94 protein-coding genes and 1 tRNA gene (2 of these 95 cut by a window edge) are annotated in these 115,343 nt (G+C 34.5%); 35 read left to right on the forward strand and 60 right to left on the reverse strand.

Annotated elements, in window-relative coordinates; all coding sequences use genetic code 11:
• From IEV50_RS16740 to IEV50_RS16755, 4 genes are all read left to right on the forward strand, one after another.
• Positions 1–2,299: the 3' portion of a ligand-binding sensor domain-containing protein gene (locus IEV50_RS16740; RefSeq protein WP_188416534.1), read on the forward strand. The gene continues 704 nt to the left of window position 1, outside the view; 2,299 of the gene's 3,003 nt are visible here — the last part of the coding sequence; the start codon falls outside the window, past its left edge; it ends in the stop codon at positions 2,297–2,299.
• Between the two features lie 250 nt (positions 2,300–2,549).
• Positions 2,550–3,116 (forward strand): SMC-Scp complex subunit ScpB, encoded by a 567-nt coding sequence (scpB, locus tag IEV50_RS16745; RefSeq protein WP_188416537.1) that lies wholly within the window; start codon positions 2,550–2,552, stop codon positions 3,114–3,116.
• 89 nt (positions 3,117–3,205) lie between these two features.
• Positions 3,206–3,400: a hypothetical protein gene (locus IEV50_RS16750; protein ID WP_188416539.1), complete on the forward strand. Its 195-nt coding sequence runs from the start codon at positions 3,206–3,208 to the stop codon at positions 3,398–3,400.
• Positions 3,401–3,473: 73 nt separating this feature from the next.
• Positions 3,474–4,592, forward strand: a complete 1,119-nt coding sequence (locus IEV50_RS16755; RefSeq protein ID WP_188416541.1) for a GNAT family N-acetyltransferase — start codon at positions 3,474–3,476, stop codon at positions 4,590–4,592.
• A gap of 118 nt (positions 4,593–4,710) precedes the next feature.
• On the opposite strand, the gene IEV50_RS16760 is transcribed toward IEV50_RS16755, so the two are convergent.
• The 6 genes from IEV50_RS16760 to IEV50_RS16785 form a co-directional block, all read right to left on the reverse strand.
• Positions 4,711–5,031: a helix-turn-helix domain-containing protein gene (locus IEV50_RS16760; RefSeq protein WP_188416542.1), complete on the reverse strand. Its 321-nt coding sequence runs from the start codon at positions 5,029–5,031 to the stop codon at positions 4,711–4,713.
• A 25-nt stretch (positions 5,032–5,056) separates the two neighbouring features.
• Complete coding sequence (locus tag IEV50_RS16765) at positions 5,057–6,409, reverse strand: UDP-N-acetylmuramate--L-alanine ligase (RefSeq protein WP_188416544.1); 1,353 nt, start codon at positions 6,407–6,409, stop codon at positions 5,057–5,059.
• A gap of 83 nt (positions 6,410–6,492) precedes the next feature.
• The gene (gene prmA, locus IEV50_RS16770; protein WP_188416546.1) at positions 6,493–7,332 is read right to left on the reverse strand and encodes a 50S ribosomal protein L11 methyltransferase; all 840 of its coding nucleotides are present in this window, start codon (positions 7,330–7,332) and stop codon (positions 6,493–6,495) included.
• Complete coding sequence (tpiA, locus tag IEV50_RS16775) at positions 7,332–8,093, reverse strand: triose-phosphate isomerase (RefSeq protein WP_188416548.1); 762 nt, start codon at positions 8,091–8,093, stop codon at positions 7,332–7,334. The genes prmA and tpiA overlap by 1 nt, the downstream gene beginning before the upstream one ends.
• Positions 8,094–8,142: 49 nt before the next feature.
• A complete protein-coding gene (locus IEV50_RS16780) occupies positions 8,143–9,309 on the reverse strand; it encodes a putative sugar nucleotidyl transferase (RefSeq protein WP_188416550.1) in 1,167 nt (388 codons plus the stop codon).
• A 72-nt stretch (positions 9,310–9,381) separates the two neighbouring features.
• The gene (locus IEV50_RS16785) at positions 9,382–9,630 is read right to left on the reverse strand and encodes a type B 50S ribosomal protein L31 (RefSeq protein WP_056872608.1); all 249 of its coding nucleotides are present in this window, start codon (positions 9,628–9,630) and stop codon (positions 9,382–9,384) included.
• Positions 9,631–9,873: 243 nt separating this feature from the next.
• Between IEV50_RS16785 and IEV50_RS16790 the strand changes: the two genes are divergently transcribed.
• Complete coding sequence (locus IEV50_RS16790; RefSeq protein WP_188416552.1) at positions 9,874–11,496, forward strand: amidase; 1,623 nt, start codon at positions 9,874–9,876, stop codon at positions 11,494–11,496.
• 146 nt (positions 11,497–11,642) lie between these two features.
• Here the strand turns inward: IEV50_RS16790 and IEV50_RS16795 are convergent, their stop codons facing one another.
• Positions 11,643–11,918, reverse strand: coding sequence for a hypothetical protein (locus tag IEV50_RS16795; RefSeq protein ID WP_188416555.1), 276 nt, complete (start codon positions 11,916–11,918; stop codon positions 11,643–11,645).
• Positions 11,919–12,197: 279 nt separating this feature from the next.
• On the reverse strand, positions 12,198–12,605 hold the full coding sequence (gene mce, locus IEV50_RS16800; protein WP_188416562.1) for a methylmalonyl-CoA epimerase: 408 nt from the start codon (positions 12,603–12,605) through the stop codon (positions 12,198–12,200).
• Between the two features lie 117 nt (positions 12,606–12,722).
• Here mce and IEV50_RS16805 point away from each other — a divergent pair, with 117 nt between their 5' ends.
• From IEV50_RS16805 to IEV50_RS16815, 3 genes are all read left to right on the forward strand, one after another.
• Positions 12,723–13,934, forward strand: a complete 1,212-nt coding sequence (locus IEV50_RS16805; RefSeq protein WP_188416564.1) for an IscS subfamily cysteine desulfurase — start codon at positions 12,723–12,725, stop codon at positions 13,932–13,934.
• A 133-nt stretch (positions 13,935–14,067) separates the two neighbouring features.
• Positions 14,068–14,481 carry a Fe-S cluster assembly scaffold IscU gene (iscU, locus tag IEV50_RS16810; RefSeq protein ID WP_109924825.1) on the forward strand — a complete coding sequence of 138 codons (414 nt, stop codon included), beginning with the start codon at positions 14,068–14,070 and terminating at the stop codon, positions 14,479–14,481.
• Positions 14,482–14,581: 100 nt separating this feature from the next.
• On the forward strand, positions 14,582–14,908 hold the full coding sequence (locus IEV50_RS16815) for a HesB/IscA family protein (RefSeq protein ID WP_088300521.1): 327 nt from the start codon (positions 14,582–14,584) through the stop codon (positions 14,906–14,908).
• Positions 14,909–14,931: 23 nt separating this feature from the next.
• Here IEV50_RS16815 and IEV50_RS16820 read toward each other — a convergent pair whose 3' ends face one another.
• Together IEV50_RS16820 and IEV50_RS16825 are read right to left on the reverse strand one after the other, a co-directional pair.
• A complete protein-coding gene (locus IEV50_RS16820; protein ID WP_188416566.1) occupies positions 14,932–15,564 on the reverse strand; it encodes a response regulator in 633 nt (210 codons plus the stop codon).
• Complete coding sequence (locus tag IEV50_RS16825) at positions 15,554–17,506, reverse strand: ATP-binding protein (protein ID WP_188416568.1); 1,953 nt, start codon at positions 17,504–17,506, stop codon at positions 15,554–15,556. The genes IEV50_RS16820 and IEV50_RS16825 overlap by 11 nt, the downstream gene beginning before the upstream one ends.
• A gap of 250 nt (positions 17,507–17,756) precedes the next feature.
• Here IEV50_RS16825 and IEV50_RS16830 point away from each other — a divergent pair, with 250 nt between their 5' ends.
• The 7 genes from IEV50_RS16830 to IEV50_RS16860 all read left to right on the forward strand — a co-directional run bounded on the left by IEV50_RS16830 (position 17,757) and on the right by IEV50_RS16860 (position 24,053).
• Positions 17,757–18,212: a hypothetical protein gene (locus tag IEV50_RS16830; RefSeq protein ID WP_188416570.1), complete on the forward strand. Its 456-nt coding sequence runs from the start codon at positions 17,757–17,759 to the stop codon at positions 18,210–18,212.
• 329 nt (positions 18,213–18,541) lie between these two features.
• Positions 18,542–18,736 carry a hypothetical protein gene (locus IEV50_RS16835; protein ID WP_188416572.1) on the forward strand — a complete coding sequence of 65 codons (195 nt, stop codon included), beginning with the start codon at positions 18,542–18,544 and terminating at the stop codon, positions 18,734–18,736.
• Complete coding sequence (locus IEV50_RS16840; protein WP_188416574.1) at positions 18,730–19,068, forward strand: hypothetical protein; 339 nt, start codon at positions 18,730–18,732, stop codon at positions 19,066–19,068. The genes IEV50_RS16835 and IEV50_RS16840 overlap by 7 nt, the downstream gene beginning before the upstream one ends.
• Positions 19,069–19,270: 202 nt before the next feature.
• Positions 19,271–21,187, forward strand: coding sequence for an AMP-dependent synthetase/ligase (locus tag IEV50_RS16845; protein ID WP_188416577.1), 1,917 nt, complete (start codon positions 19,271–19,273; stop codon positions 21,185–21,187).
• 145 nt (positions 21,188–21,332) lie between these two features.
• Positions 21,333–21,791 (forward strand): MaoC family dehydratase, encoded by a 459-nt coding sequence (locus tag IEV50_RS16850; protein ID WP_188416579.1) that lies wholly within the window; start codon positions 21,333–21,335, stop codon positions 21,789–21,791.
• 232 nt (positions 21,792–22,023) lie between these two features.
• Positions 22,024–23,733 carry a lysine--tRNA ligase gene (gene lysS / locus IEV50_RS16855; RefSeq protein WP_188416581.1) on the forward strand — a complete coding sequence of 570 codons (1,710 nt, stop codon included), beginning with the start codon at positions 22,024–22,026 and terminating at the stop codon, positions 23,731–23,733.
• 107 nt (positions 23,734–23,840) lie between these two features.
• On the forward strand, positions 23,841–24,053 hold the full coding sequence (locus tag IEV50_RS16860; protein WP_188416583.1) for a hypothetical protein: 213 nt from the start codon (positions 23,841–23,843) through the stop codon (positions 24,051–24,053).
• Between the two features lie 127 nt (positions 24,054–24,180).
• On the opposite strand, the gene IEV50_RS16865 is transcribed toward IEV50_RS16860, so the two are convergent.
• Both IEV50_RS16865 and IEV50_RS16870 read right to left on the reverse strand, forming a co-directional pair.
• On the reverse strand, positions 24,181–24,735 hold the full coding sequence (locus IEV50_RS16865; protein ID WP_188416585.1) for a pyridoxamine 5'-phosphate oxidase family protein: 555 nt from the start codon (positions 24,733–24,735) through the stop codon (positions 24,181–24,183).
• A 183-nt stretch (positions 24,736–24,918) separates the two neighbouring features.
• Complete coding sequence (locus IEV50_RS16870; protein WP_188416587.1) at positions 24,919–25,458, reverse strand: DUF2892 domain-containing protein; 540 nt, start codon at positions 25,456–25,458, stop codon at positions 24,919–24,921.
• 111 nt (positions 25,459–25,569) lie between these two features.
• On the opposite strand from IEV50_RS16870, the gene IEV50_RS16875 reads away from it, so the two are divergent.
• On the forward strand, positions 25,570–26,088 hold the full coding sequence (locus tag IEV50_RS16875) for a thioredoxin family protein (protein ID WP_188416589.1): 519 nt from the start codon (positions 25,570–25,572) through the stop codon (positions 26,086–26,088).
• 82 nt (positions 26,089–26,170) lie between these two features.
• Complete coding sequence (gene ung / locus IEV50_RS16880) at positions 26,171–26,848, forward strand: uracil-DNA glycosylase (protein WP_188416591.1); 678 nt, start codon at positions 26,171–26,173, stop codon at positions 26,846–26,848.
• Positions 26,849–27,085: 237 nt separating this feature from the next.
• Here ung and IEV50_RS16885 read toward each other — a convergent pair whose 3' ends face one another.
• The gene (locus IEV50_RS16885) at positions 27,086–27,556 is read right to left on the reverse strand and encodes an Lrp/AsnC family transcriptional regulator (RefSeq protein WP_187072447.1); all 471 of its coding nucleotides are present in this window, start codon (positions 27,554–27,556) and stop codon (positions 27,086–27,088) included.
• A 126-nt stretch (positions 27,557–27,682) separates the two neighbouring features.
• On the opposite strand from IEV50_RS16885, the gene IEV50_RS16890 reads away from it, so the two are divergent.
• Both IEV50_RS16890 and IEV50_RS16895 read left to right on the forward strand, forming a co-directional pair.
• Positions 27,683–28,345, forward strand: coding sequence for a metal-dependent transcriptional regulator (locus IEV50_RS16890; RefSeq protein ID WP_188416593.1), 663 nt, complete (start codon positions 27,683–27,685; stop codon positions 28,343–28,345).
• Positions 28,332–30,194 carry an Nramp family divalent metal transporter gene (locus IEV50_RS16895; RefSeq protein WP_188416595.1) on the forward strand — a complete coding sequence of 621 codons (1,863 nt, stop codon included), beginning with the start codon at positions 28,332–28,334 and terminating at the stop codon, positions 30,192–30,194. The genes IEV50_RS16890 and IEV50_RS16895 overlap by 14 nt, the downstream gene beginning before the upstream one ends.
• Here the strand turns inward: IEV50_RS16895 and IEV50_RS16900 are convergent.
• Positions 30,184–30,660 carry a TlpA family protein disulfide reductase gene (locus IEV50_RS16900; RefSeq protein WP_188416597.1) on the reverse strand — a complete coding sequence of 159 codons (477 nt, stop codon included), beginning with the start codon at positions 30,658–30,660 and terminating at the stop codon, positions 30,184–30,186. The two genes, IEV50_RS16895 and IEV50_RS16900, sit on opposite strands and share 11 nt — an antisense overlap.
• 212 nt (positions 30,661–30,872) lie before the next feature.
• Between IEV50_RS16900 and smpB the strand changes: the two genes are divergently transcribed.
• Positions 30,873–31,322: an SsrA-binding protein SmpB gene (gene smpB, locus IEV50_RS16905; RefSeq protein ID WP_188416601.1), complete on the forward strand. Its 450-nt coding sequence runs from the start codon at positions 30,873–30,875 to the stop codon at positions 31,320–31,322.
• A 95-nt stretch (positions 31,323–31,417) separates the two neighbouring features.
• Here the strand turns inward: smpB and IEV50_RS16910 are convergent, their stop codons facing one another.
• Positions 31,418–32,074, reverse strand: coding sequence for a protein-L-isoaspartate(D-aspartate) O-methyltransferase (locus IEV50_RS16910; RefSeq protein ID WP_188416602.1), 657 nt, complete (start codon positions 32,072–32,074; stop codon positions 31,418–31,420).
• A gap of 192 nt (positions 32,075–32,266) precedes the next feature.
• Between IEV50_RS16910 and IEV50_RS16915 the strand changes: the two genes are divergently transcribed.
• Complete coding sequence (locus IEV50_RS16915; protein WP_188416603.1) at positions 32,267–32,944, forward strand: hypothetical protein; 678 nt, start codon at positions 32,267–32,269, stop codon at positions 32,942–32,944.
• On the opposite strand, the gene priA is transcribed toward IEV50_RS16915, so the two are convergent.
• Together priA and IEV50_RS16925 are read right to left on the reverse strand one after the other, a co-directional pair.
• Positions 32,941–35,421 (reverse strand): replication restart helicase PriA, encoded by a 2,481-nt coding sequence (gene priA / locus IEV50_RS16920; RefSeq protein ID WP_188416604.1) that lies wholly within the window; start codon positions 35,419–35,421, stop codon positions 32,941–32,943. The genes IEV50_RS16915 and priA overlap by 4 nt on opposite strands.
• Complete coding sequence (locus IEV50_RS16925) at positions 35,421–35,807, reverse strand: DUF423 domain-containing protein (RefSeq protein ID WP_188416606.1); 387 nt, start codon at positions 35,805–35,807, stop codon at positions 35,421–35,423. The genes priA and IEV50_RS16925 overlap by 1 nt, the downstream gene beginning before the upstream one ends.
• 91 nt (positions 35,808–35,898) lie before the next feature.
• Between IEV50_RS16925 and IEV50_RS16930 the strand changes: the two genes are divergently transcribed.
• Together IEV50_RS16930 and IEV50_RS16935 are read left to right on the forward strand one after the other, a co-directional pair.
• Positions 35,899–37,467, forward strand: coding sequence for a DUF3352 domain-containing protein (locus IEV50_RS16930; protein WP_188416608.1), 1,569 nt, complete (start codon positions 35,899–35,901; stop codon positions 37,465–37,467).
• Between the two features lie 39 nt (positions 37,468–37,506).
• Positions 37,507–38,916 (forward strand): DUF5723 family protein, encoded by a 1,410-nt coding sequence (locus IEV50_RS16935; RefSeq protein WP_188416610.1) that lies wholly within the window; start codon positions 37,507–37,509, stop codon positions 38,914–38,916.
• Positions 38,917–38,920: 4 nt separating this feature from the next.
• Here the strand turns inward: IEV50_RS16935 and tsaB are convergent, their stop codons facing one another.
• The 4 genes from tsaB to rpmH all read right to left on the reverse strand — a co-directional run bounded on the left by tsaB (position 38,921) and on the right by rpmH (position 40,504).
• Positions 38,921–39,607 carry a tRNA (adenosine(37)-N6)-threonylcarbamoyltransferase complex dimerization subunit type 1 TsaB gene (gene tsaB / locus IEV50_RS16940; protein ID WP_188416612.1) on the reverse strand — a complete coding sequence of 229 codons (687 nt, stop codon included), beginning with the start codon at positions 39,605–39,607 and terminating at the stop codon, positions 38,921–38,923.
• 58 nt (positions 39,608–39,665) lie between these two features.
• Entirely contained in the window at positions 39,666–39,896 is a 231-nt protein-coding gene (gene yidD, locus IEV50_RS16945) for a membrane protein insertion efficiency factor YidD (RefSeq protein WP_188416614.1), read from the reverse strand.
• Positions 39,880–40,278, reverse strand: coding sequence for a ribonuclease P protein component (locus tag IEV50_RS16950; RefSeq protein WP_188416616.1), 399 nt, complete (start codon positions 40,276–40,278; stop codon positions 39,880–39,882). The genes yidD and IEV50_RS16950 overlap by 17 nt, the downstream gene beginning before the upstream one ends.
• A gap of 67 nt (positions 40,279–40,345) precedes the next feature.
• A complete protein-coding gene (rpmH, locus tag IEV50_RS16955) occupies positions 40,346–40,504 on the reverse strand; it encodes a 50S ribosomal protein L34 (RefSeq protein WP_010601723.1) in 159 nt (52 codons plus the stop codon).
• Positions 40,505–40,771: 267 nt separating this feature from the next.
• Here rpmH and IEV50_RS16960 point away from each other — a divergent pair, with 267 nt between their 5' ends.
• Positions 40,772–41,260, forward strand: a complete 489-nt coding sequence (locus IEV50_RS16960) for a hypothetical protein (RefSeq protein WP_188416618.1) — start codon at positions 40,772–40,774, stop codon at positions 41,258–41,260.
• Positions 41,261–41,300: 40 nt separating this feature from the next.
• On the opposite strand, the gene IEV50_RS16965 is transcribed toward IEV50_RS16960, so the two are convergent.
• The 3 genes from IEV50_RS16965 to IEV50_RS16975 form a co-directional block, all read right to left on the reverse strand.
• Entirely contained in the window at positions 41,301–42,035 is a 735-nt protein-coding gene (locus IEV50_RS16965) for a LytR/AlgR family response regulator transcription factor (protein WP_188416621.1), read from the reverse strand.
• A complete protein-coding gene (locus IEV50_RS16970) occupies positions 42,010–43,074 on the reverse strand; it encodes a sensor histidine kinase (RefSeq protein WP_229746776.1) in 1,065 nt (354 codons plus the stop codon). Before IEV50_RS16970 ends, IEV50_RS16965 begins: the two co-directional genes overlap by 26 nt.
• Before the next feature lie 165 nt (positions 43,075–43,239).
• A complete protein-coding gene (locus IEV50_RS16975; protein ID WP_188416623.1) occupies positions 43,240–44,007 on the reverse strand; it encodes a LiaF transmembrane domain-containing protein in 768 nt (255 codons plus the stop codon).
• Between the two features lie 130 nt (positions 44,008–44,137).
• Here IEV50_RS16975 and IEV50_RS16980 point away from each other — a divergent pair, with 130 nt between their 5' ends.
• Positions 44,138–45,010, forward strand: a complete 873-nt coding sequence (locus tag IEV50_RS16980) for a ChaN family lipoprotein (RefSeq protein WP_188416625.1) — start codon at positions 44,138–44,140, stop codon at positions 45,008–45,010.
• 38 nt (positions 45,011–45,048) lie between these two features.
• On the opposite strand, the gene mscL is transcribed toward IEV50_RS16980, so the two are convergent.
• Complete coding sequence (gene mscL / locus IEV50_RS16985; RefSeq protein ID WP_188416627.1) at positions 45,049–45,498, reverse strand: large conductance mechanosensitive channel protein MscL; 450 nt, start codon at positions 45,496–45,498, stop codon at positions 45,049–45,051.
• Positions 45,499–45,662: 164 nt separating this feature from the next.
• Between mscL and rpoN the strand changes: the two genes are divergently transcribed.
• A complete protein-coding gene (gene rpoN, locus IEV50_RS16990) occupies positions 45,663–47,138 on the forward strand; it encodes an RNA polymerase factor sigma-54 (RefSeq protein ID WP_188416629.1) in 1,476 nt (491 codons plus the stop codon).
• 254 nt (positions 47,139–47,392) lie between these two features.
• On the opposite strand, the gene IEV50_RS16995 is transcribed toward rpoN, so the two are convergent.
• From IEV50_RS16995 to IEV50_RS17010, 4 genes are all read right to left on the reverse strand, one after another.
• Positions 47,393–48,406 carry a PorP/SprF family type IX secretion system membrane protein gene (locus IEV50_RS16995; protein WP_188416631.1) on the reverse strand — a complete coding sequence of 338 codons (1,014 nt, stop codon included), beginning with the start codon at positions 48,404–48,406 and terminating at the stop codon, positions 47,393–47,395.
• A 2-nt stretch (positions 48,407–48,408) separates the two neighbouring features.
• Positions 48,409–51,954, reverse strand: a complete 3,546-nt coding sequence (locus IEV50_RS17000) for a PKD domain-containing protein (protein ID WP_188416633.1) — start codon at positions 51,952–51,954, stop codon at positions 48,409–48,411.
• Between the two features lie 479 nt (positions 51,955–52,433).
• Positions 52,434–52,574: a Sec-independent protein translocase subunit TatA/TatB gene (locus IEV50_RS17005; protein ID WP_188416635.1), complete on the reverse strand. Its 141-nt coding sequence runs from the start codon at positions 52,572–52,574 to the stop codon at positions 52,434–52,436.
• Positions 52,575–52,631: 57 nt separating this feature from the next.
• Positions 52,632–53,486, reverse strand: a complete 855-nt coding sequence (locus IEV50_RS17010) for an HD domain-containing protein (RefSeq protein WP_188416636.1) — start codon at positions 53,484–53,486, stop codon at positions 52,632–52,634.
• A gap of 213 nt (positions 53,487–53,699) precedes the next feature.
• On the opposite strand from IEV50_RS17010, the gene IEV50_RS17015 reads away from it, so the two are divergent.
• Both IEV50_RS17015 and IEV50_RS17020 read left to right on the forward strand, forming a co-directional pair.
• Entirely contained in the window at positions 53,700–54,356 is a 657-nt protein-coding gene (locus tag IEV50_RS17015; protein WP_188416637.1) for a TetR family transcriptional regulator C-terminal domain-containing protein, read from the forward strand.
• On the forward strand, positions 54,357–55,664 hold the full coding sequence (locus tag IEV50_RS17020; protein ID WP_188416638.1) for an ABC1 kinase family protein: 1,308 nt from the start codon (positions 54,357–54,359) through the stop codon (positions 55,662–55,664).
• On the opposite strand, the gene IEV50_RS17025 is transcribed toward IEV50_RS17020, so the two are convergent.
• A complete protein-coding gene (locus tag IEV50_RS17025; protein WP_188416639.1) occupies positions 55,661–56,017 on the reverse strand; it encodes a response regulator in 357 nt (118 codons plus the stop codon). The genes IEV50_RS17020 and IEV50_RS17025 overlap by 4 nt on opposite strands.
• Positions 56,018–56,273: 256 nt before the next feature.
• Between IEV50_RS17025 and IEV50_RS17030 the strand changes: the two genes are divergently transcribed.
• On the forward strand, positions 56,274–56,876 hold the full coding sequence (locus IEV50_RS17030) for a GIN domain-containing protein (protein WP_188416640.1): 603 nt from the start codon (positions 56,274–56,276) through the stop codon (positions 56,874–56,876).
• 133 nt (positions 56,877–57,009) lie between these two features.
• Positions 57,010–58,956, forward strand: coding sequence for an LTA synthase family protein (locus tag IEV50_RS17035; RefSeq protein ID WP_188416641.1), 1,947 nt, complete (start codon positions 57,010–57,012; stop codon positions 58,954–58,956).
• Between the two features lie 33 nt (positions 58,957–58,989).
• Here the strand turns inward: IEV50_RS17035 and IEV50_RS17040 are convergent, their stop codons facing one another.
• From IEV50_RS17040 to IEV50_RS17060, 5 genes are all read right to left on the reverse strand, one after another.
• A complete protein-coding gene (locus IEV50_RS17040) occupies positions 58,990–61,290 on the reverse strand; it encodes a GAF domain-containing protein (RefSeq protein WP_188416643.1) in 2,301 nt (766 codons plus the stop codon).
• A 294-nt stretch (positions 61,291–61,584) separates the two neighbouring features.
• The gene (locus IEV50_RS17045) at positions 61,585–65,190 is read right to left on the reverse strand and encodes a BamA/TamA family outer membrane protein (RefSeq protein WP_188416645.1); all 3,606 of its coding nucleotides are present in this window, start codon (positions 65,188–65,190) and stop codon (positions 61,585–61,587) included.
• A 171-nt stretch (positions 65,191–65,361) separates the two neighbouring features.
• Positions 65,362–66,261 (reverse strand): SdiA-regulated domain-containing protein, encoded by a 900-nt coding sequence (locus IEV50_RS17050; RefSeq protein WP_188416646.1) that lies wholly within the window; start codon positions 66,259–66,261, stop codon positions 65,362–65,364.
• Positions 66,248–68,305 (reverse strand): polyphosphate kinase 1, encoded by a 2,058-nt coding sequence (ppk1, locus tag IEV50_RS17055; RefSeq protein WP_188416663.1) that lies wholly within the window; start codon positions 68,303–68,305, stop codon positions 66,248–66,250. The genes IEV50_RS17050 and ppk1 overlap by 14 nt, the downstream gene beginning before the upstream one ends.
• Positions 68,305–69,534, reverse strand: a complete 1,230-nt coding sequence (locus IEV50_RS17060; protein WP_188416665.1) for a Pycsar system effector family protein — start codon at positions 69,532–69,534, stop codon at positions 68,305–68,307. Before IEV50_RS17060 ends, ppk1 begins: the two co-directional genes overlap by 1 nt.
• A 300-nt stretch (positions 69,535–69,834) precedes the next feature.
• Here IEV50_RS17060 and IEV50_RS17065 point away from each other — a divergent pair.
• Positions 69,835–69,908 (forward strand) — tRNA-Ile (locus IEV50_RS17065).
• 185 nt (positions 69,909–70,093) lie between these two features.
• Here the strand turns inward: IEV50_RS17065 and IEV50_RS17070 are convergent.
• Positions 70,094–70,507: a hypothetical protein gene (locus tag IEV50_RS17070; protein ID WP_188416667.1), complete on the reverse strand. Its 414-nt coding sequence runs from the start codon at positions 70,505–70,507 to the stop codon at positions 70,094–70,096.
• A gap of 378 nt (positions 70,508–70,885) precedes the next feature.
• Here IEV50_RS17070 and IEV50_RS17075 point away from each other — a divergent pair, with 378 nt between their 5' ends.
• Both IEV50_RS17075 and IEV50_RS17080 read left to right on the forward strand, forming a co-directional pair.
• Positions 70,886–71,218 (forward strand): hypothetical protein, encoded by a 333-nt coding sequence (locus IEV50_RS17075; RefSeq protein ID WP_188416669.1) that lies wholly within the window; start codon positions 70,886–70,888, stop codon positions 71,216–71,218.
• A 62-nt stretch (positions 71,219–71,280) separates the two neighbouring features.
• Complete coding sequence (locus tag IEV50_RS17080; protein ID WP_188416671.1) at positions 71,281–71,880, forward strand: hypothetical protein; 600 nt, start codon at positions 71,281–71,283, stop codon at positions 71,878–71,880.
• 150 nt (positions 71,881–72,030) lie between these two features.
• Here IEV50_RS17080 and IEV50_RS17085 read toward each other — a convergent pair whose 3' ends face one another.
• From IEV50_RS17085 to IEV50_RS17190, 23 genes are all read right to left on the reverse strand, one after another.
• On the reverse strand, positions 72,031–72,453 hold the full coding sequence (locus tag IEV50_RS17085; protein ID WP_188416674.1) for a hypothetical protein: 423 nt from the start codon (positions 72,451–72,453) through the stop codon (positions 72,031–72,033).
• A 416-nt stretch (positions 72,454–72,869) separates the two neighbouring features.
• On the reverse strand, positions 72,870–73,868 hold the full coding sequence (locus IEV50_RS17090; protein ID WP_188416676.1) for a hypothetical protein: 999 nt from the start codon (positions 73,866–73,868) through the stop codon (positions 72,870–72,872).
• 128 nt (positions 73,869–73,996) lie between these two features.
• Positions 73,997–74,242: a DUF3253 domain-containing protein gene (locus IEV50_RS17095; protein WP_188416678.1), complete on the reverse strand. Its 246-nt coding sequence runs from the start codon at positions 74,240–74,242 to the stop codon at positions 73,997–73,999.
• 96 nt (positions 74,243–74,338) lie between these two features.
• On the reverse strand, positions 74,339–75,736 hold the full coding sequence (locus IEV50_RS17100) for a DASH family cryptochrome (protein ID WP_229746778.1): 1,398 nt from the start codon (positions 75,734–75,736) through the stop codon (positions 74,339–74,341).
• A 1,068-nt stretch (positions 75,737–76,804) separates the two neighbouring features.
• Positions 76,805–78,754: an OmpA family protein gene (locus IEV50_RS17105; RefSeq protein ID WP_188416680.1), complete on the reverse strand. Its 1,950-nt coding sequence runs from the start codon at positions 78,752–78,754 to the stop codon at positions 76,805–76,807.
• 47 nt (positions 78,755–78,801) lie between these two features.
• Positions 78,802–79,815, reverse strand: a complete 1,014-nt coding sequence (locus IEV50_RS17110) for a PorP/SprF family type IX secretion system membrane protein (protein ID WP_188416682.1) — start codon at positions 79,813–79,815, stop codon at positions 78,802–78,804.
• Between the two features lie 55 nt (positions 79,816–79,870).
• Positions 79,871–86,767, reverse strand: a complete 6,897-nt coding sequence (locus IEV50_RS17115; protein WP_188416683.1) for a T9SS type B sorting domain-containing protein — start codon at positions 86,765–86,767, stop codon at positions 79,871–79,873.
• A 476-nt stretch (positions 86,768–87,243) separates the two neighbouring features.
• Positions 87,244–88,548 carry a sigma-54-dependent transcriptional regulator gene (locus IEV50_RS17120; RefSeq protein ID WP_188416685.1) on the reverse strand — a complete coding sequence of 435 codons (1,305 nt, stop codon included), beginning with the start codon at positions 88,546–88,548 and terminating at the stop codon, positions 87,244–87,246.
• 545 nt (positions 88,549–89,093) lie between these two features.
• A complete protein-coding gene (locus tag IEV50_RS17125; protein ID WP_188416687.1) occupies positions 89,094–90,395 on the reverse strand; it encodes a sigma-54-dependent transcriptional regulator in 1,302 nt (433 codons plus the stop codon).
• Between the two features lie 246 nt (positions 90,396–90,641).
• Positions 90,642–92,609, reverse strand: coding sequence for an OmpA family protein (locus IEV50_RS17130; protein WP_188416689.1), 1,968 nt, complete (start codon positions 92,607–92,609; stop codon positions 90,642–90,644).
• A 94-nt stretch (positions 92,610–92,703) separates the two neighbouring features.
• Entirely contained in the window at positions 92,704–93,672 is a 969-nt protein-coding gene (locus tag IEV50_RS17135) for a PorP/SprF family type IX secretion system membrane protein (protein ID WP_188416691.1), read from the reverse strand.
• A gap of 90 nt (positions 93,673–93,762) precedes the next feature.
• A complete protein-coding gene (locus IEV50_RS17140; protein WP_188416693.1) occupies positions 93,763–95,055 on the reverse strand; it encodes a T9SS type B sorting domain-containing protein in 1,293 nt (430 codons plus the stop codon).
• Between the two features lie 59 nt (positions 95,056–95,114).
• A complete protein-coding gene (locus tag IEV50_RS17145; protein ID WP_188416695.1) occupies positions 95,115–97,766 on the reverse strand; it encodes a phage tail-like protein in 2,652 nt (883 codons plus the stop codon).
• Positions 97,767–98,187: 421 nt separating this feature from the next.
• Positions 98,188–98,883 (reverse strand): LytR/AlgR family response regulator transcription factor, encoded by a 696-nt coding sequence (locus IEV50_RS17150; protein ID WP_188416696.1) that lies wholly within the window; start codon positions 98,881–98,883, stop codon positions 98,188–98,190.
• A gap of 49 nt (positions 98,884–98,932) precedes the next feature.
• Positions 98,933–100,102: a sensor histidine kinase gene (locus tag IEV50_RS17155; protein ID WP_188416697.1), complete on the reverse strand. Its 1,170-nt coding sequence runs from the start codon at positions 100,100–100,102 to the stop codon at positions 98,933–98,935.
• Positions 100,103–100,607: 505 nt separating this feature from the next.
• The gene (locus IEV50_RS17160) at positions 100,608–101,477 is read right to left on the reverse strand and encodes a DUF5018-related domain-containing protein (protein WP_188416698.1); all 870 of its coding nucleotides are present in this window, start codon (positions 101,475–101,477) and stop codon (positions 100,608–100,610) included.
• An 18-nt stretch (positions 101,478–101,495) separates the two neighbouring features.
• Entirely contained in the window at positions 101,496–103,376 is a 1,881-nt protein-coding gene (locus IEV50_RS17165) for a RagB/SusD family nutrient uptake outer membrane protein (protein ID WP_188416699.1), read from the reverse strand.
• 22 nt (positions 103,377–103,398) lie between these two features.
• Positions 103,399–106,740: a SusC/RagA family TonB-linked outer membrane protein gene (locus IEV50_RS17170; protein ID WP_188416705.1), complete on the reverse strand. Its 3,342-nt coding sequence runs from the start codon at positions 106,738–106,740 to the stop codon at positions 103,399–103,401.
• Positions 106,741–106,874: 134 nt separating this feature from the next.
• On the reverse strand, positions 106,875–107,891 hold the full coding sequence (locus IEV50_RS17175; RefSeq protein WP_188416707.1) for a FecR family protein: 1,017 nt from the start codon (positions 107,889–107,891) through the stop codon (positions 106,875–106,877).
• A 210-nt stretch (positions 107,892–108,101) separates the two neighbouring features.
• A complete protein-coding gene (locus tag IEV50_RS17180) occupies positions 108,102–109,409 on the reverse strand; it encodes a beta-barrel domain-containing protein (RefSeq protein ID WP_188416709.1) in 1,308 nt (435 codons plus the stop codon).
• 38 nt (positions 109,410–109,447) lie between these two features.
• Positions 109,448–110,197: a peptidase domain-containing ABC transporter gene (locus IEV50_RS19690; RefSeq protein WP_229746779.1), complete on the reverse strand. Its 750-nt coding sequence runs from the start codon at positions 110,195–110,197 to the stop codon at positions 109,448–109,450.
• Positions 110,198–111,124 carry an ABC transporter transmembrane domain-containing protein gene (locus IEV50_RS19695; RefSeq protein WP_229746780.1) on the reverse strand — a complete coding sequence of 309 codons (927 nt, stop codon included), beginning with the start codon at positions 111,122–111,124 and terminating at the stop codon, positions 110,198–110,200.
• Positions 111,125–111,429: 305 nt separating this feature from the next.
• Complete coding sequence (locus tag IEV50_RS17190) at positions 111,430–111,993, reverse strand: RNA polymerase sigma factor (protein WP_188416711.1); 564 nt, start codon at positions 111,991–111,993, stop codon at positions 111,430–111,432.
• Between the two features lie 340 nt (positions 111,994–112,333).
• Here IEV50_RS17190 and IEV50_RS17195 point away from each other — a divergent pair, with 340 nt between their 5' ends.
• Together IEV50_RS17195 and IEV50_RS19960 are read left to right on the forward strand one after the other, a co-directional pair.
• Positions 112,334–113,614, forward strand: coding sequence for a TlpA family protein disulfide reductase (locus IEV50_RS17195; protein ID WP_188416713.1), 1,281 nt, complete (start codon positions 112,334–112,336; stop codon positions 113,612–113,614).
• Between the two features lie 38 nt (positions 113,615–113,652).
• Complete coding sequence (locus tag IEV50_RS19960; protein ID WP_371870277.1) at positions 113,653–113,754, forward strand: hypothetical protein; 102 nt, start codon at positions 113,653–113,655, stop codon at positions 113,752–113,754.
• 238 nt (positions 113,755–113,992) lie between these two features.
• Here the strand turns inward: IEV50_RS19960 and IEV50_RS17200 are convergent, their stop codons facing one another.
• On the reverse strand, positions 113,993–115,343 hold the 3' portion of the coding sequence (locus tag IEV50_RS17200) for a TlpA family protein disulfide reductase (RefSeq protein WP_188416714.1). It continues 116 nt past the right edge of the window; 1,351 of the gene's 1,467 nt are visible here — the last part of the coding sequence; its start codon lies beyond the right edge, outside the window; its stop codon occupies positions 113,993–113,995.

Here is a 115,343-nt window from a genome sequence, read left to right on the forward strand (position 1 = left end):
TAATACATCAAATCGATCGTTGTATTATTTAGATGAAAAAGGCTTAAAGCTATACCAAAATGGTTCAGTTAAAAATTTAATTGCTATACCTGATAATCTGCTTAAAAATATGGCAGGTTATTTTTATTACGATAATACAAATAAAGAAGTATGGCTAGCCAGTAACAATGGCGCATTGGTAATGAATCAAAATGGCAAAACGGTGATGTATCTGCAAGGAATTTCCGTCAATCAATCTGTAAAAGATAAAAGCAGTAATATGTGGTTTGCTACAAATCAGGGAATTTACATGCTGCCAAACATTAATTCGAGGCTTTCAATAATTGATGCAGAATCGGGTTTAAGTAGTAACGTTATTAAAAGTATTACTAAAGACGATAAGAACAGGCTTTGGCTCGGCACTGATGATGCGGTTATTGATATCCTGAATATTAAAAATTTCGAAATTGATGAAATTGGTTTAGATGACTACAAGAAATATAAAACAGTAAAACAAATTACTTATGATGCAAGAAATGAAGCGATATACTTTTCTTCTGATTACGGCTTAGGTGTTTTTAAAAATATTTATAAAACTAAAAATGATGTTAAGTACCTAAAGGAAACAAACAACTCAATGTTTGTAATTAAACATTTCAGTTTGAGTGAAACAAACAACCAATTGGCAATGGCACTTTCTTCAGGTGTTGTATTTTTATCAGACAGGATGAACAAGCTTGAATTTAATGCAGCAAAATACCGTGAAAAAGAAGATTTTTTTAAATATAGATCTTATCACGTTTTTTACGACAGAAACGGTGGCCTGTGGTTTTCTAATGTAGATGGTTTATCTGAGTTTTCAAAAGGAAGGCTAATTCATCATTATAAAAACAATCCATTGCTTACGAAAAGAATAAATGATATACAGCAATTGCCTGATGGTACTTTAATTTTAGCAACAGATGGATATGGAATTTTATTTTATAAAAAAGGAAAAATATTTCGTCAAATTACTCAGAAAGATGGTTTAACCAATGATATATGTACAAAGCTTTTTATAAAAAATAATGAAATATGGGCACTAACGAATAAAGGCGTAAATAAAATTTCTGATTATACGAACAAAACCGAAGTTATAAACTTCGATTATGGAAAGGATTTGCTTACCGAAGATGTAAATAACCTATATATTGACGACAGTACGGCATATTTCGCTACAAATAAAGGCCTCATTCTATTTAAATATAACAATAAAAATACAGTCAAAAGTCAACCAAAGGTTTATATAACCTCTATAATAAAAGATGGAGAACGTTTATCTACGAGTAAAGATAATTTCACATTCGAAAGTGGAAACAATACAATATTATTCACTTTTGGAGCAGTTGATTTTACCACAAGTGATATTACCTTTCGCTACCGTTTAAATGAAAATACAACCTGGTTAGAAACCAGAACTCGCCGTTTAGATTTTTCAGCATTACAGCCTGGCGATTATCTTTTCGAAGTTAGTGCAAAAAGTCAAAACAATAATTGGGGACCTTCTGCAAAGATTTCATTTACTATTAAAAAGCATTTCTGGCAAAGCCTGTGGTTTCTTTCAATTTTAATTCTTTTGGTTGGTTATGTTTTCTACAAATTGGCAGTTTATATTACCAGAAGGCAAAAAGATAAAGAGCAACAGCAATTACGACTAAAAAACAGGATTCTGATGTTAGAACAACAAGCATTACAAGCAATGATGAACCCGCATTTTGTTTTTAACGTAATGAATTCAATTCAACATTATATTAACACACAGAATACCTCTTCAGCAAACAAAGTTTTAACTGGTTTTGCAAGGCTTATAAGAAAGAATCTGGAAATTTGTACTAAAAGTTATATTACATTGGAAGAAGAGTTGGAGTATTTAAATTTATACCTAAAGCTTGAAAAAAATCGTTTTGGCGAAAAACTTAGTTATGTAATAAATGTTGATAAGGAAATTGATAAGGACGAAACTTTAATCCCATCAATGTTATTACAGCCCTATGTAGAAAACGCAATATGGCATGGTATAATGCCAAAAGAAATTGGTGGTGAAATTCAAATTAATATAAATTTAAAAGAGCATTATCTTAGTATCGAAATTATCGATGATGGTATAGGTATAGAAAATTCTTTGAAAGGCAAAAAGGATAAACACATCAGTAAAGGAATGCAACTAACCCGCGAAAGATTAAACCTTTTAGGCCAGATTGAAGCAAAACCTATACAGTTAAATGTACATCAAAATGCCGAAAATGGTACAACTGTTTCCATTTCAATACCACTAAAATAAAAATATTACCGTTTACTCAATTATTAATACCACTCACTAAATAGAAATAACGTTGCATAGTGTTTAGCCTTAAACTTGTGCTATAAATAAACGATAGTGTTTATCAAAACGTTCTTATAGAATTGATATAGATATTTAATAACCTAACCTAAAACTATATCTTAATTCAGGTTTCATTTGTGTGTTAAGAAGCGGTCTTGTTTTTAAAAGCGAGACCGCTTTTTTTTGATCAAAAATTTTACTTTTGTTAATGCCCCAAAATACCTCTACCAAGCATATTGAAGCGCTTATATTCTCTTCTGTTCAAAGCATTAGTGTACAAGAAATTGTTTTAGCATTAACTGCAGTATTTGAACAAGAACATACTGAAACGCAGATTTTTGAAAGTTTAAATGAAATTAGCGAAAAATATAGCGATGATAGTTTTGTAATCGAATTAGTAAATATTAATAAAGGCTATCAGTTTTTAACAAAAAAAAATTACCATCAAACCGTAAATCAACTTCAATTACACCGCTCGAAGAAAAAATTAAGTCAGGCAGCAATGGAAACACTTGCCATAATTGCATATCGCCAACCCATTACAAAATTAGAGATAGAACAAATTCGAGGTGTAAATTCTGATTATTCAGTTCAAAGACTTTTAGAAAAAGAATTAATCAGCATTGAAGGAAAGGCAGAAACACCGGGCAGACCAATTTTATATACAACAAGCACCTTATTTATGGATTATTTCGGTCTAAATAATTTATCTCAACTCCCCCAATTAAAAGATATCACTCGGGAAGAAAATACAATTGGAGAAACAGCAGAATAAATTAATTTTAATTTGTTTACAACCAGATTGTTATTAAAAAAAGTTTTTTCGTATTTTTAAAGTATAAAAGCAATATTTATTTTTGTTGTATGAAAACTCCAAAGAAATCCCTGGAAAAACCGACTACTAAAAAAGAAGTAGAAGATAATGAAGATTTTGAAGATGATGCAGATTTAAAACCTGCTAAAAAATCGCAAGATGACGATGATGGCGACGATTTTGATGTGCCTTTAGATGATTTGGATAATTTCGATAATTTTGATGAAGAAGACGACGATTACTAATTTTTAAAAAACTATATATTTGAAAAAGCATCCGACCGCTTGGTAGGATGCTTTTTAATTTTAAAATCTGCCCATGCAAATTACACAAGTAAGCAATTCATCACTAAAAAACGATTTCTTAGAAACACCAAAAATCCTTTATAAAAACGACAGAAACTGGATTTGTCCTTTAGATTCGGAAGTAGAAAATGTTTTCGACCCTAAAAAGAATAATTTCTTTAATCACGGAAAATGCATCCGATGGGTTTTAAAAGATGATAATGGAAAACTAATCGGCAGAGTTGCCGCATTTATAAACGAAAAAAAAGCATTCAATTACGAACAACCAACCGGCGGTATGGGCTTTTTCGAATGTATCGATGATATAAATGCCGCTTTTTTACTATTTGATACCGCTAAAGCATGGCTAATAGAAAATGGAATGAAAGCCATGGATGGACCTATAAATTTCGGTGAAAACGATAGTTTTTGGGGCTTATTGGTTGAAGGTTTTACGCCACCATCTTTCGGCATGAATTATAATTTCCCTTATTATGAAAAGTTTTTTGATACTTATGGTTTTGTAAAAGAATATGAACAACTTACCAATCACATTAACTTAACCATCCCTTTTCCAGAAAGATTTACTAAAATTGCCAATTGGGTAAGAAATAAGCCAGGTTATACTTTTGAATATTTCAGCAAAGCAAATTCAGAAAAATACATAGCTGATTTGATGGAAATTTATAATGACGGCTGGCAAGATTTTGAAAATTTCGTACCGATTAAGAAAGAAACTTTAGAAGAGAGTTTTAAAAGTATGGAACCAATAATGGATGAGCATTTGATTCAATTTGCTTATTTTAACGGTGAGCCAGCATCATTTGTTGTACTTATTCCTGATGCAAACCAAATGATTAAAGGTTTTAATGGAAAACTCGGTTTATTAGAAAAGTTAAAATTCGCTTACAGGCGTTGGGTAGGCGTTACACGCATGAGGGCAATTGTAATGGGTACCAAACCAAAATTCCAAAAACACGGTTTAGAATCTGTATTGTTTATAAGCCTAGGCGAATATGTGTTACCAAAAAATCAATATAAAGAATTGGAATTGAGTTGGGTTGGCGATTTTAATGAGCAAATGATTGCAATCCATAAAGCAACTGGCGCAACATTTGGCAAAAAGCATTTAACAATGAGGAAGGTTTTTTAGGAGCAAAGATAAAGGAACAAAGAGCAAAGGGAAAGGAACAAAGAACAAGGATAAAAGAGCATTTGCTCTTCATCTTTATTCTTTGTTTCTTATTCTTTATCAACGTTCTCAACGCAACTCAGATTCCCAATTTATCATAAAGATCAATCACTTTTTTACGAAGTTTAGTTAATTCCTCATCTTTTTCTACCATTTCTTTTTTCAATATAGAAATTTCATCGGTTGAATTTTGAAATTCACCATCACCAGAAATAATTTGATGAACAGAAACTTTGAATGTTTTTGCAATTTGAAGCAAACGAGAAATATTTAAATCGGTTTGTCCGGTTTCTATTTTGCAAAAAGCCGGTGTAGAAATATTAATCATTCTGGCTGCTTCAGCCTGACTCAGGCCTAACTCTATCCTACTCTGTTTAATATTTTCTCCAATACTTTTCATTTATTTGTTGATAACTAATGAAAATTTATCTCGATAATGCTCCAGCCAATTCAGGCAAATCAAAGCCTGCATAATTGCCAGAACTCATCATTAATAAATTTGCATTTTTATAATTTAGGCTAAGCAAATAAGCCTTTAATTTAGAAGCGTCATTAAAAAATTTTAGATTTTCGTTTGAGAAAGCTTCCTGCACATCCATTTCAGAAAACGGTTCCATCCTCTTTTGCTCAAATGATTTCAAATCTATAAAAACTATTGCGTCATCGGCTTTATCCATCGAACCTGCATATTCCTTTAAGAAATCTTTATTCAAACTACTAAAAGTATGCAACTCTATACAAGCGATTAATTTTCGATTTGTAAATTGAGCTTTAACAGCTTCTATTGTGGCTTTTAATTTAGATGGGGAATGCGCAAAATCTTTATAAACGTTTGTCAGTTCATCAGTAAATATTACTTCTAACCGTTTCGCAGCACCAGTAAAAGATGAAATGGCTTTATTAAATTCTAAGTCATTAATTTTTAATTCTGCACAAACTAACTTAGCAGCATTAAGGTTCATTAGATTATGGTCGCCAAAAATCTTTAATTCTGTATGCTCAGGTTGCAAATAAGTGATTCCGTTTTCAATGACATGAGCAGGAATTAAATATCCAATTTTGATAATTTTAGCTGTTGATTTTTCTACAATCTCATTCAAATCTTCATCAGCTTTGCAATAAATTAAGGTTCCACCTTCTTCAATCGTATTGATAAATTTATCAAACTGAGCGGTGTAATCTGCATATGTTGGGAATACATTTATATGATCCCATGCAATTCCGCTTATCACAGCAACATTGGCTTTATAAAGATGAAATTTTGGTCTTCTATCAATTGGAGATGATAAATATTCATCACCTTCTATAACCATTATTGGGGCTTCTTTAGTTACTTTTACCATAGTTTCAAAACCTGCAAGCTGAGCACCAACCAGGTAATCAAAATCACGCTTATAGTAATTCAACACGTGTAAAATCATGCTGGTAATTGTCGTTTTACCATGACTACCACCAATTACCACACGTAATTTATCTTTACTTTGCTCGTAAATATATTCAGGATAAGAATATATTTTCACACCTAATTCCTGCGCTTTTACTAATTCAGGATTATCAATTCTGGCATGCATGCCTAAAATTACAGCATCTAAATCTTTAGATATTCTGTTTTCATCCCAACCTATTTCTGCTGGCAATAAACCATATTTATCCAAACGGGATTTTGCCGGCTCAAATATCACATCGTCAGAACCTGAGATTTGATAACCTTTTTTATGAAGAGCAATGGCCAAATTGTGCATGGCACTGCCACCTATTGCTATAAAATGTATGCGCATATAAATTAATTTTGAATGAGTGAATTATTGAATGAATGAATGTATGCATTAGCATTCTATCATCCGCTCAATCAATCATTCTATCATTTTTTTTCAAACTGGGCCGCAACCCAATCGCTATTTTGCTTATGATCAATGTATTTAATACCATATTTAGCGCATTCTGCAGTAATCATTCCTAAATCAGGGTCGAGGTAAAAGCCACTAAAAAAGATTTTGCCTTCTGGTTTCAGAACTTCAGTATATCGGCTAATCTGATCTAATAAAATATTCCTGTTGATGTTCGCTAAAATAATATCGTATTGCTCATCAGGAATAACTTCTTTGCTTCCGCATAAAGCACTTAGATTTTCGACATGATTTAATGTTGCATTTTCTATTGTACTTTCGAAGCAAATATCATCATAATCGATAGCCATTAAATTTTTAGCCCCAAGTTTTGAAGCAAGAATTGCTAAAATCCCTGTACCGCAGCCCATATCTAAAATTGATTTATCTTTTATATCGCCAGCCAAAAGGTACTGCATCATCATTGTAGTGGTTTGATGATGCCCGGTTCCGAAAGCCATTTTCGGGTCGATCACGATCTCATAAGGATAAGATGGCTGAGGCTCATGAAAAGTTGCCCGAACGTAGCAAACATCATCAATAATTAACGGACTAAAATTCTTTTCCCACTCTGCATTCCAATTTTCATCAGCCACACCTTCTAAGGTGTAATTCGTTTGAAAATCTTCTGCATAATTTATAAGCAGTTGTTTCAACTCCTGTTCATTAAAATTCTCCTTAATAACGAATCCTGTAAACCCACCCTCACTATCTTCAAAAGTATCGAAACCTAAATCTGCAAGGTCGCTAATTAGCAAATCCTGCTGATAATCTTCAATACTTTTGAATTTGAATATTGCTTTTATGTATTGCATTAGCTGTTTAAAGCTTTAATAATATCCGTAAAATCACGTGATTTTAATGATGCGCCACCAATTAATCCACCATCAATATCTTTTTGTGCAAATAAACTTGCAGCATTACCCGGATTACAACTTCCACCATATAAAATTGTGGTATCATCTGCTACGTTGAAACCATAATTAGCTTCTATTTCGCTACGTATAAATGCGTGTATATCTTGTGCTTGCTCAGGTGATGCTGTTAAACCTGTACCAATAGCCCAAACTGGTTCGTAAGCGATAACGACTTTTCTAAAATCTTCTTCAGTTAAGCTAAAAATGCCATTAACCAATTGTTTTTTTAGAATTTCATAATAGCTACCATTGTTACGTTCATCTAAAGTTTCGCCGATGCAGAAAATTGGTTTTAAATTATTTGATAAAGCAATTTTAGTTTTTGCAGCCAATAACTCATCACTTTCTGCCTGGTATTGTCTACGTTCAGAATGACCTAAAATAACGTATTCAGCACCAATAGATTTTACCATTTTTGCAGAAATTTCGCCTGTGTAAGCTCCGTTTTCTTTATCGTGAATATTTTGAGCACCGATAGCAACATCACTACCACCCAATTTTGATAAACTGTTTAAATGAATAAATGGGGCACAAATAATAGCAAGCTGATCGCCTTGGCGCTCATCTTTTACCATATTTACAATTTCACTGAATAACGAAACTCCTTCGTTATAATCTAAATTCATTTTCCAGTTTCCTGCAACTATTTTTTTTCTCATCTAATTATTATTTATTGGTTTGGATGATTGTTTTCAATCAAAATATATTTTAAAAATGTCTGTATTCTTCTGTTAACTCAAAAACCTTATTCAAAATCGCTTTTTCGATTTCATCAAAAGGTAAATCCCTTCTGGCATAAACTTTCTCGGCAGTTTCAAACATTTTATTAATGCTGTAAACTTCAAATCCATGAGCACCTCCCCATGCAAAATCAGGAATGAAATTACGAGGGAAACCAGCGCCAAAAATGTTGGCACTAACACCTGCAACAGTACCAGTATTAAACATAGTATTGATACCGCATTTAGCATGGTCTGCCATAATTAAACCGCAAAACTGCAATCCTGTTTTACGAAAAGTTTGTTCATTATAATCCCAAAGCCTAACATCTGCATAATTATTTTTCAAGTTAGAATTGTTACTATCGGCTCCGATATTACACCACTGCCCAATAACTGCATTCCCTAAATAACCTTCGTGTCCTTTTGATGAATAACCCCAAATTACCGCATTATTAATTTCTCCGCCAACCCTACTGTACGGACCGATGGTTGTGTTTGGATAAATCTTGGAACCCATTTTTACCGATGAATTTTCACATAAGGCAAAAGAGCCGCGAATGTTACTGCTTTCCCAAACCTGGCTGTTTTTTCCTAAATAAATTGGTCCTTGCAAGCTATTAAAAACAGAGCACTCTGCAGTAGCACCTTCTTCAGCAAAAATATTATCGCCTAAAAAAGTATTTGTTGAACTTAAATTAGCAGAAATTCTGCCTTTGGTTAGCAGATCAAAATCTTTTTTTAACTCGGTACCGTTATTTGTAAAAATATCATCAGGATAAACAATTCTAATGAAATCTTTATCATATTGATATTCATTATTAAATGTCACCAATTCTGAATTATCTGCATCATGATAATGGCCGATAAGAATACCGCCTTTAATTAGTACCTCCCCAACTTTTAAAGCAGTTAAGGCATCCAGCAATGCTTCGTCTGGACAAATAGAGCCATTTATATATAATGTAGCATTTGGCTTAGAAGGGTATTTTTTTGATAAATATTCTTGAGTTTCAAAACCAAAATCTGCATTTAAATATTTAGCCCATTTTTCGGCAATGGTTAAAATACCTATCCTTAAATCGGCCACAGGCCTGGTAAAAGTAAGAGGACGTAATGATTCCCAACTTGAATCATCAAACAGATTGATTGTCATAAGCAACAAAAATAAAAAAAGTCCCGATGCTTTTGGCAAAGGGACTTTAAAAAATGCTTTTTACAGCTAAAATTATTTCTTAGCGTAACGGTTTTTGAATTTATCAATACGTCCTGCAGTATCAACCAATTTCATTTTACCAGTATAAAAAGGGTGCGACATGTGAGAAATCTCTAATTTATAAAGAGGATACTCATTACCATCTTCCCATTTAATAGTTTCTTTTGTATCTACGCAAGATTTTGTTAAGAAAGCATATTCGTTTGACATGTCTTTAAAAACAACTGGTCTGTAGCTTGTAGGGTGCAAATCTTTTTTCATTTGAATATTATTTTAGTTATTTGTGTTGAAAGCATCAAGAACATTTTTGCAATTTGCTGGCAACAACGCTTATGACCTTCCTGTTAGTCTTTTCTATCTCTATTTTAGAGGATGCAAATATCTTAATTTTATTTATGAAATACAAACCTAAATTAGAATTTAAAATTATTGTTTTTTTTACAATCTATTTAATTAAAGTATTTATAATCTATATTTATTGTTCCAACCTCTTTAACCATCCCAATGAATAGAAGAAATTTTATCAAAAGCAGTACTGCTGCAGGTTTAATTACAACAATTGGTATACCAGCATCAGCCGCAATAGTTAGCGATGATAATTTAATAACTGAATTTAAAGATGATTTTGATTTAAATGAAGTTACGATAACCGAATTACAAAAATTAATGCAAAGCGGGAAAGCCTCTTCAAAATCCATCACAAAGCTGTATTTAAAAAGGATTGAAAAGATTGATAAAAGCGGACCGAAATTAAATGCAGTTATAGAAATAAATCCTGATGCTTTAAAAATTGCAGCAATACTGGATGAAGAACGAAAAGCAGGCAAAATGAGAAGTATAATGCATGGAATCCCTGTTTTAATTAAAGATAATATTAATACAGCGGATAAAATGCAAACAACTGCTGGCTCATTAGCTTTAGCAGGAAATATTGCTAAGGAAGAAGCTTTTATCGTTAAGAAACTTCGTGAGGCAGGTGCTGTAATTCTAGGGAAAACAAATTTGAGTGAATGGGCAAATTTCCGTTCAACACGCTCATGCAGTGGATGGAGTAGCCGTGGCGGACAAACGAAAAACCCATTTATTTTGGATAGAAGTCCGAGTGGTTCGAGTTCTGGTTCGGGCGCTGCAGTTTCTGCAAATCTTTGCGCCATCGCCATTGGAACTGAAACAAATGGTTCTGTGATTGCACCATCATCTTATAATGGGATTGTAGGTTTGAAACCTACTGTAGGCCTACTAAGTAGAAGCGGGATAATTCCAATATCTAAAACACAGGATACCGCTGGGCCAATGGGTAGAAATGTAACGGATGTTGCAATTTTACTTTCAACACTAGTCGGAATAGATAACAATGATCAGGTTACAAAAAATAGCCAAGGAAAATCGGAGAAAGATTATACCACATTTCTAAAAAATGATGCTTTAAAAGGAACAAAAATTGGTATTGAGAAATCATTCTTAACCGGACACGAAGGTGTGGTTACACTTTATAAGATTGCAATAGAAAAACTTAAAGAATTAGGTGCTGAAATTATTGAAATAGACCTTTTGAAAGAAATGAGGGTAATTGGTTCTGCAAGTTTTACGGTATTACAGTGCGAATTTAAAGATGGTGTAAATGCTTATTTGTCGAAAGCAAATGCAAAAGTTAAAACGTTAACAGAAGTGATTGCTTTCAATAAAGCAAATGTAAGTACAGCAATGCCCTATTTTAAGCAAGAAACTTTAGAAAGTAGCGATAAAGCGCCCGACATCAATAGTAAAGAATATAAAGAAGCATTAGAAAAAGTAATCTCCTCGAGGAAAATAATTACAGATTTAATGACAAAAAATAAATTGGATGCAATTGCAGGAACGAGTTATGGCATTCCATCGGGCATAGATTTATTTAACGGCGATTACAGCAATGGCTTTTATTTCTGTTCACCGGCTGCAATGGCAGGTTTTCCACATATTACAGTTCCAATGGGCAAAATTTACGAGTTGCCCGTAGGGTTATCAATTATGGCTGGGGCTTATGAGGAACCTAAAGTTTTATCAATGGCTTTTGCTTACGAGCAGGCAACTAAACACAGAACGGCACCAAAATTTATTAAATCATCAAATTTTTCATCGGGCGTTTAGTCATTCGCCACGGAAACACAGAATACACGGAAAAAATAGCTTTTATTACCAAAGCATTGTATTTTTAATAGAAATAAGTTTTTGTCTTTTTCCAAAGGTAAATCTTAGAAAAATTAAGTCTTGATTTGATCTTTCAACTTTAGCCTTTATTGGCTGTATTTTTTCCAGGTTTCGATTTTGGCAAGTTGCCTAGCAATGTATGCATCAGCAATTACCTCTGCGGAACTCTTACCATCAGTAGTTTCGAGTAGCTCTTTTAATTTATATTGATCAACATCGGCTTTGTATAAAATCTGAATGAGTTTAGAAAAATCATTATCAACCAAATAAGCAAATGCATCGACCAGAACTTCTCGCAATTGACTCTTTGATAGATTCTCATCTATATCGACGTCTTTACCGATGATATTAATTATTTGCACGTAACAGGATTTTTGAGATTATAGGATTTTAGGATCTTGCTTTACGCTAAGGACCACAAAACTAAGTTTAATAAACCTGATAAAAGCGAACATGGAGCATCAGCCTTTTCGGCTGATTGCGGAGTAAAGCGGTTAGCAGGACTGCTGGTACCGATAAAATGCAATACCATTCATTTTCAAATAAAAAGCATCTGCAATTGATTTAAAATTCTTACATACGAGAGAATGAAGAATATGCCAAACACATCATCCATTTTACATTCTTACATTTTCCATTCTTTAAATCCACTTAATCTCCTGACAGATTTCAATCAATACACCATTGGTATCTTTCGGATGAACAAAGCAAACCATTTTATTATCAGCTCCTTTTTTAGGCGAATCGCTCAACAAAACAAATCCTTCTTTGTACAAACGTTCCATTTCGGCTAAAATATCATCGACCAGGAAAGCAATATGATGAATCCCCTCCCCTTTTTTTTCTATAAATTTAGCAATGGCGCTATCTGGCGATGTTGCTTCGAGTAATTCAACTTTGTTATCACCAGTTTTAAAAAAGGCTGTGTTTACAAATTCTGACTCCACTTGTTCAGTCTTATAACAATCAGTGTTTAGTAGTTTCTGATAAATATCTATCGAACTATTAAGGTCTTTTACGGCGATACCGATGTGTTCTATCTTATTCATAGATTTTAAGGTTATGTGAATGTAAAAATGCAGGTTTTAACTATACCATCATAGCTATTATTTATAATTGTTAAATAAGTTTTTTCGTATCTTTGTATTACAAATAACAGAACTGAAATGAAACAGCCGATATATTTAGATAATAATGCAACTACTCCTCTAGATCCAAGAGTTTTAGAAGCAATGCTACCATACTTTACCGAGAAATTTGGAAATGCTGCAAGCCGTAATCACGCTTTTGGTTGGGTGGCCGAAGAAGGAGTTGATTATGCTCGTGAGCAGGTAGCCAAATTAATCGGCTGTACTGAAAAAGAAATTATCTTTACTTCAGGCGCTACTGAAGCCGATAACTTAGGCATTAAAGGCGTATTCGAAATGTATAAAGAAAAAGGCAACCATATTATTACCGCGGTTACCGAACATAAAGCAATATTGGATACTTGTAAGCACCTTGAAAAAAATGGTGCACGAGTAACTTATTTAGGAGTTAAAGAAGATGGGTTAATTGATTTAGCCGAATTGGAAGCTGCAATGACACCTGAAACCATTCTAGTTTCTATTATGTATGGAAATAACGAAATAGGTGTTATACAGCCAGTTAAAGAAATCTCTGCAATTGCACACAAACATGGTGCTTTGTTTATGACTGATGCCACACAAGCAGTTGGTAAAATACCTGTTGATGTAAATACTGACGGTATAGATTTAATGGCTTTCACTGCACATAAAATGTATGGCCCGAAAGGCGTTGGTGCACTTTACGTTCGTAGAAAAAACCCAAGAGTTAAAGTAACTTCACAAATGGATGGCGGTGGTCACGAACGCGGAATGCGCTCCGGTACATTAAACGTTCCAGGTATTGTGGGTTTAGGTAAAGCTTGTGAACTTTGCCGTTTAGAGATGGAAAGCGAAGCCATTCGTTTATCTGGCTTACGCGATAAGTTAGAGTCGACTTTAAGTAAAATGGAAGAAAGTTATGTTAATGGTAATACACAACATCGTTTACCACACGTTGCCAATATTTCATTCAAATATGTTGAGGGAGAAGGTTTAATGATGGCAATGAGCGATTTAGCTGTATCTTCAGGTTCTGCTTGTACTTCAGCATCTTTAGAGCCATCTTATGTTTTGAAAAGCTTAGGTTTATCTGATGATTTGGCGCATTCTTCTATACGTTATGGCTTAGGAAGATTTACAACAGAAGAAGAAATTGACCAGGCTATTGCAGTTACAGAAAAAGCAGTTAATCACTTGAGAGAACTTTCTCCACTTTGGGAAATGTTTAAAGAAGGAATCGATTTGAGTAAAATTGAGTGGGCAGAACACTAAATTAATTTACGATTGTAGATTGATGAGTTACGATTAAATCTAGTAAACGAATAAAAATAAAATTAACAGTGGGCTTTTACAGCTCCCTCCCTACTGGGGAGGGTTGGGGTGGGGTTCTAAAATCAAAAATATTATGGCATATTCAGAAAAAGTAATTGACCATTACAATAACCCACGTAACGTAGGTACATTAAATAAAGACAGCAAATTTGTAGGAACAGGCTTAGTTGGCGCACCAGAGTGTGGCGACGTAATGCGTTTACAAATTGAAGTTGGCGAAGATAACGTAATAACTGACGCTAAATTTAAAACATTTGGTTGTGGTTCGGCTATCGCATCTTCGTCTTTAGCTACAGAATGGTTAAAAGGAAAAACAATTGATGAGGCTTTAACCATCGACAACATGGATATTGTTGAAGAATTGGCTTTACCTCCGGTAAAAATTCACTGCTCGGTTTTAGCAGAAGATGCAATTAAATCAGCTATTAACGATTATCGCGTTAAAAATGGCTTAGAGGCAATTGTTTTAGAAAAATCGCACCACTAGCAATTAGTAGCAAGACAAAAGTATTAGGGATCAAGTTTAGATTTTTAAACATTGATCCTCGATATCCAGTCTTAATACTTGATACGCAAATCTTGATACTATGATTACGATAACAGATAAAGCAAAAGACAAAATTGATCACTTAATGCAGGATTCTGAAATGGGCTCTGATTATTTTTTACGTGTTTCTGTAAAAGGTGGTGGTTGTTCTGGTTTATCTTACAATTTAGATTTTGATAACGAAGAGCAAAAAGGCGATCAGTTTTTTGAAGATAGAGGAATTAAAATTGCATTGGATATGAAATCTTTTCTTTATCTGGCAGGAACTGAATTAGACTTTACTGACGGATTAAATGGAAAAGGTTTTAATTTTGTAAATCCTAACGCCAGCCGTACTTGCGGTTGTGGCGAAAGTTTCTCTGTATAAGATCTTATTAATAAAAACAGCCTCTATAAGAACCCTTCTTTAGAGGCTATTTTTATTAATTCTGCTACATTTTTCGCTTTAAATTTCTGTAAAAGATTTTTTCTATGTGTCTCCACAGTTAATTTACTCAAAAAAAGCATTTTTGCTATATCTATTGTTATTCTACCTTCCGATATTAAACATAAAATTTCTTTTTCTCTTTTTGTAAGTTTAGGAATTTCACTAAAATTTTGCAATCCTGGTTTTGTAATAATCTCCTTTACCGCCTCGCTAAAAACGATTTGGCCTTTCAATGATTCATTGATACAATTTAAAAGCTCAACTGCCGATACATTTTTAAGTAAATAACCACTTGCTCCATTTTGAAGCATTTTCATAACAACACTTCTTTCAGTATGATTGCTAAAAGCCAAAACAATAGTTTCAGGGGCAATGGTTTTTATTTGTTTACATAAATCCGTTCCATTAATGTCAGGTAAAGAAATGTCAAGTATTACCAATTCAATGCTACTATTTTTTAAGAATTGAATAAAATCACTTCCACTGGTAAAAGTCCCTGCTAAATCAATTTCATCAACATTTAGAAGAAGTTTTTGCAAGCCTTCAATTACCACAGGATGATCGTCTACAATGGCTAATCGAGTTTTATATAACATTTAATTCAATATTAACGGTTGTTCCTTTTTGGCTTTCATCAGATAGTATTTCCAATTTTCCATTCAAATAATTTACCCTGTTTCTAATATTACTCATTCCCATTCCCTGCTTTTCTTCTAATAATCTTTTATCAAAACCTTTACCGTCATCTTCTACAGTTATAAAAAATGTTCCTTCATTTTGACTACACTGAACAATAATTTGTTTTGCATTTGCGTGGCGAACAGCATTTGAAAGCAATTCCTGAATGATTCTATAAATAGTAAATTGTATTTTCGAAGGTAAATCGTTTTTCAAATTATAAGGTTGGAAATCAATAGAAACATCATCGGTAATTGCCGATTCGCATAAATCTTTTAAAGCAGTTTTCAATCCAAACCTTAATAAAGATTCGGGCATCATATTTCTGGCAATATGGCGAAGTTCTTTTACAGAATTATCAAGCTGTGAGATTATCCTTTCTAATTCAGGATCGTTGGTTTTACTATTCCTATTTGCTGCCCATCCAGATAACTTAATTTTAACTCCCGATAGCATCCCTCCTAAACCATCATGTAAATCTCTTGCAACCCTGGTTCTTTCTTTTTCCTCACCTTCGAGCATCGCATTTGAGGTGATAAGTTTGTTTTTATTTTTGTAATAACTTATAGTAAAAAATGTGATAATCAATAAGAAGGCCGCTACCGTAGCAAGAAGCCATATTGTTAATCGATTATTTTTGGCTGATAATATTGATTTTTCCTTTTCAATTTGAAGCTGCTCTATTTTCTTTTGATTTTCTACATTTCTAAACTTAATTTCAAGTGCATTAATTTTTTCCTTAAGTCTTGCGTCATTTAAACTATCATTAATTTTATTGTAAGCAACTAACCAATTATATGCTTCGTTCATTAAACCTAAATTTGCATTTGTTTTCGCTAATTGTCCATAAATACTTTTCCTACTGTTTTCATCCGATCTGAGTGGACCATAAGAAAGTAAATCCAATAAAATATCTTTACTTTTATCATATTGTTTTGAATTAATATAAACCTCATGTTTCCGAAAGGAAAGCATTTGATACAACATTTTTTGGTTGTAAGCCTTGGCAAGTATCATTCCTTTATCTGCATTTTCCAATATCCGATTTGGAATTTGCTTAGAGGTGTAATACATAGACTCATTATAATAATAAAGTGGATATTGAATCGATTCTGGATAAGGTTTAAGTATTTTAGCAGCCCGGTTAAGCATCGCCCTTGCCTGTTTAGTTTTAATCAGGTAACAGTAATTACTAGCTGCAGAAAGATAAGCAAGTAATATGGTTGATGAATTTGGGTATTTATTTTCTACTAATAAAATTGCTTTTTCGAATAGTGTTTCTGCTTTAGTAAATTGCGCATTATACATAAAAGCTGTACCCAATTGCGTGTAATAATATGAAGTTCTTTCTGTATCATTTATGGATTCTGATAATGGAATAACTTTTTTTAAAATAATATCTATCAAAAATTCATACCCTTTCTCTGCTCGCTTAACAAGTGCATAATTAAACCAACTATATGCAAGTAGTTGCTTAGCATCTTTATTATTATATTTTACTAACTCTGCGCAGGCAACAGCGTACGCATCTTCAGCTTTTTTTTTATTATTAGCCGTGTAATACTGTCCTTCGTAAAAGTAAAATGCAGTTTTAAGGAAAGGGTATTTTTGTGCCTGTTTTTTGCTTGTAAGTAAATATGCCTTACTCTTTATAGTATCTTTTAAACGCCAATAATCTGATAATAAAAAATTAGCTCTTGCAAGTAAACTATCTGTATTCTTTGAAGTGAGCATCTTATTCAGGCTATCCAGATATTTATGTTCATTTAAGGGTATGTATTGCTGCGCATTGAGTTTAAAAGAGATGCAAAATAAAAAGCCTATGAACAACCATCTCTTTACAGTAATTGATTTTTGCATTTACCTATATCTTGTGTTTAAATGTGGGATAACTAATTTAAATTAATATTTACAAAAGTGAAGCGACTAAAGCACTACCTTATATATAATTATAATAAAAAGTAAGTATTATAAAACATATTATTTTAGTATTAGTAAATATACCTGTTTACAGGTATAAAGCAAATGCATATTTACAGGTATTGATTGCAATCAATCTTCATTCTAATTTTATTAAACATTTTAAGAAAAACATTTAATATAATTAATTATGAAAAAAACATTAATAATTTGTTTTGCCTTTTTAGCAATTGGCATAACATCAGTAAATGCACAAGGGATTTTGGATAAAATTGACAGATCTTTAAACAAGGCTGACCGAGCTACAAACACAGCAGATAGAACAAACAATACAGCTGGCAAAATTGGTAGTTTATTTGGAAAGAAAAAAACTGCCTCTGCAAGTACAAGTGATGCCAAAACAATTATAAAATTAAGTGGAGTTACCTTTGCTTCATTAAAAACCATAAATGATAATGTTCAGGGCAGCAAAGGCGTTGAAAGTACAAAAATGAAATTTAGTTCTACGGGTTCTACCATTACGGTACAACACTCGGGAACAACTGAAAATCTATTAAAATCTCTACAAAAAACCGCACCCTCAACATTTACAGAAAAAAATATTGAGGGATTGGACGATGGGGAAATATCAGTTAAAATAAAATAAATAAGTCAATATTAGTTTCAACATATAAAAATTTAATATTTGTACTCGGTATTTTGTAAATAGTACAAACTTTTAAAAAAACCTATTTGTGAAGTTAATCTAATAAAAATTAGTGACCAGAGTTCGATTAATATCTCATAAAAGTATGCGCTCATTTGCCATTAAATTGTGTGTCATTGCTTAAAAATCGATTTTGTCTTCTGATGAAACTAGGTTTCGTTTCAACTGGCAATGACGCAAAATGGTTATTTATTAATACAACAAAGTTTATTAAACTTCCTTACAACTCACTTATTAGAATTAAGTTTTTATTCTTTAATCAAAGATAAATGCAGAGAAAAAAAATATTTTTTATACTCTTTTTGTCAATACTTATCAGTGCATCATCTTGCAGCAAAGATGGGAATAATGGCAGTAATTCTGAAGAATACTTAACCTGTAAATTGAATGGTAAAGCTTATAATTTTAACATTAAAGTGAATGCAAATGATAAACCAGCTGAAAAGAAATTCACTTCGTGGTAATATCAGGATGGGAAAAGGAAGATATGATTACCGGTTTCGGTATTGATTTGGTTATTCCAGGAGAGGGAGCAAAAGAAAAAACCTATTCGGTAGCAGGTACTTTAGCACCAGAACTTGATGGACAGTTTTATATACAAAATTATAAGGATGGAAAGCTTAATGGAACAAGTGTATACAGTGGCGGCAGAGAAACAAATACGAATTTCACATTAAAAATAACAAGTTTAACAGATTGGGGTGTAAAGGGTACTTTTTCAGGAAAATTAAAATTAAGCGGTGGAAATAAATTTATTTTAGTAACTGATGGAGCCTTTTCTGCCCCCTACAACTAAATTCATATTTAGCTAATTTTCAATGATCAAAATTATCATTCTCTTTTTAAAATAATTAGAACTAAAAGTAAATCTCTCTGATAAAAGAATTATAAAGTTTATAAGAGTATAAAGGGTGTCGATATTTTCGGCACCCTTTTGCATTTTTAAACCAAAAAGCATTATAATTGTTAATTATAACGAGCAAATCAAATTACAAGCAATGCCATTAATTAACGAATTTTCAACTGTGCCTACCCTGTTGAGAAATGTTGTAAAAAACATTCATAAACCTGAAGAAACCTTTCTTATACACAAACAAGGGATGGATTGGACAGAAATTTCTTATGATGATACCCTAAAAAGAGCTGATGCTGTTTCTGCATATTTTCTTGAAAAAGGAATAAAAAAAGGCGACCGATTGGGTTTAATGATAGAAAATTCTCCTGAATATGTTTATTATGATCAGGGTATTCAACAAATTGGTGTAATTAACGTTTCAATTTATCCTACTCTTTCTGAACAGGAAGTAGCTTATATCATAAATGACTCAGGCATAAAAGGTATTCTTGTAGGAAATAATTTCTTATTTCGTAAGATATTGAAGGTTGCCGCAAACTGTAAAGAACTAAAATATGTAATACCTGCTTTCAAAGATTTTGAAAAGGTAATCATCCCTAACGATGTAAATGTTGAGGTAATTGCATTCTCGGATATTTTAGCGCTTAAACATCAGGTTACAGTGGCTGAAAAAGCAGAAATAGAGCAATGCAGAAATTCAGTTTTACCACATGATGTTTCTTCATTAATTTACACTTCCGGTACAACCGGCACTCCAAAAGGAGTTATGTTAACTCATTATAACTTCGTTAAAAATGTTGAGGTTTGTTTACAGCAAATCCCTGTAATAGACAGCACGGAAACATTTCTTTCATTTTTACCACTTTCTCACGTTTTTGAACGTACAGCAACTTATCATGTTTGTTGTGCCCAAGGTTGTAAAATTGCTTTTGCTCAAAGTTTAGAACTCTTAGCTAAAAATATGGGCGAGATTCGCCCAACGGTGATGAGTTGTGTACCAAGATTATTAGAACGTATTCACGACAAAGCAATTAAATCTGGAACAGCAGGTGGTGGAACAAAAGCTAAAATATTTACCTGGGCTTTAGAAATGGGAAATAAATATCGCTTAGTAAAGGAGGCAGGCGAAAATCCAGGTTTAATTTTATCAGCAAAGAAAGGAATTGCCGAAAAGCTAGTTTTCAGCAAAATTAAAGAAAAAACTGGCGGGAGGTTAAAATTTATGATTTCTGGTGGTGCAGCTTTACCAAAAAACGTTGGAGAGTTTTTCGGCGATTTAGGCATTAAAATATTGGAAGGTTTTGGCTTAACTGAAACTTCTCCTGTAATGTCGGTTACAGAATACCATAGACAAATTTATGGAACAGTTGGCCGCGTTATTCCAGGTATTGAAGTTGGTGTTCAAGACGTAGAATCTAAAGAAATTATAAATATTCAAACACATGAAACTTTTAAAGAAGATTTTGAATGTGGAGAGGGTGAAGTAATTGTTCGTGGCCACTGTGTTATGAAAGGCTATTTTAACAAACCAGCAGAAACGGCTGAAGCTATTGATGCGGCAATGTGGTTCCATACAGGTGATATTGGTCGCTTTTATAAAGGTAATCTTCAAATTACAGATCGTTTGAAAAATATGATCGTTAATGCTTATGGCAAAAATGTTTATCCTACACCTGTAGAAAACATCTATCTGAAAAGCCCTAAAATTGAACAATTGTTTTTAATTGGCGATAAAAGAGAATTCATTACCGCCATCATCATTCCAAATCGTGAAACATTAGAAGAAACCTTCAACCTTAAACCTTCATTTTTTGAAGAAGCTGATCCTTTTATTCAAAATAAAGATATAATTGAGTGGATGGGGCAAGATATTAAGAAAATTTCAAATGAACTTGCTAAATTTGAACGCATTAAAAATTTCAAAATAAAGCGTAATCCTTTTAATATTGATGAAGGTGAAATTACGCCTACGATGAAAATTAAACGCCGCGTTATTGAAAAAAAATATGCCGATACTATTGATACAATGTATGAAGAAGGGATTGAAGCTGAAAATTAAGAAATTTTTATGACAGAAAAGTTATTGCCAGCTTCTTAGTTAATTTGCTTTACATTATTAATTTTAAGTTTATTTGCTTTTAAAAACACATCACAAATAAGTATTTTTTTATTTTAAAACCCCAAAAAGAAAAGGTTAAAATGTTATGGTTATAATTAACAGTTTCGAAGAATATAAATCATATTTAGGTTGCAAAATAGGTTCTTCTAATTGGCATAAAATAGATCAGGCTCAGATTGATAAGTTTGCCGCCGCAACACTAGATTTTCAATGGATACATACAAATCCGGAAGAGGCTAAGGAAAAAAGCCCTTTCGGAAGCACAATTGCTCATGGATATTTAACCTTATCGCTAATCCCATATTTATGGAAACAAATTGCTGATATTCAAAATGTTAAAATGGAAGTGAATTATGGCATAGAATCATTTAAATTTAACAAGCCTGTGCTTGTAAATGATGAAATACAATTAAGGGCTAAACTAATTGCCATTTCAGATTTAAGGGGAATTACCAAGGTTGTTATTGAAGCTAATCTTGATATTAAAGGACAAACAAAAACTGCCTACACTGGTAATGTTGTATTTCTATATCATTTTAAATAAATTATATTTTAAATTCACATAAATCTTTTATAATTTTTGCGTTGAAGAAACAAAAATTACTTACTTAAATCCCTTAAAAGCGGCCGATTCTTAATTACACTTTATTATCTTTGGTAAGCATTAATTTGCTATAGTTAAATCTTAATAAAATCAATAGCATTTGTCTTAAAGGGTCGATTTTCTACTATTAAACATCTTGCAAAATTCATACTTTTGCAAAAAAATACCTGACATGAGTATAGGATTATCAGAACAAGAAATATTGCGACGCGAGTCGCTAAAACAATTGCGCCAATTAGGCATAGAGCCTTATCCGGCAGAATCTTACGAGATTAATGTAACTGCTGCAGATATTTTAGCCAACTACGAAAAAGATAAAACTGCTTATAAGACGGTTAGCTTTGCTGGCCGTATAATGGGCAGAAATATTATGGGTGCAGCTTCTTTTGCTGAATTACAAGATTCTACAGGTCGTATTCAGGTTTATTTAAAACGTGATGAACTTTGCCCTGGTGAAGATAAAACCTTATACAATACCGTATTTAAAAAGCTTTTAGATATTGGTGATTTTATTGGTGTTAAAGGATATGTTTTTACTACTCAGACAGGCGAAATCTCTATTCACGTAACGGAATTTAAAGTTTTGGCGAAATCTTTGCGTCCATTACCGATTGTAAAACGTGATGATGAAGGAAATGTTTACGATGGCTTTACCAATCCTGAATTGCGTTATAGAATGCGTTACGTTGATTTAACTGTAAATCCAGATTACAAACAGATTTTCATTAAACGGAGCAAGGTTATTAATACTATGCGTGGTTATTTCGATAATCAAGGTTGGATGGAAGTAGAAACACCAATTCTTCAGCCAATTCACGGTGGAGCAGCAGCTCGCCCCTTTGCTACGCACCACAATACTTTAGATATGCCACTTTATTTGCGAATTGCAAATGAGCTATATTTAAAAAGATTAATTGTTGCGGGTTTTGATGGCGTTTACGAGTTCGGTAAAATGTTTCGTAATGAAGGCATGGATCGTACGCACAATCCAGAGTTTACTTCAATGGAAATTTATGTAGCCTACAAAGATTATATCTGGATGATGGCTATGGTTGAAGAATGTTTAGAAAAAGTTGCAATCGCAACAAATGGTTCGGCAGTAGTTAAGGTCGGCGAAAACAACATTAATTTCGAAGGTCCTTACGAGAAATTAACCATGTATGAATCAATCCAGAAATATACTGGTATTGATGTTTCCGCAATGAGCGAAGAAGAAATTGCTGTAAAATGTAATGAATTGGGAATTGAAATTGATTCGACAATGGGACGTGGTAAGTTAATTGATGAGATTTTCGGAGCTAAAGTAGAAGCTAATTTAATTCAGCCAACATATATTACAGACTACCCTTTAGAAATGACACCGCTTGCTAAAAAGCATCGTTCTTCTGAAGGTTTAGTTGAGCGCTTTGAGCTTTTTGTTAATGGTAAAGAAATTGCAAATGCATATTCTGAGCTAAATGACCCTATTGATCAAAAAGAACGTTTTGAAGATCAATTGAAATTAGCTGCACGTGGCGACGATGAGGCTATGGTAATGGATGATGACTTTGTTCGTGCTTTAGAATATGGTATGCCACCTACTTCAGGTTTGGGCATTGGTATCGATCGTTTAGTAATGCTTATGACCAACCAAAGCACAATTCAAGAAGTACTATTCTTTCCGCAAATGCGCCCAGAGAAAAAGAAAATTGAATTAACTGCAGAAGAAACCGAACTATATACATTATTAAAAGAAGGCGAACAATATCTTTTACCAGATGTAAAAGCTAAGTTGACGGATTGGAGCAATAAAAAATGGGATACTACTTTAAAAGCCTTAACAGGGAAAGGTATTTTAAAAGTAGCAAAAACAGAAGACGGATTATTTTTATCGCATAAATAGGTGTTTTGCTTTTAACATAAAAATAACATAAACTTAAAAGGCTTGCTAATAATTATTTAGCAAGCCTTTTCTATATTTACAGCAATCGAAAATAAAATCATTACGTTATGAATAGTTCAAGTTTAGAAATTACCGAAAGAGAATATTGCATTAAACTAAGTAAAGATGCATTCGACTTATCTTTAGTTCATCAATTAATAAAAAGAATACAAGCTGAAGCATTCTTCTTTAAGAAAGCACAAGCCGAAGATGACGATATCCTGATTAAAAGAAATCAAAGGGAAGAATTAGAAGGATTTGATTATTTAGGTGATAAATAAAGATTTTGGAAAGAGTAAGCACTCATAAATAATAAACCAACCTTAGCTTCTATCTCAAACTTAATCTCATCCTCAAACTTAATCTCATCCTCGACCTCAACCTCAAACTTAATCTCATCCTCAACCACTAATCAATATCCAAATTCCCCTCTACCGAATCATCCATTGTTTTTCCAGTTATAACTGAAGCGGCAATTTTTAAAAATGCTATAGCAGCCCCATGTTTGGTGTCCCAATAGTAACCTTCTGAAGGGATAACTTTTATTAAAGTAATATTCGGATCGTCTTTCCCTCCTTGAAACCAGGTTTTAATAAACGGACTCCAAAGTTCATCAATTTTAGCCTGATCCCTAATAATTTCAGAAATACCATAGATATTTACAAAACCAGAATGTGCACCAGCCTGAAATAAAAGATGTGTAAAAGGATCCGAAGAGATCTCCTCATTTTTGTGGCTATCTTTCATACTCATAAACCAAATATTTCCTTCATCATCAACTTGTTGAATTGCCATTGGCCTTACAGACATTGGTACGCCAGTTTTAATATTTGTACAAAAAAAGCAGCTTTGTGCTTTATCAGCCAAATCACGTAGTTTTTCAATAGCTTTCTTTCCGCCTAAATCTTTAATGTTATCTTCTTCTTGAGTATTGTTAGTACTTCCTTCTTGAGATGTTGCCATAAGTCTTATATTTTCTATACACTACAATCCTAAAATTGATTTAGTTTTGAGTAATTGTAAAAGGTATTGAAAAATATAAATTTAAATTTCCACTGAATATTTTTTTTGCATAAAAATACCCCCAAATAGTTTCAAACTTTTTGGGGGCAGCACAAAAGATTTTGGTAAGATTAAAATGTTTAGCTATCTGTAACGAACCTGCTGCTGCTTATCCATCATGCCCATCTGATCTTTCATTTGTTTAATTTGATCAGCTAATAATTTATTTTTATCAGCTTTTTTAGCTTCTGCAAGATACATTGTAGCTTCGCGTTTATTACGTTTCGCCATTGCTATACCTGCTAAACTCAATTTAGCTAAAGCAACATTATGCTCCATTTGCATACCCAAACTCAATGCAGTTTTAAAGTATTTTTCTGATTTCATTGGAGCAGTTCTACTTTCAATTAAACCAACAAGCAGGTTATAGTAGCCATGTTGAACTTTAATTAGCTGCTTCTGATAGTTAGTTATTCTATCTAAATACATTTTAGCCTTTGGCATATTATCTTTTCTGAGAAACCATTGTGCTAAAAGCATATTCTCATTAAAAAAGTAAGTTACCAATACAATTAGCCCTAATAAAACGGCAACTATTCCCCAAGGCCAGAAGCCGAAAATAAATAAAGCTACAGCGCCACCCAATAATGCAAAACCCGCAATTAATCTGATAATATTTGGCATAAATTTTATTCTAGTTATTTTTTTTTTGCAAATATCGTGTTTAAATAGCATAAATTAGATTTTAAAACAATAATTTCAATAAAAATTTCCAATTCCAAAAAAACTTTCAATATGAAATATATATTATCTATCACACTAATTATCCTTACTATGAATGTTTCTGCACAAGAATTAAATAAAAAAATCCACGACGAAGCACACAATAAAGAAATATTAATTAATACTTGCACAAGAGAAGGTGTAGTTACATTTCCAGAATTTAAAGAGATGTATGATCCATTATATGCCGCTTATGTTCCTGATGCTGCAACCATGATTGAATTAAAAAAGCTGATTAAGAAAGAACATATTAAAATTATTTTCGGAACCTGGTGTGGCGATAGTAAAGTGAATGTTCCTAACTTTTTTAAGGTTTTGGATGCTTTACAGTTCAAAGTAAAAAATGTTGAAATAATTGCAGTTGATGGACATAAAAAAGCGGAAAATGGTATTATTGATGGTCTTGATATTCAAAGAGTGCCGACCTTTATAATTTACGATAAAAAAGGAAAAGAATTAGGCAGGATTGTAGAACATCCAAAAGCGACCCTAGAAGGAGACTTTCTTAATATCCTTAAAAAGAAATCTTAAACTTTCTTAATTAAAAGAGGTTATACTTTTTTGGTTATAATTAAACTACATTATCCATTTTACATTCATTATCAATATAAATATGTCTGCTGCAATAGAACATAGTTGGTTAGCCGTTTTAGAGGAAGAATTCGAAAAAGATTATATGAAAACCCTTAAAGTTTTTCTCCTGGAGGAAAAAGAAAATGGAAACCAGGTTTATCCGAGAGGAAACGACATTTTTAATGCTTTAAATACAACACCTTTTGATAAAGTTAAAATTGTGATTTTAGGTCAAGATCCTTATCACGGCGTTAATCAGGCTCATGGCTTATCCTTTTCAGTTCAAAAAGGAGTTGCTATTCCTCCTTCATTAAAAAATATTTATAAAGAACTTGAAACTGACATAGAAGGATTTAAACCACCTCAACATGGTAATTTGATGCATTGGGCAGAACAAGGTGTTTTATTGCTTAATGCAACACTAACCGTTCGTGCTTCTGAAGCTGGTTCACACCAAAACAGAGGCTGGGAAATATTTACAGATGAGATAATTAAAGCACTTTCAAATAAACGCGAACATATTGTATTTTTACTATGGGGAAAATATGCCCAACAAAAGGCATCACTAATAGACGAGAAGAAACATTACGTTTTAAAAGCAGCCCATCCCTCTCCTTTTTCAGCTTACAATGGCTTTTTTGGTTCGAAGCACTTTTCAAAAGCAAACCAATTGTTGGTACAGAATAATTTAACGCCAATTGATTGGACAATTAAGTAAACTTGTTACCACCTTAGACATCTTAGAACATCTAAGTTAGGTGTGTAAATTGAACATGTGTTCACTAACAAATGCTTTCTTGCCGCTTTGCAAAATGTTGTTACAATTGAAATCTATCATCATCCCTTTTCGGGATGATCTAAATGGATTGCTTAAGCTATCTTAGGTGTCTAAGGTGGTTAAAAATTATACTCTAAAACATCTTAAATTAAGTTGAAATCTAAGGTGGTCAATAAATTAATATTCCAAAGGCACTATAGGTTCTTTTTTGGTAGTCGACATAATCATCATTGTTTGAAACGTTTTAACAACAGATATTTTACTTATTTTATCCATAATTAAACGCTCATAGGCTTTAATATCTTTCACATAAACCTTTAAAAGAAAATCTGCCTGACCAGTAACATGATGGCATTCAGTTATTTCTTTAATCTGATTTACTTCATCTAAAAAGATTTGAATCGTATTATTTTTATGGAAATCTAATTGAATCTGAATAAAAGTTTTAATACCCAATCCAAGTTTTTCCTCATCAACCAAAGCATGATAACTTTTTATAAAACCAGCCATTTCAAGCTTACGCACTCGCTCTAAAGTTGGTGCTGGAGATAGTCCAATTTCCTGCGATAATAGAAGATTGGTAATTCTACCATTCTCTTGTAAGATTCTTAAAATTTTAAAATCAATTTTGTCTAATTCAGATGCCATATATGTTCAAAGGTATTGAGAATACAAACATAACCAAATTATATTCTAAATTTTAACATAATTTATCATATATATTTTAAATAAAATTTTTTAGATTTACCTAAAAATAAAATTAGATAAACATAAATGCAAAGTTTTACAGAAGAGAATTATCTTAAAGTTATTTATCATTTGGCAGAGAAAACAAATAACGTTCAAACCAATGCAATTGCTGAGCAAATTCAAACTAAACCTGCCTCTGTAACCGATATGATTAAAAAGTTAGCTGAAAAAGAATTAGTTGACTATATAAAATACCAAGGTGTAACCTTAACGGATAAAGGTAGACATGCTGCTGTAGATATTGTACGCAAGCATAGGCTATGGGAAGTATTTTTGGTTGATAAACTTAATTTTAAGTGGGATGAAGTGCATGATGTTGCGGAGGAACTAGAACATATAAAATCTGTAAATCTTATTGAAAGACTCGATGAATTTTTGGGTTTCCCGAAATCAGATCCACATGGAGATCCAATTCCTGATAAAAATGGAAGGTTTACTAAAACTCAATTCATAAAACTAATCGAATTAAAAATTGGTGACAGTGGAACTATTACTGGCGTTAGTCAACACAGTTCAGCATTTTTAAAACACCTGGAAAAGCTTGGATTAACATTAGGCAAACAGATCAAAATTTCTGATGTTACGGATTTCGATGGTTCGGTAGAAATTTTAATTGAAGAAAAACAAATCAACATAAGCAGAGAAGTTGCAAAACACATTTTAATAAGCAATAATGGCAAAAACTGAGTCGTTAAGTGAAGTTCATCAGAGCGTAAACACCGATAAAAGAAAAGGCTGGCGGAGAATTTTATCATTCATCGGGCCAGCATATTTAATCAGCGTTGGTTATATGGATCCAGGAAACTGGGCTACAGATTTAGCAGGTGGCAGTAAATTTGGTTACCAACTGATTTGGGTTTTGTTAATGTCGAACCTCATCGCTTTGTTATTACAATCACTTAGTGCAAGACTTGGCATCGTTCGAGGATTAGATTTGGCTCAAGCTTCAAAACATGCCTATCCTAAATGGGTAAATATTCCATTGTTTGGTTTGGCACAAACAGCAATTGTTGCTTGCGATTTAGCCGAGATTATTGGAATGGCAATTGGCTTACAGCTGCTTTTTGGCTTACCTTTAATTTGGGGTATTTCTATCACTATATTCGATACCATATTATTGCTATTCCTTTTAAATAGAGGTATGAGAGCCATGGAGGGTTTTATCGTATCGATGGTATTTATAGTCGGGATTTCTTTTTTAGTAGAGATGTTTATAGTAGAACCTTCACTTAAAGAGGTAGTTAAGGGTTTCGAACCTTCACTTTTAAGTGGCGATGCATTGTACATTGCTATCGGTATCATAGGCGCAACGGTAATGCCGCATAACCTTTATCTCCACTCTTCACTAGTACAAACCCGTAAGATAGAGCGAACGAATAAAGGAATAAAAGAAGCCATAAAATTTAATTTTATTGATACAGCTGTAGCATTAAACCTGGCATTTTTTGTAAACGCAGCTATATTAATTTTGGCTGCTGCAGCATTTTTTAGAAATGGTTTACACGAGGTAGCAGAAATTCAGGATGCGCACAAATTGCTATCAAATATCTTCGGTAACGTAGCCCCAACCCTATTTGCTATTGCATTGATAGCGGCCGGGCAAAGTTCTACCGTAACAGGAACACTTGCCGGACAAATTATTATGGAAGGGCATATTAACTTACGCATTCAGCCCTGGTTAAGGAGGTTAATAACAAGATTATTGGCCATAATACCTGCGTTTTTTACGATTCTGTATTATGGAGATGGTGCTTTAGGCAGCTTGCTGGTATTAAGTCAGGTTGTTTTGAGCCTACAATTGGGTTTCGCAGTGATTCCACTCATCCATTTCACATCAGATAAAAAGCTGATGAAAGATTTTGCCATCAAAGCATGGATAAAAGTTTTGGCTTGGGGAAGTGCATTACTTATCATTGCTCTAAATGTTAAGTTGGTCATAGAAGAAATCTCAGGTTGGGCTAAAGATGCGAACACCTGGTGGATTTATGTTTTTGTTTTTCCGGCGGTAGTTTTGGTGGTATTGCTTTTATTGTATGTATTTGTTCATCCGCTGATAAACAAAGGCAATCTTCAAAGGCAAATGGTTCCCCATGGAAATGCGCTCGATATTGGTAAAATAGAAAAGATAAGTTATGAAAGAATTGGCATAGCGGTTGATTTTTCTACAAACGATAGAAATACCATAAGACATGCCCTAATTCAAGGCGGAAAAGATGCGCATTATTACTTAATTCATGTGGTAGAAACAGCAGCAGCAAGGTATCATGGAGACATTGTGATGGATCATGAAACGCAAAGTGATGCCAATAATCTCGAAAAATATAAACTTAACCTTTCTGACTTAGGTTACGATTCTTCAGTTTTTATTGGCTTTGGCGGCACTGCTAAAGCTATTGCAGATATCAGCAATAAAAATAAGTTTGAACTTTTAGTTATGGGCGCTCACGGGCATAAGGGACTTAAAGATTTAATTTTCGGAACAACAGTAGATTCGGTTAGGCACAAAGTGAATATTCCTGTTCTGATCATCCGATAGATTTTAAAACTTTTTTAATGCCCCCATCGCCATAACTGTAAACTAATAACTTACCTGCAGCAGAGTATAAATAAATGGCAGGATACTGTGATGGTAAAAACGTTGGAATAAAAGTCTTGTTTTTATCTTGAAGTACGGTAACGTTAGGCTTTAAGTTCAAACCTGGCGCAAAAGAGCCAAAAAACTTTTGGATAGAAATCGATTCATCAAGTGTAACCATCAAAATTGTAACATTTTTCAATTTAGAGTAGGCCAGATTAAGTTCTTTCGCTTCTCTTTGACAATGCTCGCATGTACAATCAAAAAGAATGAAAAGTGTTTTTTTTGTCGTGTTAATATTGATGTTAGAATATGGCTTTCCATCTAATTTAAAAAATTTAAACCGAGGTAAATAAGTTGGTTGTTGTGCATTTGCTGTAAAAGCAAAAAACATAATCAAAGCAAAAAACAGGTTTCTAAACTTCATAACGAATAATATAAATTCAAACTTAAATTTTTAAATTGATAACAGAACAAATTACAGATTAGGTTTTACAAAAAATGAACATTTATATTTTATAGCCAAGTTTGCATAAAATAATAATATTCATGCATTTTTTAAGATATTTGCAACCACAAGTATTTTTTATTAGAAAATTTTAGCAGGAATAAACATCTGCTTTAACATAATTACAGATTTTGAAAAACGATATTAATATTAAAAACAAAAGAGCTTATTTCGATTATAATCTAATTGATAAATATGTGGCGGGATTAGCACTTTTGGGAACAGAAATAAAAGCCATTAGACAAGGAAAAGCGAACATGACAGATGCTTTTTGTATGTTTATCGGTGGAAATTTATTTGTTAGAAATCTTCACGTCTCAGAATATAGTCACAGTTCTTTTTACCATCATGATATTAAAAGAGACCGTGCTTTATTGCTTCAGAAAAGGGAAATTAAGAAACTTAAAGCCAAAGGTGAAGAAAAAGGCTATACAATTGTTCCGCTCAGAATTTTTGTAAACGAGCGAGGTTTTGCCAAAATTGAAATTGCTCTGGCTCAAGGCAAAAAAGAATTTGACAAACGAGATAGTTTGAAAGATAAAGATGTAAAGAGAGAAATGGATAGAGCAATGAAAAGATAGTTTAGGAATAAATATTCTATTTCTTAGTGTTTATAGTTAAATTACCCCTAACAAACTAAAGAATCAACCAACCAAAAAACGAAAAAACCAGAAACCTACCAAGCTTGATCGCCCACTAAGGGAACAAACCTGAAAGTATCCAAAACAATTTTTTCGTAATCCTTTTCACTCACTCTTATCACTGTAACCATTTTTTGAGCGTGTTCATTTCCAACTGGAATAACCAAAATACCACCAATTTTTAACTGTTTCAATAAAATTTCAGGAACAAGTGGTGCGCCGGCAGTAACTATTATCTTATCAAAAGGGGCGTGTTCTGCAATTCCTTTTGAACCATCACCACAAAAAAAAGAAGGTTTGTAACCCATTCCTGGCAAAACCTGTATGGTCCGGTTAAAAATATTTTCCTGCCGCTCTATTGTATAAACTTTAGCACCAAGTTCCATTAAAATACAAGTTTGATAGCCAGAGCCTGTTCCAATTTCTAATACTTTATCACCTTTTTTAATATGTACCAATTCACTTTGATAGGCTACCGTGTAAGGTTGAGATATGGTTTGTCCATCTCCAATAGGAAAAGCAATATCTTTATAAGCCTGATTCCAGAAAGTTTCATCAAAAAAGAAGTGGCGGGGAACTTTACCTATTGCTTTTAATACATTTTCATCTTCAATTCCACGAGATTTTAGCAATTCAACTAACTTCTTCCTCGCTCCTTTTTCCCGGTAATTATCAACAAATTTGTAGGCCATGAAGTATCAAAAGTAGTTTATTTATGCGGTGATACAAGGTAAAAAAATAATTCCGAATGTAAGTCACAGGTAATCAAAACTAAAAATAATTTGAGTTGATTTTTCACCAGAAATATTATTTGTTCGTTATTAAGAATTATTTCTACTTTTGAAAACTGGCATTTCAAATTCTAAAAATAACCAGTATCATTTATGAAAAAAGTATTACTAAGTGCTGCTTCCCTCTTTTTAACCTTGTCTTCTTTTTCGCAATCTAGTGCTGATTATAATTATTCGATAGGCATCAGAGGTTTCAGCATGATGCAATTACCAAAAATTTTAAATCAAACCAATACGCAAGACTATACAAAAATGTATGCAAATGGTGCCTTAGTAAAGTTTAACGATAATCAAATAAGTTATAGAATAAGTGGAAATTACTATCGTGATAATATTGAATTTAAAAACACATGTGAATCTTGCCAAATTGGTAAAGGTAAGGTAACCGATTATTCTTTTAAAATAGGATTTGAGAAAAGCTTTAATTACTCAAGAATCCAACCTTATTTTGCATTTGATTTGGGCTATCGATCTAACCGTTTTACAGGTATGCTATCAGATAGTAATACTACATCTAATAGTGTAAATCAAAATGCTGACGCCAGTAAAAATGGATTAGTAATCACACCATCATTTGGCTTAAAAGTTAATATTTTATCAACACTGTGCATTTTTGCCGAAAGCAATTTAGATTTCAATTATTCATACGAAAAGCAAGATATCTCCGACCCAAATGGTGTTGGAAGAACTGTAAACACGTACAGAAAATGGGAGTTTTTGTTAAACCCAGTATCAGCAGGAATTCAGTTTAATTTTAATAGTAAAAACTAATAAGGGTCTACATCAATCTGTATCAGTACACTTTTAAAATCTTTCATTGCATTAAATTCGGTGAGGGTTTCTCTCAAAACAGATTTTACTTTATTTATTGCCGTATGTTTATCGGCTTTGATAATAATTTGTTTTATGTAGAGATTCCTTACTCTGCTAACCAAAGGTTGTTCAGGACCTAAAACCCTTTGTCCGAATTTTGCTTTTAATATTTTTGCAAGGAAAAAAGCAGCATTTTCCAACACTGTAACGTCTTTATGTTTCACGGCAATGAAAATCATCCTTGAAAATGGAGGATATAAAAACTTTTCACGTTCTGCAATTTCATCGTTGTACATTCCAAGATAATCATTATCAACCACCTGCTTTATAATCCGGTTATCAGCATCGTAAGTTTGTATGCAAACATTCCCCTGATCTGCTCGCCTACCTGCCCTACCAGCAACCTGAGCTAACAATTGATAGCTACGCTCGTAAGCCCTAAAATCCGGGTAGCCTAGTAAAGTATCGGCATTGATTACGCCAATTAGACTTAAATTATCGAAATCCAAACCCTTTGCAACCATTTGCGTACCAATTAAGATATCCGTTTTTTTGTCTTGAAAATCAGTTAAAATTTGCTGTAATCCATTTTTAGTTCTGGTAGTATCCATATCTAAACGGGCAATGGTAATTTCCGGATATAGTAATCTCAATTCCTCTTCGATACGCTCTGTGCCGAAGCCTTTCTGCTCAACATGCACAGAACCACAAGCCGGACAAATATTAACACTGCTTTGCTGAAAACCACAGTAGTGACAATGTAACTTGCCGCTACTCTTATGATATGTTAGGCTAACATCACAATTTACACACTTTGGCGTATAACCACAGGTAGCACAAATTAGAATCGTTGCATACCCTCTGCGATTTTGGAAAAGAACAATTTGCTCTTTCTTACTCAAGGCTAAATCAATATCCTTAATCAAAACGCTAGAAAAATAGGAAACCATTGTTTTTCTTTTGGTTTCTTCAGCTATGCTAACAACTTGTTGATTTGGCAATTGAACGCCACCAAAACGTTCTTTCATCTCTACCAAGCCATATTTTCCTATTAATGCATTATGATAACTTTCTAGTGATGGTGTTGCAGAACCTAGAATAACCTTTGCTTTATGTAAATGCGCCAAATATATGGCCGAATCTCTGGCCTGGTACCTTGGAGCCGGATCATATTGTTTGTAAGATGGTTCATGCTCTTCATCAATAACAATTAATTTTAAATTTTGAAAAGGCAAAAACACAGCCGATCGAGCGCCTAATACGACTTTAAAAGCACCATGCTTAACCTTATTCCAAATTTCTACCCTTTCGCTATTGTTAAATTTTGAATGATAAACCCCAATTGAATTACCAAAGTATTTTTTTATACGCTCTACAATTTGCGTGGTTAAAGCAATCTCCGGTAATAAAAATAAAACCTGCCCATCGCTGGTATTTATAATTTCTTCGATAAGTTTAATGTAAACCTGGGTTTTACCTGATGCTGTAACACCGTGAAGCAAAACCACGTCTTTATCTTCAAAAGCGGTATTGATTTGATTTAGTGCACTTTGCTGACCATCATTGAGTGAAAAATTTACACTGAAATCATCATCATGAGCTGCAAGCCTGCTTACCGGTCGTTTTAAAACTGTAAAAATATCTTTATCAGTTAATGCCTTTAATGCTGCTGCACCACAATTACTTTCTTCTATAAGCTGTTCTTTAGAAATTGGCAAACCTAGTTTATTCAATTTTAGGTAAGCGAGAAGTGCATCTAGCTGTTTTGGTGATCTATCTAAAATTGCAAAAAGCTGTTTTAAATTTTCTTCTTCGTTATAAAACTCATTTAAAATTATAAATGATTTTAATAGCGGCTTATACTTTTGAATAACTTCTTCGGCAACAAGAATAAGTTCCTTATCCAATAAATGATTTATAATAGGATAAATGGTTTTTTGACCCAATAACTTGGAAACATCATTAACCGTTAGCTTTTGCTGCTTTTGTAAAGCACTTATAATAATTGCTTCTTTTTCTGTTAGTTCAACGCTATCATCGAAATTTTCTCGAAGAATTAATATGGTTTCACTTGCTAGCTTTAAGCTTGCAGGTAAGGCTGCTGCCATTACATCACCTTCATTACACATGTAATAACCCATCATCCATTTCCAAAATTTCAATTGGGTTTCAGTTACTGAAGGAGCCGAATCTATAACATCAAGAATGTATTTTGCTTCGTAAATTATAGGTGGAACAGTTGTAATCCCACTAATTAAGGCAGTATATATTTTATGTTTTCCAAATTGAACCATCACCCGCCTTCCAATTTCAATTTGATTATTTAAATCAAATGGTACCCGGTATGTGTAGTTTTTCGCTAAAGACAAAGGCAAAATAACTTCTACAAAAAGTGTTTCTCTTTCTGTAAAAATATCAGGTTCAAATCCATTCATTATTTATCTTTTACAGCTGCGAAGAATAGCATTATCCATCCTAAAACAAAAAGCAACCCACCAATTGGTGTAAGTGGGCCTAAAACATCAACAAAACCAATATTCAAAATACTTCTAGTTGCTAGAAGATATAATGAACCCGAAAAAAGTACAATTCCAAAAGTGAAACAAAAATAAGCAATATTGATTAGTTTATTTCGATAACGGGCAAATGTTGAAAGGTACAAAAGAGCAAATGTGTGATAGAACTGATAATCGACCCCTTTCTGCCAAATTTCTAATGAAGGGCCATCTATCAAAGCTTTTAAGCCATGAGCGCCGAAAGCACCCAATAAAACAGCAACGGCACCAAAGAAAGAAGCAGTAAGAATAATACGTTTGTTCATATAGTTTAGCTTAAGGCGATTGCTAAATTAATAAATTGATGAAGAACTTCGTACAAATGGATGTAATAATTTAAATTTGTTAAACAAACAGATGAGAAAAATATTAGTTCTATTAATTGCATTGATTGCTGGTGTCGCGTTTATGGCTTACCTGTATTTTTCAAAATTAAATAATGAGAACAATGCGAAAGATTTAGCATTGCAATCTGCCACCAATAACGCTTCAGTTATTTTCGCTTTTCAAAATGATAAAAGTTTTTACCAAATCATTGAAGGTCAGGGCTTATTGCAGCAGGTTTTAGGCACACAGAAAACCTCGTTTTTAAGAAATTTAAAAGAAAGCATTGTTAACGATAACGCATTAAATGGTTTTATTGTAGATGAAAAAATCTATCTGAGCATTTTACCTGATGAGCAAAAAGAGCTAAATTTTTTAATAACCACCCAAATTTTAGTAGACAAAGATTTTAAACAATTAAACCAACTGCTTAACAAAGAGACAGAATTAACTGCCATTAAAAAAGACGTTTATAAAATTAATTTTAATGATAGTCTGTCAATTTTTATTGGCGTTCAAAACCAGGTGTTAACTGCCTCAACATCTTTAAAACTTATTGATGATGCTTCCATAAGATTAACTGAAAATCCTTTTACGGATTATATTAACAAAAACAATCTGTTGAATAAAAACGTATTGGCGCATTTATACCTTAATTTTAATCATGCACCAGAAGCACTAAAAAAAATAATTGCCGGTAATTTAAATGGAGAAATTTCTTTTCTTAACAAGCAAAACAGTTTTGCTTCGCTAACTTATAATTTCAGTAAAGAGAAGATTTTATTTAGTGGCACTTCAGAATTTGTAGCTACAGATAATTACCTAAAAATTTTTGAAAATGATGTTCCCCAGGCCATCAGCATTACAAACCTATTACCTAATAATACTGCTAATTACAGCCTTTTTGCTTATAGTGATTACAAACTTTGGAACAAAAAACTTAATAATTGGCAATTATTAATACAAGAAACAAATAAAACAGAAGGCACCATCAATTCAGTTAAAAATAATTATCGTGTTGATTTAAAATCTATCTTTTTACCTTATGTGAAAAATCAGTTTATTAGTTTTCAATTAAGTACAACAGAAAAATTAGGTGCAATTACCTTATCAAATGGCGAAAAGGTAAAGCAATTGCTTTTAGATGTTAGTGCAGATTATAGCGATGAAATCAAAATTTTTAAATCACCTAATATTTTATACAGTTTCTTTGGTGAACCATTTAAAAAATTTGAAAGGCCATATTATACTATCGTTGATAATAATTTGGTTTTTGCTAATAATGTAAGTACAGTTCAGTCTTTTTTGAATAGCTATAAAAACAATAAATTATTGATTCAGGATGCTTCATATCAAGATGCATTGAATCAACTTTCTACAACATCTAACATAAGTTATTATATTAATTTAAAGAATTCTGCAGACATTTTTAGAAGTAATATTACACTCCCCTATTATAAACATTTAAAAGCAGAAGGTGGATTAAAAAGCTTTGACACTTTTTACTATCAGATGATTGCTGATAAAGACAAATTCATCACTAACATGCTTCTAAACAAATATTTAGAACTAGAAATACCAGATTCCCTAAGCAATCGTTAATTATATCAGCCAATAAACTCAAGCCAAAACCCATCATTAATGAAGAAACTTATACTTGCTATCATTCTCCTTGTATCATTCAACACCAGTTTTGCGCAACAGTATGCTTTGTTTGGTACCAAAACCATATTTGATGCCTTTGAAAATCCATCTCAAAAATCGTTCACATTAGATTCTTCCAGAAAATTTTCTTCGAACTTTTTCCTGCCTTATTTCGGTGTTAATGGCGCTACTAAAGGAAGTGCCGAATCCGTTATTCGTAGGTTAATGGTTGATGGCGTAAACGACACCAGAGATTTACCAATTGGAACGGGTGAAGTAAATCATTTTTATCAAAACAGCAATGTATATCTGCTTACTTTAAGGCTTTTCCATTCTTACAAATACCAAAAAGAAATGGGTTTTGCATGGCAAATTAGGTCAGATTCTCAAATTGATTATACGAACGAAACACTTGCCATATTTGATTCTTACAACAGATTTCCTGAACAAACTCAATTGAATGATATTTTTAATACCAAAGGTTATCAGCAATCTTATCATCAATTTAGTTTCACTTACCGCGAAAATTATAATAAGAGATTAGCTTTTGGAGTTAAAGCAAGTTTGTTAAGTGGAATTGTTTACAACGATTTAAATATTTCAGATTCTTATCTATTCGTAGATCGCTCAAATAACTCCTTAGACTTACGCTTGGCAGGAACCTACTCTAGTAATTTTAATGACCAGAATAAAATTAACAGAAATACAGTGATTCCTAATTTTAAGAATCCGGGAGTATCCGTTGGTTTTAGCACGAATTATACCACCAAAAAAGGATTGTTTTTAATGGCTAACATTAAAGATTTGGGCTTTATTTGGTGGAGAAAAAATACCACCAATACTACTGTAAATACTATAAGAACGATTGACGATATTGTATCCAACCAAGGCAATACCAATCGAGAGATAAGAGATATTTTCGAATCCTCAGAACAGCCGAAAAAATTCTTAGCTGCAACCAATGCTAAAGCTGATGTTTATATGTCGAAAAGTTTTGATTTTTATAACCCCGCTATAGCAATTTCAAAAAATCTATTTTACAAAGGAGGCGATATTGCCTTCATAAACACATTTAAATACAACGATTTATCGGCAAGCATAACCCCATTATACAATTTTAACGATGTTTATATGGTCGGTTTGCAAGGCAAATATCAAACGCCTAATTTCGAGTTATTTATGGGTACCGACAACTTAATTTCTTCAGCAAGTACAGCAAGAAATATTATAAGTAACGATGCAACAATAGGAAGTGGGTCTGTTGGTGCATCGTTTTATATGGGTGTTGGAATTAAATTCGGAAGCATTGTAAATCATCCACAATTTAGCGATGTAATGCCAGGCATAAATGATAATGAAGGTGGAAGTTTCTTTAAAAACCTGTTTTCAATATTTAAGAAAAAATAATACGCTAAACTTTTTTCTTGGGTTGTGTTAAAACGAAATCTTTAAGATAGAATGGTTCAAAGTAAGCTACATCTTCAAAATTAGCACTCGTAAAAGCATTCTCTGCTAATAAAGACATGTTACTTGCTGCATTAAAGTTTGAAGCACTAAAAAAAGCATTTGTGTGATTTAAAACATCTGTACATTTCGCCGCACCATCACCTAAAAACGTAATTTTATTAGTCGAAAGTAATTTAGCATAACTATGTTCATCAATAATTTTTGCTGATGTCTCTTCCAATACACTTAGTTGGCTATCAAAAACAGTTGAATAAACCTCCATCCTTCTTGCGTCAATCATCGGGCAAACTAAACCATCATAATCAGGATTTTCTAAAATAAAACCTGCAGCCATCATTTTTAAGGTTTCGATAGCAATTAATGGCTTATCCAAAGCAAAACATAAACCCTTCGCTGTAGAAACCCCGATGCGCAAACCTGTATAAGAACCTGGGCCTTTGCTAATTGCAATGGCATCTAAATCTTTTAATTCGAGTTTAGAAGCAAACATTACTTCTTCAATAAACAAAGTTAAATTGCTTGCATGCAAGTTTAAACCACTTTCCTCTTTCACAACAATAGCTTTACCATCAATCGATAAAGCAACCGAACAAACAGCTGTAGCCGTTTCTATTTGAAGTATTTTAGCCATAACGCAAAGATATCAATAATGGAATATGTAAAATAGAAAATCTGCGATGTTGAAGAAGTTAAGGTACAGGATCGTGACCATATTTGCCCCAGGGATGACAACGACCAATTCTTTTTAAAGCCATCCAACCGCCTTTAAATGGACCATGCTTTCTAATTGCTTCGATTCCATATTGAGAACAAGTTGGAGTAAACCTACAGTTCGCACCCAACATAGGTGAGATCGCATATTGATAAATCCTTATTAACCCTAAAAACAACCAACCGAAAACTCTATTTATCAACTTCATTCGGCTCGATTAACTTAAAAAATCGGTTAAATGTCGCAATTAATTTTTTTTCTACGAAAGAAAATTCATACTTCTCTTTTCCAATAAACTGAATAGAAAATAGAAGCAAGCCTTTATCTGAAGGCAAGTGCGCATAAAATTTTTCTAGCTTATTTAGTCTGTAAGCCTCACGAATGCGACGCTTGAGCAAGTTGCGATCAACGGCATGCTTGTATCTTTTTTTAGGAACATTGATAACAACTTGCGCCCGAACTTCAGACGGCTCATTAATAAAAAGATAAGATACCCTAAATGGATATAATAAAAAAGAAGAACCGTTTTTGAACAGCAGATCTAAATGTTTTCTGCTGCATAACCGTTCTTCTTTCCTGAATGTATACATATTTTTTTGATTGGTAATTGCAGATTTTGATCTGCCAGTCCCGATTACTCGGAAAAGCAATCAAAAATTATGCTTTATGCTTGCGTTCGTCAGAAACTGTTAATCTTTTTCTTCCTTTAGCACGACGTGATGCTAATACTCGTCTGCCGTTAGCTGTTGCCATTCTTTCGCGGAAGCCGTGTTTGTTTCTTCTCTTTCTTTGCGAAGGTTGGTATGTTCTTTTCATGACTGTATATTATCTTATTATAATTTCAAAATTAAGAGGTGCAAATATAAAGTGATTTCTCTACAAATCCAAGCCTGATTAATTTTATTTTTCTATTTGAAAAGCAAATGTAGTAATTCTTTTTAAAATCCTATCTTAACTCAATCTCGGTGGCAGAAAAGAAAGCAATATTTCATGTAATTCTATAGATAATTATTGAATAGCAATTCTTGCTTTATTAAGAGATTTTTAGAAAACGGAAAACGTTAATTAATTATATTTGAACCGATGAGAATTACAAAAACTCCTCTATTGAAAAGTGATATGCAATTATTAAACAGGGCATACCGTATCAGGCTATGGCTTGGAATTTTGTTTATTCTGCCTATTACTTTAGCAACAACAGCTGTTGCCTATCTTATTATTCAAGAATTACGTTCCGAGCAAATTACGACATTAGTTGTTTGTGGTAGTATTTTTGTTTTTATTATTATTTATTTGTTAAAAAGATTTGTGATCCCATTTTACCTGAACTCTTACAAAAACTTATCCAGTAAAGAAAAAATAATTGTTGAGACTAACATTATTAATATAGAAAGTCGTGTTACCAGCAGAGGAATAAAATTTATTGTTGATACAGAGTATAGATTCATTGATTCTTGGTCAGTTTCTATTCTTAAAACGGAATTAAATTATAACGAAATGTTTCAAGGGATGAGTATTAAAATACATTGTCTAGAAAATAATAAAATAGATATACTTTATATAACACGTTAAATAAAACTTAATGTTAATGTTTAAACCATAATTACGATAATTATAAACCCAAAGCAGCCTTTAGTTTTACATAACCAGTTTTACTCACTGGGAGCCAGATATCGGATTTTAGCAATACAACATAACTATCTTTCTCTTTAAGTTCGATTTTAGTTACCTGTGCAAGGTTAATAATATACGAACGATGAATACGGATAAATTGTCCTGCATCAAGCGTTTGCTCAAAAAAGGCCATGGTTTTATTTTTGTAGAATGCACCATCAGCCGTACTTAATTTCACATAATCATCATCAGCCTCTAAATAATTAATGTCTGCAATAGGTATAATTTTGATTATTCCATCTTTTTTAACAACAACTCTATTATTTTGAGCAGGACTCATTGCTGCAGCATCTAAAACAGCTTCTGTATTTTCGGTTTGATGTAATCTCGATGGTAATTTCTGCATAGCCAAATCGAAGCGATTCTTATCAATTGGCTTTAATAAGTAATCAACAGCATTAACTTCAAATGCTTTAATTGCATATTCGTCAAATGCGGTTGTGAAAATTACAGCAAGTTTATCTTCTACTAGTTCAAGCATTTCAAAACCACTTATTTTTGGCATTTGTATATCTAAGAAAACCAGGTCAGGTTTATGCTGGGTTATTGCTTTTAAGCCTTCAAAGCCATCATTACATTCTGCAACAATTTCTATCTCTTTGTATTCTGAAAGGTAAAATTTTACAATATCTCTTGCTAAAGGCTCATCATCGATTAGTATGGTCCTGATCATTTTTTTGAGGAATTTTTAAAGTGGTAATATATAAATTATTTGCCTCAATTTCAGTTTGCAATAGATGAGGGTTAGCAAATAAAAGGTATAATCTTCTTTTTATGGCAGTTAATCCAAATCCCGTTCCTCCAGTAGCCTTCATTTCTGGGTCAAAAGGATTCTGAACCCTTAAATTTAAAACATCATTTTCAACTGAAACATCAATTTTAATTGTTATGCCTGCTGAAGTATTATACAGCCCAAATTTAATTGCATTTTCTACAATTGGTTGTAATAAAGTTCCTGGCAAACACAAATTTAGTGTATCATCGTTTACATTAACTTCAATACTCAAACGATGACTGAAGCGAACTTTTTCTATATCTAAATAAAGTTGAATGTATTCCATTTCTTCTTCAACAGAAACCCAAAGTTCATCATCCCGTTTAAGCGTTCCTCTTAGAAAAGAAGCTAATTTAGTAATCATCACACCGGCCTCTTTCGGGTTTACCATGGTTAAAGCAAAAACAGAATTTAAGCTATTAAACAGAAAATGTGGTTGTAATTGATGTCTTAATTTATTTAATTCTGCTTCTTTTGCTAAATTCTGAGCTGTTAACAATCTACCTTGTGTTTCAGATTGTTCTTCTAACCTATACCATAAAATATTTGCCAAAGCACACCATCCCAAACACATAAAAGAAATTAATCCACGGAAAGGAAATGAAAAATTGTAGAAATCCTGATAATTCTTAAAATCTGTAAAAATGAATAGAAGGGTATATTTTGCAAGATAAATAATAAAAAAAGTGAGTGCCAAAGAGATGATTAGAACATATAAAATTCGTTCATTTTTAGGCTGATAATAGCCAAGCATATTACTAATACTTACACAGGCAATAGCTAATAGGAAATTGGTGATTGTACTATCTGTAAATGAAATCATCCAAGAGAAATTTACCACATAATGTAAGCCTGCAGCACATAAAATTATCCATGCTATTGCAAAAGCAATGGAAATTTTCTGTATTTTTTGAACGGATAATGGTCTGGTTGTCAATTTGTATTAGTTTAGAAAATAGTTATTATAAGTATGAAATTTTCGGATAAGCTTTGGGTGATACTTCCCAAACTTACCCCTCCTACCCATCATTTGATGCCGATTAATTCATCAGAGCTATCGCTTTTCATATTTTAGATTTTGCCTATTCTTGATAAGCAAAATCTAAAAACTCTTAATTTCTATACCACCAAACATTACGGTTCCATCAATCACTAAGGTTTTCTGTACCTCACCAGTAGGAATTAAATGCCCGCGTTTATCTTCTACACTACCAAATATTGGCGTTACGTTCGATTTGATAATCCAGTTTTGTGGTACAACTAATTTAATCCCACCAAAAATTGCAGTAGCATCAAGTGCAATGCTTTCTGTAAAGTCAGCTTGAATAAAATTTAAATCTGCCCCACCAAATACAACCGTAACATCGCCACCTTTTAAATTTTTTGAATAAACAATTTGATTACTTCCACCAAAAACTGCGGTTGCCTCTACAAAATCATGATTGTTTGAATTTTTATCATCGATTAATGGCTCATTTTCTGCTGTTGAATTAAAACTATCAGTAAAACGATTTCTCTTTCTTCTCTTCCACTCTCCTTTTGGTTTAAAAATTAAATAACCTCCTAAAATTACTAATCCAATGCCTAAGGCATATTTTGAGGCATCGAAATTTAATCCTGTAATATCATCTATTGTAAAATAAGAACCGATTAAAACCATAATTAACCACCCAGCCCCTTTAAAATTACGCCTAACGCCAACAAAAAGACCTATTACAATTAAAAGTGTATGCCAGCTAAAAACCCAATGCGGAATATCGAAACCCATATTATCTAAAAGAAATGCAAGTCCGATGAAAACAATTACTAAACCGCTAAGCATTCTACCTGTACGATTAGTAGATAAATTATTATTATTTGAATTTTCCATTTGTGCAATTATTAATAACCAAAAGTATTTATAATGATGTAAGAAATATAGTACTAACCTGCAAAAAAAGGCCAAAAAGCGGTAAGCTGCCTTATTTCATCGGTGAATAATATTTTAGTATTTTAAGGGCATGAAAAATTTTTTATTTGTTCTATCCCTGTTTATCTCAATAAGCGTTTTTGCTCAAACTAGCATCAGTGATTATAAAATATACGATGTAAAAAAGCAAAAGATAATATCGTTAGATGACATTATTATCGACATGGAAAAAGCCGATGTTTTATTTTTTGGTGAAGACCATAATGATTCTATCGGACATAATCTGGAAACTGAAATTTTTAAAAAATTAAGTGAGAAATTCCCTAAAAAAACAGCCTTAACATTGGAGATGTTTTACACTGATACACAACCTATTATAAACGAATATCTTGCGGGTTTAATATCAGAGAAAAACTTTATTAAAGAAGGTAGAGCATGGCCAAATTATAAAGATTATCGCCCAATGATAGAGTACGCTAAAGTACGCAAAATTGAAGTTATTGGAGCAAATGCGGCTACACGATACAGCAATGCGGTAACGAAAGATGGTTTAGAAATATTAAAATATTTTCCTAATAGTTCTTTATCTTTTCTACCTCCTTTACCAATTGATACGGCAATAGGAAGGTATAATGAGAAATTTTCAGAAACAATGGGTGGACATAGCATGGGACCCATGAAAATTTATCAGACACAAAACCTTTGGGATGCAACAATGGCCTGGTCTATTGCCAAATTTACACAAGAACACAAAAAGATGAAAATTTTACAGCTCAATGGAAGATTCCATAGTGATGAAAAATTAGGAACTTTTGCTAAGCTTAAACAATATGTTCCGAAATTACAGCTTTTAAATATTTCATCTTTTTCTGATGAAAACTTTGACAATCCAGATTGGAAGAAATTTGAAAATCTTGGAGATTACATTATTATTACTAACCCAAAAATTAAAAGAAGTTTTTAAAAAATAAGATTCGCAAGCAGCCGCGAATCTTATTTTTTTTATGCTTTAGTTTTAAGCAAATCTCTAATTTCTGTTAAAAGTGTTTCTTCAGTTGTAGGCGCAACCGGCGCTGCAACTGCTGCCGCTTCTTCTTTCTTCTTCATATTGTTAATCGTTTTTACCATAATAAAAACAATTAGTGCTAATAATAAGAAATTAATAGCTACAGTAATGAAATTACCGTAGGCAAAAATTGCTGCATCAGGAGCAGCTTTTTTAGCATCAACCAATGATGCTCCTTTAGGAATAAGTTCTGCGCCTTTACCCATTGCAAAATAAATACTACTAAAATCTGGCTTTCCAACCATAGCCGCAACTATTGGCATAACAAGGTCATCAATAACACTTGTTACTATTTTACCGAAAGCGCCACCAATAATTACCCCAACTGCTAAGTCGAAAGCATTACCTTTAATGGCAAATTCTTTAAATTCTTTTACAAAACCCATATATACAATATTATTTGTTTGATTATTACTAAAGTAACAAACTTTAATATAATTTCAAACGCTTAGGAGATATTTAAAAACAGAGACTTAAAACAGCATTTATTCTATTCTAGAAAATATCTGAGATGATTTGTTTATTTTTGCACTTCTCTTTTATATAAAATATGTTAAAGCAGCATCTACAACAAAAATTATTACAGAAATTATCGCCACAGCAAATACAATTTATTAAATTGTTGCAGGTGCCAACCGTTGCTTTAGATACCCGAGTAAAAGAAGAATTAGAAGAAAATCCTGCGCTTGAAGACCCAAGCTTAATGACCGCTGATGAGCCAAAAGGCGAATACGATGATTTAAATGATGGTCCGGATGATTATGATAAATCATCAGACGATAACAGTAGTACCGATGAATTTAATGTAGATGATTATCTGCAAGATGATAACACCAACGATTACAGCACAAACTACAACAATGGCGATGATGATGAGGAGAAAAAAGAAACGCCAATTGCTATAGAAAGTACCTTTTTCGAGAGTTTACAAGAGCAGTTAGATTTAATTCCACTTTCCGACCAGGATTTTATAATTGGTAAACAAATTATAGGCAGTTTGGATGATGATGGGTATCTACGTCGCCCATTAAGCTCAATGATTGATGATTTGGCTTTTTCTCAGAACGTAATGGTAGAGGAAGAGGATGTACTTGAAATGTTGAGACTTATTCAAAGTTTCGACCCGCCTGGAATTGGTGCCAGAGATTTAAAAGAATGCTTATTAATTCAACTCAAAAGAAAAGATGCAGGTAATCCCATCATTATAAAAGCAATGAATGTTGTTGAAAATTATCTTGATGAATTTACACGTAAACACTACGACAAACTAGAGAAAAGCTTAGGTTTAGATAGTGAAGAGCTTAAAGAGGTTGTAAATGAAATTCTTCGCTTAAATCCAAAACCAGGAGATGCAAATCAGGTTACAACTAAGCAAATGCAGATTATTCCTGATTTCCACATCAGCAATAATGACAATGTTTTGATTTTAACTTTAAATTCAAAAAATGCGCCTGAACTTAAAGTAAGTCGTTCTTACCAGGAAATGTTTGAACATTATGATAAAGCTTCATCAAAAGATAAAAAGCTTAAAGAAGCCGTTCAGTTTGTAAAGCAAAAATTAGATTCGGCTAAGTGGTTTATAGATGCAATTAAACAAAGACAGCAAACTTTGCTTAAAACCATGAATGCCATCATGCATTATCAGTACGAATATTTTTTAACGGCTGATGAAAGAAAAATGCGCCCGATGATTTTAAAAGATATTGCTGATAAAATTGATATGGATATTTCTACGGTATCAAGGGTTGCAAACTCTAAATATGTACAAACTGAATTCGGTACATTTTTATTAAAATCTTTCTTTTCTGAGGCAATTCAAACCGAAAATGGCGAAGAGGTATCTAACAAAGAAGTTAAAAAAATTCTTGAAGATTGCATTGGTAATGAAGATAAACGTAAACCACTTGCAGATGAAAAGCTTACTGATATTTTAAAAGAACGCGGATACAATATTGCCAGAAGAACTGTTGCTAAGTATCGCGAACAAATGAATATCCCTGTTGCCAGATTAAGAAAAGAACTTTAAACTTTATAGTTTTTTGGGTTTTTCGTTGTCTCGTTTTTTGGATTTTTGGTTAGTTGGTTTTTTGGGTTCAAGTTTCATAAAGAATTTTAAAATGTGGATTTGGTCTGGGAAATATACCAATCAGTAGGCATTTGTGATCTTTTATGTCAGAAAACTAACAAACTACCACTGACGAACCAAAGAACTAATAAACAAATCAACTAACAAACTACCCCAAAAAAAACCAAAAAACTAACCATCTAACGAATTAGTAGCTACCACATTCTAATATACGACGGCACTTTATAAATGTTATTCAGTAATAAGCCTAACACAATTTCGTGGCTACCGTTGCTAACAGTGTTTAAATCTGATGTAGTAAAATCATATGAGTAAGTAAGATTAACCATTTTTCCAATATTAAATCCTGCCATTGCTGCAAATGAATCATCCTTTCGATAACTACCACCCAACCAAATTTTATCTTTAAATGCAATTTTCATGTTCAAATCTACTGATACAGGAGCAGGTTGAACATATTTGACCATAATAGAAGGAATTGCTGCAATCTGATCATCTAAAAAAAACTTATAACCAGTTGTTGCAAAAAAATGTGCAACTTCTTTTCCTGTGTTGTAATTATCGGAGTTTGTAAAACTAAGTTTCTGAGATAATACTTGCTGTGCCGAAACGCCCGCGAACAATCTGGCTCCATATAGCCAAATACCAAGGCTAAGATCAGGTCTTAATTGGCTTACTATAGCATTTGATAATGCAGGATCTGTTTGGCTATCAGGAAATGTTAGTGAATTTACATCAAGCTTTATACTTGAAACTCCGGCAGCTGCACCAACAGAAAGATTAAAATTATTACTTAATTGCAAATGGTAAGCATAAGTTACATTTGCATCAATTCTGGATAATGGTCCTGCTTTATCCTGAACTACTGTAACCCCCATACCATGATGTGAAGGTGAGGAAGTATAATTTTGAGTGTAATTTCTATCCATGGGGTCACCGGTTTGCTCAGGAAAAGAGGTTAAAGCATTACTCCAAAGGTGATTATCTCCTAAAGCCCAGTGTGCAGATACAAAGGAAGTTTGAGGTGCATCGGTAATTCCCGACCATTGTTTTCGAAAACCAGCTTTAAAATCAATATAATTTTCGATCCCAGAAAGTGCCGGATTTAATAAATATTGATTAAAAATATACTGCGTATATTGTGGTTTTTGCTGACTGAAGCCTTTAAAACTTACGAATAGCGCTAATAAAATGATATATCTTTTCAATTTTATCTGATTATGGTTAATGGCCCAGTTACTGTTTTCCTCCCATTTCTTGGATTGATAAGATAGTAATAAACACCCACGGGTAAAGGTTCATTCTGATAATTTCCATCAAACGGAAGTTTATACCCATTACTGAAAAACACTTTGCTACCATTTCTATTAAAAACTTCTACAGTAGCGTTAGGGTAGCTATCTAAATACTTTATGTTCCAAACATCGTTAACACCATCACCATTTGGTGTAAATGAATTTGGAGGAACTAAAGCTTGTAAAACTTTAACCGTAACTAAAGTGCTTACCGTACAGCCTTCATCAGTAGTTGCAGTTAATTTATAATCTGTATCTTTTTCCGGCGATGCAATTGGATTTAAAACATCCTCATGATCTAAACCTAGCGATGGTACCCATTTATAAGTTAAACCAGAACCTTCTGCAACTGCGGGAATTCTAACCTGGCCACCCGCAAGTATGTATAAAGTAGTTCCTGCATCAGCAGTTGGCGATTCGTATACATTTATTGTTTTTGAAATTACTTCAGCACAACCATTAGTAGAGGTAAAAGTATAGGTAATTAAATGTGAACCAATGCTTACAGATTTTGGATTGAAATTACCTTCTGCATCAACCCCATCACCAGAATATATACCTGAACCAGAAGTTTCCTCACCTTCTTTTTGATGAGCCTGATTGATAACTACCGAACCATCATTCTGACAGGCAGCAGGAATATCAGCAAACTCTAATATTGGAGATGGTTTAAGCGTAATAATTTTCGAAGTTTCTTTAAAACAGGTCTCTCCTGAATAAGCAACTAACTTTATGGTATAATCTTTAGTAGCCGAACCGCCAAAAGGGGTATAAACTAAATGAATATCATCGGATGTTGGATATATAATCGTTTCAAAAACTTCGGGGTCATTTACAAAATCTTTATAAAAAATTATTTTAGTTATTTTACCAACAAAAGCGGCTGAAGAATTATTAATAATAACATCTTTATTACTACACAAGTTACTTTGGTTCTGAACCATAAATTCGGCTTTTTGAACTGCTCCGTTAACTACAAAATTTTGTGTTTTAGTAGTTACACAACCATTGGCATTTGTAATCTTTAATATTACCGTATAAGCCCCAAAATTTAAATATTTATGCTGGCCATCCTTATCGGTTGACGTATTCGGATTAGCCGTTGTAGATGCAGCATCGCCGAAATTCCACTCATAATTAAAAGCACCTGTTCCATCTTGCGCATCAACAGATTTATTTATAAATAATGCAAAAGCATCAGTTAAACAAATATCTGGCATGCTAAAGTCCGCTATAGGTAAATCCGTAACATTTACATTCTGCGTATAAGCAGTACTCACACAACCTTCGGCCGACGTAGTAATTAAAGAAACCGTATAGGTCCCAGTAGTTGTGTATTGATGAAAAAATGGCAATTTATCAATTTTATCAATTTTTGTTCCATCACCGAAATCCCAGCTCCATTTCGTAATGGTATTCGAACTTTTAAGTGAACTTATTGAAGACTGGTCATTTACTAAATAATCGGTATTTATACAGGTATTTAAATTAGCTGCAAATTTTGAAACAGGTAGAGGAAATATTTTCACTTGTTTTGTAACCACATCAGAAAAACAACCTGTACCAGATTTAACTGATAAACTAACCGTATAAGTTCCTTCAGCAGCATATTGATGTTTTGGATTTTGTTCAGTCAATGTTGTTCCATCACCAAAATCCCATTGCCAATTGGTTATCGCGAAATCGCTTGTATTAGATGAGCTTTTATCAGTAAGTGTGATTTCAGATTTTGCACAGCTGCTGGTAACTAAATCGAAATTTGCAGTTGGCAAATCGTAAATTGTGAAAATATAATTTGTTTCTAAATCGCCACTTTGGCAATTTGAGGCATTGTTAGGAACATGCGCAACAACATTTAAATGATATTCTCCGGAGGTTGTATATGTTTTTTGTGCCGGATAACGATAAACGTAAACAGTTTGCCCATTTAAAGTTTTTGTTTCAGGCGTAAGATTTGTAGTTATAACCACCGGTTCATTATCCAATGTCCAGGTAATTTTATCGGGTTGATATGGAAGGTTAATTTTAAAGTCGACTACTTGTCCAACGCAACCATTAGGACTTTCTTCGTTTTTAGATTCATTAACAACTGTTAAGTAATTATTCGATGATAAATTTGTACCGGCAGAGTATGCGTATGATTCTGCGTTACCAAAACCATAAGCAATTGCATTAAAACCATCATCAGCCGTTAAAGTTAAACTCTTAAAAGTTGAGTTCGCAGAGGTTCCCGTTACTGGAATCTGATTATAAGAATATAGTGTATTGCCCGTAACAATTACCCAAGGTGTAGATGGTGTTACACCATCTACTTTAAAAGTCGATGTCTTAGTTGTTAGCATAAGCACATTAATATATCTTTCGGGAATATTTTGAAGCGTAGATGAAAAAACAGTTACAGTTTTTATGTTAAACTCTACTGGATTAAGTAAAACCATATCAGGGTCGCCCAGTACATTTGCCCCGATAGCCGAAGAACACGTTTGGGTTAAAGAATACTGTGCAACACTAATCAACTTGTCTGCAGTAATAAAAGTTGATTCTGATAATTGCGAACTTTCAACATACGCTCCTTTATCAATGGTATAAGTTTGCCCATTGTAGGTAACTTTAGTATTGTCTTCTTGAGCAAGGATTCTTAATATATATTTCCTGCTTTTAAATGGAACAACTCCATAATTTTTACCCCAACTTACAGTAGGTGTTAATTGCTGGTATAATGGATCCTGAGAACCTGAGCAAGCTATACTTAAAGCTGATGAACCGGAAAATACTGCAAATCTTTTACATGAAGAGATACTTTGATCAACTTCCACATAAACACCTGTCAAATCACTGGTTCCTGAAATGTATTCATAAACATCGCCAACTTTAGACAAGTTTATTGTTTTAATGATACCACTTTTTTCATGAAGTAAAACTGTAGTATTATCTTCTACAGCCACAATGGTTAAGAAATTATTCCCATTGCTACTTTGTGCGTAATTCATAGAATAATACTTCTGCCCTAAAGTTTCGTAAGGTAAAATTAATGATGCGGCAGAACGTGCACCAGCATAAATGTGAGCGTAAACAGAAACTTTAGGTTTGCCATCAGTTACTTTTATATGAATACCTCTGTTCGTTAAAACTTGATTTGCTTCATCTGGCAATCCTGTATTGAATTGCGATATATATGCTTCAGACCAAGTTACTCTAAACTCTACAGCTGTATTGGCTGGGATAGTTTTAGTTTCTGAATAATTCCGACAGCTTACAGTAACTTCTGAATTTGATTTAGATGTAACAAATACGGATAGTTCTGCATGATTGGCAAGCGTTGTACCAGATTGGCTACTTGCTACATGCGTGGGAAAAACAGCCCAAAAATCTGTACCCTCATTAGAAATATTCTGTCCGAAGGCCTTATTTGAAACCGAAATAAATAGAATAACAAAAACGAATAATGCTGCCCTGATCATTATTAGTTTGGTTGGTAAATAGTTTGCATTTATCTAAAAATAGATAGGCAATATACTATTTATGAGTATACAACAGAAGAAACAAATTAAAAATTAACACTTTTTAATAATAAAATTTGTGCTTCGTGTAAAAAAGAAGGTTGTTAGTGTAATTTATTTTTTAAAAGAATAAATTTAAATATAAGTTTAATTCTGTTTTTTTAGAAAAAAACTTGTGAATCAATTAGTTTATTAGCATTTTTTTACCTTATCAGATGGATCGGCACTACAATTTTTTTTGAGAGAATGTTCTAGCCCTTTCATTAGCAACTATATCATTCTGCTCATTAGATTCCACATTTTTATCTAAAAGAATGTTCCAATCATTTAAACCTTTTTACTATTATTTTCAGACTCTTGTTTAATTTTATCTTTAAGTAATCCCATTTGCAAAGCTTTGTTAAACGAACATATTTCAAACTTAATGTTTCAAATTAAAACTACTCTACAGGGGGTTTTTCTTTTGCATCCTTAAATTCTTTCACACTTTTACCAATTCCTTTCATTAATTCTGGTATTTTTTTTCCTCCAAAAATCAAAAGAACAACAACACAGATTAATATAATTTCAATTGCCGACATAAGTTTTTTTTTATCAATGTACGATTAAAAGAATAATAAAGCCTTGAAAACTAAAAATTAAACCAGTACAGCATTTAAGGTTCTGTTTTTCACCTTGGGTACAGCTCCATGTCTCATAAATTCGGCAAAACCCTTTAATTGTTTTATAGCTTTTACCGCTTCATAACCATAAGTATAACTTCTGATTTTATTTAACAACATAGTATCCGTTTTAAATAAATCACTTTCTGATAATATTTGCTTCTTTAATAAATTTTTAATCAACTCTGCCATTTTACCATTTGCATATAAATAAAGTGGTAATTTAAATACCTCCTCATTAAGCCTTTTAAATGTTTCGTTTATCCACAACACTTCATTTTCATCATTAACAGCAATTTTTCCATCTTTTAAAATTACCGATCGTAAAAATTCTTTAGCCCTTTGCCTTGAAATAATTCCTGCATGAATACCATCACGCAAAGTATAATCTAATCTATCAGCACAAAGCGCTGGTAATGGCTGCTCCAAAATATCAAACTTGCTGAACAAAATTTGATTTACACTATAGCCGAATTTCATCAATACAGCAGGAATTTCAGATTTATATAAAACTTCGGCAAATACCTTTTCGTGATAATCTTCATCAACGTTATCAAAAACATAATCTCCAACATGAGAGAAAGCAGTATGAGACACATCATGCAATAAACCGGCTATTTGTTCAATTTCTGTTCCGCCTAGTTTTTTGATTAGCATAGTAACGCCAATGGCATGTTCTAATCTGGAATGGCAGATATCTGGATTTACCAAATAGATAGCGCCGCTTTGATGGATTCCGGCCAAACGTTTTAAAGCATCAGTTGCTAAAAGTTCAGCAAATACATCTGGTAATTCCATTTTACTATATAAAAAATCGCTTACCTGCATCATATCTATATTATTTGAATTATAAAAATCAATGCACAATATTACTAATAATTTTAGTTTTTAAATAAAAATAATTTCACATTTAACTAAATTTAATAGCTTAAAATTAACTTTCAATTATTTTGAAAATGATTATTACAATATCATGATTAAGAAATTGTGGTGTAAAAAAACAAGCATATCATATTAACGTTATACTTGTAAAAAAACAGGTATATGGCAACTGCTCAGCAAATTCGAAAAGCATATCTTGATTATGTTTTAACCAACAATGAAAAACCGAAATCGGTTTATGTTTTTGTTAAAAAACTCAAAATTACAGAAGCCGAATTTTATCAATTTTATGCTTCTTTCGAAAGTATTGAAAAAAACATTTGGTTCGAATTAACGTTCGAAACCATTACAAAAATTAAAGAACAAGAGGTTTGGCCTCAATATTCTGCAAGAGAAAAAATGCTTTCATTTTTTTATAGCTACGCCGAAAATTTAAAGAATGAAAGAAGTTATGTTATTTATAGCTTGAAAAACCATAAAAGTAAATTTTCTACACCTAACGTACTTGCCGGCGTAAAACCAATCTTCGAAAATTTTGCAGAAGATATTATATCAGAGGGATTAGAAAGTGGCGAATTAGCTGAACGCAGGTTTTTAAGTAAAAGATATAAAGATGCTTTATGGATTCAATTTGCTTTTATATTAAACTTTTGGATACATGATGATAGCAATGATTTCGAAAAAACAGACGAAGCAATTGAAAAGGGTATTAATGTTACCTTCGATTTGTTTCAACACTCTCCTATTGATAACTTATTTGAATACGGAAAATTTTTAAGCAGAAATGGCAAATTTGCAAACAACATGGGTTTTAACTAAATGAAAGAACAAAATAGTATTCCGGTAACAAAAGTAGAACGTTCCGCAAAATTTGTAAAAACTGGTTTTCAAATCGGTGGAAATTACATTAAACATTACTCTAAGAAACTGTTCAATCCTGATATGGATAGAGAACAACTTAATGAAGATAATGCAACAGATATTTATAAATCTTTAAGTGAGCTTAAAGGTAGTGCATTAAAAATTGCGCAAATGTTAAGTATGGACAAAAATATACTTCCAAAATCTTACGTTGATAAATTTACTCAATCTCAATATAATGCACCTCCTCTTTCGGGGCCACTAATTGTAAGAACTTTTACCAAAAACTTTGGTAAAACACCTGAACAGATATATGATACTTTTAATATAAATTCTACCAATGCGGCATCAATTGGTCAGGTTCATCAAGCAACATTAAAAAGCAAAAAACTTGCTGTAAAAATTCAATATCCTGGTGTTGGCGATAGCATTTCTTCAGATCTAAGACTGGTAAAACCTTTCGCGTTCCGTTTGTTGGGCATGTCTGAAAAGGAATTAAACATTTATATTAAAGAAGTTGAAGAAAGACTATTGGAAGAAACCGATTATGAATTAGAAGTTAAGCGTTCTATAGAATTCTCTGAAGCCTGTAAAAATTTAGATAATGTAGTTTTCCCGAAATACTATCCAGAATTATCAGGAAAACGAATTATATCCATGGATTGGATTGAAGGTTTGCATCTAAAAGAATTTTTACAAACAAATCCTTCACAAGCATTAAGAAATAAAATTGGCCAAGCCCTTTGGGACTTTTATAACTTCCAACAGCACGAATTAAGAGCCGTTCACGCAGATCCACACCCTGGTAATTTTATGATTACTCCTGATGAAAAATTAGGTGTAATAGATTTTGGCTGTATAAAAGAAATGCCAGAGGATTTTTACTATCCTTTCTTTTCACTAATTTCTACTGATGTTATTAAAGATAAAGCGAAAACGCTTGATGCTTTCAGAAAGTTGGATATGATACATAAAGATGATACTGATGCACAGGTTGAATTTTACTACAAATCGTACAAAGAAATGATTGAACTTTTTGCAAAGCCATATATAAATGAATCATTTGATTTTAGTAAAAATGAATTTTTCGAAAGACTTTACGAATATGGAGAGAAAATCTCCAAAATGCCTGAATTTAAACAAGCCAGAGGAGTTAAACATTTTATTTATGTAAATAGAACCAACTTCGGTTTATATACAATTTTGCATGAATTAAAGGCTGTTGTTAAAACAGATACATTTAAACCTTCTTTAAATATATCTTAAGTATTCTTTTTTACAACATCAACCATGTGATCGATATCAAACGGCTTTTGAATATAATCATCTGCTTTACTTTCTTCGGCAATTTGTTGTAGTTTATCTGATGTAGAAGTCAAAACAGCCGATACATCTTCAGTTTTAGGATCTGATTTTAATTCTTTAACAATCTTTGAACCTTTTTTAGTTCCTTTAATATGGTCATCAATAACAACTACATCCGGTTCAATCTCATCAATTTTATCAATTGGTTCGATTGTTAATGATGCGGTTACCTCAAATCCTTCTTCTTCCAATACCTGGTCCATAATATCCAGTATATCTTTGTTATCCTGGACAAGAACAACTTTTTTCTTCATAAGATTTTCTAGCTTAATTTTTTTACAAAGATAGCAAAAAGGATAAATACGCAATTAAACCATAATTAAATTTCAATTGCGTGAAAATTATTTCCTGTTTGTCTGTTTTTTAAACCTGTTCGTCGATTAGTTACATGTGCTTGTATAAAAATGGATTATTTGCTGCAACGTTTTTCCGTTAGCTGCGTCTTATCTACAAAACAAGTTTAAAAAAATATAAATAACTAATTAACAAATAATTATAAATAACAGCATTATGAAAACCTCAATCAAAAACCTAATCGCAACATCATTAACAGCTATCGTTATAACTTCAGCTGCTTTTACAACAAGTGTATTGGCTACAGAAAAAAATCCAATAACTAAAGAATCATCTACAAGCTTTAAAAAAATTATAGTTAAAGGAAATGTAGAAGTAACGCTTATACAAAGACAAACTGAAGGTGTTAGCTATTCAGATGATAACACAGGTAAAGCAAAAATTACTCAAGAAGGGAATACATTAAAAATTAGCTCTACAGATAGGGATGTAAGTAAGCTCACTGTATATGTAAACGACCTTTACAGAATCGAAGCTTCAGAAAACGCAGTAGTAAAAACCAATGGTAAATTAAAATCAAAGTATTTGCAAATTTTCTTAAAAGACAATGCCTTTGCACAAATTACTTCTAATACAGAAGGTTTATATACCGTTATTAAAGATAATGCAGATTTGAAATTAAGCGGTTCTACTGATAATCATACTTTGATTATGGGCAATACACAAAAGTTAACAATTGATAAATTTGCAGCTTTGAAAACCAATATCAGTTCTGTAGAATCAAGCGATGTCATTGAAACTGCTGCTTTGATAAAATAATTTCAACAGGTAATTATGTAAAAGCGATGAGGACAATCTTATCGCTTTTTTTGTTTTGAAGTAGTTATTTCTAAAATTGCGAACTTCAGTATTTCTTCAGATTCAGAAGGTAGCTTGCAGAAATTTATTTTAAATGACTAATTTATTAAAAGGTAGATATTCTTTATTTTTTGCTTTTCTATCTTACTTTATTATATTCTCCTTAATTGTTAGAACAGTTCTTTTTATATCGGCGAGCCACCATACTGATTTTACTTTATTTGAGATATTTAAGTTTTATATAACCGGATTATTCTTTGATATTGGCTCAGGGCTACTTATTACTATACCATACACAGTATTTTTATTTTTAATCCCCGATAAGATTTATCACAAAAAATGGAATAAAATATTCACACCATTAGTATTTTTCTTTTTTTTAGTAATTACACTTTTCTCTTTTTTTGCAGAACTAACTTTTTGGCAGGAATTTGAAAGTAGATTTAATTTTATTGCGGTAGACTATCTAATTTATACTTATGAAGTAATTCATAACATAAACGAATCATACCCTATACCATTACTCCTGGCTGGAATGTTGATAATTGCTATAGCAATAATCTTTTTCTTGTTCAAATTAAAAATTTTTAAACAAACTTTAGAAAGTTACTCAACTTTAAAAACGCGTAGTATTACTTCTTCTTTTATTTTTATTGTAGCCATTTCATTTGGTTTATTTGTAAAAAACTCTTGGGCAGAGCAAGGAAATAATCATTATTCCAATGAATTAGGTAAGGCAGGGATTTATTCCTTTTTTGCGGCTTTCAAAAATAATGAATTGAATTATCAAGATTTCTATAGCTTAATTAATGATAAAAAAGCTTTCGAAATTATTAGAAATGAACTTAAAGAAACACAAAGTACTTTTTTGAATTCAGGCTTATCAATAAAAAGAAATATTAATAATAATAATGTTGCTTATAAGCCTAATATAATAACAATTACAATTGAGAGTTTAAGTGCAGATTTTTTGGCACATTATGGCAATAACCAGCACATTACTCCTTTTCTTGACTCTATAGCAAACCATAGCATATTTTTCAGCAACATGTATGCAACAGGTACCCGAACAGTTCGTGGTATGGAGGCACTTACACTTTGTATTCCACCCACGCCCGGAAGCAGTATAGTTAGGCGAATGGATAATGAACATCTTTTTTCAGTAGGGCATGTTTTTAAAGATAAAGGTTATACAAATACTTTCTTCTATGGTGGTGATGGTTATTTTGATAATATGAACCATTTCTTTGGCAATAACGGCTATAACATTGTTGACAGAGGCCGAAAATTATTAAATGAAACTTATGATGGAAGCAGAACGATAATTCAGGATAAAGATGTGACATTTGAAAATGCATGGGGAATTTGTGATGAAGATATTTTTAATGTTGTAATAAATGATGCGGATAAGAAGTATAAATTACATCAGCTCTTCAACAATTTTATTATGACTACTTCGAATCACAGACCTTATACTTTTCCTGCTAATAAAATTAATCTTCCTCAAGGTACACGTGAAGCAGCCGTTAGATATACTGATTATGCTATTGAAAAATTTATTGATAAAATAAAAATTAAGCCCTGGTTTAAAAACACAGTGATTATAATTGTTGCAGATCATTGTGCCAGTAGCGCAGGTAAAAACGAAATTGATATTTCTAAATATCAAATTCCATGCATGATTTTGAATTTAAAAAATACCAAAAATGCTAATATCAGCAAAATGACATCTCAAATTGATATTTTCCCAACACTTTGGGGGGTTTTAGGATGGAAATACACAAATGGTTTCTTCGGAAAAAATGTGCTTGATAGCAGCTACAAACCAAGGGTTGTTTTAGGTACTTACCAAAAATTAGGTTATATGCGAAACGATAGTTTGGTAATATTAAGTCCGCAGCGAAAGATAGATAGTTATATTTATGATAAAGGCAAAAACGAACAAAAGAAAGCCGATTTTTCGAAAGTATTTACAAATCAGGCAATTGCTAATTACCAAACCGCTTATGAACTTTTTAAAAATAATGGTTTAAAACAATAAATAAAATGGAGTTGATTGCTCCGCTCCATCTTATTAATTCTCATTTAAATTCAAACTAAAATCTTCTAATTTCTCAGTTCCTAATTCTTTTGTTTTGTTTTTACTTAAATATTTAACGCCAACTCTTAGTGCTTTTAAGCCCGATACGCCTTGAAGTTCTTCTAAATCCAATTGCTCTAAATCATCATTTAATAAGCCTTGATCCTGAAGATATTTGATGTATTCGATGTATTCATTAGCTTCATCAGCATTAAAATAAACCATTGCAATTTTATCAGGTTGGGTTAAACGTTCTGAAGTATCTTTTATCAATACTTTATCAATTCGTTTTTTCACAACTTCATACCTGATATTATAAGCACCTTCAACATCAAATCTTCTTTCATCGTTTCTAAAACTAATATCTATAGAATTTGAATGTATAAAAACTAATTGCGTAGTTTCTAAAGGTCTTGGCATTTCGCCAATTAAACTTTTAGATAAACGTGCTATTTCTACCATTGAAGTAAGTTGCCACAATCGAATATTTTTTAAATAGAGCAAATCAAATGGTTTATTTGGTGCTATTTCCTGACCGATATAAATATCATATTCAACACCGTCAGTTCTAAATTTAGCAAAATAACATGGGTAAGATGCCTGAAGATTTAGTTGAGCAGTTTCCAAATACTGACTAACTTCCATGTTGATAGATTGCATTGAAACTTCGAGCTTTCTTCTATTTTCGTATGCTAATCCAGTTTCTGGTATAATCTCAGCAAAATAATCATCAACAATTTCAGTGGTTTCAGGATGATTTAACTTAATAACCGAAAAGAATGGATAAACTTCTGCAGCCAAAAATTCGTTCAGAAGCATTTCTTCATTACTTGATGCAACATTACTTATTCTAACAATCCAATCATTGCAGTTAAAAATTAGCTTATCAATAAGTTCTAAACGCACAAATTTTCTAATGCCTTTTAGTGTTTTAATAATATTCAATAAATGAACATGCATGTCTTCTTTCAAAGCCTGATTACGTTCGGTTGTTGAATTTCTTATATCAACTGCACCAAATAAAGGATACATATTTTTAAAAGTGATAGTTTCTATCTGTTTTTGTCTTTTATTATCCTTATTTTGCTGAATAAAATGCCAAACGGCTTCATTAAATTTCCATTGCACTGAAGGCTGTAAAGCTGTAAATTTATCCATTAAAACAGCATCCATTTTGGCATTAAATTCTTCTATACTATATTGAAATAATTGACCAATTAAAGGCACTGCAGGACCTAATCTTGATAATAATTTATCATCAACCACAATTTCCTTACTAGAATAAACTTCTAACACGCCTGCTAATTGAGTGTTATAATACACTGGCAAAACTGAATAAGAACATACTCCTGCAGCTTTTAAAACACGCAGAAACGGATCTTTTAACATGTGATCTTCATTAATAGAACTCACAAAAATTGGACGAGGATCCTGTTTGTATTTCTCAACCAAAGCATAAAAAACTTCTTCTTCCATATTCGATGCTTTTGCTGAGTTAATAAGCATGCTTTGAGAAAAATCCTGATTATCAAAAACCAGTTTATTATTTACAGTTAAAAATGGCATTAAGCCAAATTCTAGGTTGCCATTTCCACTTAGTGTTTTTAAAGCCTGAATAACATGATTATAGGCTTCCGTTTGATAATTATGATTAACTAAAGCATTTCTAATCCCTTCAATTGCATGCTGTAAAGTAACGTCCGTTATAGAAATTACACTAAAGCCTTCAAAAGTAAATTTCTTTAAAGGCACATGTTTATTCAAATAATCAATCTCTGTCCCTTCCTGAAAATGTTTAGCAAGAACCTCAAAATTGAGTTCAGGCAGTTTTCCTGAATGCTGAATATCTATAAATTGTGTATCGTTTTGAATATTATAATACTGGATTAATTTATTTTCAGGATTAACATGAGCGTATATAATATCATTTTTTAATACTGAATTGAAACTGTAAAATCTATTTAAAATTAAATTATAGATAAATTTTAAATGCTTTATCTCCACGGGTTCACTATTATCCTTATTTACTTTAGATTTAGGATCGTGATCTTTGAAAAACTGATAAAATGCATTTGTACTAAAAAAGATTTCATCAGGCACTGGTGTACTCAGTGCCCAAAATAATTCATTTTCATTAGCCATTAAAGGCGTGAGTATAGTGAAAATTAATTCAAGTGTTTCCTTATGTTTTGATAATTCTTTTGTGCTTATATTTCCAAGTAAAGCATTCTCTTTCTCAATTTTTTCTAATAAAAACCTGTAAAACTCAGATTTAACAGTTTTTTCGGTTTTCAATCTATTTTTCAGGTAATTGACTAACGGTCTGAAAGATAAATTTGATTTTACCTGGCAATTAATACATTCGTTTTTATGTATTTGTATTACATTGGTATTCATGAGTATATGTATATTATAGACGTAAAATTTAGTAAGTAAAAAATAATATTATACAAATATACAAACAGCAAAAATCAAAAATAGTCTGTATAACGTAATACTATTTTTACGTAGCATATTACCAATTTACGTTTAAAACCTGAATGCAGTTTATAAAATCTAACTTTTATACTATTAAAAGTTTCTAAAATTTTAATATCTAAAATTTAGTGATACATAGGGATACCACCCATCTCTTGAATGACCCATTACAAAGCGCACTACAGTTAGTGATGCAGGTGCGAAATAAATACCTCCTCCAACGCCATGATGCCATAAATCGGAACTTTCATTACGACTCCAAACACGGCCTACATCATAAAAACCAAGTAGCCCAATTTGGCCTGGCAATACATAACTAACTAAATCGCCAAGTTTAGCTCTTAACTCTAAATTATTATAAAAACTATGGTCACCTGCAAATCTAAACTGGCGATAACCCAATAGATTACCTTGACCTCCAAGGAACTGCGATTGATAAAATGCAGGTTTGCCAACTGTTATACCGCCACCAAATCTATCAGCCAAAATGAATGCTTTCCTTCCATCAAGGTTTTTATATAAAGCAATACTTGCCGTAAATTGACCGAAAGAATTAGAGTACTTATTAATACCTTTATAACCCAGCAACTTAAAATCAACATAACTACCCAATGTTGGCAACAAATCATTATCGCGGGTATTATTGATAAAATTCACAATTGCTCCAGCAAACATTTTCTCATTGCGAATGCTTACACTATCATAAGAACCTAAAGGAGAACCACTTGTAATAAACCTACCCTCGTTATCCTCCTGGTTTAACTTGTAATACTGAAACGAAGGCCCGATGCTAAAAGTAGATTTGGGTCTTCGCCACCTAATTGACGGATCTACCTGATAAAGATTAAATCTTGCTCTGTAATATCTGATTTCATCACCATGTTCATCAAAAACTGTATTATTACCTACACCGAAGAAATTCTGTGTATTATTTGGTGCATAAGCATCGGCTTTAATTAAAAAATCTGCTTTTCCTAATGCTTTTAACCATTCTCCCCTATAATTAAAACGAAACGCTTTAGTAGAAAAAGAATGTAAAAATGATATTGTCTGTGAATTACCATAAGGCTTTTTCCTAAAGCCAGGATTGGTTTGTTTATAAATTAATCCAAGTAAAATACCGTCATCATTATTATAACCCACATTAAAATTATACGATCTTCTTATATACATATCCTTAGGTATGTAACTAAAGTTTGAGGTATCATTAGAAATTATTTTTCTGATTTTATCAGCATCATTTCCGTTATATGTCGCTTTATCTTCCCTGCCATAAAGCTTTACAGAACCATTACTTTTTGCAAAATCATATACTTTATTGCCTTTGCCACCAATGATTCTGATTTTTATATTTGAATTTTTATTGTTTAAAATTACGCTATCGTTACCGTTATGCATATAAACCCTTAATTCTTTAGTTATTTTCGGGTCGAAAATTCGGTTGAATAACTCGTCTTTAATATTTCCCTCTTTAGAAATTTTATTGATTTTAACTTTTAAACCATTATTATCTGCATCAGAAATTTGAATTAATTCATTTTTGTTTGATACCTCTATATCTACAATCCTGTTAAAGAAATGATAATAATCGTTCATTAACTTGGGTAATTGCTCAATTCTTACTCGCATTTGAGCCAGAAGTGCATCATGATGAAGTGAATAACTTGGCTCTGGAAGTTTTCTTAAAGCCCTTTCAAAAACCTCATCATTATAATTTGCGCAAAAATCTTTAATAATTTTATCCCATTCTTTTTCACTAATATTTGCGGTATAGCGACTACTTATTTCTCTTCCCTCCCACAAAAACCAATCAATATTCTTTATATCACGTTCGTAACCTTGCATCATTGGTAAAAGAGATGAAGACTGAGTAAAGCGTTGTAAAAAGCCATCAGACCTAAAAAATACCTGATCCCTGTCTCTCGGTACTGGTGAATAATGAGAGCCACCATCTTTTTTAGTTTCTTTCCAACGCCACTGGTCTTCGTGTCTATCCCAATCGCCTAACAAGACATCAAATGCTCTTGCTTTAACCCAAGCGGGCCCATCTAAAGTATTATCATTATCATCAGTTAGTTTTTTATCCATTTTTGGAGAACTATCTGATTCGCCCAACGGTTCGCGTTCTTCAAAAAGGCATAATGTATTTGCAAAGGCAGGCTCATATTCGCCTAAATTATCATCAGGAGAAACCCATCCAATTATGGGATTACTATGTGGTATTCCGCCAGCTTTTGCCAGTTCGGGTACGATAAGAGCCGAAAATGGATGTTGAGCGGACATGTTGTCTTTAATAATATCCTTTGCAAAGGTTTCTCTCAATTGCTCTGGCAAAAGCACTTCGGGGAACTTTTCTACGCTGCGTAAAACGTATTCTTTACCATTTTTATCCTCTAATCTTAAAGATCTTGATTGGTTTCCTCCACCTCTTTGTGTTGCTTTTAACCCACCCGCAATTTGGGAAATTCTTATTACCGGAACTTTGGTTTCCTGAGCATATTCTTTTCTATAGTTCTCTCCAAATACATACCTGTGAAAGCGACCAACACTATCATATTCTGGCTTTATTCTAACCGTAATGCTATCGGCCAAAATCGGCTTTTCTCTGTTTATTACCTTTTGATTAATTGTTTCAAATTTCTTTATATAGCTATATACACGTTTAACACCTGTATCTGCATAAATATAATATTCGTAACGCATATCATTATTCATCAACTGATCGGCAATTACATAGCCTTGTTCCATTTCATGAAACAAAGATGTTTTTCCTTTCTTATTTGGTGAGACTTTAGCGCCAGAGCCGCTTACAATTTGCAATTGTTTTCCCTTAATTAACTGTAAACCATGCTCATGTCCGGCTACATAAGTTACATTTGTATTATCGCCAAAAACACCATTAACAGATTTAATCATGTCTTTATAAGCAGGATGATTCAAATCTTCAGGGCTTAATAAAGTTGAACGCAGAACCGGATAAACAGAACCTATAACAGGTAACGGTACATAAAGATTTTTGTTTAGTGAAGTTAGCGGAAAAAGATGATTTCTTAAATTAAAATAGCCACCGTGTGGACCATAACTTTGAAACGGATGATGTGATGCAAGCAAAATCACTTTACCTTTATTTTTCTCCATTAAATCTTCCATTTTAACCAAAACTTCATCTTTAGTGCGACATTCGCATTCGCCATTAGGATTTGATTTATTATATGGAAACAGCCACCATTCGCTGTCGTAAGCAATAATCGTTAATTTATCGGTTAAATTTATTGCTACAGGATCGGGGCAACCATTTTGAGGGATTAACTTTAAAAGTGGATCATTCTGGGCTTTTAAATAATCATCCTGAGCCTTAATTTTTGCCAAACCATTCGGCCCTGATTTATCCCAATCATGATTTCCAGGGATAAAGTAAACAGCAGCCCCTTTCTCCCGCATGGGTGCGAATTGAGATTGTAAAATTTTCTTTGTTTCTTCCTCCTCCAGGCTTCCAGGCAAGCCCATTCCTGTTGGATAGATATTATCGCCCAAATAAACTACAGTAGTTTTTTTTGGTATAACTTGTTTGGCTGCATTTTTCAAATCCTGCATTTGTACAACATTCATTTCGCCGGCATCTCCGAATAAAATTACACGATACTTTACATCATTTTGTGCAAAAGCCACAAAACTTATTAGCGTAATGAATGTAGTTAACGTAAAATTTTTAATCATAATGTTCGGTTTATAATGTTATTCGGTAGTCTAAATACACGAAAACTTTAGAATGAATCACAAATACAGATTGTTATCCTGAGACTAATAAAATATTTTAACTGCCTCATCAACTCAGCTTAACAAGATCTAAATATAACTTGATTTAAGATAAACCTCAATATTTTGTTTTTACTTTTTAGGTTTAAACTGCAGGATGTCTCCTGAAGCCAAAGTCCCACCCTCATTTGATATATAAAGGTTATTTTCTTTGTCAAATGCAATCCCTTCTGGTTGATTAAAATCATCGCCTTTTAATGGATAAGCCGCTTTAATTTTAAAATCAGCATTGGTAATAACTAGCATTTTATTAACCGAAGAAAGAATATACCATTCATTTGTATTTTGATTTTTGACTAATGCAGATGGTTTAAATTTAATTTTACCCTCACCCGAAAGCTTTTCTATTTCCTCATAAGGTAAACTAAATTCGCCGGAAGGTTTTAAAGAATTATTATCTCCAAAATCAAAAGCATAAATACTTGTTGCTTTATTTTTATCATCAGATTTACTGCCCTTTGTTAAAATATAAATCTTCCCTGCTTTTTCATCAGCTGCCAATCCTTCATATTCAGCTTTAGGAACCAGATCTTTTACTTTAACAACATTTACAGCTTCTGCCTTATTGATTTCTGATAAAGGCAAAATATGTAATTCTCCATTACTTTTAAGAATAATAACCTGGTTTTTAATGATAGTCAAATCTTCATAATCTCCTTTACCACCAAATTTTACATATTTAGATTCTTTATCATTCAATCCTAAATAAAATAAATCTCCATCTTCATCCTGAATGGCAAAAACTTGCTTTGAATCCCCGTTGTGAAAAGCAATTCCTGAAATTTCGAAAAGATTTTGAGGCATATTATACTTAACAGGATTATTTAAATCGTAAAGAAAATTTCCTTTTTCTGATGGTTGAGATTTAGTTTCAGCCTTATCATCGTGCTTTCCATTAACGCATGATATACATAAGAAAGCCATTAACAAAACAGAAAGAAAAGATGATATGTAAAGTTTATAATTTTTCATGAGTTAAAGATTGTTTTTTTAAAAATTCGTAAATTCTATGTTGAGAAGCAATTAATGTTCCATCCTTTTTTAAAGGAATATTATTCATAGATTCATCAATAAAAACGGCCTGCAAATTATCTTGTTTTTGAATATTTATAATTTCAATAATTTCATCTTTTATCTTTTTATCGTAGATTGGAAAGCAAACTTCTATTCTTCTGTAAATATTACGATTCATCCAATCTGCAGAGCCTAAATACATATCTTGTGTACCTAAATTATTAAAAATAAATATGCGGCCGTGCTCCAAATATCTGTCTACAATCCGAATCACTTTAATGTTATCGCTCATGCCTTCAACACCTGGAATTAGCCTACAAATACTCCGAACTATCAGTTCTATTTTAACACCTGCCTGAGATGCTTCATAAAGTTTGTTGATGAGGATCTTCTCTTCTAGATTATTTAGTTTAATTGTAATTGAAGCTTGTTTGCCTAACTTCGCATATTCAATTTCTCTTTCTATCAGGTTTAAAAATGTTTGCTGAAGATTAAATTGTGCAACTAAAATATGTTCAAAATTTATCAAATCGGTTGATGAAGGTTTAATTCTTTTCGCGAGGAAAATAAAAAGCAGTTCAATCTCTCTCAAAATCTTTTTATTGGCTGTCATTAAAATATGATCTGTATAAAATGCTGCAGTGCTTTCATTAAAATTTCCTGTTGCCAGTAAACCTGTATAAAGCATTCTGTTACCAATTTTTCTTTTAACCAAAGCTACTTTGGCATGCACTTTTAAGGCAGTAACGCTATAAACGATTTCTACACCCTTTTCTTTCATTTTTTTCGCCCACTTTATATTGTTGGCTTCATCAAAACGGGCTTTAAGCTCTACCAATACAAAAACCTTCTTACCATTTTGCGCTGCACTGATGAGTGCATTTATAATCTTTGAATCGCTTGCCACCCGATAAATTGTCAGGTAAATTTCCTGTACATCCTGATCTACAGCAGCCTCATTAAAAAACCGAAGTACACTATCATAACTTTGATATGGTGTATGAATTAGGATATCGTTCTTGATTATCGCTTCTGTTAAACTCCCATGAACAACATCGGTATTACATATTTTTGGCCATGATTTATTTGATAAATTTGGGTTACTAACCGGAAAATTCATAAAATCTTTCAGGTTATGGTATTGCCCACCTTCTACCATATTAGCTTTTTTAAGGTTAAAAAGTTTTTTAAGCAAAACCACAACACTTTTTGGTATACCGGGCTGATGAAGAAATCTTGTTGCAAGACCCGAGTCTCGCTTTAGCAATTGCGCTTCTAATTGGTCGGATAAGCTACCTGAGTATTCATCCTTTAAATCAATCTCCGCATCGCGGGTTATTTTGAAGCTAAAGCATCCGGAAACTTCTGCTGTATTGAAAATGAGATCGAGATGAAAGCGTATAATATCGTCTAAAAAAACAATAAAAATATCTTTGCCGGTATCAACTTTATAAAACCTAGGCAACTCATTTGAAGGAATATTTAAGATAACTGTTTTTGCTACACCACCCTGATTCAGGGTAATGAGAAAATATAGTTCATTATTAGATGGAAAAAATTTAGTTTGTTCGTCAACATAAATCGGCTGTATAAAAGCCAAAACCTGACTTAAGAAATAACGCGTAACCTGCTTATTAATTTCTTCTGGAAAAGATTCGCCATAAATTAAATTGACATTATTTTTTTTCAGTTCAGGAATTATATTTAATCTAAGTGCATTTCCATAACGCTGTTGCTGCTCAGAAATTAAGCTGTTTGCCGTATTTAACAAATCAGCTTCAATTTGAATTTCATTGTCATCGCGGTTGCTTAATTTTTCCAGGGCAAGTAAAACGGGCATTCTAACCCGATAAAATTCATCAAGATTAGAAGAGAAAATAGACAGAAACTTAATACGCTCTAAAAGAGGCACATGCTCTCTTTCGGCCTCCATTAAAATTCGCTCATTAAATTTGAGCCAGCTTAAATCCCTGTTAAACAAAGTGGTTACAGCTTTTTCCATTAAAGTTTACCGTAAGCTGCGTAGGCGACAACGAATGCTAAAACTGCCGCAATTAAACCAAACATAAAAATATTATAAGCCAGCCTGATGAGTTTATATTTCCTGCCCAAAACAACGCCTCCTGAATAAACATCGGTTATTAAAGTGCCATATAAAAATTCTTTATCATTCATTACTTTAAGCATACCATCGGTATAGGTTGGTAACGACATTTTATAAAAGTTACCAAAAAACAGGAGGTTTACTTTTTTAGTATCTATATCTTCAGGTGTAAAAATTCCGGGAGGAATAGACGGCCGGGTTGATAAAATGGAAACGACTACACAAGTTAAACTTACCGTAAGTAAAATAAATGTAGGGATAATTAAATTACTGTGGTCTTCCAATCTTCTTAATAGCAAACTCACAATCAAGGAAAGCATTATGGAATTAACGGTAATTAAAATATGTGCCTTATTATCTGCCATATCGCTTAAACGCTGGTTATTTGCCGATGTAATCCTGAACATGGTTTCGATACCTTTATCGGGTTTTTCGGTTTTATCCTTTTTATTTTTCTTTTTATTATCCTGAGCCACAACAGCAGAACTTGCCATTTCAACAGGCATTGCATCAAAAACAACCTGGTCTTTCTGATCGGACAGTTTACTTTTTATTTTTTCGATGTTTTTAGCTTTCTGTTCGCTAAGTAATAAGTTGACATAATCGGTATGGTAATGTTGCTTTTCAAGAAACTGGATATCTTTAATACGCCATTCATTTTTGCTGATATCTTTTTTATAAATCAGTTCAGCTTCTTTATGCATCAATTTTCCTTTTTTTCGGAAATCTTCAGTACCTAAGTGAAAAAGATCCGCGTCGCATAAAATATTCTCTAATTGATTGGTTGGTTTTTGAGGGATTTTAGTACTTAAAATAGCATTAGAAACTTTTATCCTGATTTCTTCGCTTACGCCCTCCGTTTCTAAATATTTGTTTGCCAATTCGGCACCTTTTATTTCATGATGAAATACATCTTCAAAATAGCCCGTGTCATGAAACCACGCAGCAGTGGTAACAATAAAAAATTCTTCATCATTTAACTGATAATGATTGGCAATTTGATGGGTTGCATCAACCACATCTTTTGTGTGCTGAAGGTTGTGATAAACCAGTCTCGAATCCTGGTGAGTATTAAAATAATTGTTTACATGCTTTTCTACATCAATTTGTAGTTGCTTATAATCCATGAGCGTGCTGCTAAAATTTAATTTTTAATACAAAATACAATTCGTTTAATAAAAAACGTTTATGGCTTAGTTCTATAAAATTAAGCTAATTTTCATTAAAACTGTCTTTTGCTTACATAACTCCAAAAAAGGGATTTTTATTTTACAATAACGTAATCTAAAAGAAATTATTAATGTTTTTGTTTTTAAAAAACAGCAATTACTTGGAAATGATAATATTAAAAAATTTTGTGAAAAACTTTTTCCAAATTTGAATCCAAATTTGTAACATTGCACTCGCAAAAAACAATAGTTTTTTCAGGGCCTATAGCTCAGTTGGTTAGAGTAGAAGACTCATAATCTTTTGGTCGCTGGTTCGAGCCCAGCTGGGCCCACAACCCTTCAGTGAAAACTGGAGGGTTTTTTTATGGCTGAAAATGCTTTATTGGCTATGTTAATTAATACGATGCTTGGTGCTAAGCTTGGATGGAGAGTCTGATGTGTTTAGCAAAAATGTAAAACAAAAAAAATGGGTGTCTCAACGACGCCCAGTAAATAACATGATTGGAAGTGGATAGTACTATTTGGTCATTCCCATTTGATCGACTTGTTGTGACTCCCCTTTCGCAAGTGAGAAAGTAAGTTCTTTCCAAGCTGTTCCTTTTACTCCTTTTAGAATTACGACATCTTTTGTTTTGGCAATTGTAAACAGAAAGTTCGCTAACTTTGGATCGTTGCCTGTAGACTTATCAATCTCGGTCATGCCATACTCATCCACAGCTTGGGGACGATAATTGTTTATTGTAAAGCTTAAGTTAGTCCAAGCACTTCCTTTTAAGCCTTGAAGTTCCAAGCCTTTGTCGGTGTTCTTGATAGTCATTTTGAATTCCTGTAATTCGGATGGACTTTGCGTGAACGATGAAGTTGCCAATAAAAGCATTACCGCTAGTGACGATTGCACAAACACATAGATTGATTTAAATTTGATTTTCATTTGAACTATAATTTAGATAGGTGAATATACAGAAAGTCAATCAAACAATCAACTTAAGATTTAAAATGATTACGAAATGCGAACTAGGAAAATGTGTGAGAATCAGAAGTTGCAAAGCAACGGGATTCGATTTATGTTTTAACACAAGCGCAGCATTTTCGAGAAACGCACCGCAAACAATAAAAAAGCTTTAATTGCCTTATAATAAGGCATATTGTTATTTGCATAAAGAAAAATATCTATATCGAAAATTCTGAAACAAAACAACTACCAGGCTTGTATATCTTATCAAGAACGAAGACTTAATCGTACACGCTTATGCATCTCAGAAATTGTAGAATCGTTTTATCAGTTACTTTATTTACCTGTTTATTTTCGATGGTAAAAATTAACGCTCTAGCCCAGGAAATCAGAGCCGTTAATAAAGAAGAAAAAAAGGTACTGACACTTGTTTTGGCCTTACCCGAAGTTCAGGAAAAAGTGAAACTAATCAGGCAACTAGGCAATGGCAAAAGCCAGCTATCTTTAAATGTTAGTGCCTTACCGGATATTTATATCCCATATTACCAGGTGAATGTGATCAATCCGGCACCTTCGTATAAAATTCTGTATCAATTTGCAGTTGACCCTAAAACTTATCAAATCTACTATTATGACCCTATAAAAAACCATCAGTATACTTTAGCTGATTGGAGAAAAATGAGAAAGTAAGGCAATTTATTTAAGAAAGTTATTCTACGCCATATTATTAGTGCTAAACGCTTAAATAATTAATGAACATGCTTATCATCAAAAAAAGACCTTCAATATACCTGGCGCTTAGCCTTGTTTTGCTCTGTTGCTGCAGGGAGGAAGTAAAAAATAATCCGAATAAACCTCTCAACCCGATAATCCTTACCCAAACACCTGATACACTTGTTTACCAGATAGTGGGGGTATTACCAGATGCTAATAGATTGAAAGCAGAAAAATGGGCTTCAGAAAAGTATGGATTTAAGATAGACCACTCTGGCTGCGAAACCAGCGATTCAATCGCTTTAGCTACTCAAAACAATAACAGAATATTATTTGCCTGGCTCAACAAACGGCATCAAATCCGCGATGAGCAAGCATTGCTGGAAGAGATGGTACAATATACTTATGCACTTAAAAAAATCCATTTGATACTTGATGGCTTTTTAAAAAAGATAAAAATAGGTAGCCGCAAGAATCACCATGCAGACCTTTTCTTCGCTTATACAGATAGTACGCAAAAAGAATTTATGGTAAAGGCATATGATTTAGATGGCACCACGGGTAAACACACCGGGAATGCTGTCGTATTTAGGGTGAACATCGCCTCAAAGACTTTCGTGGCTAATCCTGATGAGTAGAAATTTTTGGAATTGATTTATTAAATGGCTTTTTGGGATGCTGGGTGGAATTTTACTCTCTATTTTCAGAAGAATAGCAGCAGAATTCAACCTTAGATGCTCTTCATCAGATTAAGTTAAATCAATACTCGTGGTTCAGGTGAACACGATTTAAAAAAAGATATCTATATAGTCTGTCGTTTCACCGTCGCAATTGAGCATCTGTTGCAGCCTCCAGTATTTTCTTTTTCCACTGGCCTTAAAAATGGAAAGTCCATTGAATTCACAAGGCTGTCCACCATTGATGAAACTGATTTTCGAAACTATTTTTCCATTAAATTTCAACGTGCTTCCCTGGTTCAGGATTGTTCCTTTAATGGATACATTATCATGGGATTTTGGATCCTTCTGTTCACCTTCAACGCTGTACTCGTCCTTTCCGATTTCTTTTATATATACGCTTCCGGGATTGTTTTTGTTAAAAGTTATCCACTGGATAGTGAATGAATGCCACCCTGTTCGCACCGGCTTAGGTTGTGAATGGGCTGGTAATGAAAGAAAATAAAAAAAAGTAATGATTAACATGTATTTCATCGCGATAAAAATAGTGTTTAATTAAAAAATGCTTAGGATTAAGGGCGCTTCTATTTCCATAAAAAAGTTAGGTAAAATCAGATGGCTGTTAAATAAAAATTCATTGTTCTATCAAGATTCCATTGATTGCAAGGCACTACAGTTTAATGATAGAATGATATTGCCGATTGAATTTCCATAATATGTGGTTGAATACTGATCCGAAAAGCTATTTAAAGGCGCACTGATAGCTTTCCCATTAATGGCTATATTGAACGTGATTTTAAAGCATGCATCCTCCTTAGCCCGACTTCTATGGAACAACACAATAACAGAGAATAACATTAGCACAGTCGTAACCAGATTTTTCATAAGGGCGTAAGTTTCTTATTTAACAATTTGTTATAAACTTGGCCGCAACACACAACGGTATTAAATTAAACGATGATGCTATTAACCTCAGCAACGAACCGTTCTACTTTTCGGGTACTAAAAAAGCTTTGTAGCACTATTACAACCTCCTTTTGCGATCCGGGCTTCAAGAAATAAGCCCGAACATCGGTTCCCGAGTAAATGAAGTTTGTCGATTTTCTTACCGTTTGCAGTCCGTTAAAGTCATCAAAAGAGTAGCTACAATTGCCGAGGCCAGTAGGATTTGTTCTTGTGAGCAAACGGGAATTTATATCCAGTCTTACATCTGTAAAACCAGCAAGCATAATGGCAGGGCCGCCTATGAGGGTTAAGAGCATAAAGCATATTCGACCAATTGTCCATCCATCGCCTAACCATGCGCCCGGCGTAAGTTCATGAATACCGATAGCCAATAAAGCCAGTCCTAATATAAGGCTTCCAAACTTATTCTTTTTTACGATATAAGCACTACCCTCCACATTAAAAAAAGTATAGCGTTCTATATTAATGGGTTTAAAATCTTCAGGACCATCATGGGCCTCAAGATAATGATGGATTGGCGTTATCACTTCATCTACAAATGCGAGGGCATTCGGATCATTATTTTTTCCGTAAGCACAAGATACAAGCAGGCCTTTCCCATAGCGATTATCCTTTTTGAATACCCGGTAAGTATAGGAACCCGTGAGATTGGAAACGGGATTGATCCCATAAATATGAGAAAATGGTATAGTGCTTATCGGGAGAAAACCCATCAGTTTTTTACGCATTACCCCTTCATTAATATCAAACTCGATAGAAGTTCCTGCCCAACCTACGAAAAGTGAAATTATAACGATCAACACCAGGAGTAATGGCAACGATGAACCTACAGAATTTTGAAGATAATAAATGTAGACTAAATATCCCGCAGCAAAGATGATCGCCAATATACTGGCTAAAATATACGAAAGACCATAGGGATAAACGGTTACACGGCCTGGCTCAATGCTCCAGCGGGTTTTAGATAATGATTTAAGTGACATGGGCGTTACATTTTATATTATGAACACTTTAAGTTTGTTTTGGTTTGAGCAGCAATATAATTTTGAAAGCAGCTCCGCAAAAAGCCATCAAATGATTTCCAGAAAAACATCAAAATCTATAATAAGATTCAATTGATTTTAATACGAACAGGCCCTTTAATATGATTTACATCAACAGGTACCCCCTTTTGGGTTATGATTACTTTACCCTGATTATGCAAATTAATCGCAACATCAAGAACATTTTTCATATGCTTACGCCAGTCATCAGGAAATAGCATGCGGGCAATTTCAGATGGACAAGTACTTTTCTCTGGACCGCGATAGATAGTGATAGACATAATTATTTCTGATATATCTGAATGCGCTTGCATATACTTATAACAAGCAAAATTAACTATTGCTTCGGCAATGTATTAATAATTTGCCTATCCAACTCAATTTATTGGAAAATGTAGAACGTACCATATCTAAGGTGATATTTTCTCTATCAGGTTAATGGCTCTGGTCCATTTTTTATATATTTCAATCGGCTTGGGATAATCGGGAATGTCAAATTCCCAGGGGATGAGTACCTCTATATTATTTCTGCCCGCAAGCTCGGGTATCCACTGCCGGATAAAGTCTTGTGACTTATATTTATTCGATTGGTGTACAGGATTGGTATACCAGATTTCAAATGCCTGCATATGCCAGTTCATCCAATTTGAGCTTACATCGTAATCTATAAGTTTCGACTCAAAGTAAGCTGCGCCCCAGGTCCAGTCAATCTTTAAATCATGCACAAAATAACTCGCACAGTTTACCCGTCCCCGGTTGCTCATATATCCCGTTTGGTTCAATTGTCTCATGTGCGCATCAATAAATGGAATTCCTGTATTACCTAAACACCATTTTTCAAATTTCAGCGGATCATTCTCCCAAAAAATATCTTTATTTTTATAACCTTTTGTTAGAAAGATAGAACTTCCGAAACGCATCCCCTTAAAAGTAAAATAATCCCTCCACACCAGTTCAAAAATGAGCCACCAGGTACTCTGGTTTTTTTTAATCTGCGCTTCGTATTCCCTTACCCGTTCATATATCTCTCGAGCGGAAATACAACCTAGTGCCAGATAAGGCGAAAATTTCGAACTGTAATCCAGGCCATCTGATTTATTTCTGCTCCACCTGTACCCTGTCAAAAGCTCGGATTTAAAAGTATAATATTCAAGTCTTTTTAGTGCTGCTGTTTCACCGCCCTCAACAAATGGCTTGCAATTTTCGTATTCTTTTTTTGTAAAACCATAGTGCTTGTAAGCGGGGAATTCATTTGCTTTAATGTGAGTAGCGGCCTTTAAATGATCAGGACGGCTAAAAGTTTTCCGGGACTCAGCCGCTTTGCCGGCAGGAATTCTGTAAGCTTTGCTTGTTAGCGGAATTTTGGATATTTCAAAAGGAATATCATCTTTATGGTAAAGCGTTTTGCCCCAGAAAAAATGAAACCTGGTTTTAGGTAAGGCTTTCAAGACCTTAGCAACTAAAGTGATTTCGTAACTTGCATATTCCTTTTCTGCATATACATCAGTAATGCCATATGCCTCAACCAGCCCGGGCAAGGTAACCAGCGCAGAGTCCACTCCAACAATCAAATGACCGCCCAGTGACTCCAGGTTTTTCTTTAAATCAAGAACAGACTGCTCCATGAATTTAAATCTGATTATATCGGATCTTCGAAAACCAAAATCCAGTTTTTCAAAGTCTTTCTTTTCGATACAATAACAGAAAACCAGATCACTGCATTCCTCTAAAGCCCTTGTTAAAGCTTCATTATCGTGCAATCTCAAGTCATTCTTAAACCAAACTAAGCCCCGTTTCTTCATCTTCATAAAATTTTCACCTCAATTTTGTGGTAAATCCCCTAAAATAATAGTACTAATTATCCTTTCCATTCAGAATTTATGCACGATTAACAAACATAATATGTAGATGAAAGTTCTTATGATTTGGTTCATTTCAACGCTTATCTTATAAAAAACGATACAAGTAAGGCGTGATTATAGGGCTTATGCTGACCTATAGTCAGCCATTCTGTGGAGAAAGGGTGATAAAAAGGCATTCACAGAAATTTATACCCTATACGGTATTCAACTTAATAGTTCTGTCTATTCCAAGTTTTACCAGATGGATGAAGTGAGGAATCTGATTAAAGATTTTTTTTTAAAATTAGGAGACCAACATATTAAATAAGAATCGCTTTCACAGACTTATTTATTTCAGACTAAATGAAAATCCATTTCTCTATAGTAATTAACTTTATTAGCATAATCTTTTGGTCGCTGGTTCGAACCCAGCTGGGCCCACAAATAAAAAAAGCCCTTTAAGTTTCCTTAAAGAGCTTTTTTACATCTTACAGTTCGATTTTCTGACTCATTCCATCTTATTTTTCCATATTCTTTTACTAGGCTCAACAACATTTTTTGATTAACTCACTATAGAAAACTTGAGGAAACAAATAAAGTATAAAAAAAATCAAAGGCAATGAAATTGAGGTTGAGTATGGGAAAATTCCAATTGGTATCAGATATCGCAGTTTAGTTTTGGGTAACATAAAAGCGAATTAAAGAACGAAGCAAAACCAAACTATAAATGCCATAACAGCTTTCGAAATTAATTTTTGAAGGTTGCCGATACAAACCTTTTTTCCACATTACTATATCCAGAACATTGGCTACACAAATATCCTATTCAAATTATCATAACTGCTAAATATTTATCAATATTATAGACTGAAAGTAACATAAAAATTCATTCAAAATTAATTAATCCTCTTAAAGAAATAGGGATGGGCATGTCCCTATCAAACACGCCCTTAGCAGGCTAGATGGCATCCCTTTCCACTCTAACGGCTTTCCCTACAACATATCTATCGGAATTAATAATTTATCAGCTTTTTTTTAATATTTCAAAATCATAAATTCAGTACGTCTGTTAGCCTGATGTTGTTCTTCAGTACATTTTATACCGTTACTGCATCGGTTAAGCAATTTGGTTTCGCCATAGCCACGATAAGTCATTCTGCTTCTTAATATACCTCTGCTCACTAAATAATTAACGGCTGATTTCGCCCTTCGTTGAGATAAATCGAGGTTATAGGCATCTACACCACGGCTATCTGTATGAGAACCAAGTTCTATTTCCAGAGTAGGATTATCACGCATAATTTGTACAAGGCCATCTAAAATTTTAGCTGCGTCTGGCCTGATGTTATCCTTATCAAAATCATAGTGGATGTTTTCCAATACAATAATTTTTCCGACTTCAAACAACGGCTCTAACCTAAGGATTACTTTTAACGTATCTGATTTTTTAATGCCTTTGGTTGATACAAATGCAGAATCGCTAAAAAACTTCTCTTTTTGGCCTACAACCTGATAATCGGTTTCTTTGTCTAATTCAAAAAAGAAAGTGCCTTTATCCGTGGTACTTTGTTTAGCAACCACAAGCTTATCGCCTTTGTATAGGGTTACATTAGCTTCAGGAATATTTTCCAGTGTTTTTTTGTTAATTACAATTCCGCTAAGTGCCAATATTATTTTCGGCTTAATGCTGTTGAAACTATAAATATCATCTCCACCTTTTCCACCTTTCCGGTTAGATGAAAAGTAACCTGAAACTGCATCATCAGTTAATTCAGTAGGGTTGAATAAAAAATCATCGCCGGCAGCATTTATCGGATACCTTAAATTTAACGGTTTAGCCCATTGGCTTTTGCTGCCTTTTGAACTAAAAATATCTAAACTACCCATACCTGGCAGGCCATTACTCGAAAAATAAAGGGTACCATCAAGGGCGATTGTTGGGAACATTTCATCTCCAACCGAATTAATAGTAGCACCTGCGTTTTGAGGAATCCCCCACTTGCCTTCCTGATTTAGTTCACTGTACCAAATATCGGTACCACCCTGACCGCCGGGCCTATCAGAAACAAAATAAAGCGTTTGCTCATCGGTACTTAAGGCCGCATGACCGACAGAATATTTTTCGATGTTGTTATAAGGAAAAGCCATTGCATCCCAAACCCCATCTTTTAAAGTATAGATGTAAAGTTCCAGATTTTTATTGCGAAATTTGAGTTTATTTTCTCTGCTAATCTCGCCATCCTTTCCCACATAAGTTCGGGTAACAAACAACGTATTGCCCAACTTATTGCTAGCGACCGGACCAATGTGATAAACACCATCATTATAGGTTTCTTTATTTATAAAGGCATTATTTAAAACGTTATCTGATTTTTTTTCTGCATTAAAAAGGCGTAGGTATGGATTACCCGTACGGCTGTAAACTTTTTTTAATAGGTCTGCGCTAGGCTCTCCGGTATAAAAAACCTGCCCTTTAACCAATGTAACCCCAAATTCTGATAAAGGCGTATTGATTAATTCTTCATTGCTAATTTTATGGTTTGTTGGTTTGGCCAGCCATAGTTGTGCAGAATCACAACCTTGTATTTCATTCGAAACGTGGTTTAAATCGCCGGTTTTTTCAGCGTATTGCTGGAGCACTTTTTTAGCTTCGATGTATTTCGAATTTGATTTTAACAAGCGCCCATAAATTAATAAATTTTCAGCCTTGCTTTCCGGGTATTGAATCACTCTGGCATACCAGTTCTCTGCAGACGCATAATCATTCATCTTTAAATAGCTGTCGGCCAACCGCTCTACATCTTGTAATTTAGGGTTTTTAACATCGGTTAGTTTAAGGTAAATGGGTACCGCATTCGCATATTGATAAGAAACATATAGCAAGTTTGCCTTTTCCATTAAACTGAGTTGCTCTTGCCCGTAACTGGCTGTATAACTTCCGAAAAAAGCTAAAACAAGCATTAATATTGTATATTTTCTATTCATGATCGTAATCGTTTTTTAAACTTTGAGCATATTAATTATCATCACTTTTAAAAAAAGCGTGGACTAAGAATTCGATTTGTTTTGGATGGAAAGGTTAAACCAAGTGTTATTTCATGTGTACCGTTTTGAACACTGCTTAACCCACTTATAATATAATCGTAAGAGTACCCTATCCGAAGACGATCATTTGCGTAAAACTGTATAATGCCCGAAACCGAGTTTGAATTACTTAGGGTTTGTCCTTTTCTATATTCTTTATCCCATAGGTTTACGCCTGTGCGGTAACCGCCACCCAACCAGAATCGATTATTAAAAATAAACATGGCGTTTAAATCCAGACTGCTTGGGCCTTTGAAATCTTCTTTCCAAAGTAAACTTGGACGTAATTTAACCTGCTCAGAAAAATTAAACAACGTACCTGCAATTACATATAAACTGCGTTTTCGTTTAAGATTCTGAACCGTTCCTGCATCCCAGCGGAAAATACTGTTGGATGCATCTCCTGAAATTAAATCCATTACCGAAGCACCTAAATACCACTTTGGATTATAGTAGTAAATACCAAAACGTGCATCAGGAATGTAACTGGTAATCATACCTGATGGCAAAGACTGATCGCCTGAACTAATTGGGTCGAGTACTGCGCCATCTAAGCCGTATGCGGTTAAACCAGCCGCTATACCAAAACATAAACGTTGTGCATCTGCTGCATCCAACCGGATCCGGTAGGCATAATTAAAATAAATAGAATTTGCCGATTGTGGCCCCAGTTTATCTGCAGTAATTTGTAAACCCAAACCCATTGTTTTAGTATCATGGTTAGTTAAGCCATCTATAGAAACTTGCCCTGTTTTCGGTGCCCCATCTATGCCCGTCCATTGCGCACGCAATGCCATTTGTGCAAATAGTTCTTCTTTATAGCCTGCATAAGCAGGGTTTACGCTCAGCGAATTAAAAATGTACTGCGAAAACTGGATGCTTTGTTGTCCAAACGACAAAGCTCTACTGCTTAAAATTATGCCAATAATTATAATGATTCTTTTTATGCTGTTCTTCTTCATAATCTGATTTTTAATATATTGGGCTTAAACTTGTTAAGCCCAATAGTTATTTATCTTAATGTTTTAACAATACCCAACCTTTATACAATTCTTCTTTTATACCCGTTTTAAGTCTAATCAGGTAGTAATAAGTGCCTTCATTTAGGCCATACCCATCCCAGTTGTTCTTATAATTCGGATTTTTGTAAACCTCGTTACCCCAACGGTTGTATATGGTTATGGCTGCATTATCATAGGCTTCTATACCTACAATTTCGAAAGTGTCGTTTTTACCATCTCCGTTAGGTGTAAAAACATTTGGTATTTTTAATTCATTCGGTACAATTGTAATGGTTACCGTGGCTACATTGCTCCAATAACCTGCTGCATCCTGTACACGGTAAGTAAAACTGTCTTCACCAATGTAGCCGCGATTTGGTGTATAGGTAACTGTTCCATCTGGATTTATTTTTACCGTACCATGTAACGGATTGGTAAGCACCTGAACTGTGTTTGGAACAAGAGGACTATTTGTTACTCCTGGGTAATCATTAGCCAATACCGGTATCAATACCGCAGTATTTGCTTTTGTGGTTGCCGCATCATTTACGGCAACTGGCGGCGATGGTACCGGAACAGGTATAACTGTACTCGTATTATTGCCCATATCCGGATCGGTTTCTTTACCTGTAATTACCGCTGTATTTGTATAGTTGCCAGCAGGTAAAACTTTAACCGTTATGCTTAGCATTACCTCATCCCCACTGGCCAGGGTTCCGATTAACCAGGTACCAGAAGCATTAGAAAAAGTGCCGGCACTAGTATTCGAACTTACAAAACTGTAACCTGTTGGTAGTATATCGCTAACAGAAACAAGATTTGCATCACTAGGGCCATTATTTTTAGCTTTAATGGTAAAGGTAAAATTGGTTCCCATTACCGGAGCCATGCTGGATGCCGTTTTAACAATACTTAAATCAGCAACACGCGTAACAGGTGTCAGCTCATTATCAGAATTATTATCGGGAACCGGATCAGTTACGCCGTTTGGTACAGTTACCGAAACTGTATTAATTATTGTGGTTCCATCTAAAGTGGCTGGTGCAACGATACCGCTTACCCTAATTATCGCGCTGGCGCCCTTTGGTAAATCGGCATCAAGTTTAAATGAGCCATTATTGTAGGTACCGTTTGTTGAGGTAAAAACGACATTATTTAAAGCGACAGGTAAAGTCTCGGTAACTTGAATCACTTCATTTGCAAATAGTGAACTCGGTCCATTATTAGTAATTGTAAGTGTGTAGGCTAAAGCTTCGCCAGCTACAACCGTAATTTTATTAGCCGTTTTAACGATGCCTAAATCTGCCACTCTATTTACAGGGGTGATTATTGTAGCTGTATTATTATCAGGTACGGGATCTGTTACCCCCGTTGGAGCCGCAACCGTTACAACATTGGTTAGACTGTTCGCATTGTAATTTGCATCTATTGTACCTGCAATGGTAAAACTTATTTGCTGCCCGGTAGCCATGGCAGAAGCTAAAACAAAAGTATTAGCAACTGCATTATAGGTACCACCTGTTGAAGAATAGGTTAAGTTATTAAAACCTGCAGGTAGTGTTTCTGTTATTTTTATAGCCTCGCCAGGCAATAAGGTACTTGAACCATTATTGGTAATGGTAATGGTATATTTTAAGGCATCACCGGCAATTACAGAAGCCTTATCTGCAACCTTTGTGACCGATAAATCAGCTGCCCTGGTTACCTGAGTAGTTACTTCTGCGTTGTTATTATTCGGGTTTGAGTCTGTAACACCTGCTGGAGCCTGAATAGTAACTTTGTTTAACAGACTTGTTCCGGCAAAACTGGTAGCAACGGTGCCTTTAATTGATAAAGTAACAACCTGACCAGCGGTAATATCTGTAGCCAAGGTAAAAGTATTAGCAACTGCATCATATATCCCACCGGTTGCTGTATATATCAAATTCGTAAAAGCAGATGGTAAAGTTTCTGCTAAACCAATTGCTGCTCCTTTTACCAAGGCACCAGGACCTGCGTTTTTAATGGTAATCGTATATGTCAAATCTTCACCTGCTGTTACAATCGTTTTATCAGCAGTTTTTTCAACACTTAAGTCGTTTTCTAATATGTAAGCTAAAACAACATCATCAGAAGCCGTACAGCTACCATTCGTTAATGTCCATCTTAGTGTTACTGTTTGTCCGGCAACTACATTTACTGTGGTATTGTAATTTGTCGGATTTGCAATTGTCGCTTGTGCAGTGCCTCCTGATGGGATTACCTCTGTCCAAACACCAGTTTGTGGTGCTACAGGATTGGTACCCGCTATAGTGAACTGGCCGCCTGTATAAATAGTTTGGTCTGCTCCTGCTGTTACGATAGGTAGGGCATCTACTTTAACAGTTATTGCCAAACGATCGCTTTCACAAATAGCACCTTCAACAAGTTTGTTTGCTGCGTAGTATATTGTACCATCTACCAAAGCAGCAGTATTTGCAATTGGTGTGGTGCTTGTAGCGCTATCATACCAGGTAATGACTCCTGCATTAGCTACAACAATTGAAGCTAGCGTTGGTGCAGTGCCATTACAGAAAGTTTGATTTGCTGTACCTGTAGGCGCAGTTGGCTTAGGTACAATCAAAATAGTGCTTTGGTTCTCAACACTTAACTGGTCTAGTTGACATGGAGTGCCTGTACATATACTCTCTGGTGAGAAGGTAGTATAAGCTGATTCATATATCGGACCAAAATCAGTGTTACAAGCTAATGTTGTTGCATTTGCATACACAATTTTGGCATTAACAATTTTAATCTCAGCACCAACCACTAAATCCTGGGCAAGTTGGAATTCATATCCCTTTACAGGATCTAAACCTATATAAGTAGCTTGTGCTACAGGTACAAGGTCTTGTGGATTGCCCACAAATGCCCAACCCGAAGGTAGTTTAACATTAAATTTATAGGCAGTAGTAGCTGGATAATTATTCACCCCATCACCTACGTTCTTTAAAGTGAAGTTATAGTTCGCAGTTAAATCAGTGCCTGCTGCTGTTAGATCTACCGCTGCAGAAGAAAGCGTAATGCTTAACTCTGGTAGGTTTGTTGGTGCACCATTAATAGTTACACGGTTTGATGAAGCGGTATTGGTATTTACAATATCAGAACCACATCCATTTTTACCTGTAGCTTTAAAACTAATTAGCTGTCCACTTTTAAACGTACAACCTGAGGTAGTTAAATCAAATTTCAACAGAAATTTCTCTCCATTTTTAAGTGCTGGGATATTAGCTACAGGAATTGTAAATACAATTGCACTTGTTGTAACACCTACATTTGGATCTGCAACCGCAATATATGCACCCGGAGTAGCTGTAAAAGCATTGGTTAACTGAAAAGTACCTGGCACATAACTTAACCCACCTGCTAATGGTAATGGGACCGTTACCTTTAAGGTTGTTGCATCGCCCAAACCTGCATTGTTAACTTGTATTTCGTAAGGAATATGCTCACATAGTTTTGGCCTAGCAGTACCTGCATTTTGGCTAACTATACTGGTTTGCAAATTGGCAAATACAGGAGTATAATTTAAGGTAGTTATCGCTGTACTACATGTAGCCGAAGTTACAGAACTAGGATAGCCGTTACAATCTGCACCATATACTAAACTGATATTACCTGCATCACAATTGTTGTAATTTGCAGTAACTAGATAGTATTTACTACCTGCAGGGCTAGTAGTAAAATCGCCCAGTTGGAAAACACCGTTTACAGCAGTACTTGCGACACCCACTGTTGTGGTACCATTTAAATCGGTAACCTGTTGTACTGAAGCAATAGTCGCACCGGCTGTTGCTGTAGACTGACCCATCCATACATTACCGAAAGTACGGTATGCTGAAGAATTATTTACCTGTACTACCCATTTAACTTGGTTACTTGTTGCCTGCACATTGGCTTGGGTTACTGTAGCACTTAATTGGTTATTATCAGTGTTGTAGGTCATCCCTAGCTGCCCTAAAGATACTTCTGGCGAGTTTCTAAATTGAACTTCTTGATAATTAGGGAACCTATGCCAGAACGTGCCTGCCATGGTACCTTCAATTAAAATGGTTTCGTTGCTGCCTGTTGATTTACAAGTTGGCTGTACCATTGGCCAAACCCTTACTTCCCAGCCTTCATCTAAATAAGCGCCACCCTTTAAATCTTTAATAACCTGCTCTACATCTAAGGTATAGTTACCATTAGATACCGGGGCTGGCAAAGTAATGGTTTTAGTCAAATTGCCTGTTATAGAATTATTATTAATATCTACCCTAGCCCCTACCAGCTGTAAGCCAGCAGGCACAGTAAATATCGCTTTTTTAGGAATAGCCACCTGCCTAAATTCATTAGGGAACATATTGTTCATACCAAATTCAACTTCTCTGAATAAGTATAAAAAGCTTGGTTGGGTTTGTGTATTTGTAATTGCTGGATTACAAGAGGTAATGTTTGTAGCAGCACCAGCAAAAAACTGTAACCAAGTTGGCCCATAATAACCTGTAGCCCTAAAGTTACTGCCACATGCATAACCAGTGCCACCAGCATTTAGGGTGTATATTGTAGGGAATTCTTTAATACCCGTTGCCGAGTTGATGAGTTCTCTTGGTTGAATTTGCAATGAAGAAACAATCACGTCATTATCCTGATAGGCAAAACCTACAGGTAAGTTATTAGTGCCTGTTAATAGGTTAATTATGCTTAAATCAATACTGAAATTATTTGCAATACTGGTATTAATGGCTAAGCCAGTTACCGTATATACATTTGCACCCCTGGTAATGGTTACCTTACCTGTGTTAGGCACCGCAATTGATGCCAGTTCTGCTGGCGAGGCCACAGAGAAAGCACCTGCAACCCAACCACCTGCCGGTGTTGCAGCACCATTAACAACTTTACCCGTTTGTGATATTTGTACCGTATCTGTACCAATAAAATAACGCGTAGCAAAATTAGCTGGAGGGTTATTAGGATCTACAGCCGGCGCAGACAAATCTGGAGTTCCATTATCAGGGTTTGTAGCTACCTTACCGTAAGACATTCTTTTTAAAGTAGCATTGCCATTATCTAAACCTCCGTTTACACACACACCAGGACAGTGCGAGTTTAAGTTAACAGTTTGGCATTGAAACTGTACCAGATCTACACAGCCACCTCCTTTGTTTAATTGGCCTGTTACCGAATAACTTGCCGCTGGACTAACTGCACAGCTCATGGTTACTGGAAATTGCAAGCGGAAACCACCTCTTTGTGGTCTAGTATTCAGCGGCCAATCTGCAGATCCATAAGTAATTCTAAGTCTATACTTACCGCCACCTAGATCAGTGATCGTAGGTGTTAAAGAAAGATTAGCATTAGGTTCTACCAATTTGATTTGCGACATGTCGAAACCAGCTTGCAAAGAACCAGATAACTGTAGTATAATGTCTAAATATGCACCAGCCTGAAGCTCTTCTGGCGGAAAATCCCAATTAAAGAATTTAAAATCTGCATTATAATTATTTAAAACGTCAACCTCCCCAACATTTAATCCTCCAAATGCATAATGAGCATCAACATTAGTTTGGTTAAATGGAACTAAAATATCTGGATTAACACCAGATGTAATACAAGCATCCCTATTTTTGTACGAACCTCTAAACGCAGTGTAAGATCGGAAGAAGGCAGTTAAATCCTCTGCACAATTAGCTACTGGTGCCGCATAATATTGTTTAAATCGAATTTCTTTAGATTCGCCCGGCGCAAGGTCTGGCACATTGAACGAAAGTTGCCATATTTTTCCTTGGGTACCAAACCATGTAGAAGTATTGGCAATATATAATACATCTGCAGCATTGACTCCCACAGATACCCCATCTACAGTAATACTATTCTCGTTAAAATAGCTACTGTGATGATCAGTAGCACCATCAACTGTTAAAAATAACTTTGTTGCAGATGAATAACCTGTACCGTTATTGGTAATTTTCCAAACAAATTCATACTCCTGGTTAAAACAGTTAATTGTAGGCGTAGTAATTACAGTTACATCTAATTTGGGCTGTATAGATTGATCAATACTGATACCCGCCGTTACTGTACCATTGGCATTACCTAAAGTACATTTGCCTACACAACCATAATAAGTATCAAAAGTAGTTTGCAGTTCTGCACAGGCATTAATTTTTACGGTTTCTGTTAAATTAACCGAAGCGCCTGGAGCAAGTGTTGCACCGGTATAAATATATTTATTAGGGTTGGTGGCATCTACTGTCCAACCGGCAGGTTGTGTAACACCTGTTACCGCTAAACTAGCACCCAGAGTGCGCTCTACAGTAAAGCTGTTAATTGAGCCGTTACCATTATTAGTTATTTTAATGGTACGAGTAATGATAGAGCCAATTACACCTTGAGAGGCATTTGGGTTAACTTCTATTTTTAAAACCGCAAAATTTACGTTTATAATTTCACTCTGCCCTGTTTGCGATGAGGCAGAGCAACCATTTAAGGTGTAGGTTACTGTAGGCTGTGTAGTTGCCAATGGTATGGCCTCACAATTTGCCCTTACCTGGTAGGTTATCGTAACCAAATCTGTAGATGGCCCAGCCGAAATAGCAGGTAAGGTTAAAAGTGCCCCTGTTGCGGTTACATTGGTTTCGGCCAATGCGGTTGCCCCTATTTTCGCTGAGCCTGCAACATATTCAAAGCCAGTTGTTGGCAATGCAATTTGTAACACACCCCCATTACAGGCTGCTGCGCCTTTTGCTATGTTTACGGTAAAAGTACCATTTGCGCCACAGGCATCAAGTGCTGGTATTGCACCGTCAGTTTTCAATGTCTGCGCCATAAGTTTGTCTGGATTAAATGCCAGCAAACACAGCAACACGAATAATAAGGAAACAAATTTTTCGTTTTTGTAGAAATGTCTCTTCATAAGAACTTATTTTATTAATTTATAAATCATGCATAGTTGATAACCATGCCAACAATAAAATAATAAACCATAAGTAACTCAAAAACAATATATTAAATAAAAAAAAGTAACAAAAAGATAGAAAGACACACCCCCGAAAATCGTTTGGTTTTGAAGCACCTCTCTCAAAATTGAACGATTAATAAAAAATTTATTAATATTTTGCTATTTAACTGTTGCACTATTAAATCAGCTGAATGGTAGACTGTCGAAGGAACTTTAAACCTGCATTATAAGTGGTTAAACAAGCTCAACGTAACAAGCGCCAATAATAAATTAACTCGTGAAATAACTTCGAGGTGAATAAGTTAAGTTCGTTTCGCCATGCACATCGGTCAGATCTATATGAGCATAATATTAATGGAACACTCTTTTTAGAAAGCAGGTAAAAAATGAACATGGGAATGCTATTCAGATAAACTCAAGCAATCAAAAAACTAATATTTTAAGCCTAGTTTACGATATAGCGTGGCAACGGAAATGCCAAGTAAGCGGGCCGCTTTTACTTTGTTACCATTACATTCTTCTACAATGTATTTAATGTGGTTAAGTTCAAAATCTTCCAAAAGTGATGAGTTTCTTGATTTGTTTTCTTCATTTAATTCCAGTAAATCTATCGTAAGTATTCCTGAAGATAAAATTAGTGAACGCTCAATTACATTAATTAACTCCCTTACATTTCCAGGCCAGGAATAGGCACTTAAGGCATTTAAAAATGCGGTTGTAATTTTAGGAACAGGCATTTCCATTTTCGCAGCCAGTTTAGCAATGTAGTGTTTTGCAAGTAAGGGAATATCAGTAGCCCGTTCGCTTAAACTAGGTGTATAAATAATAAAAGCTGCTATTCTGTAATACAAATCTTCGCGAAAACGTCCATTTTTTACAGCTTCTAATAAGTTTACATGCGTAGCCGCTATAATTCTGCAATTTGTATAAGAGGTTTTAGTATCACCAACTTTAATAAAACTTCCATTTTCGAGTACCCTTAGTATTTTGGATTGCAATAAAAGACTCATGTCGCCTATTTCATCAAGAAATATAGTTCCTTTGTTAGCTTCTTCAAATAAGCCTTTTTTATCTTTTACAGCACCAGTAAAAGCACCCGCTTTATATCCAAAAAGCTCGCTTTCTAATACTTCAGCACCTAATGCACTACAATTTATAGCTACAAATGGCTCATTTACGCATTCGCTGGCTTTATGGATAGCTTCTGCCAAAATATCCTTACCAACACCTGTATCACCCAATAACAAAACATTTGCATAAGTTGCAGCAACTTTAATTCCAATTGCTTTAATTTTTTTAATGGCGGCAGATTCACCAATAATCGCATCAAAACCTGTAGTATTAATATTTTTTTTTGATTCTTGTATTTGTTTAACGGCCTTGCTCATCGCCTGGGCGACTAAAAAAAACAATTTTTGTGGAACATCGCCCTTAATCAAGTAATCAAATGCACCGTTTTTAATCGCTTTTATACCATCGTTTATGGAGGCCCGCCCAGTAAAGACAATGATTTCCATGTGCGGACTAGTCTTTTTTATTTCAACTATAAAATCAATACCATCACCATCAGGTAATCCGGCATCTATTATCGCAACTTGAATGTTTTTTTTTAAAAATTTTCTGGCTTGATCTATCGAACCTGCTTCAAATACCGTATAACCTTCGGTTCGTAAAACTCTTGCATATAGATTTCGTTGATTTTTCTCATCTTCTAAAATTAGAATCGAATTGAGCATATTGTACTTTTTTGATAGTTGATGACGGCTTAAAAAATTTGATATCAAAATCATGCCATCAACAAAAAGCAACACATATTATGCTTAAATTCAGATACTTAAATAAAATGAAACAAATACTTTCGATTGAATAATATGTTTATATTTGATAATGGGATTATCAAATATATACGAATTAAAGCGATTAAGTTTAATTCTTAACTTAGGGGAAACTTTCTTTTGCATCTCTGCAAACCTGAATCTTGATACATTTAGATATTCTATTAACTGCTTTTGAGAAGAAGGAGCAAGCAATCTAATTATAGATCACTTTTATTACAGTTAATCAAATCCAAATTAATTAAGAGCCTCTTTAAATTTATATGACGAAATGTTTATCGCTTATTTTTTGAGCGAAACAAGGCAAATGCTGTAGAGATAGCTAGCCTATTTAGAAATATTTAACGATGTTGAAGCCAAAAAGAAGGCTAAACAAATTATTTAGCTAAATTTTAAATAGGCTCTGAGGTATTAAAAAGAATATTGCTTCAAAACTATTATGATAACTATCCTATTTTTTTATAAAGTGTTGCAATTGAAATACCTAGTTTGCGTGCCGCCTTTCTTTTATTACCCATGCAATCAATAAGGATATTATTAATGAACCTATGCTCCATAACCTGAAGAGAACTGGAGATATTTTCTTTTTCGTTAAAATCAAGCAAATCTAAAGTTAGTGAACCTGTAGATAAAATCATGGCTTTTTCTAAAACATTGGTTAGTTCTCTAATATTTCCTGGCCAATTATGATTTATTAAACTATTCATAAATGGGTCTGTAATTATCGGGATTGGCATGTGTAGACGCTGTGCTATTTTGCGAACGAAAAAGACGGATAATTTTGGTATATCGCTCAACCGTTCTCTTAAAGGCGGAATGTTAATAATGAATGATGAAATTCTGTAATAAAGGTCTTCTCTAAACTTACCCTTTTTTACAGCATCAAGTAAATCAACATGCGTGGCGGCTATAATCCTACAGTCGGTTTTAGCTGTTTTAGTATCGCCCATTTTGATAAAACTCTTGTTCTCTAAAACCCTCAATATCTTCGATTGCAAAAGTAGATCCATGTCTCCAATTTCATCTAAAAATATCGTTCCCATATCTGCCTCTTCGAAAAGCCCCTTTTTATCTTTCAATGCACCTGTAAAAGCACCTGCTTTATAACCAAAAAGCTCACATTCGAGCATTTCCTGACCAATTGCGCTACAATTTATCGCGACAAAAGCATGTTTTGATCGGCTGCTACCAGAGTGTATGGCTTCGGCCAAAATATCTTTCCCTACACCTGTTTCGCCTAGTAATAATACCGTAGCATTAGTAATAGCAACTTTTTCACCTAAAAACTTAACTTTTTGTATGGTTTGAGATTCGCCGATAATGGAGTGAAAGTTACGTAAGCCGCCAATCTCCGTAAAACGTAAACTATCGTTAAATTTTTCTAACACAATTTTCATTGCCCGCTCGATTGACACAATTAGTTCAGAGAAATCTTCACCTTTAATTATGTATTCCAAGGCACCGTACCTAATTGAACATACCGCATTATTTATAGAGTTGTTATTGGTAAACAACACAATTTGAGTATCAATATGTTGCTGCTTTATTTCTTTTATAAATTCAATGCCACATCCATCAGGTAAATCGATGGCTAAAATAATAACTGCAACCTGACTGCTCTTAAGAATTGCTTTTGCACTTTTTATGGTGTCAACTTCTGTTACGCAGTAACCTTTAGCCTGCAATAATAGCCGGTATTTTTTACTTTGATCTAAATTGTTTTCAATAATTAAAATTTGATTAGACATGTCAATATGGTTTGAGAAACGTGATTAAGAAGGTTACTGTTTTGAATAACAGTATATAAGATTTACTAATTTCCAATTATGCATCATCAATAAACAAATAACTACACGCTAATTTACAGCTATTAGATGGACTTGATTGCCAGCGTAAAGCCACCATTCAAAAAATGAGAAGACAAAATTTCCTCCTTTTCGGTGCATCCATTCTGTTTTTGCAAATAGAATGGATGCTTAAATGCCGATTCTATTTTAATATTTCACTATGGTAAACTCCGTCCTTCTGTTCAACTGATGCTCCGCTTCGGTACACTTTACTCCGTTTGTACACTCATTCAGCAGGCGACGCTCCCCATAGCCTTTTGCCTCAATCCGGTTTTTGTTGATACCTTTATCAATGATATACTGAACGGCCGATTTTGCCCTGCGTTGCGATAGCTGCTGATTATACACATCACTCCCACGACTATCGGTATGCGAACCAAGTTCTATCCAAATCGTCGGATTATCATTCATAATTTTTACCAGTTTATCTAGTTCTATCGCTGCGTCTGGTCTTATGTTATCCTTATCAAAGTCATAGTTGATGTTTTCCAATCTGATGGCTTTGTTCAGTTCAATCCGTTCCAGAAAAAGATCTTGTTCGAGTACTTTAGAGCTGTTCATGTTTCTGGTCGTTAGGCTTGCTGCTTCCGAACGGAAATCTGTCTTTTCTCCAGTCAATTTATAATCAGATGCCTTCTCTAAATTAAATTTGAAGCGGCCGTCATCACCTGTCTGCACTTTTAATATACCGCCATTCAATTGGTTCAAAGATATAAGTGCATTACTTAATGGCAGATTGGTCTTTTTATCATATACCTCCCCAATTAGCCTAAAGGCCAGTTGCTTTTGCTCCATAAAACTATAGATATCATCCTCTCCCAATCCATCTGTTCTGCTGGAAGAAAGATAGCCTGTATCCTTACCACTAAAGTTGAATGCAAAATCATCCTGTGGCGTGTTTATGGGATAGCCCATATTGCGGGGCTCGCCAATTTTTCCAGAAACAAGTGTGGCCTTAAAAATGTCAAGTCCACCCATACCTATCCGGCCATCGCTGCTAAAGTATAGATTGTTTTCAGCGTCAACGGACGGGCTTCTTTCATTGTATTCACTGTTTACTTCCTTTAAATTAATTGGCATGCCCCAGTCTCCGGCACTAGTTTGATGTACTAGATACAAATCGGTACCTCCCTTGCCGCCAGGCATGTTAGAAGCGAAATAAAGCGATTTTCCATCTTTGGTAATATAAGGGTCACCAATAGAATACTGATTAACATTGTTGTACTTAAATGCAACTGGTTTTCCCCAAGTTCCATCCTTATCTTTTTTACTGGAATAGAGCTCCACATTCACAGTAGCTAGTCTGGCGTTAAATCCCTTCACTTTTTCATATTCTGCAGTATTATGGATCTTCGTTAGGGTAAAATAAACTTCATTCCCATCTCCTGTGAAGCTTGCCGATCCAATATGGTATTGTGTGCCTGCATCGAAAGGAAAAAGCTTTATACTGTCTGTACCGGATTGTGTGTAGAGCCTCAGGTAGTGATTACCTGTCCAACCATAAATGTTTGGATCCGGTTTCCGGGCACCATCAAATTTTAAAAAGGGGCGGGCTGGCGACTGCTTACCTGGGTTCACGATGCCTCTGTCCGAAATGAAGATAACCTGGTCACCTTGCCTTATCGCCCCCCAATCTGATTGTGAAGAGTTCAATATCCTTACGTTGGTAACCGAATAACTGCTTGGTTCCTTCATCCATTTCAATGCCGAATCGCAGGATAGAAGCCATGTACGCTTTTGCGTAGCAGTAATGTCTTTATTACTTTCTGCATACGCCTCATATTTCAACTTGGCCTCATTGTATTTTGAATTGCCTTGCAGTGCTTGAGCGTAATACAATAAGTTAATCGAGGCGCTGCCCGGCAGGCTTGTAGCAGTAGCATACCAACGCTCCGCTTGCATATAATTATTCTGTTTTTTATAGCATTCACCCAGCCGCTCAGCGGCATAAAGTGTTGCCTTCTTTTTGTAGGCTTGTTCATAAAGATCAATCGCCTTTACATAATTAAAAAGTTCATACTGCTTATCGGCCTCGGTAAGCACGTACTGTGCCCATGTTTTATTATGTATGCCGATGGCTAGCATTATTGTTAGACAAAGTAAAAGTTTCTTCATTTTTTTTGTTTTTGAGGTATCAGTTAATTACCATTTAAGGGGTGCTTTACTTTTAGCCTCTGATTTATATTATACATCTCCTCGCCTGCATTTACTAGAAGTATCTAGGTGTTAACATCCTTGTGTTCTTCTTGTTGAAGAAATAGCTAATCGATATTTCATGAGTTCCGCTACTATAACCTTGCAATGGTCCAATCGAAAAATCGTAGGCATAGCCAATCCGGATGTTCTCCGTTGGTAAAATTTGTACTGCAGCAACTGCGGAGTTTAATTGACTTAGGTCTTTTTGAAGATAGTTTTTGCTATACAGCTTTACCCCTGTCCGGTAAGATCCGCCAATCCAAAGCTTTTCGCCCAGAATAAGAAATGCATTCAGATCAAGACTGGTCGGGCCGCCCCTATCGTCTTTGAGGAGGAATGAAGGTTTTACCAAAAAGTCCTGGCTCAGCGGCAAAAGTATGCCTGCTGTTAAATAATAATGAGGCTTAGGCTGTGGAATGAACGCATATCGGTCTATATCGATGTACTGAGCAACCAGGTTATCTGCCGAAAAACCAGCATAAAAGCGGTTATTAGCAAAATAAACACCAGCCCTCGCATCAGGAACAATTGTACTTTGCAGCCCTACAGGCTGGAAAGGTTCTGGGTCGTTTGGGTTCAACAGTGCCCCGTCTATACCTAGTTGCACCGCGCCAATCCCAATACCAAAGGCAAGCCTCGCGCTGCCATCACTATTCATCCGTAGCCGGTAGGCATAGTTTCCATAAACCGCCTCGTTTCGCTGGGCGCCGAGCCGATCGCTCGATACCTGTAATGCAAGCCCAACATTTCCATCATTCGCAATCGCATCAATAGCCAGAGACATCGTTTTAGGTGCCCCCTGAATGCCCGTCCACTGCGTACGGTAGAAAGCGTGAAAGTTAAGCTGCTCCTTGTAACCTGCGTAGGCAGGATTAATGTAGATGCCATTGAACATATACTGGCTAAACTGTGCATCCTGCTGTCCATTTACCAACTTGGCGTATAGCAAAAACACGCTTAATATGTGTAATATTTTTTTCATTTATCTTTTTTTTCAATTGCCAATTTCCATTTCCCGGTTTTGAATTCGCAGTTACCTGTTTTTATTTTCGAAATTTCAACCGAAAACTGCTTATTTCTTAAATGTTCTAATCAAGGTTATCCATCCCTTAAATACCTGCAATTCAGAAGCAGAATTTTCCCTTACCTTAATTAAATAATAATAAGTACCCTCGTTAAGTCCCGTACCGGTCCAGTCGTTATTATAATTGTTTGATTTATAAACCTCGTTGCCCCAACGATTAACGATTACCAATTCATTTTCGGCAAAAAGTGCTAATCCACGGATTTCGAAACTATCGTTTGAACCATCTCCGTTTGGTGTAAATAGGTTTGGAATAAATAAAGTGGTACCAGAAACAGCCAGTTTGGTAAAATATCCGCTATTGGCAACCGCATCAGCAGCTATCACAACATCGTTACGGGTATGCACTCCAACAGATGGATTTGTACCCTTAAGCATATCCCATTTTGTACCAGTAACATACCTGGAGATTGCAGCGTTGGTATCTTTAAACAGCAATCCGTTCGTATTGCTGTTGTGCTGCAAAACCAGGTTGGTGTTAAGTACCGAAGAGCCGTAAATATGCCAGGTTCTGTCCATACCTAATGCCTGGTTAGGGATGGGCTTACCTGATGCAAAATTATCCTGAACACTTACATATAGCTTACCAGCTGAAGCTGGCGTAAGTGTTGCCGGGGTAAAATCATTTTCGGCAATTCCAACGGGGAAAACAAAATTACCCGAGCCGCTGTAATCCTTAACAAGATGGCCTATAATACTATTTCCCGTTACTACCATCCGATCCTTGGAATAATTTATCAGCTTTCCGGGAGTTCCGAAGGTTAAATTATGACCGTTAAGAATAATATCCGCCCGATCAACGGCCATATCGATTGTGCCGTCAATGTTTAATGAGGCAGATAAAATCCCTGCGGGATTTGTGGTACCATAGCCAGGATCGGTTACATCGGCTAAAACAAAATTGTCATCGTTACGATGTTCGACTAATAAGTTGATGAATGCACCATTATTTCCATCAATATTGGTTGCGCCCGAAGCCATGCTCGTATAAAAAGGATTATTACCTGGATTATAGATTACAATTTTGCCTTTGCCTGAAAATGTTGCACCCGGGGCAATCCAAATATTTTTACTATAAATTTCTAACGTACCATCAATTGTCCAATTGGCATTTGGCCCAAAAAAACTGCCCTCCGAAAAACGGGTTTCGGTTGTGCCAGCAGTAATGTTTACTGTCGAGTTATCGACCGTTGTACTACCCGCTCCTGTTTGTGCATTTATGTGCATCGCTAAAAACAATAGCGATGCAATAAAAGGTATAGGATATATATATTGTTTCATGCTCTTTTTTTATAGCGTTCTATTAGTTTATGGAATAGTGGTTGTTAAAGCCAGCTTCCTTAACCTATGCTCAAACATACCCAAGTGTTACCATCACTTTGCAATGAGTATTTGTTCCCTGTAACACCTACGTTAGGTGTTGGCACAACACTTCGAGTTGCCGTACCTGAAACCTCAAATGATCTGCTCGTATCTAAGTTCATAGTGCCATTATTGATAATATAGTATATCCTGCCTTTACAGGTAGTTGGATCTGGTAGGGTGATGGTTATTCTAGTTGTTGCTCTACTGATAATGGTATAGTCTGATGCTGTAAGTGTATAATCTGAGGTGGTTACACGTATCGAATGACTAACCGAACCTTCTACCTGAAATGTACTATTTGAAATGGAAACACCAACAGAAACTTTACCCATTTGATAAACGTCATCGGTATTGGCTGTAGCCCTATTTGTTGTACCCTGAATTTGTAAGGGCTCTGAAGCGGTTGCAGAAGAAGATATGGTTTTTAATACCCCGTTTGCATCGGCAACTACTATATTATCAGTTGATGCACCAGCTTGTAATCCCTCAAAACGAACGGGATCTGCTGTTGCCACAACATGCAGTTTATTGGTTGGCGCAGTCGTATTAATACCAACTGCACCCGTAGCAATCACCGTTACTGCATTGGCACGGTTTGTTGCATCGCTGCCCATACCAATTTCAAATAAGGAATTATTTACATTAACATTGGCTTTACCAATAATAAACTGGTTATAGCTATTGGAAATATTCTGCTCACCAAACAAAGTTGAGTTAATAGCCCTGAATCTGGCTAAGTTATTATTTCCAAAAAGCGTGTTATTGATTTGATTAGACCCATTTCCTTCTGCAGTAATAATATTATTCTGCCCGAACACCGTGTTATTGTTCATCGTGCCACCTCCACCTTCCGTTTTAATGGTATTTAATGTGCCAAAAATTGTATTATTTTGTAAGGAAGGTCCTGCACCATCCGTAGAAAAATTATTTCCTGTTCCAAATAAGCTACTTCCTGAGTAATTCCCACCCATTTGTGCAAACGTATTATTTACACCCATACTAAATGAATTGGCTGCATTTACGGTATTACCAGAACCAAAAACAGCAGAATTATCTTTTAAAACATTGTTATTTTTACCTACACTAAATGAATTCTCTCCGTTTACGGTATTACTATCTCCAAAAGCAGCAGCATTAGTAGCTGTAACCATTAAATTGCTACCCACGGCAATACTTTTCGAACCTACAACTCCGGTTGTTGGCGTATCGCCACCTCTGATTGCTCCTGCTACATCCAATGCTGATCCTGCCTGTACAGCACCTTTACCAATTGCAACAGTTCCACCCTGGTATATATCTTGTGAGTTTAATGTGGCTTTATCATTTGTTCCTTGAACATTCCATGGTTCAATGGTTAAAATCCCTAAACCCAAGCCATTAGAAGTTATACCATTTACTGTTGATGTTAAATTATTTGCACCGTCTAACGCTAAAACATTGGTATTGATAATTGCTGCCCCTGAGCTGGTAACTCCGTTTACAGTTACTGTCGCTGTATTATCAGACGATGCATTTGAAACCGTTGTAGCTGGAACCAAACTAGATGAAGTAATTGTTTTTAAAACGCCGTTTGCATCGGCAACCACTATATTATCTGTGGTTGCACCAGTTTGCAAACCAGCAATCGCTAAAGTATTTGAATTGGTAGCTGTAATTGTTGTAGGTATTAATAAATTGCCCCCCAATTGTATATTATTTATTGTTTTTGTTAAGCCGCTATTTGCTGTTGTTGCTAAACCACTTAAGTCTATCGCGTTAGAAGCTATCCCATTAACAGCTGAAGTTAAATTGTTGGTAGCAGCATCAAAAGCTAATGCGTTTGTGCTAATTATATTTGCTGTTGGTGCTACACCATTAACATCGCTTGTAAGTACATTGCCTATCGTATTTAAGGTATGCGTAATGGTTTGTGGGGTTGATGGCCCGGCTGGCCCTTGCGGACCTGTCGAACCTTGTATACCCTGTGTACCCGAAGCACCTGTTAAACCAGTATCTCCTTTGTCTCCCTTATCACCTTGTATACCTTGTGCACCTGTTAAACCAGTTAGTCCTATAGTACCTTGCGCACCGGTAGCGCCAGTATCGCCCTTGTCTCCCTTTGGTCCAGTTGCACCAGTTAATCCGATAGGACCTTGTAAACCTGTATCTCCCTTCTCTCCCTTATCACCTTGTATACCCTGTGCACCTGTTAAACCTATATCACCTTGCGCACCAGTATCACCCTTTGGACCAGTTAACCCGATAGGACCCTGTGCACCGGTCGCACCAGTATCACCCTTTGGACCAGCAGCACCGATTGGACCTGCCACCCCCTGGCCACCGGCTGCGTTTTTAACCCATTTAGTTCCATCATTGTAATATATGCCCGGCGTAACATCGCCGTCAGTTGCGGTGTTGTAAACCATCATCCCCGCAACATGTGTGGTTAATGGAAATGCGGCTGTAGTGGCTTTCAGCGCTACCCTTACATGGAGCAAGCCCTTATTGGTACTTTCCAATTCTAAAATAGCATCCTTATTTGGCAGGTTGTTACCTGTTAAAGTACCATCCTTAACTTTTTGCTGGGCAAAAGAAACGGTTATACTCAACATAAGTCCCGTTAAACTGAGTAGTAATTGTTTATTCATCTAATTTTTAATTAAAATGTTATTATTAATAAATATTGATTGTTATAAAATGTTGGTCTTACATAGCGAATGAGATTGAACGTTAAGTGGTTAGCGGTAATTACGAATAGTTATTTCGCTTGCTTGCTGTTTACCTATAGTCAAATAAGTGACCAAAAATCAAATAAGGCCTCCTTGTGTTCTAGAGGCAGAATCTCAAAAAATAAGAAAAATAGTAAGGGGAATTATTTACCCAAAACGAGGAATCCTGTTACCTTTTCCCTCATTACCTGGTCATATTATCACATCTTCTTCGTTCTTCCATTTCGAATAGAAATATTTTCAATAACTATTATTATAGATTAGTTATTTATACATATAATTATTTCCATTTAAAAAGTTAAAAACTTCTAGTTAAATTTTAATAATGTTTAAAATACAGCTAAAGAAATCGCATGTATCTGTTTAGATTAGCCCTGTAGGTGTCAGAAACTGGTATCAAGTGCCGGTTAACTAAAAGTGTTTTACCCTCGGTACTATCTACCTTACAAAGGTTAACAATAAAAGAGCGGTGTACCCTTACAAAAATATGTTGTGGAAGTTTTTCCTCAATAGCTTTTAATGAGGAATGAATAACTCGGTAACTATTGGCCATACGTATTTTCACATAATCTCCTGTAGATTCTAAGTAAAGAATATCCCCAAAATTAAGCCTATGAACGATATTGGAATCTCTAATGAATATAAATTCAGCACGCTGACCGTGAGGGTTGATCTGGTTCTTGTGTAAAGTTTCTTTAGCTTTTTGTATTCCTTTTAAAAACCTTGATGGAGATATTGGTTTAAGCAAATAATCTACTGCATTTAAATCAAATGCCTCTAATGCATGCTCGGCAAGGCAGGTAGTGAATATAATTAAAGGAGATTTTTTCTCTAAAATCCCCGCCAATTCTAGCCCACTCATACCTGGCATGTTAATATCTAAAAAGATAAGATCGACTTTAAGATCTATTATTTTCTGATAAGCAACTGTAGCGTCTTCACACTCTCCAATCAATATTAAAGTGCTATCTAAGTCCATTAGCCTCTTAAAAACAATTCTGAAAAGTTTATCATCATCAACAATTAGGCAGTTCATTTGATATTATTTTATAAAGAAGAAAAAAAATTAGTTGAAAGAAATTGTCTTAATCCATTGGCAGTGCCACAAAAAAGATGCTCCCCTTTCCGGCTTCACTCTCCACCCAAATCCGGCCACCATGTGCTAAAACTAGTTGTTTTGAAATGGCCAGGCCCAGGCCAAAAGAATGCTCGCCCAGAGTTCCCTGCCGCTTCGCATCGGTAGACATATTAAAGATTTTTTCCTTTAGGTGGTATGGAATTCCAATTCCCTGATCTTGTATTTTTATGACAACTTCTTTTTCTGTTTTGTACATGCCTATTTTAATCTCGCTACCTACAGTACTAAACTTGATTGCATTTATGATGATGTTATTCACGACCCTCCAGATTTTTTCCTTATCAACCCGAACCAAGGCATCAACAGCGAAAAACGTTAACTGTTGTGACTTATCACTTGCTTTAAAACTCAACATTTTAACACAATAGCCCACAATAGTTTGCAGTTCGATACTTTCTTTTTTTAAACTTTCTGGACCAACGTTTATGTTTAATACGTCATCGATCATCTCCAATGAATGTATAATCGAGGTGTTCAGCAGATCGAGCAGTTCCTGGTCTTCTGGTGGTAGCTTCGGATTTTTAAGCACCCCAATAATGCTAATGGCCGCAGCCATCGGACTTCTGAGATCGTGTGCAACAATTTTCATCATACGTGTGTTTGCACCTTGGCTTTGTTCCAATGCAGTTAATACTTTTTCCAGCTCCGCATTTCGCTTTGTAGCTTTTAGGTTTAATACCTTTAGTTTGTTTATGTACCGCCAAAGAATAAAAAACGACAAGATAATCATCAAAAAGAATATAATAACCGACTCAAAATAGCCTTTTTGTACTTCTTTATTTTTATCCAATGAAACAGTTATACGTTCTCCGTTCAAATTTTTAAAAGCGGAACTTATGCCTGCTACTTTCAAACGGAGGATAATACCATTACTTGAAATTCGAAACTTATAATGAAGCTTTAAGCTATTATATGCGATAGAGAGACGATTTGTTGGGTCAAAAAAATACCCTTGTACACTATTGAATTTCAACTCTTTTCCCGCCAGCATTTCTCCTTCCGGATTTTTACTATTGGGGGTGATTTGTAGTTTTCCAACCAACAGATGCTCTTTTTTAAAGCACTTAAATTGTAGAAAAAATTTAGCTCTTTTAAACTTCTTAATTATGGCATTCAAGTTGTTAAAAGTTTGCCTCTCATTATACATAAACTCTTGTTTGCCTTTCCTGTAGCTTAATAAGGCCTCAACCTTTTTTATTATTTCACTGGTGCTAACAGGAACTGAATGAACTGGTTCAACAGATTGATTACGACAAGAGGTATTGCAAAGGATAGAAACGATAACAATTAAATATTTATGAATACTTAATTGTTTTGAAGAGAAGAAAAAGTTACTGGAGGCCTTAAACATAATGATTAACCTGGGTGGGGCAATTAATTTATAGAGAATGTGATGGTGTGGTATTAGGATTGGGCTGCTCGCAATGCTGATACCAGCCTGCTTACAGGTAGATAGTTCAGTTTTTTTTTAGCGAAGCAACACAATTTAAACGCAAAAAATAAAATATTCAATTCAGGTAAATAGTACTATAAAAAAGGAGACTGCCGTAAACAGCCTCCCAACTATAATCCACCTAACCGAATCTAGTAAATAGGTGATTCCGCAATTGACGGATTTATTTTTATTTTGCTTTCAGTACTTCTTCAGCTACACGATAGCCCCCAGACCCCATATATCCATAACGCAAGTAAAAAGTTTTGGTTGTTGGGTTATAGGTATTATTGCAAGATGCAGAGCCAGCCCATTGGGCAGTATACCCTGGGTTTGTGGCAGGTAGCCCGGCACTGAACATGGTGTAAGGTGCACCGGCAGCAGTTGGTGCAGCGGTTATCGTTACATTATTATTGGCATCAACCGTAAGTAATGCCTGGTAGCCGCTACCGCCCAGGTCGCCCAAATCGACCAGCACACCATTTGCGCCGCTTGTTGTTAAAAACTTATCAGCGTTCAATATCCGCGATGAGGAAGGATGGTATAAGTAACCTGTACCGGTATAACTTCCCTCATATTGGTTTATTAGCGGAAGTGGATTAAATTTGATCGTCCAGGTTTTTTTTGCCCCGTTGGCAGCAATCACCTCATAGGTAAGCGGTTTTGAACAATCCGTAATATTTCCAGGATTTGGTGTGCCGTTAATCCCTTTCATTGTTGCAGCTGTTGATATATTGTAGTACGGCCAAAGGTGATCGAGTTTTATATTCGCCCGCTCCGCTGACGTGAAACTGCCGCTTGTTCCGGGTATGGTAAGGGTTACGGTAATGGTTGATGTTGTTGCATCGATTACTTGTGAAGCGGTTAGCTTTTGGTAAGCTACAATAGGTTGCCCATTCATAGTTCCTGTGCCGTTATAACGGTATTCAACATTTACGAGTGTAACCTCATTACTGTCGAAGAGCGGTAGCTCGGGTAGGTCCTTTTTTAAACAAGACGAAAATAGCGTGCCTAACAAAAGCGTAAACATGCTTAATTTAATTTTTATATCTCTTTTCATAACAAATGCGGTTAAAGTTTACCAACCTGGATTTTGTGGACCAAATTTTGGATTATTATCAATGTAGCCTTGGGCTATCGGGAACAGGTAACGCCTGCTGGCATCGAATACCCTTACATTGTTAGCACCTCCAAACGGACCTGTTAAGGTAATGAACCCCTTTCTGTCTTTACTCACATCCATAATTCTAATCGGCTGGGTGAGTTCTGGAATGGTAGCACCCGAACTTAAGCCAGAATTTGCATTGCCACCAAATCTTCCCCACCTCAATAAGCTGAAGTAGTAATCATTCTCTAGCACCAGATCTACCCTTCTTTCCCGTTTATAATCTGTCCAGGCATTGGCCTGTGTAGTTACCTGCGCAGCCGGGAGTTTACCATGGATAACACGTGTGCGGTTAAGGTTGATTACGGCGTTGCTGATATCGCCTTTAAGCAAATAAGCCTCTGCCAGGTTCAGATATACACGCCCTAAGCGCATAGGTACATAATGGTAGTCGGTGGCTACGCCAACATAAGGCCTTGGGTTAACGTTTGTATATAAACCTTTTTTCCAGTACATATTACTCAAACTCACATAGTATGCATAACCGTTTAATTTTATCCAGCGGTTTGCATTTCCTCTAATGGTTGTGGTTAGCAGTTCACCATAAATCCTGTCGGTAGAATCGCTCCATACCGTAGCCCTCCATCTGGCATCCCTGTTTTCATTGCTCAGTTTCCAAATGGTTTCAGTACTCCCTGCCTTAATCTTTCCTGTTTTAATTATTGTTTCGCCGTTTGCTCTCGGAATTACGTTATGTGCTGTACCGCTGGAGGGAATGTTGGCACCCTCCTCTACTGCAGCCTGGTATTGGGAGGTTTCATCCCATGGTAAGGCCAGGTTTGAATTAGACTTATCGATGGTCAGGTAATCATCGACAAAATTCTGCGAAGGAAAGTTGGCGGCCCATGCTTCGAAAATATTTTGATTATTGAGCAGCGGACTTCCCAGATTTTGGTTAATCCGGCTATTATTCAGGTTTGGAACCATTTGTTGCATTGGTGTGCCTTCGTTCGAGGTATTGATGGCCAAACGATAAACCCCAAAGATGATCTCATCCGAGTTTTTCTTGGTTTCATTAAACATTCCGCCATAATCACTCTCTAAAGTGTAACCACCATTTGCAATAACTATTTGCGCATTGTCAAGCACTTTTTGCAACAAAGGATCATTTTGGTTTACAGCAGCAGCAGCGGGATAGTTCTTGTAAGCCAGTGCCTGTAAACATACTTCAGTTAAGAAAGATGCCGCAACAAATTTATTTGTTCTGCCCGCAATTTTTGTCGCTGGTAAATCAGTTACTGCATCTTCTAAATCTTTGATGATGTAATTATAGGATTCTGTGGGGTTAGCAGTAGATGGTAATTTTAGCTCATCATCTGGTGTGAGTACTTTATCTATCCAGACAATCCGGCCTGTACTTCTGGCAATTGAATAATATGACATGGCTCTTAAAAATTTGGCTTCTGCAATTAATGCTTTTTTATCGGCATCTGATATCCCTGCTGATTCACCAACTTTTTTGATGATCAGATTGCACCGGCGAATATCTCCCCAGTTGTTAAAACCATAGTCACTGGAACGCGTTACATTTTCGGTAAAGATGGGCGCAGCGCCATCATAAATATTCTCAAAACCAAGAATATTAGTCGTTCTTGGATCTGTTTGAGGACCACTTAAAAAACTGTTCAAAATCCCATAAGTGTTGTAAATAAAGGTTTCTGCATTGGCCTTAGTGCTCCAAACCACATCCTCACTTATCCGGTCATAAGGTTGTGTATCCAACACCTTTTTACATGCGCTGAGCGCTATTATTATAGCTAAGCTGGCGAGTGTTAGCTTGATGTATTTTTTCATGTTCTTAATTTTAATTAGTGATTTAAAAACCTGCGGTTGCTCCAAAAGAAATTGTTCGTTGAATCGGATAGCCATAATTATTGGTATCTGATTCGGGGTCGATAAAATATTTTTGGCTTTTTGCCGAAGTAAGCAGGTTTGTACCCGATACAAACAATTTAAGTTGTTTGAAAGCCGTCCGTTTCAATAACTTGTGTTTGAAATCGTAGCCAAACTGCAGGTATTTTAACCTGATGTAACTGGATTGTATCAGCCAAAAATCACTACTGGCAAAGTTGTTGCCACCATTTACGTTACCCGAAGACACCTGTCTTGGAAAAAGGGCATCCGTATTATCCGGTCTCCAGTAATCCTGCTGAAAATCGTATACTAAAATGGTTTGTGCGCTGCTTCCCTGTATAACATCGCCTAAGTAACGATCGCGTTTCCCTGAACCTTGTAGCACGCCACTAAAGTAAAATCCTTTATAATCCAGGTCTATGGTTAATCCGTAATTGGATCTCGGAAAAGTATTATTTCCGATTCTCCTAAAATCGTCACTATTTATTTGTCCGTCGCCATTGGTATCTTCATATTGCAGGTCGCCTGCAACAACATTGATTGAGGTTATCCGGCGTGCCCCATTAAGCAGTTGGCTATTAGTGGTGTAAAACCCTAAACTGTGGTAGCCTGTTTGCGCAGATGCGTCTGAAGTGCCTGAGCTCCTAGTATAAGGGTTTTTAAGGCTAGCTTCATCTTCGGTATTGCGTTCGGTAAGCGTATTGAATTTGGTGAACGACAAGCCAACTTTATAACCCAAATTCCCAAGTCGGTCGGTCCAGCCTAAATTAAACTCGTAGCCTTCTTTACGGGTAGCACCATCAACAAAATTGATGGGTGGTAAACCTATTCCCAGTGTTGAAGCAAAACGCGGATCTGAAGTAACAAAACCTGTTGTGCGGGTATAATAATATTCTGCCGTACCGTTTAACCGGTTATTGACCGAAGCAAAGTCGATTCCCAGATTTCGCGATTTAATGGTCTGCCACGAAAAGTTTGTGCTAGGTAAAGAACCTGGTTCTGATGTACCCTGCACGGCTTTCCCATCGACAATTAAAGCTATGGGCTCAATACCGTATCCTGAAATATACTGATATCGGCCAATTCCGTCTGAATTACCAGTTTTACCATAGGAAGCGCGGATTTTTAAGAAGTCGAGAATATGTTTTTCCTTTAAATGCTTCATAAAATTTTCCTCAGAAAGGGTATATCCGGCAGATATGGCGTAAAATGTTCCCCACTGTTTTCCCGGAGCAAATAAATCACTGCCATCTCTACGTAAGGAAAATTCTGCCGAATATTTCGATTTGAAGCTATAGGTAAGTCTGGCCAGATAAGCAGCCCGCGCACTTTCCAATTCACCACCAGAAACGCTTTGATTAAGCGTAGGTCCTGCAACAAGCTGATCAAAAAGAATCTGGTATTGGGTACGCTGCCCGCTCAAACTCGACGCATAAAACTGTTGCTGCTCATATAAGCCCAAGAAATCAATCGAATGATCTCCAATTACCCTGTTATAGGTTACAGAACCCTGTAGAGTCAGGTTTTTTCCTTCGCCCGCAGAGCTTGTTAAACTTGGCGGATTGGAATATATTGGCGTAGTAGAACCGTTCGCATAGCTGGGCGCCAGATAATTCCAGCTTTTACCTAAACTGTTGTACATATTGTATACCCCATTTAGTTTGAATTTCAGTCCTTTTAAAAAGTGAGCGCTGTAATCTAGCGCCAGGTTTCCATTGAAAACCCGGCTTAAACCCCTTGAATATCCTGATTCGGGATCTAATTCAACTGCCGGGTTATCTATGGTATTGTTTGAGGGCAGACCAAACTCATTGTAGGCTTGTTTTCTGGGTTGTTGGTTCTGGATATGGCTATAGATACTATAATAGCCAACTCCAGGTTGCGAATTGTTTTCTACAAAACCATCAAGATTGGTGGTAACACTTAAGTTTAGTTTTTCAAAATTACTGGTTGTATTTAACCTATAAGTGGTTCTGCGGTTAAAGTTCTTATCGGTACGCAGGTTCGAAGCCTGGTCGTAGTAAGAAAGTGATGCATAATATGTTGTTACCTTCCCTCCCGATGTTAAAGATAAGTCGTGGCGCATTTCTGGGGCAAAATCCTTAAGGCCTACCTTTTGCCAATCGGTATTCGGGTATTTAATCAGGTCGGTGCCCAATCTAAAACCTTCTAAATCTGCAGCAGGTGTGGGTACTTGTAAACCTTCAGCAACATATACTTTATTAATGGCATTTAACTGCTCATAAGAGCTCACCTTTTCAGGGAAAAGCGTAGGTTGGGAAAATATCTGATTGAATGAATAATTGATGCTTGTTTTACCCTCACTCCCCTTTTTCGTGGTAACTACTACCACGCCATTTGCGGCCGAAACACCATAAAGCGCAGTTGCGGCCGCATCTTTTAGTATGGAGTAGCTTTCAATATCGTTCGGGTTGATGTTGGAAAAATCATTACCTGATCGAATGATATTGTCGATAACAAATAAGGGTGTCCCACCACCTCGGATGGAAATATTACTTTTAGTGCCTGGTGCACCATTTGATGCGGTGACAATGATACCCGGTAAACGGCCCGCAACCGCATCATTAATAGATTGAACGGGCAAGGGTGCGACATTACTCATATTCAGGGTGCTGATGGCGCTGGTTGTTTTTCTTTTGGTGGTTGTACCATAGGCTTGCACCATCACTTCATCAAGTTGGTTGTCTAAAACCTTCAAAACAACCTCCATGTTGTTACTTGCCTTTAGCTCCATAGGTTGATAACCGATGGCTGTAAATATCAGAATTGCACCTTCTGGCACTTTCAAGCTAAAGTTTCCCTGTGAATCTGTTGAGGTTCCTATGCCTTTAATACCTTTAATCGCGACGGAAACACCAGGAAGAGCGCCAACTGTATCCCGCACCGTTCCTTTTATATTTATATCTATTAATTCCTTATCTATCTTGCTGATGGTTATCAGGCCATTACTTTGCAGAGAAAATTCTAGTGAAGTACCCAATAACAGTTGTTTTAAAACCTCGGTAACAGGCGCATTATCAGCCTCAATGCTTACCCGCTTGGTAAACGGCCCTTCTGTAGGGCTATATGCAAAACGGTAACTACTTTGTTTTTCAATTAGCTTCAAGACTTTCTGTAATTGAATTTCTTTAATTGAAATCGTCACTTTTTCCTGCCCGAAAACGCTTGCTGAAACATTCAAACAAGTAGTAAGGACTATGAGAAATGTAAACTTCATCATCAAAATGAGTTTATGGCCCTTTCTTATCCAGAAAAGACTTTTTGTTAAATAAAAATTTATCATATTTGTTTTTTGGTTTAGTTTACCCATTGGTCCATTTGTTAGCACAGCGGAACCTTTGAGTATAAGTGATCGAAAAACTGGAGGGTGGTGTTGCAACACTGCCCTTCTAATTCTCGGGTATTCGTTCGGTTAGGTTACTTAGTAATTATGATTGTCCCTCCTCTCATCTGGTAGTTAAAGTGTTTCGATTTTTTAAGCGTATTCAATACGTCAAAAATGGTTTCAGTGGTAAAAGTGGCTGTGTATTTATAGCCTTCAACAGCTGCATCGTTGATTATGATGTTCACATCAAATGTTCGCTCGAGCAAATTTGCTATTCCTTTTAAATCCTGATCCTGTATTTCAAGCCGGTTTTTTGTCCAGGCGGTTTCAACAATTATCGAATCTGGTAATTCGGTGTACGTATCTATTGTAATTTTAGGCGCAGTATTCTTACGTTTTGCAGTATAATCAAACTGACCGATATTGGAGAAAGTAACCTTTTGACTTGGTTTCAGCATAATGATCTTTTGCAGGTTCTGTGTTGACTGCATACTGATTAGTCCCCTCAATAATGTAGCTTCCGAAGTTTTATCATTAGCATACGCCTTTATATTAAAAAGCGTGCCCAGCACATTGATGTTAAAATCTTTAGTATGAACCTTAAATGGTTTGTTTTTTTTATGTACCACATCAAAAAGCGCTTCGCCAACAATGGTTACCGCTCTGTTGTTCTGCCCAAAATCATTATATAACGTTAACGAACTTTTCACATTAAGTATCACCACAGTTCCATCCGGTAATACAATCCGCTTTTTTTCGCCATTTCGGGTTTCGAATTTCAACTTAGCAACCGAAATCGTATGCCCGGGGGACAAGATGCTGCCGATATTAAAATAGGCTACGGAAAGACCAGCAACAAGCATAATTGAAGCGGCAACACCCCATCGTATCATTAACTTAAGTTTTCTGGCACGTAAAGGAATCAAAGTTTCCTGTTTCAATCTGTTGTGCAATTCTTCAAAAACCTGTTCTCTATCGCCCATTTCTGCGGTCCAATCGTAGTTTTTAAGAATAAAGCGATCTTTGTAATTTTCCAGTAATTCTATTTCCCCGGGTGTGCATTTACCCGATTGAACTTTTTCATAAAGCTTCAGAAAATCTTCTTCCATAAATCACTATTTGGTTGCTTAATTATATAGACAACAAAAAGCAACGGTACACACCTAAATTTTTAATTTAATTTATATGAAGCACTACTGCTGCCTGGAAATTTTAATAGTTATTAAATTTATGATAGGATTAAAAAAGTGTTTCTGCTCTTTTAATTTTTATAGGATAAATAGATTTAAATATACTTTATAGAATAGCACTCCTATAGACTACTTATTATCCAGAATTTTGGTAAAATTTCTATAAAAACGTTGCAGTAGAGAACTTTCTTCAGTAACAATTTCCGCATCTGCTTGCATACCATTCTTTAGAATGATCTTTTTCCCAGAATCCTTGTTCTCAAAGTGTTGGAAACTGATTTTTGCTATGAAAACGCTATCGCGATAGGCCACATCGGAAATATAAGTGAGTTTTCCTCGTATCATACCATATTGTTCAAATGGATAACTATGTAGTTTAACTAATGTCCGTTCGCCAGTCCTTATTTTTCCCATATTATATTGAGGAATCTGTACTTCACCGAAAAAGTCTGCATTGCCGGGATTTACTATGAATATCTCTTGCCCGGACTGTATATTCTGGTTCTGTTGTACAATGCCAGCAAAATTTACTCGGCCATCAATTGAAGACCTTAAGACATATTGTAATATCCAAGCGTCGCTAGCAGTTATATACTGATTTAGCGATTGCATGAATTTGGCCTGCTCTTCAGCAATAGTGTGTTTGAGATCCAACAATTCTTTCTCTTTTGCTTGGTAACTGATGGCATTATTGAGTATCGATGTTTCGAGTACTTGTAATGGATATTTGGAAGCTAAAAATTTATTTTCCTGTTGCTTATATTCGCTTCTGGATACCACTTTGTTCTTAAATAGTTTTTGGTAAGCTTTATACTCCTCTTCTTGATTAGCATATTCTTGCAGCTGTATTTTCTCTTGTTTTTTAATGTGGCTCTTTAGAGTAATTATATCCTTTAAGTCCTTTTCAAGAAAAGCCATCCGGCTAAGGTAGTATCCATTTTTTTGAGTTGAAAGATATTGAAGATATTGCTGATAAAAAACTTGATAATTACCCTGCAACTCTCCAAGATTTAGGTTTGTAGGCAAAGTGGCTAAATTAATCTGGTTCTTCATTATCTCTTTTTGAAATGCCTTAAGCGCTTCGCTCAATTTCAATACCTCCATATGATTCGCTGTACTTTCAAGGTAGGCTAAGGATTGATTCTTTTTTACCATTTCCCCCTCTTTTACCAATAGGTCGATAAGTTTTCCATTTTGTTTGGATAATATTGCCTTAGGGGAGTTTAGGCTATTTATCTTAAGGGGCGTTTTTACTATATCGGGATACTTTATCAAGGCCGATAATAAGATAATCCCTCCCAAAATGGAAAAAATCAAAGTAATCCCCCAGCGCAGAATCCACCCAGGTACGGCGGTTATAATGCATTGCACTTCTTCGCTTCGTATTTCCTGTTGATAGAGTGAAGAATTTAACAACTTTATTTCTTCTAATTCCATTTATTTGACATAAATTCTTTTTAAAATCTTACTTGTTATTAGTTGCCTAATTCCAACTGATTCTTTACCAGCTGGAAATATTCACCCTTGTTTTTTGTCAGTTGTATATGATTGCCTTGTTCAACGATGCTTCCTTTATTTAAAACTATAATATTATCTGCGTTTTTTACGGTGCTTAATCGATGTGCAACCACAACCACTGTTCGCCCTTTAAAAAACTTTTCCAAATTCTCCATAATTACTTTTTCATTATTTGCATCCAGTGCATTGGTGGCTTCATCAAAAAAGATGTATTCGGGATCTTTATAAACAGCCCTTGCTATCAATATTCTTTGTCGCTGCCCTTGGCTAATACCATTTCCTTCAGCACCTATTTTAGTATTTAGGCCCAAAGGTAAATTTTCTATAAATTCATTGATGTTAGCAATTTTAATAGAATGTAATAGCTTTTGCATATCTGGGTATTCACCACCTATTGCAATATTTTTGGCGATAGTATCAGAGAATATAAAGCCATCCTGCATCACAATACCACACGCCCCACGCCAGAAGCGAAAGCCAATTTGACCTAATTGTACTGCTCCAATCTTTATTTCTCCCTTTTGGGGTTCATAGAAGCGCAGCAAAAGTTTCAATATAGTTGTTTTTCCACTGCCGCTCATCCCTACAATGGCAGTCGTTTTCCCTTCAGGTATATTTAAGTTGATGTTTGATAGTACTGGCTCATTTCCAGCTCCAGGATAAGTAAAAGAAAGATTTTGAAGCTTAATGGTTTTATTAAGGGGCAATTATTTAATAAATACCTTGTCTAAAGGTTCCTCATCACTCAAATTATGAATTTCGTTAAGTCGTTCTAAACTTAATTTAGCATCTTGTAATTGTTGTAAAAAACTTAGCATTTGATCAATAGGACTGTTTAATTGACCAACGATATATTGTACCGCCATCATACCACCCAATGTTAATTGCCCATCAATCACGGCCTTAGCTACGAGAAATGTAATGATAATATTTTTCCCTTCATTTATAAAAAAAGTGCCTGTTTGCTGTATTTGGCTCAATGATAAATTTTTTATAGTAAGCCCAAATAAACCTGCTTGTATGCTTTCCCATTCCCAACGTTTTTGTTGTTCACAATTATTAAGCTTAATTTCCTGCATTCCGCCGATGAGCTGTACCATGGCACTTTGGTTTTTAGAAGAAATATCAAAGCGTTTAAAATCTAATACTCGGCGTTTTTTCAAAAACAAAATTACCCAAAGTGTATATAAAACACTGCTTAATAAAAATATAAAGAAAAGAGCTGCATTATACCATGCCAATACTATTGCAAAAATAACCAAGTTAAACATGGAAAATAAGATGCTTAAAGTGGAACCTGTTAAAAAACTTTGAATTCGTCCCTGATCGTTCATGCGTTGCATAATATCACCAGTCATTTTTGTATCGAAAAATCCCATAGGCAATTTCATTAGTTTAATAATAAAATCAGTTAGAATAGAAATATTTATACGAGTGCTTATATGTAATAATATCCAACTGCGTATAAACTCTACACTCATTCGACCAATAAAGAGCATGGTTTGAGCAATTAAAATAATATAGATAAAATTTAAGTTTCTTGTATTTATACCTGTGTCAACAATGCTTTGGGTTAAAAATGGCAAAATGAGCTGTAGTAAACTTCCAACGCCTAAGCCTACAAAAAGCTGCATAATAAGTTGTTTATAACTATACAAATAACTCAATAAATTACTTAGGATTATCGATTTCTGTCTGATAAAATATCCAGTTAAACTGATTAGATTAATCTAGAAAATAGTTTTATTGGTCACTAATTGTAGGGATGAATCAAAGCATATCAAGTCGGTAAAATTTTTAAACAAATTAGTTTTGTGGAACGTGTATAGACGTTCCACTTCGCTAAAGATTTTCTAGCCTCAAAAGGTAGCTTTAAATCACATAGCTTATCCAAAACTGAGAACTCAATATGTTTAGGAAAGATTATAAGGCCTAAATGCTAAAAAAGGATTACGCATTTTAAGCCTTCCCGAAGTTTTTTAATAGCATGTGTAATTTGATTTTCAACACTGCGCTTAGAAATACCCAACTTTTCAGAAATCTCCTGATTCGATAGGTTATCAAACCTGCTTAAGCAAAATATCTCTTTACACCTTTTGGGCAGGGTGTGAAGTACACTTTCAATTCCCGCTTCCAGTTCTCTGTAAAGCATCTTTTCTTCACCAAGGTTTATAGTGCTTCCTGCATAATCCTCAATCCGCTCATTGTCAGTATATTTTAAAGAATTTACTTTTCTCTTTTTTAATGCGGTGTAAACCCGATACCTCGCCGAAGTTGTTAAATACGATTTCATAGACCTGATTTCGAGTACTTGCCTGTTTTTCCAAATGTTTAGAAAAATATCGTGCGAAATCTCTTTGCATATTTCCTGATCTTTTAAATGAGTAAAGGCAGTAGAATAAATGGTACTCCAATAACGCTCAAACAACAGATCGAACGCCCGATGATCACTCCCCTTAATCCGTTCCCATAACTCCACATCAGATTGATCTGCATTATTCATAAACTCAAACTTAAAAAAAATAATAAAATAATCTCACAGGTAGGTCGTCAAAAATAAGCATTGTTTAGCATTGGTTTACAACCAAATCAATAAACCGATATCCTTAATCTAAATTAAATTAAAAATTTAGGTGTGCACTGGTACTATTCGTTGTCTATATAATTGAACAACCAAATATGAAACATGCCAACAAGTTAATTCATATCTCATAGGCCATATTACTAATGAATTTATTAGGTATGGAGTTGCTACCTAAAGTTCGCTATTTTTAGGGTGTTATAATAAGCACCCTCTTAACACAAATAAATAAACGAAGCATAAACGTTCAAATTGAACGGCAATGGCTATATATAAATTAATTATGAAATTTTATTATTTAATACTCTTAGTACTTCTTATTAACTCATCTTGTAGACAATACAATAAAGAAATAGTAATTCAGGGGAATTTTCCTATAGTTCAAAATGCGACCATTAAGTTGACCGAACTTGAGAATTATAATAAAACTATTAAGGTTGATAATATTGTTAATGGAAAATATAATATTAAATTAAAGGATACAAAACCGGGCTTTTATTCTTTGCAAATTAGTTGGCCAAATCTTACTCCGGATACAATAGTAAGTCCTCTAGGAAGAACGTTTACTGACGGTCCATTTTTAATATCAACATCTTTATATATAGATCCTAACGAAGCTCAGAATTATAAAATTTTAATAACACCCCCTCAAACATCAAATTCATTTAGACAGCTGACTTCAAAAAATGTTTTTAAAAACTTGTCGATTAGGGTCGAATCAACTTCTTCAAATAGTCTTTTGTATGATTATTTTACTAGTGAATTTAAAAAATATCAAATATATGGTATGGTTTTGACAGACAGCCTTTCGGTTCTACGCGATAGCGCTTTAGCTAATAAAGATATGTCTCAATATACATCCATATCTAATAGAATGCGTAATTTATGGAAAGTTGAAATTCTTCCAAAAATGCTCGCCGAAAGAAGAAATTTATTTTATAAAAATAAAAATTCGATAATTGTGCCCTATCTTATATCAATTACAACTGATCTTCAGGATTATTTTGGCGAGTATTCTCATATTTTAAATAATTTAAAAGGGGATGCTTTAAACTCAGATTATAATAAAGCTGCGTTAAAGAGGTTATCTGCATTAAAAAGCATAGGTATGTATCAGGTTCTTCCTAAGCCTGTAGGTTTAGAACCAAATGGAAGAAAGTATATTTTTAACCCACATAACGATAAATTTACCTTAATAGAATTTTGGGCATCCTGGTGTCCGCCCTGCAGAGCATCAAACCCGTCCCTCATTAAAATTTATAATAAATATAAATCAAAAGGATTTAATGTTCTTGGGGTTTCATTAGATACGGATATTAATAACTGGAAACTTGCAATAAGAGAAGACCGATTACCATGGAGGAACATATCAGATTTAAAAAATACAGAGAGTAGTGATAATACCAATAGATTCAATGTGGTAGAAATTCCTCAAAATTTTTTAATAGACAATAAAGGAAGGATAATAGGTATAAACCTTTATGATGATGAACTTCAAAATATGCTACAAAAGTTGTTTTCAATTAATAAAAAGAAAAATTAATTATTTCCTAGTATGCTAACTGTTATACCCACTTCATTATTAACCTCTCTAAACGTACTGATCGCAGAATGCATATTTTGGATCAATTTAAAAATAGGCAAGAATTTGATATACAAATAATCGAAGCTATTATATTATAAATAGTTTTCCATAGACCATACGCTCCATAAGGGTGCTCAATTGCCCTCACAATTTCTAGTTGAAAACTTCCATGGTTAAGAAATTCTGAATTTATACTTTTGAACCGGTCAACTCTTGATTTCAAATTAATTGCGAAAACAGGAATTTTTTCGTATGTATGCATTATTAAACTTTTAGGTGGCATTTTGAAATATAAATAAAGGAACCTAGATCACTATCAATTTGGACTTGCCCATTTTACAACAAATCCTTAATCATCGCATTCACCTTGTCACTTCCAGGAAAAGCTTGAAATTTATTGATGAGCACACCTTCTTTATTATACAATAGATATGACGGAATATATTCGAACTGAAACTGGTTCATGATATATTCCCACTGAGCACCTTTGAGATAATAATGTTCATCTCCTATTCCCTTAATTTTTTCCTCCCATTGCTTTCGAGGTGAGGATTCGTTTGTTAAATAGACAAATGCAACATCTTTATCGTGAAAATTTCCCTTCGTACTTCTGAATTGCTGCATTGCCTCCAGGCAAGGCCCACACCAGGTTGCCCAAAGGTCAATAAGCACAACCTTACCCTTATGTTTAGCAATAATTGTTTCAATAACTTTATTGTCAGGAACTGACGAAACATCATTTACAACGGCAGGTGATCTGAATTTGTCAAATTCAATAACCTGTTGATTTTTTCGAAATAGTATTTTTGCAATTTCTCCGTTTTTCCAATACTTTTTAATATTCTCTTTTTGTTTTTCGGTTAGCGGTTTTAATTCTTCGTTAAGCTGTAAGGCGTAAGCATTCGCTACTAAAATATCATAATATTGTCCATTATCAAACCCAACCACATCCGCTAAAATAGCTTTCACATTTTTTAACCAAGATGGAATGTCGCTATCTACTATTTTCGGTAGGTTTAATGTCTCATTTTGAAGAAAGACTTTTTGAAATTCCACAAAATTAAAGCAATGCAGATATTCAGTGTCATTGAGGTTAAAATCTTTCAAAAAACGAAAATACGTTCTATCAATCTTTTGGATATGAGGAATTTTAATTTGATCAGAGTTTTTATTATTGAAAACACCATTTGTTTCTTTATAATTAAAAATCATTATTTTTTCGTAATCAAAAACAAGGAGACTATATATATACAAACTCAAATCTTTGGAAAGAATGCCTTTTAATTCTTTTGATATTAATGTATCATTATTTACAATCTCTAATCTTTCCGATAAATCAGTTTTAGCATAATTCAGAAAATAATCTGTACTTTTATTATAAAGTGGTTCAGCTTTCTTGCCCGATCTATAGTCAAACGCCTTACCCTGAACAACCAATCCTTCGGTCATATCATATTGATTCATTGCAGGGATAACATCAATATTCTTAATATTATTATCTTCATCATAGGTAATATTAACATTTGTAACACCCGCATTTGTCAATTTTACAATTAGGAACTTCTCAGGGTTTAAACTTACTGAAAAACCTGTCAAGCAAACAACTGTTTCTACATCAACATCAATGGAAAATTTACCTGATTGGTCAACAAGGACTTTATATTTGGCATAATCTCCTGAAATTGGG

It is taken from the genome of Pedobacter mendelii (assembly GCF_014635725.1).
Taxonomy (GTDB): domain Bacteria; phylum Bacteroidota; class Bacteroidia; order Sphingobacteriales; family Sphingobacteriaceae; genus Pedobacter; species Pedobacter mendelii.

Bases quoted from the DNA above. Each gene is read 5' to 3' on its own strand.
- scpB (WP_188416537.1), top strand. From the start codon at position 2,550: ATGCCCCAAAATACCTCTACCAAGCATATTGAAGCGCTTATATTCTCT.
- IEV50_RS16750 (WP_188416539.1), top strand. From the start codon at position 3,206: ATGAAAACTCCAAAGAAATCCCTGGAAAAACCGACTACTAAAAAAGAA.
- IEV50_RS16755 (WP_188416541.1), top strand. From the start codon at position 3,474: ATGCAAATTACACAAGTAAGCAATTCATCACTAAAAAACGATTTCTTA.
- IEV50_RS16760 (WP_188416542.1), bottom strand. From the start codon at position 5,031: ATGAAAAGTATTGGAGAAAATATTAAACAGAGTAGGATAGAGTTAGGC.
- IEV50_RS16765 (WP_188416544.1), bottom strand. From the start codon at position 6,409: ATGCGCATACATTTTATAGCAATAGGTGGCAGTGCCATGCACAATTTG.
- prmA (WP_188416546.1), bottom strand. From the start codon at position 7,332: ATGCAATACATAAAAGCAATATTCAAATTCAAAAGTATTGAAGATTAT.
- tpiA (WP_188416548.1), bottom strand. From the start codon at position 8,093: ATGAGAAAAAAAATAGTTGCAGGAAACTGGAAAATGAATTTAGATTAT.
- IEV50_RS16780 (WP_188416550.1), bottom strand. From the start codon at position 9,309: ATGACAATCAATCTGTTTGATGATTCAAGTTGGGAATCATTACGTCCT.
- IEV50_RS16785 (WP_056872608.1), bottom strand. From the start codon at position 9,630: ATGAAAAAAGATTTGCACCCTACAAGCTACAGACCAGTTGTTTTTAAA.
- IEV50_RS16790 (WP_188416552.1), top strand. From the start codon at position 9,874: ATGAATAGAAGAAATTTTATCAAAAGCAGTACTGCTGCAGGTTTAATT.
- mce (WP_188416562.1), bottom strand. From the start codon at position 12,605: ATGAATAAGATAGAACACATCGGTATCGCCGTAAAAGACCTTAATAGT.
- IEV50_RS16805 (WP_188416564.1), top strand. From the start codon at position 12,723: ATGAAACAGCCGATATATTTAGATAATAATGCAACTACTCCTCTAGAT.
- iscU (WP_109924825.1), top strand. From the start codon at position 14,068: ATGGCATATTCAGAAAAAGTAATTGACCATTACAATAACCCACGTAAC.
- IEV50_RS16815 (WP_088300521.1), top strand. From the start codon at position 14,582: ATGATTACGATAACAGATAAAGCAAAAGACAAAATTGATCACTTAATG.
- IEV50_RS16820 (WP_188416566.1), bottom strand. From the start codon at position 15,564: ATGTTATATAAAACTCGATTAGCCATTGTAGACGATCATCCTGTGGTA.
- IEV50_RS16825 (WP_188416568.1), bottom strand. From the start codon at position 17,506: ATGCAAAAATCAATTACTGTAAAGAGATGGTTGTTCATAGGCTTTTTA.
- IEV50_RS16830 (WP_188416570.1), top strand. From the start codon at position 17,757: ATGAAAAAAACATTAATAATTTGTTTTGCCTTTTTAGCAATTGGCATA.
- IEV50_RS16835 (WP_188416572.1), top strand. From the start codon at position 18,542: ATGCAGAGAAAAAAAATATTTTTTATACTCTTTTTGTCAATACTTATC.
- IEV50_RS16845 (WP_188416577.1), top strand. From the start codon at position 19,271: ATGCCATTAATTAACGAATTTTCAACTGTGCCTACCCTGTTGAGAAAT.
- IEV50_RS16850 (WP_188416579.1), top strand. From the start codon at position 21,333: ATGGTTATAATTAACAGTTTCGAAGAATATAAATCATATTTAGGTTGC.
- lysS (WP_188416581.1), top strand. From the start codon at position 22,024: ATGAGTATAGGATTATCAGAACAAGAAATATTGCGACGCGAGTCGCTA.
- IEV50_RS16860 (WP_188416583.1), top strand. From the start codon at position 23,841: ATGAATAGTTCAAGTTTAGAAATTACCGAAAGAGAATATTGCATTAAA.
- IEV50_RS16865 (WP_188416585.1), bottom strand. From the start codon at position 24,735: ATGGCAACATCTCAAGAAGGAAGTACTAACAATACTCAAGAAGAAGAT.
- IEV50_RS16870 (WP_188416587.1), bottom strand. From the start codon at position 25,458: ATGCCAAATATTATCAGATTAATTGCGGGTTTTGCATTATTGGGTGGC.
- IEV50_RS16875 (WP_188416589.1), top strand. From the start codon at position 25,570: ATGAAATATATATTATCTATCACACTAATTATCCTTACTATGAATGTT.
- ung (WP_188416591.1), top strand. From the start codon at position 26,171: ATGTCTGCTGCAATAGAACATAGTTGGTTAGCCGTTTTAGAGGAAGAA.
- IEV50_RS16885 (WP_187072447.1), bottom strand. From the start codon at position 27,556: ATGGCATCTGAATTAGACAAAATTGATTTTAAAATTTTAAGAATCTTA.
- IEV50_RS16890 (WP_188416593.1), top strand. From the start codon at position 27,683: ATGCAAAGTTTTACAGAAGAGAATTATCTTAAAGTTATTTATCATTTG.
- IEV50_RS16895 (WP_188416595.1), top strand. From the start codon at position 28,332: ATGGCAAAAACTGAGTCGTTAAGTGAAGTTCATCAGAGCGTAAACACC.
- IEV50_RS16900 (WP_188416597.1), bottom strand. From the start codon at position 30,660: ATGAAGTTTAGAAACCTGTTTTTTGCTTTGATTATGTTTTTTGCTTTT.
- IEV50_RS16910 (WP_188416602.1), bottom strand. From the start codon at position 32,074: ATGGCCTACAAATTTGTTGATAATTACCGGGAAAAAGGAGCGAGGAAG.
- IEV50_RS16915 (WP_188416603.1), top strand. From the start codon at position 32,267: ATGAAAAAAGTATTACTAAGTGCTGCTTCCCTCTTTTTAACCTTGTCT.
- priA (WP_188416604.1), bottom strand. From the start codon at position 35,421: ATGAATGGATTTGAACCTGATATTTTTACAGAAAGAGAAACACTTTTT.
- IEV50_RS16925 (WP_188416606.1), bottom strand. From the start codon at position 35,807: ATGAACAAACGTATTATTCTTACTGCTTCTTTCTTTGGTGCCGTTGCT.
- IEV50_RS16930 (WP_188416608.1), top strand. From the start codon at position 35,899: ATGAGAAAAATATTAGTTCTATTAATTGCATTGATTGCTGGTGTCGCG.
- IEV50_RS16935 (WP_188416610.1), top strand. From the start codon at position 37,507: ATGAAGAAACTTATACTTGCTATCATTCTCCTTGTATCATTCAACACC.
- tsaB (WP_188416612.1), bottom strand. From the start codon at position 39,607: ATGGCTAAAATACTTCAAATAGAAACGGCTACAGCTGTTTGTTCGGTT.
- yidD (WP_188416614.1), bottom strand. From the start codon at position 39,896: ATGAAGTTGATAAATAGAGTTTTCGGTTGGTTGTTTTTAGGGTTAATA.
- IEV50_RS16950 (WP_188416616.1), bottom strand. From the start codon at position 40,278: ATGTATACATTCAGGAAAGAAGAACGGTTATGCAGCAGAAAACATTTA.
- rpmH (WP_010601723.1), bottom strand. From the start codon at position 40,504: ATGAAAAGAACATACCAACCTTCGCAAAGAAAGAGAAGAAACAAACAC.
- IEV50_RS16960 (WP_188416618.1), top strand. From the start codon at position 40,772: ATGAGAATTACAAAAACTCCTCTATTGAAAAGTGATATGCAATTATTA.
- IEV50_RS16965 (WP_188416621.1), bottom strand. From the start codon at position 42,035: ATGATCAGGACCATACTAATCGATGATGAGCCTTTAGCAAGAGATATT.
- IEV50_RS16975 (WP_188416623.1), bottom strand. From the start codon at position 44,007: ATGGAAAATTCAAATAATAATAATTTATCTACTAATCGTACAGGTAGA.
- IEV50_RS16980 (WP_188416625.1), top strand. From the start codon at position 44,138: ATGAAAAATTTTTTATTTGTTCTATCCCTGTTTATCTCAATAAGCGTT.
- mscL (WP_188416627.1), bottom strand. From the start codon at position 45,498: ATGGGTTTTGTAAAAGAATTTAAAGAATTTGCCATTAAAGGTAATGCT.
- rpoN (WP_188416629.1), top strand. From the start codon at position 45,663: ATGTTAAAGCAGCATCTACAACAAAAATTATTACAGAAATTATCGCCA.
- IEV50_RS17000 (WP_188416633.1), bottom strand. From the start codon at position 51,954: ATGATCAGGGCAGCATTATTCGTTTTTGTTATTCTATTTATTTCGGTT.
- IEV50_RS17005 (WP_188416635.1), bottom strand. From the start codon at position 52,574: ATGTCGGCAATTGAAATTATATTAATCTGTGTTGTTGTTCTTTTGATT.
- IEV50_RS17010 (WP_188416636.1), bottom strand. From the start codon at position 53,486: ATGATGCAGGTAAGCGATTTTTTATATAGTAAAATGGAATTACCAGAT.
- IEV50_RS17015 (WP_188416637.1), top strand. From the start codon at position 53,700: ATGGCAACTGCTCAGCAAATTCGAAAAGCATATCTTGATTATGTTTTA.
- IEV50_RS17020 (WP_188416638.1), top strand. From the start codon at position 54,357: ATGAAAGAACAAAATAGTATTCCGGTAACAAAAGTAGAACGTTCCGCA.
- IEV50_RS17025 (WP_188416639.1), bottom strand. From the start codon at position 56,017: ATGAAGAAAAAAGTTGTTCTTGTCCAGGATAACAAAGATATACTGGAT.
- IEV50_RS17030 (WP_188416640.1), top strand. From the start codon at position 56,274: ATGAAAACCTCAATCAAAAACCTAATCGCAACATCATTAACAGCTATC.
- IEV50_RS17035 (WP_188416641.1), top strand. From the start codon at position 57,010: ATGACTAATTTATTAAAAGGTAGATATTCTTTATTTTTTGCTTTTCTA.
- IEV50_RS17045 (WP_188416645.1), bottom strand. From the start codon at position 65,190: ATGATTAAAAATTTTACGTTAACTACATTCATTACGCTAATAAGTTTT.
- IEV50_RS17050 (WP_188416646.1), bottom strand. From the start codon at position 66,261: ATGAAAAATTATAAACTTTACATATCATCTTTTCTTTCTGTTTTGTTA.
- ppk1 (WP_188416663.1), bottom strand. From the start codon at position 68,305: ATGGAAAAAGCTGTAACCACTTTGTTTAACAGGGATTTAAGCTGGCTC.
- IEV50_RS17060 (WP_188416665.1), bottom strand. From the start codon at position 69,534: ATGGATTATAAGCAACTACAAATTGATGTAGAAAAGCATGTAAACAAT.
- IEV50_RS17070 (WP_188416667.1), bottom strand. From the start codon at position 70,507: ATGAAAATCAAATTTAAATCAATCTATGTGTTTGTGCAATCGTCACTA.
- IEV50_RS17075 (WP_188416669.1), top strand. From the start codon at position 70,886: ATGGTAAAAATTAACGCTCTAGCCCAGGAAATCAGAGCCGTTAATAAA.
- IEV50_RS17080 (WP_188416671.1), top strand. From the start codon at position 71,281: ATGAACATGCTTATCATCAAAAAAAGACCTTCAATATACCTGGCGCTT.
- IEV50_RS17085 (WP_188416674.1), bottom strand. From the start codon at position 72,453: ATGAAATACATGTTAATCATTACTTTTTTTTATTTTCTTTCATTACCA.
- IEV50_RS17090 (WP_188416676.1), bottom strand. From the start codon at position 73,868: ATGTCACTTAAATCATTATCTAAAACCCGCTGGAGCATTGAGCCAGGC.
- IEV50_RS17095 (WP_188416678.1), bottom strand. From the start codon at position 74,242: ATGCAAGCGCATTCAGATATATCAGAAATAATTATGTCTATCACTATC.
- IEV50_RS17100 (WP_229746778.1), bottom strand. From the start codon at position 75,736: ATGAAGATGAAGAAACGGGGCTTAGTTTGGTTTAAGAATGACTTGAGA.
- IEV50_RS17105 (WP_188416680.1), bottom strand. From the start codon at position 78,754: ATGAATAGAAAATATACAATATTAATGCTTGTTTTAGCTTTTTTCGGA.
- IEV50_RS17110 (WP_188416682.1), bottom strand. From the start codon at position 79,815: ATGAAGAAGAACAGCATAAAAAGAATCATTATAATTATTGGCATAATT.
- IEV50_RS17115 (WP_188416683.1), bottom strand. From the start codon at position 86,767: ATGAAGAGACATTTCTACAAAAACGAAAAATTTGTTTCCTTATTATTC.
- IEV50_RS17120 (WP_188416685.1), bottom strand. From the start codon at position 88,548: ATGCTCAATTCGATTCTAATTTTAGAAGATGAGAAAAATCAACGAAAT.
- IEV50_RS17125 (WP_188416687.1), bottom strand. From the start codon at position 90,395: ATGTCTAATCAAATTTTAATTATTGAAAACAATTTAGATCAAAGTAAA.
- IEV50_RS17130 (WP_188416689.1), bottom strand. From the start codon at position 92,609: ATGAAGAAACTTTTACTTTGTCTAACAATAATGCTAGCCATCGGCATA.
- IEV50_RS17135 (WP_188416691.1), bottom strand. From the start codon at position 93,672: ATGAAAAAAATATTACACATATTAAGCGTGTTTTTGCTATACGCCAAG.
- IEV50_RS17140 (WP_188416693.1), bottom strand. From the start codon at position 95,055: ATGAAACAATATATATATCCTATACCTTTTATTGCATCGCTATTGTTT.
- IEV50_RS17145 (WP_188416695.1), bottom strand. From the start codon at position 97,766: ATGAATAAACAATTACTACTCAGTTTAACGGGACTTATGTTGAGTATA.
- IEV50_RS17150 (WP_188416696.1), bottom strand. From the start codon at position 98,883: ATGAACTGCCTAATTGTTGATGATGATAAACTTTTCAGAATTGTTTTT.
- IEV50_RS17160 (WP_188416698.1), bottom strand. From the start codon at position 101,477: ATGAAAAGAGATATAAAAATTAAATTAAGCATGTTTACGCTTTTGTTA.
- IEV50_RS17165 (WP_188416699.1), bottom strand. From the start codon at position 103,376: ATGAAAAAATACATCAAGCTAACACTCGCCAGCTTAGCTATAATAATA.
- IEV50_RS17170 (WP_188416705.1), bottom strand. From the start codon at position 106,740: ATGATAAATTTTTATTTAACAAAAAGTCTTTTCTGGATAAGAAAGGGC.
- IEV50_RS17175 (WP_188416707.1), bottom strand. From the start codon at position 107,891: ATGGAAGAAGATTTTCTGAAGCTTTATGAAAAAGTTCAATCGGGTAAA.
- IEV50_RS17180 (WP_188416709.1), bottom strand. From the start codon at position 109,409: ATGGAATTAGAAGAAATAAAGTTGTTAAATTCTTCACTCTATCAACAG.
- IEV50_RS19695 (WP_229746780.1), bottom strand. From the start codon at position 111,124: ATGCAGCTTTTTGTAGGCTTAGGCGTTGGAAGTTTACTACAGCTCATT.
- IEV50_RS17190 (WP_188416711.1), bottom strand. From the start codon at position 111,993: ATGAATAATGCAGATCAATCTGATGTGGAGTTATGGGAACGGATTAAG.
- IEV50_RS17195 (WP_188416713.1), top strand. From the start codon at position 112,334: ATGGCTATATATAAATTAATTATGAAATTTTATTATTTAATACTCTTA.